General features: G+C 66.3%; 119 protein-coding genes (2 of these 119 running past the window's edge). 67 read left to right on the forward strand and 52 right to left on the reverse strand.

The features are described from left to right. Positions 1–309, reverse strand: the beginning of a protein-coding gene (creB, locus tag QTI24_RS11505) for a two-component system response regulator CreB (RefSeq protein WP_286600494.1). The gene continues 435 nt to the left of window position 1, outside the view; the window shows 309 of its 744 coding nt (coding positions 1–309); its start codon is at positions 307–309; its stop codon lies beyond the left edge, outside the window. Positions 310–383: 74 nt separating this feature from the next. Here creB and QTI24_RS11510 point away from each other — a divergent pair, with 74 nt between their 5' ends. After that, the gene (locus tag QTI24_RS11510; RefSeq protein ID WP_286600495.1) at positions 384–1,340 is read left to right on the forward strand and encodes a YcjF family protein; all 957 of its coding nucleotides are present in this window, start codon (positions 384–386) and stop codon (positions 1,338–1,340) included. Positions 1,341–1,358: 18 nt separating this feature from the next. Here the strand turns inward: QTI24_RS11510 and QTI24_RS11515 are convergent, their stop codons facing one another. Next, on the reverse strand, positions 1,359–2,129 hold the full coding sequence (locus tag QTI24_RS11515) for a TIGR04325 family methyltransferase (protein ID WP_286600497.1): 771 nt from the start codon (positions 2,127–2,129) through the stop codon (positions 1,359–1,361). Positions 2,130–2,256: 127 nt separating this feature from the next. Continuing rightward, complete coding sequence (locus QTI24_RS11520) at positions 2,257–2,451, reverse strand: heavy-metal-associated domain-containing protein (RefSeq protein WP_286600498.1); 195 nt, start codon at positions 2,449–2,451, stop codon at positions 2,257–2,259. 121 nt (positions 2,452–2,572) lie between these two features. Here QTI24_RS11520 and QTI24_RS11525 point away from each other — a divergent pair, with 121 nt between their 5' ends. Next, positions 2,573–3,262: a response regulator transcription factor gene (locus tag QTI24_RS11525; protein WP_286600499.1), complete on the forward strand. Its 690-nt coding sequence runs from the start codon at positions 2,573–2,575 to the stop codon at positions 3,260–3,262. A gap of 2 nt (positions 3,263–3,264) precedes the next feature. Then, positions 3,265–4,638, forward strand: a complete 1,374-nt coding sequence (locus tag QTI24_RS11530) for a sensor histidine kinase (protein WP_503011247.1) — start codon at positions 3,265–3,267, stop codon at positions 4,636–4,638. Between the two features lie 15 nt (positions 4,639–4,653). Here QTI24_RS11530 and QTI24_RS11535 read toward each other — a convergent pair whose 3' ends face one another. Further along, complete coding sequence (locus tag QTI24_RS11535) at positions 4,654–5,757, reverse strand: alkene reductase (RefSeq protein WP_286600502.1); 1,104 nt, start codon at positions 5,755–5,757, stop codon at positions 4,654–4,656. Positions 5,758–5,872: 115 nt separating this feature from the next. Here QTI24_RS11535 and QTI24_RS11540 point away from each other — a divergent pair, with 115 nt between their 5' ends. After that, positions 5,873–7,090 (forward strand): YbfB/YjiJ family MFS transporter, encoded by a 1,218-nt coding sequence (locus tag QTI24_RS11540; RefSeq protein ID WP_286600504.1) that lies wholly within the window; start codon positions 5,873–5,875, stop codon positions 7,088–7,090. Here the strand turns inward: QTI24_RS11540 and gstA are convergent. Then, a complete protein-coding gene (gene gstA, locus QTI24_RS11545) occupies positions 7,083–7,691 on the reverse strand; it encodes a glutathione transferase GstA (RefSeq protein ID WP_286600506.1) in 609 nt (202 codons plus the stop codon). The genes QTI24_RS11540 and gstA overlap by 8 nt on opposite strands. A 177-nt stretch (positions 7,692–7,868) precedes the next feature. Here gstA and QTI24_RS11550 point away from each other — a divergent pair, with 177 nt between their 5' ends. The 10 genes from QTI24_RS11550 (at position 7,869) to QTI24_RS11595 (ending at position 16,204) form a co-directional block, all read left to right on the forward strand. After that, entirely contained in the window at positions 7,869–8,057 is a 189-nt protein-coding gene (locus QTI24_RS11550) for a DUF1328 family protein (RefSeq protein ID WP_286600508.1), read from the forward strand. Next, complete coding sequence (locus QTI24_RS11555) at positions 8,054–8,230, forward strand: hypothetical protein (protein WP_286600510.1); 177 nt, start codon at positions 8,054–8,056, stop codon at positions 8,228–8,230. The genes QTI24_RS11550 and QTI24_RS11555 overlap by 4 nt, the downstream gene beginning before the upstream one ends. 51 nt (positions 8,231–8,281) lie before the next feature. Continuing rightward, positions 8,282–9,205 (forward strand): transglutaminase-like domain-containing protein, encoded by a 924-nt coding sequence (locus tag QTI24_RS11560; RefSeq protein WP_286600512.1) that lies wholly within the window; start codon positions 8,282–8,284, stop codon positions 9,203–9,205. 297 nt (positions 9,206–9,502) lie between these two features. Next, a complete protein-coding gene (gene mnmG / locus QTI24_RS11565; RefSeq protein WP_286600513.1) occupies positions 9,503–11,449 on the forward strand; it encodes a tRNA uridine-5-carboxymethylaminomethyl(34) synthesis enzyme MnmG in 1,947 nt (648 codons plus the stop codon). After that, positions 11,446–12,084 carry a 16S rRNA (guanine(527)-N(7))-methyltransferase RsmG gene (gene rsmG / locus QTI24_RS11570; protein ID WP_286600514.1) on the forward strand — a complete coding sequence of 213 codons (639 nt, stop codon included), beginning with the start codon at positions 11,446–11,448 and terminating at the stop codon, positions 12,082–12,084. Before mnmG ends, rsmG begins: the two co-directional genes overlap by 4 nt. A gap of 59 nt (positions 12,085–12,143) precedes the next feature. Next, positions 12,144–12,758, forward strand: coding sequence for a LysE family transporter (locus tag QTI24_RS11575; RefSeq protein ID WP_286600515.1), 615 nt, complete (start codon positions 12,144–12,146; stop codon positions 12,756–12,758). Positions 12,759–12,817: 59 nt separating this feature from the next. Next, positions 12,818–13,684, forward strand: coding sequence for a ParA family protein (locus tag QTI24_RS11580; protein ID WP_286600516.1), 867 nt, complete (start codon positions 12,818–12,820; stop codon positions 13,682–13,684). 38 nt (positions 13,685–13,722) lie between these two features. Continuing rightward, complete coding sequence (locus QTI24_RS11585) at positions 13,723–14,265, forward strand: RBBP9/YdeN family alpha/beta hydrolase (protein WP_286600517.1); 543 nt, start codon at positions 13,723–13,725, stop codon at positions 14,263–14,265. A gap of 5 nt (positions 14,266–14,270) precedes the next feature. After that, positions 14,271–15,212: a ParB/RepB/Spo0J family partition protein gene (locus QTI24_RS11590; protein ID WP_286600518.1), complete on the forward strand. Its 942-nt coding sequence runs from the start codon at positions 14,271–14,273 to the stop codon at positions 15,210–15,212. 107 nt (positions 15,213–15,319) lie between these two features. After that, the gene (locus QTI24_RS11595; protein WP_286600519.1) at positions 15,320–16,204 is read left to right on the forward strand and encodes a CsgG/HfaB family protein; all 885 of its coding nucleotides are present in this window, start codon (positions 15,320–15,322) and stop codon (positions 16,202–16,204) included. Positions 16,205–16,275: 71 nt separating this feature from the next. Here QTI24_RS11595 and QTI24_RS11600 read toward each other — a convergent pair whose 3' ends face one another. Next, a complete protein-coding gene (locus QTI24_RS11600) occupies positions 16,276–17,700 on the reverse strand; it encodes an FAD-binding oxidoreductase (RefSeq protein WP_286600521.1) in 1,425 nt (474 codons plus the stop codon). Positions 17,701–17,757: 57 nt separating this feature from the next. Between QTI24_RS11600 and QTI24_RS11605 the strand changes: the two genes are divergently transcribed. The 3 genes from QTI24_RS11605 (at position 17,758) to QTI24_RS11615 (ending at position 19,241) form a co-directional block, all read left to right on the forward strand. Beyond that, positions 17,758–18,342: a cob(I)yrinic acid a,c-diamide adenosyltransferase gene (locus QTI24_RS11605; RefSeq protein WP_286600522.1), complete on the forward strand. Its 585-nt coding sequence runs from the start codon at positions 17,758–17,760 to the stop codon at positions 18,340–18,342. Positions 18,343–18,362: 20 nt separating this feature from the next. Then, a complete protein-coding gene (locus QTI24_RS11610) occupies positions 18,363–18,686 on the forward strand; it encodes a hypothetical protein (RefSeq protein WP_286600523.1) in 324 nt (107 codons plus the stop codon). A 126-nt stretch (positions 18,687–18,812) separates the two neighbouring features. Continuing rightward, positions 18,813–19,241, forward strand: a complete 429-nt coding sequence (locus QTI24_RS11615; RefSeq protein WP_286600524.1) for an RcnB family protein — start codon at positions 18,813–18,815, stop codon at positions 19,239–19,241. Between the two features lie 14 nt (positions 19,242–19,255). On the opposite strand, the gene QTI24_RS11620 is transcribed toward QTI24_RS11615, so the two are convergent. Then, positions 19,256–19,504: a hypothetical protein gene (locus tag QTI24_RS11620; RefSeq protein WP_286600526.1), complete on the reverse strand. Its 249-nt coding sequence runs from the start codon at positions 19,502–19,504 to the stop codon at positions 19,256–19,258. 119 nt (positions 19,505–19,623) lie between these two features. Then, positions 19,624–20,106: a TIGR01841 family phasin gene (phaP, locus tag QTI24_RS11625; protein ID WP_286600528.1), complete on the reverse strand. Its 483-nt coding sequence runs from the start codon at positions 20,104–20,106 to the stop codon at positions 19,624–19,626. Between the two features lie 115 nt (positions 20,107–20,221). Here phaP and QTI24_RS11630 point away from each other — a divergent pair, with 115 nt between their 5' ends. Beyond that, a complete protein-coding gene (locus QTI24_RS11630) occupies positions 20,222–20,824 on the forward strand; it encodes a TetR/AcrR family transcriptional regulator (protein WP_286600800.1) in 603 nt (200 codons plus the stop codon). Between the two features lie 86 nt (positions 20,825–20,910). Continuing rightward, positions 20,911–21,816: an alpha/beta fold hydrolase gene (locus tag QTI24_RS11635; protein ID WP_286600529.1), complete on the forward strand. Its 906-nt coding sequence runs from the start codon at positions 20,911–20,913 to the stop codon at positions 21,814–21,816. 18 nt (positions 21,817–21,834) lie between these two features. Here QTI24_RS11635 and minE read toward each other — a convergent pair whose 3' ends face one another. The 5 genes from minE to QTI24_RS11660 all read right to left on the reverse strand — a co-directional run bounded on the left by minE (position 21,835) and on the right by QTI24_RS11660 (position 25,730). Beyond that, complete coding sequence (gene minE, locus QTI24_RS11640) at positions 21,835–22,110, reverse strand: cell division topological specificity factor MinE (RefSeq protein ID WP_286600530.1); 276 nt, start codon at positions 22,108–22,110, stop codon at positions 21,835–21,837. A 4-nt stretch (positions 22,111–22,114) separates the two neighbouring features. Continuing rightward, positions 22,115–22,930, reverse strand: a complete 816-nt coding sequence (gene minD / locus QTI24_RS11645) for a septum site-determining protein MinD (protein ID WP_286600531.1) — start codon at positions 22,928–22,930, stop codon at positions 22,115–22,117. 52 nt (positions 22,931–22,982) lie between these two features. Continuing rightward, positions 22,983–23,753, reverse strand: coding sequence for a septum site-determining protein MinC (minC, locus tag QTI24_RS11650; RefSeq protein ID WP_286600532.1), 771 nt, complete (start codon positions 23,751–23,753; stop codon positions 22,983–22,985). A 128-nt stretch (positions 23,754–23,881) separates the two neighbouring features. After that, a complete protein-coding gene (locus QTI24_RS11655) occupies positions 23,882–25,246 on the reverse strand; it encodes a solute carrier family 23 protein (protein WP_286600533.1) in 1,365 nt (454 codons plus the stop codon). A gap of 55 nt (positions 25,247–25,301) precedes the next feature. Then, positions 25,302–25,730 (reverse strand): PaaI family thioesterase, encoded by a 429-nt coding sequence (locus QTI24_RS11660; RefSeq protein ID WP_286600534.1) that lies wholly within the window; start codon positions 25,728–25,730, stop codon positions 25,302–25,304. A 104-nt stretch (positions 25,731–25,834) separates the two neighbouring features. Between QTI24_RS11660 and QTI24_RS11665 the strand changes: the two genes are divergently transcribed. The 10 genes from QTI24_RS11665 (at position 25,835) to QTI24_RS11710 (ending at position 35,040) form a co-directional block, all read left to right on the forward strand. Next, on the forward strand, positions 25,835–27,121 hold the full coding sequence (locus QTI24_RS11665; protein ID WP_286600535.1) for an AsmA-like C-terminal region-containing protein: 1,287 nt from the start codon (positions 25,835–25,837) through the stop codon (positions 27,119–27,121). 75 nt (positions 27,122–27,196) lie between these two features. Continuing rightward, positions 27,197–27,583: a hypothetical protein gene (locus tag QTI24_RS11670; protein WP_286600536.1), complete on the forward strand. Its 387-nt coding sequence runs from the start codon at positions 27,197–27,199 to the stop codon at positions 27,581–27,583. 44 nt (positions 27,584–27,627) lie between these two features. Then, positions 27,628–29,928 carry a heavy metal translocating P-type ATPase gene (locus QTI24_RS11675; RefSeq protein ID WP_286600539.1) on the forward strand — a complete coding sequence of 767 codons (2,301 nt, stop codon included), beginning with the start codon at positions 27,628–27,630 and terminating at the stop codon, positions 29,926–29,928. Continuing rightward, positions 29,928–30,065 (forward strand): cbb3-type cytochrome oxidase assembly protein CcoS, encoded by a 138-nt coding sequence (ccoS, locus tag QTI24_RS11680; protein ID WP_286600540.1) that lies wholly within the window; start codon positions 29,928–29,930, stop codon positions 30,063–30,065. Before QTI24_RS11675 ends, ccoS begins: the two co-directional genes overlap by 1 nt. A 67-nt stretch (positions 30,066–30,132) precedes the next feature. Beyond that, positions 30,133–31,572: a cytochrome-c oxidase, cbb3-type subunit I gene (ccoN, locus tag QTI24_RS11685; protein WP_286600542.1), complete on the forward strand. Its 1,440-nt coding sequence runs from the start codon at positions 30,133–30,135 to the stop codon at positions 31,570–31,572. A gap of 10 nt (positions 31,573–31,582) precedes the next feature. Further along, positions 31,583–32,209: a cytochrome-c oxidase, cbb3-type subunit II gene (gene ccoO, locus QTI24_RS11690; RefSeq protein ID WP_286600545.1), complete on the forward strand. Its 627-nt coding sequence runs from the start codon at positions 31,583–31,585 to the stop codon at positions 32,207–32,209. A gap of 12 nt (positions 32,210–32,221) precedes the next feature. Then, a complete protein-coding gene (locus QTI24_RS11695) occupies positions 32,222–32,368 on the forward strand; it encodes a cbb3-type cytochrome oxidase subunit 3 (protein ID WP_286600547.1) in 147 nt (48 codons plus the stop codon). Next, positions 32,365–33,285 carry a cytochrome-c oxidase, cbb3-type subunit III gene (gene ccoP / locus QTI24_RS11700; protein ID WP_286600549.1) on the forward strand — a complete coding sequence of 307 codons (921 nt, stop codon included), beginning with the start codon at positions 32,365–32,367 and terminating at the stop codon, positions 33,283–33,285. The genes QTI24_RS11695 and ccoP overlap by 4 nt, the downstream gene beginning before the upstream one ends. 13 nt (positions 33,286–33,298) lie before the next feature. Next, positions 33,299–34,726 (forward strand): cytochrome c oxidase accessory protein CcoG, encoded by a 1,428-nt coding sequence (gene ccoG, locus QTI24_RS11705; protein WP_286600551.1) that lies wholly within the window; start codon positions 33,299–33,301, stop codon positions 34,724–34,726. 26 nt (positions 34,727–34,752) lie between these two features. Beyond that, positions 34,753–35,040 carry a FixH family protein gene (locus tag QTI24_RS11710; protein WP_286600552.1) on the forward strand — a complete coding sequence of 96 codons (288 nt, stop codon included), beginning with the start codon at positions 34,753–34,755 and terminating at the stop codon, positions 35,038–35,040. A 9-nt stretch (positions 35,041–35,049) separates the two neighbouring features. Here the strand turns inward: QTI24_RS11710 and fnr are convergent, their stop codons facing one another. Then, the gene (gene fnr / locus QTI24_RS11715; protein WP_286600553.1) at positions 35,050–35,766 is read right to left on the reverse strand and encodes a fumarate/nitrate reduction transcriptional regulator Fnr; all 717 of its coding nucleotides are present in this window, start codon (positions 35,764–35,766) and stop codon (positions 35,050–35,052) included. A 179-nt stretch (positions 35,767–35,945) separates the two neighbouring features. On the opposite strand from fnr, the gene hemN reads away from it, so the two are divergent. The 3 genes from hemN to QTI24_RS11730 all read left to right on the forward strand — a co-directional run bounded on the left by hemN (position 35,946) and on the right by QTI24_RS11730 (position 38,553). Beyond that, positions 35,946–37,316 (forward strand): oxygen-independent coproporphyrinogen III oxidase, encoded by a 1,371-nt coding sequence (gene hemN, locus QTI24_RS11720; protein ID WP_286600555.1) that lies wholly within the window; start codon positions 35,946–35,948, stop codon positions 37,314–37,316. Positions 37,317–37,320: 4 nt separating this feature from the next. Continuing rightward, the gene (locus QTI24_RS11725) at positions 37,321–38,037 is read left to right on the forward strand and encodes a sulfite exporter TauE/SafE family protein (RefSeq protein ID WP_286600556.1); all 717 of its coding nucleotides are present in this window, start codon (positions 37,321–37,323) and stop codon (positions 38,035–38,037) included. Positions 38,038–38,115: 78 nt separating this feature from the next. Then, a complete protein-coding gene (locus QTI24_RS11730; protein ID WP_286600557.1) occupies positions 38,116–38,553 on the forward strand; it encodes a universal stress protein in 438 nt (145 codons plus the stop codon). Positions 38,554–38,586: 33 nt separating this feature from the next. Here the strand turns inward: QTI24_RS11730 and QTI24_RS11735 are convergent, their stop codons facing one another. After that, a complete protein-coding gene (locus tag QTI24_RS11735; protein WP_286600801.1) occupies positions 38,587–39,309 on the reverse strand; it encodes an OmpW/AlkL family protein in 723 nt (240 codons plus the stop codon). A 172-nt stretch (positions 39,310–39,481) separates the two neighbouring features. On the opposite strand from QTI24_RS11735, the gene QTI24_RS11740 reads away from it, so the two are divergent. Both QTI24_RS11740 and QTI24_RS11745 read left to right on the forward strand, forming a co-directional pair. Then, positions 39,482–40,876: a sensor histidine kinase gene (locus tag QTI24_RS11740; RefSeq protein WP_286600558.1), complete on the forward strand. Its 1,395-nt coding sequence runs from the start codon at positions 39,482–39,484 to the stop codon at positions 40,874–40,876. A gap of 76 nt (positions 40,877–40,952) precedes the next feature. Continuing rightward, positions 40,953–41,495, forward strand: a complete 543-nt coding sequence (locus QTI24_RS11745; protein ID WP_286600560.1) for a DUF4136 domain-containing protein — start codon at positions 40,953–40,955, stop codon at positions 41,493–41,495. A 3-nt stretch (positions 41,496–41,498) separates the two neighbouring features. Here the strand turns inward: QTI24_RS11745 and QTI24_RS11750 are convergent, their stop codons facing one another. The 6 genes from QTI24_RS11750 to QTI24_RS11775 all read right to left on the reverse strand — a co-directional run bounded on the left by QTI24_RS11750 (position 41,499) and on the right by QTI24_RS11775 (position 49,438). Next, positions 41,499–44,369 carry an autotransporter outer membrane beta-barrel domain-containing protein gene (locus tag QTI24_RS11750; RefSeq protein WP_286600561.1) on the reverse strand — a complete coding sequence of 957 codons (2,871 nt, stop codon included), beginning with the start codon at positions 44,367–44,369 and terminating at the stop codon, positions 41,499–41,501. Positions 44,370–44,549: 180 nt separating this feature from the next. Continuing rightward, a complete protein-coding gene (locus tag QTI24_RS11755) occupies positions 44,550–45,164 on the reverse strand; it encodes an HAD family hydrolase (RefSeq protein ID WP_286600562.1) in 615 nt (204 codons plus the stop codon). Positions 45,165–45,200: 36 nt separating this feature from the next. Continuing rightward, complete coding sequence (locus QTI24_RS11760) at positions 45,201–45,620, reverse strand: surface-adhesin E family protein (protein WP_286600563.1); 420 nt, start codon at positions 45,618–45,620, stop codon at positions 45,201–45,203. Between the two features lie 65 nt (positions 45,621–45,685). Beyond that, positions 45,686–47,494, reverse strand: a complete 1,809-nt coding sequence (locus QTI24_RS11765; protein ID WP_286600564.1) for a feruloyl-CoA synthase — start codon at positions 47,492–47,494, stop codon at positions 45,686–45,688. 55 nt (positions 47,495–47,549) lie between these two features. Next, positions 47,550–48,500 carry a 3-hydroxyacyl-CoA dehydrogenase NAD-binding domain-containing protein gene (locus QTI24_RS11770; protein WP_286600565.1) on the reverse strand — a complete coding sequence of 317 codons (951 nt, stop codon included), beginning with the start codon at positions 48,498–48,500 and terminating at the stop codon, positions 47,550–47,552. After that, positions 48,500–49,438, reverse strand: coding sequence for a beta-keto acid cleavage family enzyme (locus tag QTI24_RS11775; RefSeq protein WP_286600566.1), 939 nt, complete (start codon positions 49,436–49,438; stop codon positions 48,500–48,502). The genes QTI24_RS11770 and QTI24_RS11775 overlap by 1 nt, the downstream gene beginning before the upstream one ends. Positions 49,439–49,542: 104 nt before the next feature. Here QTI24_RS11775 and QTI24_RS11780 point away from each other — a divergent pair, with 104 nt between their 5' ends. Then, the gene (locus QTI24_RS11780; protein WP_286600567.1) at positions 49,543–50,241 is read left to right on the forward strand and encodes a Crp/Fnr family transcriptional regulator; all 699 of its coding nucleotides are present in this window, start codon (positions 49,543–49,545) and stop codon (positions 50,239–50,241) included. A 42-nt stretch (positions 50,242–50,283) separates the two neighbouring features. On the opposite strand, the gene QTI24_RS11785 is transcribed toward QTI24_RS11780, so the two are convergent. The 3 genes from QTI24_RS11785 to QTI24_RS11795 form a co-directional block, all read right to left on the reverse strand. After that, positions 50,284–50,442 (reverse strand): DUF3309 domain-containing protein, encoded by a 159-nt coding sequence (locus QTI24_RS11785; protein WP_286600568.1) that lies wholly within the window; start codon positions 50,440–50,442, stop codon positions 50,284–50,286. Beyond that, on the reverse strand, positions 50,439–51,638 hold the full coding sequence (locus QTI24_RS11790; RefSeq protein ID WP_286600569.1) for a DesA family fatty acid desaturase: 1,200 nt from the start codon (positions 51,636–51,638) through the stop codon (positions 50,439–50,441). Before QTI24_RS11790 ends, QTI24_RS11785 begins: the two co-directional genes overlap by 4 nt. Before the next feature lie 481 nt (positions 51,639–52,119). Continuing rightward, positions 52,120–52,845 carry a sulfite exporter TauE/SafE family protein gene (locus QTI24_RS11795; RefSeq protein WP_286600570.1) on the reverse strand — a complete coding sequence of 242 codons (726 nt, stop codon included), beginning with the start codon at positions 52,843–52,845 and terminating at the stop codon, positions 52,120–52,122. A 196-nt stretch (positions 52,846–53,041) separates the two neighbouring features. Here QTI24_RS11795 and QTI24_RS11800 point away from each other — a divergent pair, with 196 nt between their 5' ends. Both QTI24_RS11800 and QTI24_RS11805 read left to right on the forward strand, forming a co-directional pair. After that, the gene (locus QTI24_RS11800; protein ID WP_286600571.1) at positions 53,042–53,446 is read left to right on the forward strand and encodes a hypothetical protein; all 405 of its coding nucleotides are present in this window, start codon (positions 53,042–53,044) and stop codon (positions 53,444–53,446) included. 65 nt (positions 53,447–53,511) lie between these two features. Next, positions 53,512–53,751, forward strand: a complete 240-nt coding sequence (locus tag QTI24_RS11805; RefSeq protein ID WP_286600572.1) for a hypothetical protein — start codon at positions 53,512–53,514, stop codon at positions 53,749–53,751. Between the two features lie 29 nt (positions 53,752–53,780). Here the strand turns inward: QTI24_RS11805 and QTI24_RS11810 are convergent, their stop codons facing one another. The 5 genes from QTI24_RS11810 to QTI24_RS11830 all read right to left on the reverse strand — a co-directional run bounded on the left by QTI24_RS11810 (position 53,781) and on the right by QTI24_RS11830 (position 58,290). Further along, entirely contained in the window at positions 53,781–54,959 is a 1,179-nt protein-coding gene (locus tag QTI24_RS11810) for a HupE/UreJ family protein (RefSeq protein WP_286600573.1), read from the reverse strand. 34 nt (positions 54,960–54,993) lie between these two features. Then, positions 54,994–56,199 carry a tetratricopeptide repeat protein gene (locus tag QTI24_RS11815; protein WP_286600574.1) on the reverse strand — a complete coding sequence of 402 codons (1,206 nt, stop codon included), beginning with the start codon at positions 56,197–56,199 and terminating at the stop codon, positions 54,994–54,996. Beyond that, entirely contained in the window at positions 56,199–56,462 is a 264-nt protein-coding gene (locus tag QTI24_RS11820) for a hypothetical protein (RefSeq protein WP_286600575.1), read from the reverse strand. The genes QTI24_RS11815 and QTI24_RS11820 overlap by 1 nt, the downstream gene beginning before the upstream one ends. Before the next feature lie 10 nt (positions 56,463–56,472). Then, positions 56,473–57,957, reverse strand: a complete 1,485-nt coding sequence (locus tag QTI24_RS11825; protein WP_286600576.1) for a DUF4331 domain-containing protein — start codon at positions 57,955–57,957, stop codon at positions 56,473–56,475. Between the two features lie 75 nt (positions 57,958–58,032). Further along, positions 58,033–58,290, reverse strand: a complete 258-nt coding sequence (locus tag QTI24_RS11830; protein ID WP_286600578.1) for a hypothetical protein — start codon at positions 58,288–58,290, stop codon at positions 58,033–58,035. Between QTI24_RS11830 and QTI24_RS11835 the strand changes: the two genes are divergently transcribed. Next, positions 58,289–60,634 carry a DUF6351 family protein gene (locus QTI24_RS11835; RefSeq protein WP_286600581.1) on the forward strand — a complete coding sequence of 782 codons (2,346 nt, stop codon included), beginning with the start codon at positions 58,289–58,291 and terminating at the stop codon, positions 60,632–60,634. The two genes, QTI24_RS11830 and QTI24_RS11835, sit on opposite strands and share 2 nt — an antisense overlap. A gap of 6 nt (positions 60,635–60,640) precedes the next feature. Here the strand turns inward: QTI24_RS11835 and QTI24_RS11840 are convergent, their stop codons facing one another. The 4 genes from QTI24_RS11840 to QTI24_RS11855 are packed head-to-tail and all read right to left on the reverse strand — an operon-like array spanning position 60,641 to position 64,124. Further along, a complete protein-coding gene (locus tag QTI24_RS11840) occupies positions 60,641–61,612 on the reverse strand; it encodes a Bug family tripartite tricarboxylate transporter substrate binding protein (RefSeq protein WP_286600583.1) in 972 nt (323 codons plus the stop codon). Positions 61,613–61,660: 48 nt separating this feature from the next. Then, positions 61,661–62,425, reverse strand: a complete 765-nt coding sequence (locus tag QTI24_RS11845) for an SDR family oxidoreductase (RefSeq protein WP_286600585.1) — start codon at positions 62,423–62,425, stop codon at positions 61,661–61,663. Then, positions 62,422–63,150, reverse strand: coding sequence for a fumarylacetoacetate hydrolase family protein (locus QTI24_RS11850; protein ID WP_286600586.1), 729 nt, complete (start codon positions 63,148–63,150; stop codon positions 62,422–62,424). The genes QTI24_RS11845 and QTI24_RS11850 overlap by 4 nt, the downstream gene beginning before the upstream one ends. Before the next feature lie 20 nt (positions 63,151–63,170). Continuing rightward, a complete protein-coding gene (locus QTI24_RS11855; RefSeq protein WP_286600588.1) occupies positions 63,171–64,124 on the reverse strand; it encodes a 2-hydroxyacid dehydrogenase in 954 nt (317 codons plus the stop codon). An 82-nt stretch (positions 64,125–64,206) separates the two neighbouring features. Here QTI24_RS11855 and QTI24_RS11860 point away from each other — a divergent pair, with 82 nt between their 5' ends. Continuing rightward, complete coding sequence (locus tag QTI24_RS11860; RefSeq protein WP_286600589.1) at positions 64,207–65,370, forward strand: citrate synthase family protein; 1,164 nt, start codon at positions 64,207–64,209, stop codon at positions 65,368–65,370. Positions 65,371–65,503: 133 nt separating this feature from the next. On the opposite strand, the gene QTI24_RS11865 is transcribed toward QTI24_RS11860, so the two are convergent. From QTI24_RS11865 to QTI24_RS11875, 3 genes are read right to left on the reverse strand one after another with little or no spacing between them, the layout of a single operon-like run. Beyond that, on the reverse strand, positions 65,504–66,157 hold the full coding sequence (locus QTI24_RS11865) for a sugar transferase (RefSeq protein ID WP_286600590.1): 654 nt from the start codon (positions 66,155–66,157) through the stop codon (positions 65,504–65,506). Further along, positions 66,157–66,663, reverse strand: coding sequence for a DUF2262 domain-containing protein (locus QTI24_RS11870; RefSeq protein WP_286600592.1), 507 nt, complete (start codon positions 66,661–66,663; stop codon positions 66,157–66,159). The genes QTI24_RS11865 and QTI24_RS11870 overlap by 1 nt, the downstream gene beginning before the upstream one ends. After that, a complete protein-coding gene (locus tag QTI24_RS11875) occupies positions 66,656–67,309 on the reverse strand; it encodes a hypothetical protein (protein ID WP_286600594.1) in 654 nt (217 codons plus the stop codon). The genes QTI24_RS11870 and QTI24_RS11875 overlap by 8 nt, the downstream gene beginning before the upstream one ends. A 785-nt stretch (positions 67,310–68,094) precedes the next feature. Between QTI24_RS11875 and QTI24_RS11880 the strand changes: the two genes are divergently transcribed. Next, on the forward strand, positions 68,095–68,559 hold the full coding sequence (locus tag QTI24_RS11880; RefSeq protein WP_286600597.1) for a hypothetical protein: 465 nt from the start codon (positions 68,095–68,097) through the stop codon (positions 68,557–68,559). On the opposite strand, the gene QTI24_RS11885 is transcribed toward QTI24_RS11880, so the two are convergent. Further along, complete coding sequence (locus QTI24_RS11885) at positions 68,534–68,878, reverse strand: hypothetical protein (RefSeq protein ID WP_286600598.1); 345 nt, start codon at positions 68,876–68,878, stop codon at positions 68,534–68,536. The two genes, QTI24_RS11880 and QTI24_RS11885, sit on opposite strands and share 26 nt — an antisense overlap. 546 nt (positions 68,879–69,424) lie before the next feature. Here QTI24_RS11885 and QTI24_RS11890 point away from each other — a divergent pair. Genes QTI24_RS11890 through QTI24_RS11900 form a run of 3 tightly spaced genes read left to right on the forward strand, consistent with a single transcriptional unit; the run spans position 69,425 to position 71,924 of the window. Then, entirely contained in the window at positions 69,425–70,351 is a 927-nt protein-coding gene (locus tag QTI24_RS11890) for a DUF6502 family protein (protein ID WP_286600600.1), read from the forward strand. Continuing rightward, positions 70,348–71,697, forward strand: coding sequence for a DUF5666 domain-containing protein (locus tag QTI24_RS11895; RefSeq protein WP_286600601.1), 1,350 nt, complete (start codon positions 70,348–70,350; stop codon positions 71,695–71,697). The genes QTI24_RS11890 and QTI24_RS11895 overlap by 4 nt, the downstream gene beginning before the upstream one ends. 5 nt (positions 71,698–71,702) lie before the next feature. After that, positions 71,703–71,924: a hypothetical protein gene (locus tag QTI24_RS11900; protein ID WP_286600602.1), complete on the forward strand. Its 222-nt coding sequence runs from the start codon at positions 71,703–71,705 to the stop codon at positions 71,922–71,924. Between the two features lie 18 nt (positions 71,925–71,942). On the opposite strand, the gene QTI24_RS11905 is transcribed toward QTI24_RS11900, so the two are convergent. Together QTI24_RS11905 and QTI24_RS11910 are read right to left on the reverse strand one after the other, a co-directional pair. Beyond that, on the reverse strand, positions 71,943–72,407 hold the full coding sequence (locus QTI24_RS11905; RefSeq protein ID WP_286600603.1) for a GAF domain-containing protein: 465 nt from the start codon (positions 72,405–72,407) through the stop codon (positions 71,943–71,945). A gap of 34 nt (positions 72,408–72,441) precedes the next feature. Continuing rightward, a complete protein-coding gene (locus QTI24_RS11910; protein WP_286600604.1) occupies positions 72,442–72,633 on the reverse strand; it encodes a hypothetical protein in 192 nt (63 codons plus the stop codon). A gap of 149 nt (positions 72,634–72,782) precedes the next feature. On the opposite strand from QTI24_RS11910, the gene QTI24_RS11915 reads away from it, so the two are divergent. The 3 genes from QTI24_RS11915 to QTI24_RS11925 are packed head-to-tail and all read left to right on the forward strand — an operon-like array spanning position 72,783 to position 76,335. Continuing rightward, the gene (locus tag QTI24_RS11915; protein WP_286600605.1) at positions 72,783–74,180 is read left to right on the forward strand and encodes a phenylacetate--CoA ligase family protein; all 1,398 of its coding nucleotides are present in this window, start codon (positions 72,783–72,785) and stop codon (positions 74,178–74,180) included. Positions 74,181–74,211: 31 nt separating this feature from the next. Further along, positions 74,212–74,421, forward strand: coding sequence for a hypothetical protein (locus tag QTI24_RS11920; protein ID WP_286600607.1), 210 nt, complete (start codon positions 74,212–74,214; stop codon positions 74,419–74,421). Positions 74,422–74,427: 6 nt separating this feature from the next. Further along, positions 74,428–76,335 carry a hypothetical protein gene (locus tag QTI24_RS11925; RefSeq protein WP_286600610.1) on the forward strand — a complete coding sequence of 636 codons (1,908 nt, stop codon included), beginning with the start codon at positions 74,428–74,430 and terminating at the stop codon, positions 76,333–76,335. Positions 76,336–76,351: 16 nt separating this feature from the next. Here the strand turns inward: QTI24_RS11925 and QTI24_RS11930 are convergent, their stop codons facing one another. Continuing rightward, complete coding sequence (locus QTI24_RS11930; protein ID WP_286600611.1) at positions 76,352–76,624, reverse strand: hypothetical protein; 273 nt, start codon at positions 76,622–76,624, stop codon at positions 76,352–76,354. Positions 76,625–76,764: 140 nt separating this feature from the next. On the opposite strand from QTI24_RS11930, the gene QTI24_RS11935 reads away from it, so the two are divergent. From QTI24_RS11935 to QTI24_RS11955, 5 genes are all read left to right on the forward strand, one after another. Then, the gene (locus QTI24_RS11935; RefSeq protein ID WP_286600612.1) at positions 76,765–77,796 is read left to right on the forward strand and encodes a 1-acyl-sn-glycerol-3-phosphate acyltransferase; all 1,032 of its coding nucleotides are present in this window, start codon (positions 76,765–76,767) and stop codon (positions 77,794–77,796) included. A gap of 102 nt (positions 77,797–77,898) precedes the next feature. Then, positions 77,899–78,291, forward strand: coding sequence for an ABC transporter substrate binding protein (locus QTI24_RS11940; RefSeq protein WP_286600613.1), 393 nt, complete (start codon positions 77,899–77,901; stop codon positions 78,289–78,291). A gap of 130 nt (positions 78,292–78,421) precedes the next feature. Further along, on the forward strand, positions 78,422–78,574 hold the full coding sequence (locus tag QTI24_RS11945; protein ID WP_286600614.1) for a hypothetical protein: 153 nt from the start codon (positions 78,422–78,424) through the stop codon (positions 78,572–78,574). 21 nt (positions 78,575–78,595) lie between these two features. Beyond that, a complete protein-coding gene (locus tag QTI24_RS31630; protein WP_503011244.1) occupies positions 78,596–79,093 on the forward strand; it encodes a septal ring lytic transglycosylase RlpA family protein in 498 nt (165 codons plus the stop codon). Between the two features lie 92 nt (positions 79,094–79,185). Next, on the forward strand, positions 79,186–79,800 hold the full coding sequence (locus tag QTI24_RS11955) for a carbonic anhydrase (RefSeq protein ID WP_286600618.1): 615 nt from the start codon (positions 79,186–79,188) through the stop codon (positions 79,798–79,800). Between the two features lie 12 nt (positions 79,801–79,812). Here QTI24_RS11955 and QTI24_RS11960 read toward each other — a convergent pair whose 3' ends face one another. Together QTI24_RS11960 and QTI24_RS11965 are read right to left on the reverse strand one after the other, a co-directional pair. Then, positions 79,813–80,706, reverse strand: coding sequence for an SDR family NAD(P)-dependent oxidoreductase (locus QTI24_RS11960; protein WP_286600620.1), 894 nt, complete (start codon positions 80,704–80,706; stop codon positions 79,813–79,815). A gap of 34 nt (positions 80,707–80,740) precedes the next feature. Next, positions 80,741–81,484, reverse strand: a complete 744-nt coding sequence (locus QTI24_RS11965; RefSeq protein ID WP_286600621.1) for an SDR family oxidoreductase — start codon at positions 81,482–81,484, stop codon at positions 80,741–80,743. A gap of 122 nt (positions 81,485–81,606) precedes the next feature. Here QTI24_RS11965 and QTI24_RS11970 point away from each other — a divergent pair, with 122 nt between their 5' ends. Continuing rightward, on the forward strand, positions 81,607–82,503 hold the full coding sequence (locus QTI24_RS11970) for a LysR family transcriptional regulator (protein WP_286600623.1): 897 nt from the start codon (positions 81,607–81,609) through the stop codon (positions 82,501–82,503). A gap of 286 nt (positions 82,504–82,789) precedes the next feature. Then, entirely contained in the window at positions 82,790–83,971 is a 1,182-nt protein-coding gene (locus QTI24_RS11975) for a glycosyltransferase family 4 protein (RefSeq protein WP_286600624.1), read from the forward strand. Here QTI24_RS11975 and QTI24_RS11980 read toward each other — a convergent pair. Beyond that, positions 83,968–85,008, reverse strand: coding sequence for a hypothetical protein (locus tag QTI24_RS11980; RefSeq protein ID WP_286600625.1), 1,041 nt, complete (start codon positions 85,006–85,008; stop codon positions 83,968–83,970). The genes QTI24_RS11975 and QTI24_RS11980 overlap by 4 nt on opposite strands. 175 nt (positions 85,009–85,183) lie before the next feature. Continuing rightward, on the reverse strand, positions 85,184–86,212 hold the full coding sequence (locus QTI24_RS11985) for a serine hydrolase domain-containing protein (protein WP_286600627.1): 1,029 nt from the start codon (positions 86,210–86,212) through the stop codon (positions 85,184–85,186). Positions 86,213–86,408: 196 nt separating this feature from the next. Between QTI24_RS11985 and nadB the strand changes: the two genes are divergently transcribed. From nadB to QTI24_RS12010, 5 genes are all read left to right on the forward strand, one after another. Then, complete coding sequence (gene nadB, locus QTI24_RS11990) at positions 86,409–87,995, forward strand: L-aspartate oxidase (RefSeq protein WP_286600629.1); 1,587 nt, start codon at positions 86,409–86,411, stop codon at positions 87,993–87,995. A gap of 115 nt (positions 87,996–88,110) precedes the next feature. After that, positions 88,111–89,151, forward strand: a complete 1,041-nt coding sequence (locus tag QTI24_RS11995) for an HAD family hydrolase (protein WP_286600630.1) — start codon at positions 88,111–88,113, stop codon at positions 89,149–89,151. A 119-nt stretch (positions 89,152–89,270) separates the two neighbouring features. Next, positions 89,271–89,873, forward strand: a complete 603-nt coding sequence (locus tag QTI24_RS12000; protein WP_286600632.1) for a DUF4337 domain-containing protein — start codon at positions 89,271–89,273, stop codon at positions 89,871–89,873. Between the two features lie 24 nt (positions 89,874–89,897). Further along, the gene (locus QTI24_RS12005; protein WP_286600634.1) at positions 89,898–90,662 is read left to right on the forward strand and encodes a class II aldolase/adducin family protein; all 765 of its coding nucleotides are present in this window, start codon (positions 89,898–89,900) and stop codon (positions 90,660–90,662) included. A gap of 29 nt (positions 90,663–90,691) precedes the next feature. Beyond that, the gene (locus tag QTI24_RS12010; protein ID WP_286600636.1) at positions 90,692–90,895 is read left to right on the forward strand and encodes a 4-oxalocrotonate tautomerase; all 204 of its coding nucleotides are present in this window, start codon (positions 90,692–90,694) and stop codon (positions 90,893–90,895) included. A 42-nt stretch (positions 90,896–90,937) separates the two neighbouring features. Here the strand turns inward: QTI24_RS12010 and QTI24_RS12015 are convergent, their stop codons facing one another. Next, positions 90,938–91,165 carry a hypothetical protein gene (locus tag QTI24_RS12015; protein WP_286600637.1) on the reverse strand — a complete coding sequence of 76 codons (228 nt, stop codon included), beginning with the start codon at positions 91,163–91,165 and terminating at the stop codon, positions 90,938–90,940. An 85-nt stretch (positions 91,166–91,250) separates the two neighbouring features. Between QTI24_RS12015 and QTI24_RS12020 the strand changes: the two genes are divergently transcribed. The 8 genes from QTI24_RS12020 (at position 91,251) to QTI24_RS12055 (ending at position 102,369) form a co-directional block, all read left to right on the forward strand. Further along, complete coding sequence (locus QTI24_RS12020; RefSeq protein WP_286600638.1) at positions 91,251–92,309, forward strand: DUF3500 domain-containing protein; 1,059 nt, start codon at positions 91,251–91,253, stop codon at positions 92,307–92,309. Positions 92,310–92,372: 63 nt separating this feature from the next. Continuing rightward, the gene (locus QTI24_RS12025; protein ID WP_286600640.1) at positions 92,373–92,849 is read left to right on the forward strand and encodes a YqhA family protein; all 477 of its coding nucleotides are present in this window, start codon (positions 92,373–92,375) and stop codon (positions 92,847–92,849) included. Positions 92,850–93,148: 299 nt separating this feature from the next. Continuing rightward, on the forward strand, positions 93,149–94,663 hold the full coding sequence (locus QTI24_RS12030) for a wax ester/triacylglycerol synthase domain-containing protein (RefSeq protein WP_286600641.1): 1,515 nt from the start codon (positions 93,149–93,151) through the stop codon (positions 94,661–94,663). 39 nt (positions 94,664–94,702) lie between these two features. Next, positions 94,703–96,679, forward strand: coding sequence for an alkyl/aryl-sulfatase (locus tag QTI24_RS12035; protein WP_286600642.1), 1,977 nt, complete (start codon positions 94,703–94,705; stop codon positions 96,677–96,679). Positions 96,680–96,719: 40 nt separating this feature from the next. Continuing rightward, positions 96,720–98,354, forward strand: a complete 1,635-nt coding sequence (locus QTI24_RS12040) for an AMP-binding protein (protein ID WP_286600643.1) — start codon at positions 96,720–96,722, stop codon at positions 98,352–98,354. After that, positions 98,351–99,949 carry a GMC oxidoreductase gene (locus QTI24_RS12045; RefSeq protein WP_286600644.1) on the forward strand — a complete coding sequence of 533 codons (1,599 nt, stop codon included), beginning with the start codon at positions 98,351–98,353 and terminating at the stop codon, positions 99,947–99,949. The genes QTI24_RS12040 and QTI24_RS12045 overlap by 4 nt, the downstream gene beginning before the upstream one ends. Next, positions 99,946–100,893, forward strand: a complete 948-nt coding sequence (locus QTI24_RS12050; RefSeq protein ID WP_286600645.1) for an alpha/beta hydrolase — start codon at positions 99,946–99,948, stop codon at positions 100,891–100,893. Before QTI24_RS12045 ends, QTI24_RS12050 begins: the two co-directional genes overlap by 4 nt. Positions 100,894–100,905: 12 nt before the next feature. Further along, the gene (locus QTI24_RS12055; RefSeq protein WP_286600646.1) at positions 100,906–102,369 is read left to right on the forward strand and encodes a coniferyl aldehyde dehydrogenase; all 1,464 of its coding nucleotides are present in this window, start codon (positions 100,906–100,908) and stop codon (positions 102,367–102,369) included. A 15-nt stretch (positions 102,370–102,384) separates the two neighbouring features. On the opposite strand, the gene QTI24_RS12060 is transcribed toward QTI24_RS12055, so the two are convergent. The 3 genes from QTI24_RS12060 to QTI24_RS12070 all read right to left on the reverse strand — a co-directional run bounded on the left by QTI24_RS12060 (position 102,385) and on the right by QTI24_RS12070 (position 104,874). After that, complete coding sequence (locus QTI24_RS12060) at positions 102,385–103,167, reverse strand: alpha/beta fold hydrolase (protein ID WP_286600647.1); 783 nt, start codon at positions 103,165–103,167, stop codon at positions 102,385–102,387. A 221-nt stretch (positions 103,168–103,388) separates the two neighbouring features. Beyond that, positions 103,389–103,721 (reverse strand): cell envelope biogenesis protein TolA, encoded by a 333-nt coding sequence (locus tag QTI24_RS12065; RefSeq protein ID WP_286600649.1) that lies wholly within the window; start codon positions 103,719–103,721, stop codon positions 103,389–103,391. Between the two features lie 175 nt (positions 103,722–103,896). Next, positions 103,897–104,874 carry a Bug family tripartite tricarboxylate transporter substrate binding protein gene (locus QTI24_RS12070; protein ID WP_286600650.1) on the reverse strand — a complete coding sequence of 326 codons (978 nt, stop codon included), beginning with the start codon at positions 104,872–104,874 and terminating at the stop codon, positions 103,897–103,899. Between the two features lie 230 nt (positions 104,875–105,104). Here QTI24_RS12070 and QTI24_RS12075 point away from each other — a divergent pair, with 230 nt between their 5' ends. Further along, on the forward strand, positions 105,105–105,371 hold the full coding sequence (locus QTI24_RS12075) for a hypothetical protein (RefSeq protein WP_286600651.1): 267 nt from the start codon (positions 105,105–105,107) through the stop codon (positions 105,369–105,371). Between the two features lie 212 nt (positions 105,372–105,583). On the opposite strand, the gene QTI24_RS12080 is transcribed toward QTI24_RS12075, so the two are convergent. The 4 genes in view from QTI24_RS12080 to QTI24_RS12095 are tightly spaced (at most 38 nt apart) and all read right to left on the reverse strand, a layout consistent with a single transcriptional unit that may run on beyond the window. Beyond that, positions 105,584–106,573: a phosphotransferase family protein gene (locus QTI24_RS12080; RefSeq protein ID WP_503011248.1), complete on the reverse strand. Its 990-nt coding sequence runs from the start codon at positions 106,571–106,573 to the stop codon at positions 105,584–105,586. 38 nt (positions 106,574–106,611) lie between these two features. Beyond that, a complete protein-coding gene (locus tag QTI24_RS12085) occupies positions 106,612–107,817 on the reverse strand; it encodes an acyl-CoA dehydrogenase family protein (RefSeq protein WP_286600654.1) in 1,206 nt (401 codons plus the stop codon). After that, positions 107,818–108,936 carry a class III poly(R)-hydroxyalkanoic acid synthase subunit PhaC gene (gene phaC / locus QTI24_RS12090; protein WP_286600655.1) on the reverse strand — a complete coding sequence of 373 codons (1,119 nt, stop codon included), beginning with the start codon at positions 108,934–108,936 and terminating at the stop codon, positions 107,818–107,820. After that, a protein-coding gene (locus tag QTI24_RS12095; protein ID WP_286600656.1) for a poly(R)-hydroxyalkanoic acid synthase subunit PhaE crosses the window boundary here: on the reverse strand, positions 108,933–109,499 show its 3' portion. It continues 447 nt past the right edge of the window; 567 of the gene's 1,014 nt are visible here — the last part of the coding sequence; its start codon lies off the right edge, out of view — the gene reads right to left on this strand; the stop codon is at positions 108,933–108,935. The genes phaC and QTI24_RS12095 overlap by 4 nt, the downstream gene beginning before the upstream one ends.

Genomic DNA, 109,499 nt, shown 5'->3' on the forward strand with positions numbered 1-109,499 from the left:
GTCGTCCGCGCCGAGTTCGAGTCCGACCACGCGATCGATCTCGTCGCTGCGCGCGGTGAGGAACAGCATCGGCACCTCGGCGCCGGCCGGCAGCTTCTGTAGACGCTTGAACAGCTCGAAGCCGTTCATGTCGGGCAACCCCACGTCGAGGATGGCGAGCGCCGGCGGCTCGGCGGTGAACTGCGCGATCGCCTCTTCGGCGGTGGGGCACCACACGGGCACGAAGCCGTCGGTCCGCAGCACGTATTGCAAGGTGTCGGCGATGCCGGATTCGTCTTCGGCAATGAGGATCCGCGGGTGGGCGAGCATGCCCCGGATGGTAGCGGGCCGGAACCTTTGCGCCGAGAGCGAAACGAACGGGGTCGAACACTCAGGAGGTATGTGTGAGCCCATCCGAAACCCGATCCATCGTGACGCTGAGCCTGCTGGCGGCCTTTGTCGATGGCGAGAAGCACGAGCGCGAGCGCGCCGAGATCAAGCGCATCGCCGAAGGTCTCTCGCAGGCCGACGGCGTGCAACTGCCGATGCTGTATCAGGACGTGTTGATGAAACGCGTGACGCTGGCCGACGTGGCAGCGCAGTTCCAGAGCGAAGAGGCCCGGCAGCTCGCCTACGAGATGGCCGTGTGTGTGTGCGATGCCGACGGCGTGCAGTCCGAGCCCGAGCGCCAGTTCCTGGCCCAGGTGCGCAGCGCGCTTCAGCTCGACACGCCGGCGGCCAGGCAGTTCGAGCAGGAAGCCGAAGCGATCGCCGCCGTGCCGCTGACGCCGGCTGCCGTCCCTGCGCCTGCGCCCACCGGCATGCCGGCGCCCGCCTCGACGGTGCCTGACGCGGAACTCGACCAGGCGATCCTCAACGCGGCCATCCTCAACGGCGCCCTCGAACTGCTGCCCGAGACGCTCTCGACGATGGCGATCATTCCGCTGCAAATGAAGCTGGTCTACCGTATCGGCCAGGCCCACGGCTACCAGCTCGACAGTGGGCATGTGAAGGACTTCCTCGCGACCGTCGGCGTGGGCCTGACCTCGCAGTACCTCGAACAAGCCGGGCGCAAGCTGCTCGGCGGGCTGCTGGGCAAGGTCGGCGGTGGTTTGCTGCGCGGGGCCGGCAAGCAGGCCGTGAGTTCGGGCATGAGCTTCGCGACCACCTATGCGCTCGGCCACGTCGCCAAGCGCTACTACGCGGGCGGCCGCACGCTGTCCACGCAGATGCTGAAGGACATCTTTGCCAACGTGACGCAGGAGGCGCAGGGGCTTCAGTCGCGCTACCTGCCCGCCATGCAGGACAAGGCGCGCACGCTGGATGCGGGGAAGGTCCTGTCGATGGTGCGCGGCGCCTGAGGTGCCGCTGAGGGCGGCTCAGTGCAGATCGAAGCAGCAGCCCGCGTAGAAGGCTTTGTCACCGCCCTCGACGAACGGCACCTCGATCGGCTTGCCCTCGTTGCGCCACGCGTCGCGCCGCTTGTAGCCGGCCTCGGAGAGTTCGGCGAGCAGTGCGTCGTAGTGCTGGATGCGGTAGGGACAGACGGCAAAGCCGATGCTGTTGAGGGTGTAAAGCGTCTTGTCCGAATGCACCGCCGCCGTGTTGATGATGATGCGCCGGGGCTTGATCGGCAGCGCCGCGATGATTTCGGAGATCCGCAAGGGCAGGTACTGCAGGCTGCCCGAGGCATAGAGCACGTCATAGCCCGTGGCGTCGTGGAAGTCGGTGGTGAAGCCCAGCTGGTGCGTCGCCTCACGCTGGACGGCCAGATCCTGGCCCGTCTGCACGACACCGGGCACGTCGCAGACGGTCCAGCGCAGGTCGTTGGGAAAGGGCAGCACGCGGCGGAACGCGTAGTACTTGATGCCGACGTGGCCGCCGAGGTCGAACACTCTGCGCATGCCTTCCTCGAGCGCGCGGCTCACCCAGAACAGGCCTGGGTAATCGTAGAAGTAGAGCTGATGGCTGTAGAGCGTCTTGGCCGCCTCGGCGTTGTCGTAGCCGACGGCCTTGGTCGGCGGCGCATTGGCTTCGGCGTCGGCAAAACTCTCGAAGGAGCCCATGAAGAGGTTCTCTTCACGGTTCTCCAGAAACTTGCGGCGGTACGCGGCTTCCCGGACGGAGGAGGGCAGCAGACTCGACAGCATGGGACCCCTTTGGCGTCAAAGTGAATTGCCTACGCATTTTGCACTTTGAAACACAAAGTATTCAACTATTTGGATCGTTTTCCACGTTTCCTCGCGTTTTGAAGCCGCGACGCCTTGCCGGGCGCCCCTATTGCGCCTTGTATCCAGCGTTTTCGATCGCCAGGATGATGTCCTGTCGCGGGTGTCCGCTCAGCACGTCGACGTGGCCGGTTTCGAGGTCGACCGTGACCTGCGCCTCCGGATCGATGGTGTGTACTGCCTGCTCCACCATGCTGACGCAGTGGCCGCAGCTCATGCCCGTGACCTGTAACTTCTGGCTCATCGTGGTTGCTCCTTCGTATGAATGAAGCGCCAGTTTGAACCTTCTCACGATGTCAATGTCCAGTGAGGGGGCGCTGGACCCGGCTTGGGGTACAAACGCCTACCTTTTTGCCGGCGAATCCATGCGAATCCTCCTTGTTGAAGACGATGCCGTCCTGCGCGGCGTGATGTTGCGCAGCCTTGGCGACGCGGGCCACCGCGTCGATGTGGCAGCCAGCGTCGAGGAGGCCGACCACCTGTGGCGCGTGCAGCGCTTCGACGCCGTGCTGCTCGATCTGAACCTGCCTGCGACGTCCAGCCCGACCAGCGGACTCGCGAGCGGGCTCACCGCGCTGCGCCATGCACGCGCACGCGGCGACCGCACGCCGGTGCTGGTGCTGACGGCCCGCGACCGCACGGAGGAGCGCATCGCCGGACTGGATGCCGGCGCCGACGACTATCTGGGCAAGCCCTTCGACCTGGCCGAGGTCGAGGCAAGGCTGCGCGCGCTGGTGCGGCGCGCGCAAGGCACGGAGGACATCGCGACGCTGGGACAACTGCGGCTCGATCGTCGGGCTCGCCGCTTCGCGATCAGCGGCATCCCGCTGGACCTGCCCGCTCGCGAGTTCGAGGTGCTGTGGGAGCTGATGAGCCCGCCCGGCCGCACGATCAGCAAGCGCGAGCTGTCGGACAAACTGTCGACCTTCGACGAGTCGCTGGGCGACAACGCACTGGAGGCCTTCATCTCCCGCCTGCGCAAGAAGCTGGTCGGCAGCGGCGCGGCGATCCGCACCCTGCGCGGCATCGGTTATCTGCTGGAAGCGGACGGGTGAACGTGCGCGCGACGGCTGGCGCGGGTGCTGCCGCCGCGCCCTCGCTGACCGCGCGCGTGCTGCGGCGCGTGCTGCTGCCGCTGGCCCTGACCTGGCTGGTGGGCACCGCGGTCGCGCTGGTGGTGGCGAGCTATTTCACCGAGCAGGCTTTCGATCGCGGGATGCTCGACGATGCCTATGCGGTGTCGGCCAACGTACAGGCGGGCGAGCGCGACATCGAATTGCTGCTGTCGCCGCGCGAGGTCAACAACGTGCTGTTCGACCAGTCCGAGACCGTGTTCTTCGCGGTGCTGCGGCCCGACGGATCGCTGCTCGCCGGCCATGAGGGCCTGCAGGTGCCCGCGCCGGAGGAGGGCGCGCGCTATCGGTTCTCGCGCATCACCCACCAGGGCCAGGCCTTGCGCGCGGTGGCGTTGAACCACGATGCGCCCAATGCCTATCGCGTGGTGATTGCGCAAACCACGCGTGCTCGCACGGTGCTGGTCGAGCGGTTGCTGGCCTATTCGCTGGCGCCGCAATTCGTACTGCTCGCGTTGCTGGCAGCCTGGCTGTGGCGTGGCATCGACCGCGAGCTTCGGCCGCTCGGTGAATTGCGTCAGACGCTGGAACAACGCGATGCCCACGACCTCGCGCCGGTGCCCGTGGCGCGAAGCTCGCGCGAACTCGAACAGTTGGGCGACACGCTCAACGCACTGCTGGACCGGCTCGCGCTGAGCGCTTCCGCGCAGCGGGAGTTCGCGGGCAACGTCGCGCACGAACTGCGCACGCCGCTCGCGGGGATTCGCGCGCTGGCCGACTATGGATTGGCGCAGCAGTCACCTTCGGTGTGGCGCGAACAGCTGGAAAGCATCGCGCTGAGCCAGGCGCGTGCGAGCCATCTGGTGGACCAATTGCTGGCGCTCGCGCTGGCCGACGAGGGACGCACGGGCCTGCAGCGCGAGACGCTGCGACTGGATGAACTGGCGCAGCAGGCGGTGCTGCGGCATCTGGCGCGCGCCGATGCGCAAGGCGTGGATCTGGGCGCGCTCGGCCTCGACGAGGCCGTGACGGTAGAGGCGAATGCCGCGCTGGTCGAAGGCATCCTCGACAATCTAATCGACAACGCGCTGCGTTACGGCGGGCGCACGATCACCATCGAGCTGGCGGGCCACACGCTGGCGGTGATCGATGACGGCCCCGGCATTCCGCCCGAGGCGCAGCGCGACCTGATGAAGCGCTGGGCCCAAGGCCCTGCCGGCCAGAAGCTCGGACAGGGCGCGGGACTGGGGCTCGCGATCGTCGCCCGCTACGCGAAGCTGCTGGGCGCGGAACTCAGCTTCGCGAAGGCATCGGATGAAGGCGGGTTGCGGGTCAGCGTCGCCTTCCCGACGACCTGACGCAGCCCGCGGCTTTCAGGCCAGTGCCGGGTAGTCGATGTAGCCGGCTTCGCCGCCGCCATAGAACGTGTTCTTGTCCCATTGGTTCAGCGGCGCACCTTCGCGCAGACGACGCACCAGGTCCGGGTTGGAGATGAAGGGCTTGCCGAAGGCAACGAGGTCATCGCCTTCCTTCAGCGCCTCTTCGGCCAGCGGCTTGTCGTAGCCGTTGTTCACCATCCACGCGGCCTTGCCCCCCGCCTGGCGGTAGGCGGCCTTGAGGGCTTCGTAATCGAAGGGGCGATCGTCGATCTCGCGGGGGCCGCCGGTGGCGCCTTCGATGATGTGGATATAGGCGAGGCCGAGCGGTGCGAGCTGCTTGACCACGTAGTCGAACAGCGGCTGCGGGTTGTCGTCGTGTGCGTCGTTGGCGGGCGTCACCGGCGAGAGGCGGATGCCGACCTTGCCGCCGCCGACCGCATCGACCACGGCGCGCGTCACTTCGAGCAGCAGGCGGGCGCGGTTCTCGATGCCGCCGCCGTAGTCGTCGGTGCGCTTGTTGCTGCCGGTCTTGAGGAACTGGTCGAGCAGGTAGCCGTTGGCACCGTGGATCTCGACGCCGTCGAAGCCCGAGGTCTCGACCGCGTTGCGCGCGGCCACGGCATAGGCGTGCACGATGCCGGGCAGTTCGCTCGCATCGAGCGCGCGGGGCTCGGAGGTTTCCGTGAAGGTGGGAACGCCGTTCTTGATCAGCACCGTCTTGGTCTTCGCCGTGATGGCGGAGGGTGCGACGGGCTTGCCGCCTTCGGGTTGCAGTTCGGTGTGCGAGACGCGGCCCACGTGCCAGAGCTGCACGACGATCTTGCCGCCCTCGGCGTGCACGGCGTCGGTGACGCGCTTCCACGCGTCGAGCTGCTGCGAACCATAGAGACCCGGCACGTCCGCATAGCCCTGGCCCTGATGGCTGATGGCCGTGGCTTCGGTGATGAGCAGGCCCGCGGTGGCGCGCTGCGCGTAGTAGGTGGCCGTGATGTCGCGCGGCACCGCGTTGGGCGAGCGGTTGCGCGTGAGGGGCGCCATGACGATACGGTTGCTCAGCTTCAGGTCGCCGGCCTGGACGGGCTCAAAGAGAGAGGACATTGTTCGAATTGCTGTTGTGGAGAATGAAGTCGAGGGTAATCCCCGTCCTTCAACCGCGCTGTCGCGAGGTTGTCGGTTTGCTGGTAGGCGTTGCCGCAGAATGGCCGCGCAACGCATGACCACCACGACTGCCGCCACCCTCACGCCTGCGCAAGCATTGCGCCTTGCGTTCGCTCTGTCCCTGGGGGCCGCGGTGTCGCTGGGCATCACGCGCTTTTCCTACGGCCTGCTGTTGCCGCCGATGCGCGCGGACCTCGGCTGGAGCTACACGCTCGCAGGCGGCATGAACACTGCGAATGCGGCCGGCTACCTGCTCGGCGCACTGATGACGCCGGCCCTGATGCGGCGCTTCGGTCCCGTTCCGTTGCTGATCGGTGGCGCGGTGTGGGCCAGCCTCTTCATGGTGGCGAGCGGGTTCTTCACCTCGGCGCCGGCGCTGCTGCTGCAGCGGCTTCTCGCCGGCATGGCAAGTGCCTGGGTGTTCGTCGCGGGTGGCTTGCTGGCTGCGCGGCTGGGCGCCTTGCAGCCGTCGCGCTCGGGCTTTCTGCTCGGTCTCTACTACGGCGGCACGGGCCTGGGCATCACGCTGTCGGCGCTGTTGGTGCCGGCGGTGCTGCAGGCCGCGTCGGGCGAGCCGCATGGCTGGGCCTGGGCGTGGTGGGCGCTGGCGCTGGCCAGCTTCACCGCGACGGCGGTGTTGGCCTTGGCGATGCGGGCCTTGCCGATGGAGGCGCGCGCGCATGTGCCCGCCTCTTCGTCCGACGCATCGCCGCGATCGACGCCCGTGCGTCGCTTCGGTTGGGCGCTGGCCGGCTACACGCTCTTCGGTGCCGGCTACATCGGCTACATGACTTTCGTGATCGCGCTGTTGCGCGAGCAAGGGGCGAAGTCTGGCGACATCACGGCCTTCTATGCCTTGCTGGGCGTGGCGTGCGTGGCCTCGTCGCGACTGTGGGCGGGTCTTCTCGACAGGTTTCGCGGCGGCGGGCCGCAGGCCTTGCTCAACGCCTTGCTGGGCGTGGCGACGATGCTGCCGGTGCTGAGCTCGGCGTGGCCCGTGGCGATGGCTTCGGGCTTGCTGTTCGGCGCGGTGTTCCTGTCGGTGGTGGCGTCGACCACCGCACTCGTGCGCCACAACCTGCCGGCCGCGCAATGGGCGACCGGCATCAGCGCTTTCACGATTGCCTTCGCGCTGGGGCAGATCGTCGGGCCCACGGTGACCGGCTGGATCTCCGACGGAGAAGGCGGTCTGGCCCGTGGCCTGGTCGCCTCCGCGATCACGCTGTGGGCCGGTGCGCTGCTGGCATCGCGCCAGCGGGCGCTGCTTACTTGAGCAGTCCCTCTGCCTTCATGGCCTCCTGCACCGCGGGGCGTGCCGCAACGCGGGCATGCCAGGCATTCAGGTTGGCGAAAGACGCGATGTCGACCCCCGTCGGCTTCGCCCAGTTGGTGACGGTGAACAGGTAGCCGTCAGCGACCGTGAAGTGCTCGCCCATCAGGTAGTCCTTGCCTTCGAGCTGGCCGTCGAGCCATTCGTAGCGGGACTTGAGCTTGGTCTTGAAGGCGGTCTTGGCTTCTTCCGGCATGTTCGGGTTGAACAGCGGCGAGTAGCTCTTGTGGATCTCGGTGCCGATGAAGGTCAGCCACTCCTGCAGGCGGTAGCGCGACATCGTGCCGTTGGCCGGCGCGAGATTCTTGGTAGGGGCCAGGTCGGCGATGTACTGGACGATCGCGGGGCCCTCGCGCAGTCGGGTTCCGTCGTCGAGTTCGAGCAGGGGCACATAGCCGAGCGGGTTGATGCCGTAGTAGTCGGTGCCATCCTGGAGCTTGTGGCTCTTGGTGCTGGCCAGCACTGGTTCGAAGGCGAGGCCGGCTTCACGCATTGCGATGTGAGGGGACAGCGAGCAGGCGCCCGGCGAGTAGTACAGCTTCATGCGAAAAAACTCCAATGAAATGGCGGAAAGCGATTTTGCAAGGGGAGGTCGATGCTAGCGGGTTCGATGCCATCGCGTTTGTCCTACGGCGGCTCGCGCACCGCGACTATGAGCGGCGGCGCAGCGACTTTCTAAGCTAGCGGCGCTGCGGTGGATAGGCCATTGCCAGGAGTTTTTATGTTGAAGTACGCCATTGTTTTTGCGGTGATCTCATTGATTGCCGGCGCCCTTGGCTTTGGCGGCGTTGCCGCGGGCGCGGCCGGCATTGCCAAGGTGCTGTTCGGTCTGTTCTTGATCCTTGCCGTCGTGTTTCTCGTGCTGGCTGCGCTGGGCGTCGGTGCGGCGAAGAAAGCGCTGGACCGATGATGGAACTGTCCCCGATGCGGTGGCCGCGCGTGCGGCCCCTGGTCGTTTTGCTCCAGAGCCCTGCGCATCGTGTAATGCGCGTGCTCCACGTGACGCAATCTCAATGGCAACTGCCCGCGCGGCGCGATCGCATGGGCGGTTCGCCGGGCCGGCAGCTCGGCGTGCAGTCCTGACGCGCTCAACCCTTATTAACTAGAAGGCTGTGCCGCAGGCGCAGGAGGCTGATGCACTTCTCACACGTCGAAGCGGTGCTCGAATACGAGGTAGCCGCGCCTTCGCACCTGCTGCTCAACATCGAGGCGGCGCGCAGCGGTGCCCAGGCGCTGATCAGCGAGAACCTGGTGATCGAACCGGCCGTGGAGATGCAGGCCTTTTGCGACGAGAGCAGCGGCAATCGCTTCGTCCGCTTCGACGCGCAGCCGGGGCCGCTGAAGATCCGTTACCGAGCCAGCGTGCAGCGTTCGCACGTCGAGGTGCCGACCGATCTGCAAGAGGTGCCGGTGAACGAGGTGCCCAACGAGATCCTTCACTACATGATGCCGACACGCTATTGCGAGTCGGATCTGATGTCGCGCTGCGCGCAGCAGTTGTTTGGCGATCTGCCGCCCGGCATCGGGCGCGTGCAGGCCATCGTCGACTGGATTCACGAGAGCATCACGTACGAACCTGGAAGCAGTGTCTCGACCACGACGGCAAGCGAGGTGTTCGTCGAACGCGCCGGGGTGTGCCGCGATTTCGCACACCTGGGCATCACCTTCTGTCGCGCGCTGAACATCCCGGCGCGGCTGGTGGTGGGCTATGTCTGGTTCGACGAGCCGCCGCAGGATTTCCATGCGGTGTTCGAGGCCTGGCTCGGCGGGCAGTGGGTCTTGTTCGACGCGACGCGCATGGCGCCCGTCGACCGGCTCGTTCGCGTGGGCACGGGCCGGGATGCCAAGGACGTAGCGTTCTGCACGATCTTCGGCACGGTCAGCATGACGGGGAAGACCTTGACGGTGCGCGAGCTGCAGGATGAAGGCGTGGCGCCGTCGGCCGAGCCCGAGCCGAGCGGCCTGCTCGTCGGCATCGAAAAGCCAGTGCCCGTGTTGCCACACGACGCGGCGGACAAAGGGCAAGCCTCGGCCCATGTCGTGGCCGTCGCGGAATAGCCGGCACGCCCCAGGCTTGCCCACTTCGTTGTGGCCGCTCACCGCCTGCCGTTTACCTGCGGACCGGCAAAGCCGTTTCCTCGCTCTGAACTGTGGCGGTTTCATGCGTCGCGCGTCTCACGCTAACGCGGAGAGGAGAAAATGCTATCAAATTGATAGCAACAAATCCAAGTGGGATGCCTGACTCAAGACGCCCCACGCGCCCGGGCCGCATGTCCCCAGAAGTCGCACGAAGCCGCTGCGGCGATTAAAATTGGCGCCCCTTTCCGCAGCGCACGCGACAGTGCGCCCACTCCCATGCTGTACCCCGAAGAATTCGATGTGATCGTCGTCGGCGGCGGTCATGCCGGCACCGAAGCCGCGCTGGCCTCCGCGCGAATGGGCGCTCGCACCTTGCTGCTCACCCACAACATCGAAACCCTGGGGCAGATGAGTTGCAACCCGTCGATCGGTGGCATTGGCAAGGGGCATCTGGTGAAAGAGGTCGACGCGCTGGGTGGCGCGATGGCCATTGCGACGGATGAGGGCGGCATTCAGTTCCGCATCCTCAATTCGAGCAAGGGGCCCGCCGTGCGTGCGACGCGTGCGCAAGCCGACCGTGTGCTCTACAAGGCGGCGATCCGCCGGCGGCTGGAGAACCAGCCGAACCTGTCCTTGTTCCAGCAAGCCGTGGACGATCTGATGATCGAGGGCGACAAGGTGGTCGGCGCCGTCACGCAAGTCGGCATTGCATTCCGCGCGCGCGCGGTGGTGCTGACGGCCGGGACTTTCCTGGACGGTCGCATCCACGTCGGCCTCGACAACTACCAGGCGGGGCGCGCGGGCGATCCGCCGGCGGTCAGCCTCTCGGCGCGGCTGAAGGAGTTGAAGCTGCCGCAAGGACGGCTGAAGACCGGAACGCCGCCGCGCCTCGACGGTCGGACCATCGACTTCTCCAAATGCGTCGAACAGCCTGGCGACGGCATGCCGGGCGGTGCCGGACCGATGCCCGTGTTCAGCTACATGGGCCATGCGGACATGCATCCGCAGCAGATGCCCTGCTGGATCACCAACACCAACGCACGCACGCACGAGATCATCCGCTCGGGCTTCGACCGCAGCCCCATGTTCACCGGCAAGATCGACGGGATTGGGCCGCGCTACTGCCCGAGCGTGGAAGACAAGATCAATCGCTTTGCCGACAAGGAAAGCCATCAGATCTTCCTGGAGCCCGAAGGGCTGACCACCAACGAGTACTACCCGAACGGCATCTCAACCAGCCTGCCTTTCGACATTCAGTACCAGTTGGTGCGTTCGATGGTCGGCTTGGAGAACGCGCACATCCTGCGTCCGGGTTACGCGATCGAGTACGACTACTTCGATCCTCGTGAACTGAAGAGCAATTTCGAGACGCGCGCCATCCAGGGCTTGTTCTTCGCTGGGCAGATCAACGGCACGACGGGCTATGAGGAAGCAGCCGCCCAAGGGCTCTTTGCAGGGATCAACGCTGCGCTGCAGTGCAGGGGAGAGGCCGCCTGGCTGCCCCGGCGCGACGAAGCCTATTTGGGTGTTCTGGTCGACGACCTGATCACCAAGGGCGTGACCGAGCCCTACCGCATGTTCACCAGTCGGGCCGAGTTCCGCCTGCAATTGCGCGAGGACAACGCGGACATGCGCCTGACCGAAGCCGGCCGTAAGCTGGGACTGGTGGATGATGCTCGTTGGGACGCCTTCTCGCGGAAGCGCGATGCTGTTTCACGTGAAACACAGCGCCTGGCGTCGATCTGGGTCAACCCGCGGAATTTACCGGCCGCCGAGTCGGAGCGGGTCCTAGGCAAGGCGATCGACCACGAATACAACCTGGGCGATTTGCTGCGTCGGCCCAACGTGAGCTACGAATCGCTGATGTCATTGGATAGCGGCAAATACAGTTCGGGCGAACCCCTGAGCGAAATGGAGATCGAGCAGATCGAGATTGCAGCCAAGTATTCCGGCTACATCAACCGCCAGCACGACGAGGTCGAGAGGGCGGCGCATTTCGAGAATCTCCAGTTGCCGGCCGACCTTGACTACGGTCAGGTCAAGGCACTGAGCTTCGAGGTTCGGCAAAAGCTGACCAAGCACCGTCCGGAAACGCTGGGCATTGCCTCACGGATTTCGGGCGTCACGCCGGCCGCGATCTCGCTGTTGATGATCCACCTGCGCAAGGGCGGTCATCGTGCTTTCGTTCAAGACGCGGCGGTCGAGCCCCAAGCCGCCGAATGAGCCAGGAACAACTGCTGCGCGATGGCGCACAACAACTCGGCATCGAATTGACGGATCGGCAGGGCGAACGGCTCCTGGCCTACGGCGCGCTCATATTGAAATGGAACAAGGTCTACAACCTGACCGCGTTGCGAGACCCGGCGGCCGTGTTGACCCACCATTTGCTCGACAGCCTTTCGGTCATCAAGCCACTTCAGCGTGAACGATCGACGGAAGCCAAGCTGCTGGACGTCGGGGCAGGCGCCGGGTTGCCGGGCGTTGTTATCGCGATCCTTCGTGACGACATCGACGTCACGTGCCTGGATGCTGTGGCCAAGAAGACGGCGTTCGTCCAGCAGGTCGCATCTGAACTGGGCCTCCGCAATCTCCGCGGCTTGCATGCCCGGGTCGAATCCTTGACCGGCAGCTATGACGTCATCAGCTCCCGCGCTTTCGCATCGTTGCCGGATTTCATCACCGGCTCGGCCCACCTGCTAGCGTCCGGCGGCATCTGGCTTGCGATGAAGGGTAGGGCGCCCGACGACGAAATCGCCCAGCTTCCAGCCCAAGCGGCAGTGTTTCACGTGGAACAACTGTCGGTTCCAGGCCTCGATGCCGAGCGTTGCATCGTCTGGATGCGAAAACCCACCGCCTGAGCCGCGTCCGCCGCGTCGACCTCGCTTAGACTCGACGCTTCCCATCTGAGGCAATTTTCATGTTCGGCATCGCTGATTACGGCGCGTTCGTCGCGGCCATCGTCCTTTTTCTCGCGATTCCCGGACCGGGCAATCTGGCCCTCATCACTTCCACCAGCAAGGGTGGCATCCGCGGCGGACTGGCCGCCACCATCGGAGTGATTGCCGGCGACCAGGTGTTGATGTGGGCCGCCGTGGCCGGCGTCGCCACGCTGTTGACCGCCTACCCGGCCGCATTCAGCGCCGTGCAGTGGCTCGGTGCCGCCTATCTGGCGTGGCTCGGTTTCAAGATGCTGCGCGCCAAGCCGGGCGCTGCGCCGATCCTCAATATCCACGCCGGGCAGTATTTCCGTCAGGCCGTGGCGATTACGGTGCTGAACCCGAAGGCCATCGTTTTCTATATGGCCTTTTTCCCGCTGTTCGTCGATCCGGCCCGCCACCAAGGCCTCACGACCTTCGCTTTCATGGCCTTGACGATTGCCGTTCTGACCTTTCTGTACGGCTTGACCGCGACACTGCTGACGCATTTTCTGGCCGAACGCATGCGCGCCAACCCCCGCATCGCGGGCGTTCTCAACAAGCTGGCCGGTGTTTTCCTGATCGCCTTCGGCGTCAGGCTGGCGATCTCCAGGTAAGCATGACAGCTCTCCAAGCCCGTATTCCGCTGTTTGTCCACCGGCAAGGCGCCTGACCCATGGCAAAGATCTTCTGCATTGCGAACCAGAAGGGCGGCGTCGGCAAGACCACGACGACCGTCAATCTCGCGGCTGGACTGGCCAAGGTGGGACAGCGAGTGCTGATGATTGACCTCGATCCGCAGGGCAATGCCACCATGGGTTCGGGCATAGACAAGCGCCAGCTCGAAACGACCGTGTATGACGTGCTCCTCGAATCGGCCTCCGTGGCCGAAACGCGGGTGGCTTCCGAAAAGTGCGGCTACGACGTGCTGGGTGCCAATCGCGAGCTGGCCGGCGCCGAGGTCGAAATGGTCGCCCTCGACCGGCGGGAGAAACGCTTGCGGACGGCGCTGGCCGCCGTCGGTGCCGAGTACGACTTCATTCTGATCGACTGCCCGCCGAGCCTGAGCCTGCTCACGCTGAACGGGCTGTGCGCCGCGCACGGCGTGATCGTGCCGATGCAATGCGAGTACTTCGCGCTGGAAGGGTTGACCGACTTGGTCAACACCATCAAGCAGGTGCATGCCAACCTCAACAAGAACCTGCAGATCATCGGCCTGCTGCGCGTGATGTTCGATCCGCGCATCACGCTGCAGCAGCAGGTCAGCGAGCAACTGAAGGCGCACTTCGGCGACAAGGTCTTCGATACCGTGATCCCTCGTAATGTGCGGCTGGCCGAGGCGCCGAGCTACGGGCTTCCGGGCGTGGTCTTCGATCCGGCCGCCAAGGGCAGCCAGGCCTTCGTGGCTTTCGCGCAGGAATTGGTTGAGAAGATGCCTCCCGCGAGCGCGCTGGCGGCGGAGGCGCCGGTGCCAGTTGCACCGGTCGCACCGGTGCCGATGGACCCGGCCACGGTGACTGACCAAGTGCCCGAGAACCCCTGAGGCCGGGATCGACCGCATCCCCTCCCACTTCCGCCAAGATGACCGTCACGAACATCCTGCTGCTGCCCGGTTGGCAGAACAGCGACCCTGCCCATTGGCAAAGCCGCTGGGAGGCGATCTACGGCGACCACCGCGTCGAGCAGCACGACTGGATGCGTCCGCTTCGCGGCGACTGGTCCGCCCGACTCGAAGAAGAAGTGATCGCGGCGCCGGGCCCGGTTGCGTTGGTGGCGCACAGCCTCGGCTGCATCCTCGTTGCCGCCTGGGCAGCGCACTCGCGCCATGCCGGCAAGGTGCGCGCCGCACTGTTGGTGGCGCCCGGCGACGTGGAGCGCGACGACCTCCGCCAGATGATCCCCGGCTGGGCGCCCATCGTCCGCCAGCCGCTGCCGTTTCCATCCTTGATGATCGCTGCCCATGACGACCCCTATTGCGACGCAGCACGCTCCCGGGACATGGCGCGCGACTGGGGCTCTCTCTATAGAGACGCCGGCGCCCGCGGCCACATCAACAGCGAATCCGGCCTGGGCGATTGGCCCGAAGGCCGAGCGCTGCTGAACGACCTACTGAAAGAAGACTGATCTCCATGGCCACCAAAAAACCCAAGGGCCTCGGCCGCGGACTCGAAGCCCTGCTCGGGCCCACCTTCAACGGGCCGGACACCGCGACCGCCGATGACGTCGCACCGCCCAACCCGACGACCCTGAACCTTGACCAGATGGTCCCCGGCGTCTACCAGCCCCGGACTCGCATGGACGAGGGCGCCCTGTACGAACTGGCCGAGAGCATCAAGGCGCAGGGCATCATGCAGCCCATCCTGGTCCGCCGCCTGGACCCGGATACGGCGCGCGCCAAGAACGTCGAGTTCGAAATCATCGCGGGTGAGCGCCGCTTCCGCGCCGCCAGCCTGGCGGGCCTCGAGAGCGTGCCCGTACTGGTGCGCGACGTGCCGAACGAGGCCGCGGCGGCCATGTCGCTGATCGAGAATATCCAGCGCGAAGACCTCAACCCGCTGGAAGAAGCCCAGGGCTTGCAGCGTTTAGTGGCAGAGTTTGGGCTCACTCACGAATTGGCGGCTCAGGCCGTGGGCCGCTCCCGCAGTGCTGCGAGCAACCTGCTGCGGTTGCTGAATCTGGCTGAGCCGGCGCAGGCCATGCTCATGGCCGGCGACATCGACATGGGCCACGCCCGTGCCTTGCTGTCGCTCGACAAGGGCACCCAGATCACCGCCGCGAACCAGATCGCCGCCAAGAAGATGTCAGTGCGGGAAGCGGAGGCGCTGGTCAAGAAGCTGGCGGCCGAATTCAGCCTCACGCCTTCACCCCGCCGCAGCGCCGGTGAGAAATCCCGTGACCTCCTTCGGGTCGAGGAAGAACTGGCCGACCTTCTGGCGGCCGAGGTCGAGGTTCGCATCAAGAAGCGCAGCAAGCGCGGGGGTCGTATCGAGGAGAGCGGCGAGTTGGCCATTCACTTCGGATCGCTCGATGCCCTCAACGGGCTGATCGACCGCATCCGCCAAACGGCATAGCTCGGCGGCAACGGATTCCTGGCTGTCCGGGTGATTGATTCATCCGGTTACTTCGGCCTATTCTCTGGTTTCGTTTTTAACCAGAAAGTATTAAGAGGAATCCGGCCATGGACAACACGAGACTTCCGCTCGCGGCCCTTGCCTTGGGCGCGCTGTGTCTGACCGGTTGCGAAACCACTGACATGCAGATGGGCAGCCAGAGCGCGAAGACCGTTGCGACCGGGAGCGCGGCGGGCAGCGCGTCGGCCAACACCAACGCGGCGCTGGAGAAATGCGCATCGCCGCTCGGCACGGTGTCGCTGGTGGAGAACCAGTCGGCGGGCTGGTACACGATCATCCGCAACGAATACAAGCTGCCGCCGACGGCCAACCTCCTGCGCCTGCTGGTGCAGCAATCGAACTGCTTCGTGGTGGTCGAGCGCAGCGCCGCCGGCATGAATGCCATGTCCCGCGAACGCCAGCTCATGCAGTCCGGAGAGATGCGTCAGGGCAGCAACTTCGGCGCCGGCCAGATGGTTGCCTCCGACTACGCGCTGTCGCCGGAAATCGTCTTCAGCAACCAAAACGCCGGCGGGGTGGGCGGTGCGCTCGGCGGACTGGTCGGCGGCCGATACAGCGGCGTGCTTTCGGCCGTCGGCGGCAGCATGCAAACCAAGGAGGCCAGCGCGATGCTCACGCTGGTCGACAACCGCTCGGGTGTCCAGGTCTCCGCCTCGGAAGGCAGCGCCGCCAAGACCGATTTCGGCGCCTTCGGCTCGGTGTTCGGCGGCAGCGCTGCTGCGGGGCTCGGCGGCTACACCAACACGGCGCAAGGCAAGGTCATCAGCGCCGCCTTCATGGACGCGTTCAACCAGATGGTCGTCTCGCTGCGCAACTACAAGGCGCAGACAGTACAGGGCCAGGGTCTCGGCGGCGGCGGCCGCCTGGGCGTCGACGGCGGGGCGGCCCCCTCGCAAACTTCGGCGCCGGCGACGAATCGCACGAAAAAATAAGGCAGCGCTCAGGGTGCAAAAGCCCGGCGGCTCTTCGAGCCCCGGGCTTTTTCATGGCTGTAGCCGGGAACTCAGAGACTGAAGATCTTTCCGGGATTCATGATGTTCTTCGGATCGAGCGCGCGCTTGATCGTCCGCATCATGTCGACCGCACCCGTGCCGGCCTCGTTTACCAGGAAGCCCATCTTGTGCAGCCCGACGCCGTGCTCGCCGGTGCAGGTGCCTTCCAGGGCCAGTGCACGCGACACCAGGGCGTGATTGAGTTTCTCGGCTGTTACGCGCTCTTCGGGTGCGTTGGGGTCGAGTAGATAGCCGAAGTGGAAATTGCCGTCGCCCACGTGGCCGACCAGGAAGTAGGGGATGCCGCTGGCGTCGGCTTCGGCCACGGATTCGAGCAGGCAGTCTGCCAGGCGCGAGATCGGCACGCAGGTGTCGGTGGAAATCACACGGCAACCGGGGCGCGATTGCACGGCCGCGAAGTAGCTGTTGTGCCGTGCGGTCCAGAGGCGGGTGCGTTCCTCCGGCGTGCTGGCCCATTCGAAGGCCTTGCCACCATGGCCGCTTGCCAGTTCCTGCACCGTCTCGGCCTGTTCCTTCACGCCGGCCGGCGAGCCGTGGAATTCCATCAGCAGCATCGGCTCTTCGCGAAGGCCGAGCTTGGAATAGGCATTGACCATGCGCACGGTGTTCACGTCGATCAGTTCCACGCGCGCGATCGGCACGCCGAGCTGGATGACCTCGATGGTTGTGCGCACGGCGGCCTCGATGCTCGGGAAGGAGCAGATCGCTGCCGAGACGGCCTCGGGCAGCGGGTAGATGCGCAGGGTGACTTCGGTGATCACGCCCAGCGTGCCTTCGCTGCCGACCAGCAGCCGTGTGAGGTCGTAGCCCGCCGATGACTTCTTGGCGCGCGTGCCGGTGCGGATCACTTCGCCGCTGGCGGTGACCACTTCGAGGGCCAACACGTTCTCGCGCATCGTGCCGTAGCGCACGGCGTTCGTGCCGCTCGCGCGCGTGGCCGCCATGCCGCCGATCGAGGCGTCGGCACCGGGGTCGATCGGGAAGAAGAGGCCGGTGCTCTTGATCTCGTCATTGAGCTGCTTGCGCGTGACGCCGGGCTGCACGGTCACCGTGAGGTCGTCGGCATTGACGGACAGCACGCGGTTCATGCGGCTCACGTCGATGCTGATGCCGCCTTGCACGGCGAGCAGGTGACCTTCGAGCGACGAGCCGACGCCGAAGGGGATGACCGGCACGCTGTAGTCGCTCGCCAGCTTGACCGCATCGGCGACCTCCTGCGTGCTCTCGGCGAAGACCACGGCGGAAGGTGGTGGTGCGTCGAAGGACGATTCGTCGCGGCCGTGCTGCGTGCGCACTGCCAGTGCGGTCGAACAGCGATCGCCGAAGCGGGCCTTCAGGGCGTCGATCAGGGCGTCGGGCACCTCGCGCAGCGCGATCTCGGGCGTGAGATGGGAAAGGGCGGTGGGGGCGTTCATCGAGGCGATCTCCTGAAGGGTCTAACATTCTACGAACCGCACTCTCAAAAGCCACACATGGGCAACCGACTCACACAGATCGCGACGCGCACCGGCGACGACGGCACCACCGGCCTCGGCGACAGCACGCGCGTGCCCAAGGACCACCTGCGCGTGCACGCGATGGGCGACGTCGACGAACTCAACTCGAACATCGGCGTCCTGCTGTGCGAGCCGATGCCGGACAGGCTGCGCGAACTGCTGGTCGATGTGCAGCACCAGCTGTTCAACCTGGGCGGTGAGCTGTCGATGCCTGGCTTCACCCTGCTCAAGCCCGACGCGCTGCTGCAACTTGACAATGCGCTCGCCGAACACAACGCGGCATTGCCGCGGCTGGCCGAGTTCATTCTTCCCGCGGGCACGCGCGCGGCGTCGCTCGCGCACGTATGCCGCACCGTGGCCCGGCGGGCGGAGCGCGCCGTCGTGGCGCTGGGTGCCGACACAAAAATCAACGACACGCCGCGTCGCTACCTCAATCGCCTGAGCGATCTGCTCTTCGTGCTGGCGCGCGTGCTCAACCGCGTCGACGGCGGCGATGACGTCTACTGGAAGAGCGAACGCATGGCGCGAGCCGCTGCGGACGAGCAGGCTTCCGAAACCTGAGACAAAGGAGAATCCGGCAGATGACCCGAACTGAAAGAACCCGCGCCTTCCTGGCCCCCGCAGCCGCATGGATCATGCTGGGCGCACTGGCGCTTCCCGCCCACGCAGCCACCCACAACACGCACGACAGCAAGGTGCTGGGCGGCATCGAGCGAGGCGCGGATGCCACCGGCCGCGGCATCGAACGCGCCGGCAGTGCGACGAGACGGGGGGTGGATACGACGGCCGAGCGCGCGAGCGCCCCCGTCCGGCGCTGGGGTGAATCGCTGGGCCGCAAGCTCTCGCCTCATGCGGGCGCCAGGCCGTCTGCGCCAGCCGTCGGCCCGCAAGGCAACGCTCCTTGACGTGACACAGGCCGGGCGCCTCGCCCCGGCTTTACCTTGCTTCACCTCGCGCGTACATGCACCGGGTGAGCGCGATACATGCGCCTTCCACACTGGACTCCTCATCAATGCAGAAGGAGTTCCAGAATGAACAAGTCAAAGAGCATGGCAGTTGCCGCCGCGGCGCTCGCGATGTGCATGGCGGGAAGTGCCTTCGCGCAAGACTCGCGTTTCGATCGCGGACCCGATCGCAACAACGACCGCCATGACCGCCACGAACAGCAGTATCCCCGCCAGGGTGGTCCGAACAACGGCCACTACCAGCAGCGCCACCAGGATTTCCGTCCCGGGCCGCAGTACAGCCGCCCGGCCTACCCCAACCCGCACGTCGAATGGCGCAGGGGCGGGCGCGTGCCCAGCGAATACCGCGGTCGCGGCTACGTCGTCAACGATTGGCGCGGCCAGCACCGCCTCTACCAGCCGCCGCGCGGCTACCAGTGGGTCGGAGTGGGCGGCGACTTCGTGCTGGCGGCGGTCGCCACGGGCCTGATCGCACAGATCATCGTCGGCCAGTAGGCCGGAGGAGGGCTTCAGGTGGCGGTGGAGGGCGCCATCTGGGCGCACACGTTGCGCCCGGTGATCGTCAGGCGCAGCCCGCCGCCGTGCCATTCGAGCCAGTTCAGTCTTACGTAGGCATCGATGTCGTCACCGTCGATCCGGTCGGCCTGGTGTTGCTGCAGGTGCCCGACCGTGGCCGGCAGGGCCTGCCGCAGTCGTTCACGGGCCGCGGCTTCGGCGTCCGCCTTGGAAGAAACGCGCGTCTGAGAATTCGATGCCATGACTGATTCGATCTGATCGCTGAGGAAATCGCACCAATGTACGCTTCCTGCAAAATCCGTCACGGACCTTTTTCTCGTTATCGCGCAGGGCAAACACTGAGGCTTGCCCGAATGGACGGCTACTTGCGCGGCTTCAACAGCTTGCTGACCTCGTCCACGTTGTCCTGAATGCGGCGGCGCACCACGTCGAAGGCCTCGGACTGAGACTTCGCCGCCATTTCCGACAACTCGCGAATGTCGTCGAGCGCCTGCTTGAACGCCGCCTTGCCCATGGCGTCGAGCTTGGCGAGGTTCTCGCGCGGGTCCGTGCCCGCCATGCCCTTGACCGTGCCTTGCCACTCCTCGATCGAGGTCTTGAGCATCTCGGTCTGGCGCTGCACCACGGCCTGCAGTCCCTGATAGGACTTCTCGTTCGCCTGCACCAGTGCCTGCAGGTCCTTGCGTCCGCTCTCGACGATGGAGCCCGCCAGCGGGAGGCTCTGCAGCCGCTCGGCCATGCCCTTCAACGGCTTCACGAAGGCTTCCTGGACTTCTTCCACCGTCGGGATGCCCGCGGGGCCGGTCTTCTTTGCGCCGGTGGTGCTCGATTTGCTGGTTGCCATGGTGCGGGTCTCCGGGTTGATGTTGGGGCTGCCACGATACGCCCACACGGTGCCTGGATGGAAGTCCTTCGCGATAGAACTTGATATTTCGCACGCATGTGCTAAATTCAGCCACATGGACGCCAAGACCCAGAAGAGCGAACTGACCCGTGCCGCGATCGTCGGCGCGGCGATGGACGTTGCCTCGGCCGAAGGGCTGGAGGCGATCACGCTTCAGGCGGTTGCCAGTCGCCTGGGCCTGTCCAAGAGCGGCGTCTTCTCCCGGGTCGGCTCGCGCGAAGCCCTGCAGAAGGCGGTCATCGAGGAATACGGCCGCCGCTTTCTGGCGGATGTATTCGTCCCTGCCATGCAGAAGCCCAAAGGCGTGGCGCGCCTGAACGACATCGTCGAGCGCTGGCTCGCCCGCATGCGCGACATCGAGATCGAATCCGGCTGCATCTACACCGCCGGCGCCTTCGAACTCGACGACCGCGAGGGTGAGCTGCGCGACCATCTCCTGGCCGAGGTGACGCGCTGGCGCGCGGCGCTGCGGCGTACCGTGACGCAGGCCACCGAGACCGGCGAGCTGAAGGCCGACACCGACCCGGCGCAACTGGTCAGCGAAATCAATGGGTTGGTGATCGGGTTGCTGCACGACGCGCGATTCCTGCGCGATCCGCGGGCCGCCGACCGGGCCATGCTGACCTGGCAGCGGCTCCTCGCCAGCTACCGGGCCTGAGGCTGCCATGTCTGCTTCGACTTCAGCCTTCTTTTTGCCCGACTTTCGCACGAGCGTGCGATAAATCCATTTTTGAACGAACCCCCATGACCACCGCCACGTCCTCCGCGCCGTCCGCCGCCGCATCCAACTACTACGGTGCGAGCCCCTTGATCCGCACTCTGCGGTTGGGGCTCGCCGCTTCGGAACGCATCTGGCCCACCCTCGGGGTGCGTGCGGCCTACCGGGTGTTCGGCACGCCCCTGCCGCCGAAATGGCTGAACCGCAGCCAGGGTCCCGACAACCATTGGCGCCGTGAAGACTGGTCGTACGAGCACGCCAGCATCGGCGTCTACACGCCCGTCGTCGTTCCCATGGATGCGCCGCAGGTGCTCCTCGTGCACGGCTGGGGCGGTCACGCCGGGCAGTTGTTGCCGCTCGCGAAGGCGGTTGCGGCCTCGGGTTTCACGCCAGTACTGGTCGAGATGCCCGCGCACGGCCGCAGTGCCGGGTCGGTGAGCAACCTGCCGCAGTTTGCGCGTGCGATCGACTACGTCGCCGCGCGGCTGATCCAGCAGGGCGAAAAGATCAAGGCCGTGGTGGCGCACTCATTGGGCGCGAATGCGCTGGCCTACGCGGCCAGCCGGGGCTTGCCCGTCGAGCGCCTGGTGCTGATGGCGCCCCCAGCCTCGCCACATGAATTCACGCGCTACTTCGCGCAGGTGTTCGGCCTCAGCGAGCGCACGCGGGCGGCGATGCAGCGGCTGATCGAGGCGCGCGAGGCGATCCTGATGCCGCTGCTGGAGCCGGCCGCCGTGGGTCCGCGCATCGCGCAGCGGACCCTGGTGGTGCACGACCGGGAGGACCGGGTCAACCGGTTCGAGGACGGCGTGGCATACCGCGACGCCATTCCCGGTGCGCGGCTCGTCGCCACGCAGGGCCTGGGACACCGGCGCATCCTGAAGGAAGCGGCGGTGCTCCAGGCGGTGGCCGCGTTCATCACGCAGCCCTGAACCCCCGCAAGGCGACGCTCAGCGCGCCGCGAACGCCGCGTTTTCGGGCAACTCGATCTTGACTTCCAGCACCTCGAGATCGTCCTGCTTCTCGAGGTGGACCTTGATGTCCTCGGCCTTGATCGACACGTACTTCGAAATGACCGCGATCAGCTCGCGCTGCAGCTCCGGCAGGTAGTCCGGCCGCTTGCCGCCGAGGCTGCTGCGTTCGTGGGCGAGGATGATCTGCAGCCGCTCCTTGGCGACACTGGCCGTTTTCTTCTTTTCACCCAGCAGAAAGGAAAAGAGGGACATGGGGCTACCTCGTTCCGAAAAGTCGTTTGAAGAAGCCCTGCTTCTCGGCGTCGACGAAGCGCATTGGCTTCTCTTCGCCGAGGAAGCGCGCCACCACGTCGCTGTAGGCCTGCGCCACGTCGGTGTCCTTGTCGTGGATGGCCGGAACGCCCTGGTTGGAGGCCTGCAGCACGCTCTCGGACTCGGGGATGACGCCGATCAGCTTGATGCGCAGGATGTCCTGGATGTCTTCCAGCGACAGCATCTGCCCGCCCGCGACGCGGTTGGGGTTGTAGCGCGTGATCAGCAGGTGTTCCTTGATCGGATCGCCGCCTTCCTTGGCGCGCTTGGTCTTGGAGCTGAGCATGCCCAGGATGCGGTCCGAGTCGCGCACCGACGACACCTCGGGGTTGGTCACGATCAGCGCCTCGTCGGCGAAGTGCATCGCCATCAGCGCGCCGGTCTCGATGCCGGCCGGGGAGTCGCACACGATGAAGTCGAAGCCCTGGTCGGCGAGTTCCTTGAGGATCTTCTCGACGCCTTCCTGCGTCAGCGCGTCCTTGTCGCGCGTCTGCGAGGCGGCCAGCACGAACAGGTTGTCGCACTGCTTGTCCTTGATGAGCGCCTGGCTCAGGTTGGCCTCGCCCTGGATCACGTTGATGAGGTCGTACACCACGCGCCGCTCGCAGCCCATGATCAGGTCCAGGTTGCGCAGGCCGACGTCGAAATCGATCACGGCCGTCTTCTTGCCCGCGAGGGCGAGCCCCGATGCAAAGCTCGCGCTCGTGGTCGTCTTGCCGACGCCGCCTTTGCCCGAGGTCACCACCACAATTTTGGCCATTGCCATTCCTTCTTACGTTCGTTTCAGTTGTTCAGTTGTTCGTGGCGCCGGATCAGGAGATCGGTTCCATCACGATCTTCTTGTCGTCCAGCCAGATCTGTGCCGGCTTGCCCGCGATGTCGGCGGGCAGCGCGACTTCGACCGTGCGGTAGATGCCTGCGATGGCCACGAGTTGCGCTTCCATGCAGGTCGTGAAGATGCGCGCCTCGGTATTGCCGCGCGCTCCGGCGATCGCCTTGCCGCGCAGCGGTGCGTAGACGTGGACGTTGCCGTCGGCGATGACTTCCGCGCCGAAGCTCACGACGGCGGTCACGATCACGTCACCGCCGCGTGCGTAGACCTGCTGGCCGGAGCGCAGCGGGCGGTCGATGACCAGCGTGCCGTTGGCCGGCACCTGCACTTCGCGCACGATCTGCGGTGCTTCGCTTACGGGCTCGGACGGCGGCGCGGGCGCCCGGGTCGTGGGCGTCGGGGCTACCGGCATGGCGGTGACCGAGAGGCCGGCAGCTCGGGCCGCGATGTTCTGGGCATCGCTGCCGCCGCGCACGGCCACAGGCTGCGTCTGGTGACGCGCGAGCAGTCCGCGCAGGGCGGTGAAGTCCAGTTCGACGTCGGCGTCCGAGGACTCTTCGTCCTGCAGTTGCGAGAGATCGATCACCACCGGCTCCTGTTCGAAGAAGTCGGGCGAGTCTGCCAACTGGGCGTCGAGCGCCTCCGCCAGCACATCGAGATCAGCCGTCTTGAGGATGACCGCGATCAGCGGCAGCGTTGCGCTCTTGAATTCGAATACCGCCTTGGTGCGCGCGGCGGAAGCATCGGCCATGGAAAACGTAGGTTCGAAAAGCGTTGGAGTCTAACTGGCACTGGGCTCCGATGGACTCAAACGCCCGAATATGGATGACGGTGCACAACAGCTCTTGCACGAGGTTGCATTTTCCGTCGGCGGCAACCTCAGTTGCGGGTGCGTCCGAGCAGCGCGTAGAGCAGGATCGCGCCGAAGGTCGCGGTGCCGATGCCACCCAGGGCGAACTGGCCGAACTTCAGCGTGAAATCGCCCGTGCCGAGGATCAGCGTGATCGCCGCGACGATCAGGTTCTTGTTCTGGGAGAAGTCCACGCGGTTGTCGACCCAGATCTTGGCGCCCGCCACGGCGATCAGGCCGAACACCACGATGCTCACGCCGCCCATCACCGGCAGTGGAATCGCCTGCACCAGCGCGCCGAACTTGGGGCTGAACCCCAGCACCAGCGCGATCAGCGCCGCGACGACGAACATCGCCGTGGAATAGATCTTGGTGGCCGCCATGACGCCGATGTTCTCGGCGTAGGTCGTCACGCCGGTGCCGCCGAACCCGCCGCTCACCATGGTCGCGATGCCGTCGCCGATGAAGGCGCGGCCCAGGTAGGGGTTGAGATCGCGCCCGGTCATGGCGCCGACCGCCTTCAGGTGGCCGAGGTTCTCCGCCACCAGGATGACCGCCACGGGCGCGATCAGCAGGATGGCATTGACGTCGAACACCGGCGAGGCGAACGTCGGCAGCCCGAACCACGGCGCCGCAGCCAGCGGGCCGAGGTCGATCGGCTTGCCTAGCCCGAGGCCGTTGGTCAGCACCGCATAGATGATGCTCGCGACGATCAGGCCCATGAGGATCAGCAGGCGCTGGATCATCCCGCGCGAGTAGACGGCGATCAGCCCCACGCACAGGAAGGTCAGTGCCTGGATCCAGGTGTCGAAGCCGGTGGGCGCCATGTTCTTGATCGGCACGCTCGCCAGGTTGAGTCCGATCACCGCGACCACCGCGCCGGTGACCACCGGCGGCATCAGTCGCTCGATCCAGTGCACCGCGACGTCCTGCTCCACTTCCTCCACCTCGATGCCTTCGAGCCCGCGCACCGGCGCGCGCTTGATGTGGCGTTCGTTCGTGAAGTGCACCAGCACGCCGATCAGCGTGTAGAGAAGGCCGCAGGCGATGATGCCGCCCAGCGCCACGCCGAGGTTGCCGTTCGGCCCTGAGCCTGCGTAGCCGCTGGCTGCAATCACCACGCCGATGAAGGCGAAGCTCGATCCCAGGTAGCTCGGCACCCGCCCGCCGGTGATGAAGAAGAAGAGCAGCGTGCCGATGCCGCTCATCAGGATCGCGATGTTGGGGTTGAACCCCATCAGGATCGGCGCCAGCACCGTGGCGCCGAACATCGCGATCACGTGCTGAACGCCCATCGCCGTGGTCTGCCCCCAGGAGAGGCGTTCATCGGGCGCGACGATGGTGCCCGCGGTGGCGGCAACCTTGCGCCAGCGGGGAAGGTAGGAATCGCTCATGGTCTTCTTCTCCTCGGTCGTTTGTCTTGTTGGAGGGGTTGGTGGCTGGGGCCGCTCAGCCGCCGCGCGGCGCCAGCACGGCCATGGTGATGCGCGAGACGCAGGTCAGTTCACCCTCTTCGTTGGTCAGGTCGATCTGCCACACCTGCGTGGTGCGGCCCCGGTGCACGGGCCGCGCGGTGCCGGTCACCCAGCCCTTGGTCGCGGACTTGAGATGGTTCGCGTTGATGTCGAGCCCGACCGCGCGATGGCCCTCGGGCGCCGAGTAGTGGGCGCCGCAAGATCCCAGCGTTTCCGCCAGCACCACCGAGACGCCGCCATGGAGGATGCCGTAGGGCTGCCTGGTGCGCTTGTCCACCGGCACTCGTGCGCGGATGAAGTCATCGCCAACTTCGAGAAATTCGATGCCGAGGTTGGACACGGTGGTGTCCACGTGGGTGCGGGTGAGTTCGTCGATCGAAATCTCTTTTTGCCAGATGCGCATGAGGAGGTCTCCAGGTCTGATGGTCCAAAACTATAGCGATTGCCAGCGAAAACGACGCGCTCATTGCTGACAGAACGAGGGCGCGACGCGCCTAAGCTTGCGGAATGACCCGCGCTCGACGATGGTTTGCCGGCTCGCTCGCCGCGGCAGCGTTGCTGCTTGCCGGACTGGCGTTGCTGATCCACTCGAAGCTGCCGAGCGACGAAGAATTGGCGGCGGACCTTGGCGCGCGCTTCGAGAGCGCTTCCGGCATCGCGCTGCGCGTGGGCGCGGCGCACTGGGCACTGATGCCTTCGCCTGTCGTGGTGCTGGAGGATCTTTCAACCGCGCAGCCGCGGCCGATCACTGTGCGTCGCATCGTGGTGAGGCCGCATCTCTCCGCGCTGTGGACCCGCAAGATCGCCATCGACGCTATCGAGATCGACGGCGCCGTGCTCCCGCGCACCTCCGTGCGTGCGTTCCGCGGGCGCTGGCAGGCGGACGATGCCGCCATCGTCGTCGCGGGTGCATGGACGCTCGCCGCGATTCCAGTCGAACGCGTGCGCTTGCGCGATGTGGTGTGGATCGACCGCCGCGACATCGCCTTGGCCTACGACGCAGACATCCTCTTCGATCCGCACTGGCGGCCACGCGAGGCGCAACTCAGCCGGTCGGGCGTGACGCCGCCCGCGAACCTGCGCGTCGAGCGCGAGGGCGAACAGGACCGTTGGCGCACGCTCATCGACGTCGGCGGCGGCACGTGGAACGGCCATGCCGCACTGCAGGAACTGGACAAGGGCCGCCTGCGACTGACGGCGCAGTTGGAGCCGAAGGACGTCGACGTCGGCGCGCTGGTGCGCAGCTTCGGCCGGCACAGCGCGGTCGAGGGCAAGCTGCAGGGGCAAACCGCGGTCGATACGGAGGGTGAGAACGTGACGGAAATGATCCGCACATTGCACACGCGCACCCGCTTCAACATCGCGCCGGCGAACCTGACGGGCTTCGATCTCGCCAAGATGGTCAGCACCGGCAGCGGCCGTGGTGGACAGACAAGACTCGATACCCTCGCCGGCACGCTCGACACGCAAGCCACCGAGGAGGGCGTGATCCTGCGCTACAGCGGCATGAAGGCGCGTTCCGGCGCGCTGATCGCCAGCGGCAGCGCCACCGTCATCAACCGGCGCCTCGACGGCGAAGCTGCGGTCGACATCGTCGACGGCGTGGTCGGCGTGCCGCTCAAGCTCGGTGGCACGCTCGATGCGCCCCAGGTGGCGCTGACCGGGGCCGCTCTCACGGGCGCGGCCGTCGGCACGGCCGTGCTGCCAGGCGTCGGCACCGCGATCGGCGCGCGCGTCGGGCAGGAGTTGGACAAGCTGCTCGGCAACGAGGAAGCGAAGAAGAAGCCTCGCTGAGTGCAGCATCCGCCCCTGCTGGCCTCGAAGACAATCCCCGGTTTCGACGATCCAGCCATCCAGAGGTGACCCGCCATGCACGTCAGCTATTCGGTCTTTACGGAAACGAGCTTCTGGTTGATGGTGGTGATTTCCGTCGTGCTGCCCTTCGGCATCTATGGCGTGCTGATCGCCAAGCGGGCCATCTCGCGGAAGACCGTGCTGGTCCTTGGCTTCACGCTGGTGGCGATAGCGGGTGTTGACGTGTTCTTCCTTCAGCGGCTGGCCAACGTCGCGGCCGCCACGCCGTCACTGGCGGATGACGCGCTCTTCGTGTCGGAGGTGCGGGTCGCGCTCTACCTGCTGCCTGCGTTGTTTGCGGGGCTGGGCATCAATGTGATCTCCCACGTTCTGACGACGCATCTGGTCGCTGCGGAGAAGCGGTTCGCGGCGCAGCAGAAGGATGGATCGCGGGCCCCTTGATCTGCATCAAGCCCTGATCTCCTGCAGTTGCTAGCCTCGGAGGCATGGAAGCTGCGCCCACTCTGGCCCTCGCATTGCCTGTCGCTCAGCCGTCGGCCTGGTCGCTGCTCGATGATCCGACCGAGTGGCCGTCCTTCGGTTTGGCGCCGCGCGAAGGCGATGCGACACAACGCTGGGAATCGCACGTCGCCGTCGAGGGCATGCACTGCGCGGCCTGCGCCTTCACCGTCGAGGCGGCGCTGACGCGGGTGCCGGGCGTGATCTCGGCCGAGGTCCATGCCGGCACGCGTCGCGCACGGGTGGTATGGTCGGCAGCGGCGGTCAGGCCGTCGCGCTGGTTCGCGGCCTCCGAAGCGGCGGGCTATCGACTGGTGCCGGTCGGTGACATGCAGGTAGGTCCGCGGCGCCAGCGCGAATCGCGGCTCGCGCTCTGGCGTTGGCTGGTCGCGGGGCTGTGCATGATGCAGGTCATGATGTACGCCTACCCGGCCTACATCGCAGAGCCCGGAGACATGACGCCCGATGCCGCGCAACTGCTGCGCTGGGCCTCCTGGGTACTGACGCTCCCGGTGATGCTGTTCTCCTGCGGCCCGTTCTTCCGCAGCGCCTGGCGCGACCTGCGGCAACGCCGCATCGGCATGGACCTGCCGGTAGCACTCGGCATCGCGATCACATTCATCGTCGGTACGGCGGCCACTTTCGATCCCGCGGGACCGCTCGGCGGCGAGCAGTACTTCGATTCGCTGACGATGTTCGTGTTCTTCCTGCTCACCGGGCGCTGGCTGGAGTCGCGGCTGCGCGATCGCACCGCCGGCGCCCTCGACGCACTGATGAACCGCCTGCCGGACAGCGTGCTTCGGCGCAACGCCGACGGTGTGTTCGAGCGCATCCCGGTGCGGCGACTCGCGGTCGGCGACATCCTGCGCATCCTGCCCGGCGAGGCCTTTCCGGCCGACGGATGCGTGGTCGCCGGCGACACGTCGGCCGACGAAGCGTTGATCACCGGCGAATCGCGTCCGGTGCCGCGACCTTGCGGCGCGCGGGTGCTGGCGGGCAGCCAGAACGTCGGCGCGATGGTCGAGCTGCGCGTGGAGGCACTCGGTGCGGATACGCGCTTCGCCCAGATCGTCGCGTTGATGGAAAGCGCATCGCTGCAGAAGCCTCGCCTCGCCCGGCTCGCCGATCGTGCCGCACGGCCTTTCCTGCTGGCGGTGCTTGCTGCGGCCCTGGGCGCAGGCGTCTGGTGGTGGCACGTGGATCCGGGCAAGGCGCTGATGGTCGCGGTGTCGGTGCTGATCGTGACCTGCCCCTGCGCGCTGTCGCTGGCCACGCCGGCTGCGATGCTCGCGAGCGCCGGCGCGCTGGCGCGAAGCGGGGTGCTGGTGCGCAACCTGCAGGCGCTCGAGGCACTGGCCGCGGTCGACACCGTGGTGTTCGACAAGACCGGCACGCTGACGCGCGACACGCCGCGACTGGATCGCGTCTACAGCCGCCGCGGTGTGCGCCCGGGCGATGCCGTGGAATTGGCGGCCTCGCTGGCCGCGCAGTCGCTGCACCCCGCATCGCGCGCGCTGGTGCGGGCCTGGGACGAGCAACATCGCGTGTCGCCCGAGTGGACCGTGCCGCGGCTCGCCGAGCGGGCAGGAGAAGGCCTCGCGGGTTCCGTGCGCCGATCCGCCGATGGGCCGGAGCGCGCACTGCTGCTGGGCTCGGCCGCACTCTGCGGCGTCGCGCCGCTGCCGGTGCAGGCCGCACAGACGCATCTCGCCGACGACGAGGGATGGGTCGCCAGCTTCGTGCTGGCCGAGGATCTGCGCGAGGACGCCGAAGCTGCGGTGTCCACACTGGGCGCGCAGGGCCTGTCGGTGTGGCTGCTGTCGGGCGACCGCGGCGCGGCGGTGAATGAGGTGGCGCAGCGAGCCGGCATCGACCTGGCAGTCGGCGACTGCACGCCCGAGGACAAGTTGCGCCACCTGACGGATCTGCAGGGCGGCGGCCGCACCGTCGCGATGGTGGGCGACGGCCTCAACGACGGGCCCGTGCTGGCGCATGCGCATGCGTCCTTCGCCTTCGGCCGCGCGGTGCCGCTCGCGCAGGCGAATGCCGACTTCGTGGTTCTCGGCGAATCTCTGGCGCTCATTCCGGCTGCCATCGTGCAGGCGCGGCGCACCCTGCGCGTGGTGCGGCAGAACCTCGGCTGGGCGGCGGGCTACAACACGGTCTGTGTCCCGCTCGCGATCGGCGGCTGGTTGCCGCCTTGGCTCGCGGGGCTGGGTATGGCCGCGAGTTCGCTGGTGGTGGTGCTCAACGCCGCGCGACTGGCCGGGCAAGGCAGAGGCCACTGATGGACATCCTGTTCCTGCTCATTCCGTTTTCGGTCGTGCTGGTGCTGTTCATCATCGCCGGGCTCTGGTGGGCCGTGGACCGTGGGCAATTCGACAACGTCGACGGCGAGGGCGAGCGCGTTCTGCGCAACGATTGACCTGCATCAAAGAGACACGCACGCGGCGCCGGGACACTGAGCCCCAGTCACACAACAAGGCTCTGCGATGCATGCTTCGAGTTCTCCCGCGCCGGTCTACAGCGACACCGTCGTGCGGCAATTCGCCCTCATGTCCGTCGTGTGGGGAGTGGTGGGCATGCTGGTCGGCGTCGTCATCGCCTCGCAGCTGGCCTGGCCCGATCTCAACCTCGGCATCCCCTGGCTCAGCTACGGGCGGCTGCGTCCGCTGCACACCAACGCGGTGATCTTCGCCTTCGGCGGCTGCGCGCTGATGGCCACCAGCCTTCACGTGGTGCAGCGCACCTGCCAGGTCCGACTGTTCGCGCCGGGGCTCGCTTCCTTCGTGTTCTGGGGCTGGCAGGCGGTCATCGTGGCCGCGGCGATCACCCTCCCGCTGGGCTACACCAGCGGCAAGGAATACGCCGAACTCGAATGGCCGATCGACATCCTGATCGCGCTGGTCTGGGTGGCCTACGCCATCGTGTTCTTCGGCACCATCGGCATTCGCAAGGTGCGCCACATCTACGTGGCGAACTGGTTCTACGGCGCCTTCATCATCGCGGTGGCGCTGCTGCACATCGTCAACAGCGCGGCCATTCCGGCGGGCGCGATGAAGAGCTATTCGGCCTACGCCGGCGTGCAGGACGCGATGGTGCAGTGGTGGTACGGCCATAACGCGGTCGGCTTCTTCCTCACGGCCGGCTTCCTCGGGATGATGTACTACTACGTGCCCAAGCAGGCGGGCCGCCCGGTGTACTCGTACCGCCTCTCGATCGTGCACTTCTGGGCGCTGATCTTCACCTACATGTGGGCCGGTCCGCACCACCTGCACTACACCGCGTTGCCGGACTGGACGCAGTCGATCGGCATGGTGTTCTCGCTGATCCTGCTGGCGCCGAGCTGGGGCGGCATGATCAACGGCGTGATGACGCTCTCGGGCGCCTGGCACAAGCTGCGCACCGATCCGATCCTGCGCTTCCTTATCGTCTCGCTGTCCTTCTACGGCATGGCGACTTTCGAGGGTCCGATGATGTCGATCAAGACGGTCAACGCGCTCTCGCACTACACCGATTGGACCGTCGGCCACGTGCATTCCGGCGCCCTCGGCTGGGTCGGCCTCATCTCGATGGGCTCGCTCTACTACCTGATCCCGCGCATGTACGGCCGCACCGAGATGTTCAGTGTGAAGGCCATCGAGCTGCACTTCTGGATGTCGACCATCGGCATCGTGCTCTACATCGCAGCGATGTGGATCGCCGGCGTCATGCAAGGGCTGATGTGGCGCTCGGTCAATGTCGACGGCACGCTCACCTACACCTTCGTCGAAAGCGTGAAGGCCACCTATCCGTACTACGTGGTGCGCGTGCTCGGCGGCGTGCTGTACCTGGGCGGCATGCTCGTGATGGCCTGGAACGTCTGGATGACGGTGATCGCAGGCTTCAGCAGGCCATCGCCGATCCCGCAGACCGCCATCGCCCACGCCTGAGGACCACGCCATGAGTTCGAACAATCCAGGGTCCGGCTTCTCGCACCAGAAGATCGAGACCAACAACTTCCTGATGATCGTGCTGATCCTGCTGGTGATCGCGGTCGGCGGCCTGGTCGAGATCGTGCCGTTGTTCTTCCAGAAGTCGACCACCGAGGCGGTGCAGGGCGTCCAGCCGCTGACACCGCTGCAACTGGCCGGCCGCGACATCTACGTGCGCGAAGGCTGCTACAACTGCCACTCGCAGATGATCCGGCCGTTCCGCGCCGAGACGCTGCGCTATGGCCACTACTCCGTGGCCGGCGAGTTCGTCTACGACCACCCCTTCCAGTGGGGAAGCAAGCGCACCGGTCCCGATCTGCACCGCGTGGGCGGCAAGTACAGCGACGAGTGGCACCGCATTCACCTGAACAACCCGCGCGACGTGGTGCCCGAGTCGAACATGCCTGCCTATGGCTGGCTCGAGAAGACGCCGCTCGACGCCACGCAGTCCGCGACCCACATGACCGCGCTGCGGCGGGTCGGCGTGCCCTACACCGACGAGCAGATCGCCGCGGCCGCCGTCGAGGTCAAGGGCAAGACCGAAATGGATGCCATGGTGGCCTACCTGCAGTCGCTCGGCCTGGCACTCAAGTAAAGGACAAGCGCGATGGACAGCATCACCACTCTGCGGATCGCGGCCACGCTGGCGTCGTTCGCCTGCTTCATCGGCATCCTGGCCTGGGCATTCTCGGGCCGCCGTGCGAAAGCCTTCGAGGAGGCTGCTCGACTGCCCTTCGAGGAGGACCCGTCGTGAGCGATTTCATCAACGACTTCTGGTCGCAGTTCGTCACCGTCATCGCGGTCGGCAGCATCCTGGCCTGCGGGCTCCTGCTCTGGCTCACCGCGCGCTTCCGGGGGCCGTCCACCGGGGACAACACCACCGGCCACGTCTGGGACGAAGACCTGCGCGAGATGAACAACCCGATGCCGCGCTGGTGGATGGGCCTGTTCGTCCTGACCATCGTCTTCGGCCTCGGCTACCTGGCCGTGTTTCCGGGTCTGGGCAGCTACCGCGGCACACTCTCCTGGACCACCTCGGGCGAGTATGCGAAGGAGATGGAGCAGGCGAACACCGAGCTGACGCCGGTCTATGCCGCCTACACCTCCGAGCCCGTCGAGCGCCTGGCCACCGATCCCGGCGCCATGGCGATCGGCGAGCGCCTGTTCCTCAACAACTGCGCGCAGTGCCATGCCTCCGACGCGCGTGGCAGCAGGGGCTTCCCGAACCTGACCGATCGCGACTGGCTGCACGGCGGCACACCCGAGAAGATCCGCGAGACCATCACCCACGGCCGCACCGGCGTGATGCCGCCGATGGGCGAGGCGGTAGGCTCGGCGGACGACGTGAAGAACCTCGCGAACTACGTCCTGAGCCTGTCGGGCAGCCCGCACGACTCGGTGCGCGCGGGCCTCGGCAAGAGCAAGTTCACTGCCTGCGCCGCCTGCCACGGCATCGGCGGCGTCGGCAACACCGCGGTCGGCGCGCCGAACCTGGCCGACAAGATCTGGCTGCACGGCTACGGCCAGGAGGCGATCATCGCGATCGTCAACGGCGGCAAGACCAACCAGATGCCGGCGCAGCAGGGGCGCCTGACCGAAGCGCAGATCCACGTGCTGACCGCCTACGTCTGGGGCCTGTCGAGCAAGCCGGACGTCGCGGCGGCCCAGTGACCGGACCCGTGCCATGAGCCGCGTGCATCAGGTGATCCCCATCGTTCCGGCCGCCAAGGCCGAAGAGAAGGGCGTCGGCCTCTACGCCGCCCACCAGAAGGTCTACACGCGCAGCGTCAGCGGAGTCTTCGCGCGTTGGCGCTGGGCCATGGTGTTCGTGACCCAGCTCGTGTTCTACGGGCTGCCCTGGCTCGAATGGGGCCAGCGCCAGGCGGTGCTGTTCGACCTCTCCGCGCGGCGCTTCTTCATCTTCGGGCTGGTGCTCTATCCGCAGGACCTGATCTACCTCACTGGCCTGCTGGTGGTCTCGGCGCTGTCGCTGTTTCTCTTCACCGCAGTGGCGGGTCGGCTGTGGTGCGGCTATGCCTGCCCGCAGACGGTCTACTCCCAGATCTACATGTGGGTGGAGCAGAGAATCGAAGGCAGCCGCATTGTGCGCATGCGCATGGACAAGGGCGGGTTCTCGACCGAGAAGGTGATCAAGAAGTGCTTCAAGCATGCGGTGTGGATCGCGATCGGCCTGTGGACCGGCTTCAGCTTCGTGGGCTACTTCACGCCGATCCGCGAGCTGGGCGTGTCCCTGCTGCACGCCACCATGGGTTCCTGGGAGATCTTCTGGGTGCTGTTCTACGGCTTCGCGACCTACGGCAATGCGGGCTTCATGCGCGAGCAGGTGTGCAAGTACATGTGTCCCTATGCGCGCTTCCAGAGCGCGATGTTCGATCGCGACACGCTGATCGTCAGCTACGACGCGGCTGTCGGCGAACCCCGCGGCGTGCCCGCGAAGGGACGCGCCGACAGCGCGCCCGCACTCGGCCACTGCGTCGACTGCAAGCTGTGCGTTCAGGTGTGCCCCACGGGCATCGACATCCGCAACGGCCTGCAGCAGGAATGCATCGGCTGCGGGCTCTGCGTCGATGCGTGCAACATCGTGATGAAGAAGACGGCGCAGCCGCCGGGCCTGATCCGCTACGCGACCCAGAACGGCATGGCCAACCGCTGGACGTCGCGCCAGGTTCTGCAGCGCGTGCTGCGGCCCCGCGTGCTGGTCTACGGTGCGCTGCTCGCGGCGTTGTCCATCGGCCTGTTCGCCAGTCTCGTGGCGCGCATGCCGCTGAAGGTCGACGTGGTGCGCGACCGCGCCGCGCTGGCGCGCATCGTCGACGGCGGCCAGATCGAGAACGTGTACCGCCTGCAGATCATGAACGCGACCGAAGAGATGCAGCGCTACCGCATCGAGGCCAGCGGCCTCGATCGCCTGGAGGTGGCCTCGGAGCCGCTCGTCGATGTCGCGCCCGCGGAATCGCGCTGGGTGGCGGTGCGCCTGCGGCTGCCCTTCGGCGCGGCGGCGGCCGGTTCGCACGAGGTGTATTTCGACGTCCACTCGGAGGACGGCCGGGGCCACGTGTCCGAGAAGGCCGTGTTCCTGGTTCCCCGATGAAGCCGCGCTCTCCCGAAGGATCAAAAATGACCGACAGCAATCGCAAAGACGACGCAACCTCGTCCGGCCCGCGGTGGTGGCGCTTTCCCCTGGTGTGGATGGTGATAGGCGGGCCCGCCGTGGTCGTCGTCGCCAGCTTCGTCACGCTGTGGCTGGCGCTGGGCACGCCCGATCCGGTGGTGGACCCGGACTACTACCGCAAGGGCGTGGAGATCAACCGAACGCTGGTCGACAAGAAGCTGATGCCGGCGGTGGCCGGGCGAAATCACGCGGCCACGCCGGGGATCGACTTGGCAGTGCCAGCCAGGAACTGAGAGCGGGGCTCAGCAGCCCGGAGGATTGACGATGCGGTGTAGCGCATCGGGGTCGACGATGCGGACATTGCGCTGCTCGACCTCGACCAGGCCATCGGCCGCGAACTTCGACAAGGTGCGACTCACGGTCTCCAGCTTGAGCCCCAGATAGCTGCCGATTTCCTCACGCGTCATGCGCAGCACCAGTTCCGAACGCGAGAAGCCGCGCGCGTGCAGACGCTGCACCAGGTTCAGCAGGAAGGCGGCCAGACGTTCCTCGGCGCGCATGCTGCCCAGCAGCAGCATCACGCCTTGCTCGCGCACGATCTCGCGGCTCATGATCTGGTGCACGTGGCGCTGCAGCGCCGTGACTTCGCGTGATAGCTCCTCGATGCGGTCGAAGGGCATCGTGCACACCTCCGAATCCTCCAGCGCCACGGCGTCGCAGCTGTGGTGGCCGCTGACGATGCCGTCGAGACCGATGATCTCGCCCGCCATCTGGAAGCCGGTGACCTGCTCGCGCCCGTCCTCGCTCGCGAGGCGGGTCTTGAACACGCCGGTGCGGATGGCGTAGAGCGATGTGAAGTCCTCGCCATTGTGGAACAGCGTTTCGCGCCGCTTGACCTTGCGCCGCGTGGCGACGAGGTCATCGATGCGCTGCAGCTCGCTCGGACTGAGGCCCACCGGCATGCACAGCTCACGCAGATTGCAGTTGGAGCAGGCGACCTTGATGTGTTGAGGTGTCATGGATGCAGTCAGGGGTCGTGCGCGCATTGTCGGGCGGCGGGCGAGCGCCATGCTTGATGCAGATCAAGGTTTGCGGGCCGGGTCGGGGCCATAGTGGCTCATTGCCTGCAGTTTCCCACCGTTTTCCGCCGTACGCGATGCTCCCTGCCCCCGCTCCAGCCCGCACGCCGACCTTTGCGATGCCGTCGCCCTCCGCGCTGAGGCGTTTCGACATCCCCGGTCCGCGCTACACCTCCTACCCCACAGCCGACCGTTTTGTCGACGCCTTCGCCGCCGACACCTACGCGCAGGTGCTCGAGCAGCGCGGCGGGGCCGGCGCCGGTGCGCGTGCGCTCTCGCTGTACGTGCACATCCCGTTCTGCGAATCGCTCTGCTACTACTGCGCCTGCAACAAGATCGTGACCCGCCACAAGGGCAAGGGCCGCGAGTACCTGGACTACCTGGCGCGCGAGGTCTCGCTGCAGGTCGAAAAGCTGGGCCGCGGCGCCATGGTCCGCCAGCTGCACCTGGGCGGCGGCACGCCGACCTTCCTCGATGACGACGGCCTGCGCGAACTCATGGCGCTGCTGCGAGACAACTTCACGCTGACCGAGGACGGCGAGCATTCGATCGAGATCGATCCGCGCACCGTCGACCGCCAGCGGCTCGCGACGCTGGCCGAACTCGGCTTCAACCGCCTGAGCTTCGGCGTGCAGGATTTCGACCCCGAGGTGCAGCGTGCGGTGCACCGCATCCAGCCTGCCGGGCAGGTGTTCGACCTGATGCTGGATGCGCGCAGCCTCGGCTTCGACTCGGTCAACGTCGACCTGATCTACGGCCTGCCGCAGCAGAGCGCCGCGTCCTTCGACCGCACGCTGGAGCAGGTCTGCGCGCTGCGGCCCGACCGCATCGCGCTCTATGCCTACGCGCACCTGCCCGAACGCTTCAAGCCGCAGCGCCGCATCGCGACCGAATCGCTGCCCGACGCAGCGGCCAAGGTCGAGATGCTGTCGCGCTCGATCGCCGCGTTCACCGCGGCGGGTTATGTCTACATCGGCATGGACCACTTCGCGCTGCCGGACGACGCGCTCGCGGTGGCCAAGCGGCAGGGCAGGTTGCATCGCAATTTCCAGGGCTACAGCACGCAGCCGGACTGCGATCTGGTGGCGCTCGGCGTGTCGGCCATCGGCCGTGTCGGCGCCACGTACAGCCAGAACGCGAAGACGCTCGAGGAGTACTACGACCTGCTCGACCAGGGCCGGCTGCCCGTGGTGCGCGGCCTGGCGCTGTCGCGCGACGACGTGCTGCGGCGCGCGGTCATCATGGCGATCATGTGCCAGGGGAGGGTCGACTTCGAGGCCATCGGCGCGGCGCATCTGATCGACTTCCGGCATTTCTTCGCCGCCGAACTCGCGGCGCTCGATTTGCTTGCGGCCGAGGGCTTCGTGCGCATGAGCCAACGCGACATCGAAGTCACGCCGCTCGGGTGGTTCTTCGTGCGCGCGATCGCGATGGTGTTCGACCGCTACCTGCAGGCCGACCGCAAGACGCGCTTCTCGCGCATCGTCTGATCCCATGCAGGCGGCGCTGCTCGGTACCGCGTTCCTGATGGGCGTGGGCGGCGGCCCGCACTGCGTGGCCATGTGCGGGGCCGCATGCGAGGGAGTGGTCCGTATCGTGCGCGTCGTGCCCTCAGGTGGCGCCGCACCCATCGCGGCCGCGCAGCCCTCCGTGCCCGCGGGTGCGTGGTTCCACGTGGGGCGTGTACTCGGCTACGCCAGCGCAGGCGCCGTCGCGGCCGCTGCGGCCGAGGGCCTCGCGCTCGCCAGCGGGCAGGTCGCCGCGCTGCGCCCTGCGTGGATGCTGCTGCACGTGTTCGTGTTCGCCTGGGGACTGCTGCTCGCGGCGACCGGCCGGCAGCCGCTGTGGGCAAGCCGCATTGCACGCTGGGCCGCAGGGCGCGCGCAGCGCTTGCCCGGCCGCAGCGCCCTCGGTGTGCTGGCGAGCGGGGCGCTGTGGGTCGCGATGCCCTGCGGCCTGCTGTACTCGGCACTGATGCTCGCTGCGCTGGCCAATGGGGTGCTCGCGGGCGCCGGCGTCATGGCGCTGTTCGCCGCAGGCAGTGCGCTGTCGCTGCTGCTCGCGCCCTACCTCTGGCGGCGCCTGTGCTCGGGGTCAGGCGGGGTGCCGCAGCACTGGGGCACGCGGCTCGCCGGTGCGTTGCTCGCCGCGATGGCCCTGCAGGCGGTGTGGATGGACCTGCAAGACCAGATCGCGATCTGGTGCCGTTGAGGCCTCAGGTTGATCGCGGTCAACACGACACGGGTCCATCTGTCCAACACTGGGTTCTTCCCATCAGGAGAGCCCATCATGTTCAAGAAGATCCTGGTCGCGACCGACGGCTCCGAACTGTCGGAGAAGGCCGTCGAGAGCGCCATCGGCCTGGCCCGGCACCATGGCGCCGAGCTGGTCGCCTTCACCGTGGCCCGACGGGAGCCCAAGAGCTACATGGACGGCGCGATGAACAACGTGGCCGCCGATGACACCGATCGACGGCGCCTCGAAAGGGCGCAGGCGCTGGTCGATGCCATCGGCGCGCGTGCCCTCGCGCGCGGCGTGTCCTGCCGTGCACTGGTGAGCCATTCCAGCCAGGTGGCGGACGCCATCATCGTGGCCGCCGAGAAACAGCAGAGCGAGTTGATCGTGATGGCTTCGCACGGCCGCAACGGGCTCGGTCGCCTGCTGCTCGGCAGCGAGACGCAGCACGTGCTGACCTACTCGTCATTGCCCGTGCTCGTGCTTCGGTAGCGCTGCGTCCCGGAACGCGTCCCAGTCGGAGGCTTAGAACTTGTAGGTCACCGACAGGTACGGAACGATCGGATTGACCTTGAGGCGCGACTCGCTCATGGCGACCGGCACGCCTGCCACCGTGGTCGTCAGTTTGGCCGTGGTCTTCAGCGGGATGTACGACACCGAGAAGGACATGCCCCAGTGCTGGTCGAACTGGTAGGCGGCGCCGAGATTGAACACCGGGGCGAAAGAGCTGTCGAGGTCGGCCGTGGTGGCCGACCTGCCGGCGGGAATGCCCACGCGGCTGGCCAGGGCGCCCTGCAAGCCGGGGGTGAGCTTCACGTCGCTGTACCAGACGTAGGTCGCGCCCAGGCCGACGAAGGGACGCAGCTTGGCGTCGCCCTCGAGGAAGTAGTACTTGGCCAGCAGCGTCGGACTCCATTGGCGTGCTTCACCGAGTTCGCCGATCGGGCCCAGCGTGCCGGTGCCCTGGAGCCTGAACTTCGGCGGAACGCCGATCACGCCTTCGACCGCCCAGTGGCTGTCGATGAAATACTGGGCGTTGAGGCCTAGCGTGTCGGAGCTGTCGACGCTGGCGCCGGAACCGGGCACGACGGCGGGGCGCGGCGCCGTGAAGGTCAGGGGTTCGCTCGAATCCTGGGGTGCGAAATGGAGCCAGCCGGCGCCGACTTGCCAGTCGCCAGCCTTTTGTGCCAGTGCGCTGCCCGATCCCAATGCGGCAACCGCGGCCAGCGCAAACAGTCTTGTCTTCATCATCAAAGTCTCATCAGTTCAGGTTAGGGGAGTCTTTAGGATACGGTACCGTTCATTTAGTTTGCCGCGCCCTGTCGCCTGTGCAACAAAGGCCGGCGAGTCGTGCATCGAAACCGAGCCAGTGCTCACTTTACCCCTCTGAGAGCCGAAGCTTGGCGAAGCCCAAGCTTCGGTGACCCACAATCGCCGCGTGCCGCACCTGCTCCTCGCCCGCCCGACCATCGTTCAGCGCGTAGTGCTTGCCCTGCTGGGCGCGTTCTTCCTGGTCTGGCTGGCGCTGCTGGCGTACATCTACATCGAGTTCCGACAGGCGCTCGCCGTGGACCAGGGCCTGAAGAAGCTGGGGCGGGCGCTCACGGCGGCGCTGGCGGAGGTCCGGGACGACGCCGAAGCCGGCGTGGTGATGACCGCCACGGCCACCCAGTTCCAGACCCTGCGCATCAGCGGCAACCCCGCCGGCAGCGTGCTGATGGAACTGCGCGACCGGCAGGGCGAATTGATCCACGCGTCGCCCGCGCTGGGCAGGCAAGTTCTGGACGGACGGCAGGGCGAGGTGATCGACCAGCAGATCGACGGCCAGACCTACTGGGTCTATCGACGTGACACCGGGCGCTGGTCGCTGCAGCTGGCAGAGCCCCGGATCACCGGCATGTGGATCCTCGAGCGCAATGCGGGGCGCGTGCTGCCGTACCTGCTGCTGGCCTTTCCGCTGATCCTGCTGCCGGTCTGGCTGGCGGTGAAGCTCGGGCTGCGCCCGTTGCAGCGGCTGGCCGATCGCATTGCCGAACGCGGCACGGCCGATCTCTCGCCCATCGGCATGGATCCGAAGTACGCGGAGCTCAAACCGCTCATCGCGGCACTGGAGCGCATGCTGGCCCAGCTCCGAGGCACGATGGAGCGTGAACGCGCCTTCGTGCATGACGCGGCCCACGAGCTCCGAACTCCGATGGCGGTCATCGCCGCCCAGGCGCATGCGCTTTCCGGCGCAGGCAGCAGCGAGGAGCGGGAGCGCGCGCAGGTGCACTTGGAACAGGCCATCGAGCGTGCCTCCCACCTGACGCAGCAATTGCTAGAACTCGCCTCGCTGGACGACGCGCATCGGCGGTTGCCGAAATCCGTCGACGTGGCGCAATGGGCGCGTCAGATCCTCGCCCAGGCGGCGCCGCGGGCACTGGCACGCGGCATCGAGTTGACGCTCGACGCGCCCGACAGCCTCGAAGCGCAGATCGACGTGCCCGCGTTCCAGTCGATCCTGGAGAACCTGTTGAACAACGCGATCCGCTACGTGCACGACGGTGCTCAGGTGGTGGTCACGCTGCGCAGCGATGACGAGCGCCTGACCCTGTCCGTCGAAGACGACGGACCCGGCATCGCCGAGTCGGACCACGAGCGCGTGTTCGAGCGCTTCCACCGCGGCGTGGGCCACGACACACCCGGCTCAGGGCTCGGGCTGGCGATCGTCAAGCAGGCGGTCTCGCGCATGGGTGGATGCGTCGCGGTGTCGCAGGGACTGGCCCGGCGCGGCGTCGGCTTCCACGTGTCGCTGGTCCTGGGCCGGGCCGGGTAGATCGAGCGGGCGTTAACATGATTCGAGCGGCGAACCCGCCGCCTGCCTGCCAACCGGACTCAACACTGGAGCGAACATGATTGGAAGATTCCTTGTCGTCGTCCTTGCCGCCACGCTGCTGGCAGCCTGCGCGAACACGGCGACGGTCAAGACCGACTTCGACCCCAAGGCCCAGTTCGGCAGCTTTCGCAGCTACAGCTGGATCACATCCGGAAGCGGCAGCGAATCCGTGATGCCCCAGAGCGTCGTCGCGGGCATCGACGCACGGCTGCAGGCCGCGGGATGGCAACGCGTCGCCGAAGGCGACGTGCATGTCGCAGCGCACGTGACCCGCGTGCAGGGCCAGACCTTCAACAACTTCTACAGTGGCATCGGCCACGACCTCAACTGGCTCGGCATCGGCAGCGGCTGGCCGGGCTACGCGACGATGTCGGTCGACAACTATGAAAAGGGCACGCTGGTGGTCGACATGTTCGACGCGCGCACCAAGCGGGCGGTCTGGCGCGGCAGCGCCAGCGGGGTCCTGCCCGACGATCCCTCGCGCGTGAACGCCGCGGTGCAATCGGCGCTCGACAGGCTGTTTGCCGGCTTCCCGCCGGGGGGCACGTCCTCGCGGTGAAGCTCAGGGGCCTCCAAACGCGTAGCGAAGCCCGCCGCTGAATAGCCAGTTCTTCCAGCCGGCCGTGCCGGTGTTTTGCTGCCAGGCGACGTCCGCGTAGACGGAGAGTCGCTTGCTCACCATCCCGCTCACCCCACCACCGACCTGCCAGCCGCTTCCGAACTTGCCGAGTTGGAAGTTGGTGGCTCCGATCACAACGGTCCCGGGGTCGCTCGCGCCATAGAGATAGTTCAGCTTGAGATAGGGCGTCACGCGCGTACCCGATCCCGTCTCGATCGGACGCGTCAGTCGCGCGCCGACACGCCAAACGCTCTGGCGCTGGTTCCCAAGGCTGGTATTGATGCCGTCGGCATCCCTGAAGTCGTCGAACCGGACCTGCTGCCAGACGTACTGGAGTTGAGGCTCGATCTCGAAGCCCGTGGACGCGATGGGGAGGGGGTAGCCGACCTCGGCCGAGGCCGCATAGGTGCGCCCGTCGGAGTTGGCGACATCGCCGCCGAAATAGGCCGCCGATGTTGTCCTGGACTTGAGATCGCCCGCGGACAGGATGAAGTCCGCGTACCAACCCTGGCGATCCAGGTAGGTCGCGATCGCCGACAGGGTGCGTGTATCGGCGTTCGTTTCGCTGGCGCCATCCAGGGGCGCGTCGGGAGACAGCTTCGACTTGCCAAGGCTCAGCGCGCCTCCCACTCGCCATACGCCCGCATCGTCCTTTCTGAGCAGCGCACTGCCGCCCACCTGGAAGGCGGTGTAGTCCTGCTTCGCATCGAAGCCGTAGTTGCCAAAGCTGAGGTTCGTCCGGTAGTCGAATGACGAGCCATAGATGCGGGCAAAGCCCTCGAACTGCCCAAGGGCGCCCATGCGCTCCGAATCGCGAACTTCACCCAGCCTTCGATGCAGGCTGTCCAGGTCCTGCAGGCCGGCATTGAGCATGGCACCCGACATCGTCAGGTAGGAAGCGACCTGTGGCGCGACCAGTGGGCGTTCGAAGTCGGAGATGGTCTCGGGCTTGTCGACATCCGGGCGCGGAGGTGGCGGCAGAGGCGGCAGAGGCGGTTCAGGTGCGGGAGACGGCGGAGGCGGCTCAGGCGCGGGAACCGGGGGAGGCGGTGCCGGTGGGGGCGGAGGGGGGCCGGGCGGTGGTGGCGGCGGTGGCGGCGGTGGCGGCTCCGGAATGCTGCTCCCAATCGGCCGCGTGAGCCGGTAGTCCCAGTAGCCAGTCGGATTCCCGACAAGACTCTGCGATGGCGCTGCCGCGCCGTTCTGCGAGCCCGGTCCAAAGGGGTAAAGCCTGTATTGGTAGGGTGTGCCGCCCGTCACGTACCCATGCTCCAGAAGGAAAGTGGTCGGTGTCGAACTTCCGGCGACCTGGATGATGGAGACGCCGGTGTCCGGCAAGACGTCGTCCACGCTTTCTGCGCCGAGCACGTTCCGCGTGACGCGGCTTCCCGCAACGCGATTGGCCGCATCGATCAGGGCCTGACGGGTCGCCGGAGAAGGATCGATCAGCGTAGCGAAGTTGACCAGCGTGGCGCCGCTCGCATTGCCGCGCACGAGAAGCCGATCGGTGATCTGCGCCGAGATCGGGCCTTGAAGTTCCTCATCGAGCAGCGCACCCATCAACAGCTTGCTCCCGACGCCGCCCTGGTAGTTGCCGGAAACGAGCAGCACATTGCCGAACTGCAGTCCTCCGGTCATGGCGATCACGCCTTTGTTCACCATCGAGCCATCCAACTGCACGATGGACGGCAGCGTGGCGTCCGGATAGGCAAAGCCCCTTCCGACGTAGACGTACCCATTGTTGGTGAGCGCACCGGTCAGCCGGCTGTCGTAGGCCGCGAGCGATGCCAGAGGTCCGACCGTGATGGTGTCTGCGATCAGCACTGCTCCTGCGTTGCCTGGCGCCCCGATGGCGAGCACGCCGGTGCTGACCGTGCTTGTCTTTGCCTCGGTCCTTCCGAGCAGCGTCCAGCGATCCCCGACCATGTCGAGGGCTCCGAAGCTGAGGAAGTCGTTGCGTGCCGAGCCGGCGCCCTGAAAAATGACGCGGCTCGTGCCGCCACCGAGAGCAGGCCCATCGAGCAAGCCGCCCGTCTGCATCGTCAGCTTGCCATTGCCCGTTTCGAACCAGACGGACGCGGTGCCCCCTCTGATCGTGCCGGCCGTCGTGATGTCGGCAGAGCCGTTTCGCGTGTGGACACCGTACGTCGCCCCGCTGATCAATGCGCCCGCCGCGTTGACGAGCTGACCGCCGGTGCTGAAGTCCACGCCGATGCCGCCACTGGCTTGAACCGTGCCGGTATTGCTCATCGTCTGCGAGCCATTGACGAACTGCACGCCGTAGGCCGTGCCGCTCACCCGTGCGCCCGCGGTATTCTGGAAGTTGAGGTTGCCGCCTTCCAGTCGCACACCGGCGCCATTGCTGGCCGTGATGGTTCCGCTGTTGGTCGCGGCATCGTTCGCGTTGAGGAGGTAGATGCCATGGGTGCCGCCGGCGATCAGGCCTCCCGCCTCGTTGGTCACGGTTCCTCCCGCCCGGAACTGAACACCGGGGCCCACCGAGGCATTGATCGATCCGTAGTTGTCCAGCGCGCCTTGCGCGTTGACGATGGTCAGCCCGCCGCCGACCCCGCTGACCGAGCCAGCGACCTGATTCGCCAGCCGGGTACCTGCTTGCAGATACACGGCGTAGGTGTTGGCGTCGAGACTCGTCAGGCTCCCGTTGTTGTTGACTTGCCAGGCTCGGTTCTGTCCGAACAGTGCCTGCCCACTGTTCACGCTCACCGTGGTGTTCGGCAGCACATTGACGAACTGGCTGCTGTTCGGGTTGTTCTGGCTGTCGAGCTGAACGGTGCTCGTGTAGCTTCCGCTCACGGTGACATCCGCGAACGTCGATCCCGCAGAACAGGCAAGCATCGCCGCGGCTATCGCCACCGCTCTCCGAGGGAATGCGTCTACCGGCTGAAGCATGGGCATGCCTTTCTGGTCGAGCGCCCCATCCTAGCGACGGGCCTCGACGAGGTCACCCGGTAGCGTGGCGATTTAACGTCACCTCTAGGCCAGTTCGCGAGCCTCCAACTCCAGGGCCAGCGCGGCCGCATCGGTGAACTCGTACGCCTGCAGACCGGCGCGCAACGCACCGACCACATTGGCTTCGACATCGTCGATGAACAGCGTCTCGCCGGGCGACACGCTCAATGCCTCCACGCAGCGCAGATAAGCCTGCGGCGCTGGCTTCGTCGCGCCGAACGAGGCCGTGGCGTGGATCGTGTCGCCGAACAGCGCCGCCACTTCGGGGCAGAGCCTGTCCATGTGCAGGGCGAGCAGGCGGCAGTTGTTGGTGAGGATCGCGATCCTGCAGCGCGTGGAGACAGTCCGCGCCATCCCGAGCACCTCCGCATCCAGCGTCATGGCCGCACGCCGCGCGTCCAGCCAGGCGTCGAGCGTCACGGGGCTTCCCAGGAGCCGGCCCAACTCGTCGAGGTAGTCCTCATCGCCGATCAGGCCCGCGTCCGCGCGTGACTCCAGTCCGGTTCCCCAGATGGCATGGCGCACCGCTTCGGTGCTCTGGAGCGTCGACGAGGCCAGACGGTCGACGCGCACCGACCGGTCGTAGTGGCAGAGCACGCCATCCAGGTCGAACAGCACCAGGGAGATCGATGCAGTCATGAGCCCGTCCGGCCTGGCCTCTGGCTGGCTTCGACCCTAGCCGGCAGTGGCGCGGCAGGCTGCGCGAATGATGCGGTTCGTGGGATTGGGCTCGACGTCGAGGAAGCGCATGGGCCGGCGATCGTTCGCGTAGTCGGTGACCTTGTGCGGCTGCCCTTGCCACAGCGGCACCGGGTAGAAGGCCGCGAAGAGGTACTCGGCCTTGCGCGCACGGCAGTCGAAGACGACCTGCGACTCGTACGAGCGGTAGGGCACCTTCTCCCAGTTGAGCCTTTCCGTTGCCCGACTCACGCGCACGTTCATGGTCTTCTGCGCGCCGTGGGTCTGGATCGCGACCGGGTCGACCTCCACCGTATCCACGGATGCATCGCGCGGATTGCCTGTCACGGTGAACCAAACGGTCTGAGCCTCAACCTGGCACCCCACGAGGCCAAGCAACACGAGCCACCTTCTCACGTCGAATCCTTTTAGCTGGCGATCTTTTTCGATTCTAGCCAGCGGTCGACGCGCACCGCGCCCCTTCAGTCGACCCGCACGACCTCCGGATCGCCGGCGCCATGCAGCCGCTCGACCTCCGGCGCGCGCCGCGCCAGCACGGCCCGCTGGTTGACGTAGCCCTTGTCGGTGATCTCTCCCGCATCGATATCCGGCGGTGCGGAAAGCACCAGCGCCCGGACGGGGCATTGCGACGAGCCGCCGCCCGCGTCTCGCAACTCTCGCATCACACGCTGCAGCGCGGCGTGCCATTCTTCGCGCGGCCGCGACCCGCCTTGCGGGCTCGGAAAGACCAGCATGCCGATCTCATCGCGGTCGTGGCCGGTGATCACGATGTCCTGCGCCAGCGGCGCGAGCCGCGAGACCAGATCGACGCGCAGCGTGCCCACCGACACCCACGTGCCGCTCGTGAGCTTGAAGTCTTCCGCCACGCGGCCGTGGAACATCACGCCGCGTTCGGGCCGCTGCGTGTCCGCCAGAAAGCCCGCATCGCCGATCCGGTAGTAGCCCTCGTCGTCGAAGGCCGCCGACGTTTCACGTGGCGCATTGCGATAGCCGGGAAACACCGACACGCCCTTGACCCGCATCTCCAGCTTGTCGCCGTTGGGCACGAACTTCAGCTCCAGCCCAGGCAGGGGCGCACCGATGCAGCCCGCGCCATCGAACCGCCAATGGGCCGTGGTGATGGCCGGCGAGGTCTCGGTTGCGCCCCAGGATGTCGTGAGCCACAGCGGCCGCTCGGGGCGCGCACGCCGGGCGACGGCCTCCAGCCGCTGCCAGGTCGAAGGCGCCAGAGCCGCGGCTGCATAGAAGGCCAGCCGCAAGCGCGACATGACCTCTGCAGCCAACGCATCGTCCGCTTCGAGGAAAGGCAGCAGCATGTCGTAGCCCCGCGGCACGTTGAACAGCAGCGTCGGTCGCACCTCGCGCAGATTGCGCACCGTCTTCTCGATCAGCCCCGGCGCCGGCCGCCCCTCGTCGATATAGAGCGCGCCACCATGGCACAGCACCATGTTGAAGTTGTGGTTCGCGCCGAAGGTGTGGCTCCAGGGCAGCCAGTCGACCAGCACCGGCTTCTCCTCGTCGAGGAAGCGCCAGGTCTGGGCCATCATCTGCTGGTTGGCGCACAGCATGCGGTGCGTGTTGATCACCACCTTCGGCTTGCCGGTGGAGCCGGAGGTCAGCAGGTACTTGGCATGGTCGTCGGGGAGGATCGCCTCGAAGGCCTGCATGACGGCCGGCGTCTCTTCCGTCTGCATCAAGGGGTCGAAGGGCAAGGCGCCGGTGTGCGTGTCGGCATGGCGGCTGAACACCTTCACCGCATCGACATCGCAGCCGGACAGTGCCGGCCCGTACACGTTGGCGTCCGACGCGTAGATCAACGCCGGATCGAGCGTGCGCAAAATGCCGTGCAGCCGCGTCGGGTCCTTCGCCATGCGCGAGTACGCACTGGACAGCGAACACGCCGTGCGGCCGATGTGCATCGTCGCGAGCATCAGCACCGCATGGTCGATCGCGTTGTCCGACAGGATCACCACCGGCCGGTGCTTCGCAATGCCCATGTCGAGCAGGCTCTGCGCCACCGCGCCCACGGCACGGCGCAATGCGCGGTAATCGAGTTGACGCCATCCTTCGCCGCTGTCGTCGCGCTCTGCCAGCGCCAGCGCGTCGGGCGTTTCACGTGCCCAGCGCTCCAGCCACTCGCCGATGCAGCGCGCGTAGGGCTTGAGCGCGACCGGCGAACGCAGCGCGAAGGAGCCGTCGTCGAAATCGATACGGACCGTGCGTGGCGGTGCGAGCTGGCTTTCGTCTTCGAAGAAGCCGGGAGTGGTCATGCACTTGTCTCCTGAGATGGTCGGCCGTGCGAAGCGCAAGGCCAGCCGTCCGTTGTCATTCGAGTGTGCCGCTGGTCGTCTTGTCGTGAATCAGGTTCAACAGCAGGGTGTCGCGGGTCGATTCCAGTTCGCCGATGCGTCGTGCGCCGAGTTCCGCTGCTACGCCTTCAACAACCCGCTGCTTGAGCTCGGCGGTCATCGTCGGCGCACCGAGGTCGCGCCACCAGTCCTCGATCGGCCCGCCCAGATGGTCCAGCACGTGCGCAATGCCGCCCGCGCCACCCGACAGATGCAGGTTCATGAACGGCCCCATCAGCGCCCAGCGCAAGCCCGGCCCGTGCGCGATCGCCGTGTCGATATCTGCCACGGACGCCACTCCCTGGTCCACCAAATGGAAAGCCTCGCGCCACAGCGCCGCCTGCAGCCTGTTTGCGATGTGGCCCTTGACCTCGCGCTTCACGTGGATCGGTCGCTTGCCGATCGCGCTGTAGAAGGCCATCGTGCGCTCGATGGTGTCAGCCGATGTGTGCTCGCCGCCCACTACCTCCACCAACGGAATCAGGTGCGGCGGATTGAAGGGGTGCCCGAGCACCACGCCCTCCGGGTGACGGCATGCGGACTGCACGCCGGTGATCGCCAGCCCCGAGGAGCTGGAGGCGAGCAGCGTGCGCGGCGCCGCTGCCGCGTCCATGCGGCGGAACAGTTCGATCTTGATGTCGATGCGCTCCGGCCCGTTCTCCTGCACGAAGTCGGCAGCGGCCACCGCGTCTTCGAGCCGGTCGTGAAAGTGCAGCCGCTCCACCGATGCACCCTCGGCCAGCCCGAAGCGCTCCATCGTCGGCCAGTGCTGCGCGACGGCCGCACGCAGCCGCGCTTCCGCGCCGGGCGAGGGATCGGTGGCATCCACATCCAGGCCCCGTGCGAGGAAGTACGCCGCCCAGCTCGCACCGATCACGCCGGTGGCGACGACCGCCACGCGCTTCACCGGATCTGCCGCCGCGCTCATCACTGCCCTCGCCGCGATGCGGCGGGCGCGAACTCGGGCACCGGCAAGCCACGGCGCGGCAGGCCCATCATCTCGCGTGCCTCCGCAGGGGTCGCGGGCTCCATGTCCATCTCGCGAATGACCCGCACGATGCGTTCGGTCAATTGCAGGTTGGTCGCCAGCTCGCCCTGCCGGTAGTAGAGGTTGTCTTCCAGCCCCACGCGCGCATGGCCGCCGAGCAGCAGCGCGCTGATGTTCGCCTCCAGCTGCGAAGGGCCGATGCCGCTCACGCAGAAGATCGCGCCCTTGGGCAGCGTGTCCACCATCATCTGCAGATGGCGCGGCGAGAAGGGCATCGCGTTCTGGAAGTTGCGATGCACGTTCATCACCAGGTTGATGAAGTAGGGCTCCTCGTCCAGCCCCTCGTTGATCAGCGTGGTCGTGTCCTGCAGGATGTGCGCGGGGCTGAACACCTCCCACTCGGGCTTGATGCCGCGCGCCTTCATGCCGGCGGCCAGCTCGCGGCCCTTGCCGAGCGGCGTGTCCATCAGGATGTCGCGGCCTTCGAAAGAGAGGTTGAGCGTGGTCGCGTCCAGCGTGCACATCTCGGCGCCTGCATCCATGCCCTTGATGCGCTCCTCCCACGCAATCTCCCAGCGGTTGCCCGGCAGCGGCTTGACCATGTCGCCGTGCACGCCACCACCCGTGGAGTTGTTGATCACGATGTCGCAGCCCGCCGCGCGGATGCGCGTGTTGATGTCGCGGTAGACGTCGGCATTGCACGTTGCGCCATCGTCGGGCCGGCGCGCGTGGATCGCGGCCACGCTGGCGCCGGCGTTCCAGCAGCGCACCACGTCTTCGGCGATCTCGGCGGGTTGCGTGGGGAGATGGGGGTTCTGCGATTTGTGCGCCATCCCGCCCGTAGGGGCAATGGTCACGATCACCTTGCGCTTCGACATGAGGTTTCTCCTGTGAACAGCGCGCTATTATTTTTGGCTGCCCGCGCCGAGGCAGTCATCGCGACGACATTTGAGATCAGGGTTTACGAGGCGCTGGAGCGTTCATGCATCACGACAACAAAAAATCCCTGTCCCTTTCGATCCCCGCGCTGCTGGAGCTGTCCGGCTGGTTTCCGCAACTGGAGCGCGAGGCGCAGGCGCGCGTGCTCGATGACATGCGCGAGCAACGCGTCGCTGCCGGCGCCGCGCTGTGCCGCCGCGGCGAGACCCCGATGCATTGGTACGGCACGCTGGAGGGGCTGCTCAAATGGTCGCTCACGTCTGACGACGGCCGTTCCGTCACCTTCGGCGGCCTGTCGGTCGGCAGCTGGTTCGGCGAGGGGACGCTGCTGCGCGCCGTGCCGCGCACCGCCGACATCATCGCGCTGCGGGACAGCCGCGTCGCGGTGCTGCCCATCGACACCTTCGAGTGGCTGCACAGCACGCAGATGAGCTTCAATCACTTCCTGCTCGTGCAGATCAACGAGCGGCTGCACTGGTTCATGGGCAACTACGCGGCGCAGCGGCTGCTCGATACCGACAGCCAGGTGGCGCGGGCTCTGGCGGGGCTCTTTCATCCGTGGCTGCACCCGCTCGGGCAGACGCACCTGGAGACCTCGCAGGAGGAGATCGCGAATCTGTCGGGGCTGTCGCGGCAGCGGTGCAATGCGGCGCTGAATCGGTTGAAGGAGGCGGGGCTGTTGAGGATCGAGTACGGGGGGATTACCGTGATTGATCTGGAGGGGTTGCGAAGGCATCTATGACTGCTTCCTCGTCACGACCAGTCATAGGAGCCTTCGCCCGAGCTATATCTTTCCCATCAACAGCAATACGACCACGACCAGCAACACCAGCCCGATGCCGCCGCTGGGGCCGTAGCCCCATGTCCGACTGTGAGGCCAGGTTGGCACTGCGCTCACCAGCATCAGGATCACGACGATCAGCAGAATTGTTCCCAAGGTCATTTCATGTCTCCTCTCAGTGAGTCGTAGCAGCGCAGGGTTCGAGAGAAGTCACGCAGCGCTCCGATGCCGCTTTCCTCGGCTTGCCGACACCAGTCTTCCAACTGTTTCACCAACTGCTCCTTCGTGGCAGTGGATCGGCCCCATAGGGCAGTGAGATCCTGCCGTGTCGAATAGATGGTGCGCAGCACGGTGCTGGAGTCCAGCGCTTGTCTCAGGACCGCGCGCTGCGGTTCGGGCAATTGCGCCGCATCTCTTTGCAGCAGGTACTTGACCGGGTCCAGCGCCTTGAAGTCCATCGAACCGGGCAGCGCGCTGGCTCGGAGGCTGCAAATTTCTCTCACGGCAACCGGACGCAGCGATCGGGCGAACCTGGCCAGCACCTCGTAGCGGTGAGTGACGACAGCTTGCAGGGTGCCCGCGTCACATTGAGTCTTGGATGCGTCATAGCGGATCCTCGGCGCAACTCTGCGCACCTTTGCAAGGTGCAGAGTCTCCAATATGCGGATGTACATCCAGCCGATGTCGAACTCCCACCATTTGTTCGACAGTCTGGCGGAGGTGACGTAAGCGTGATGGTTGTTGTGGAGTTCTTCGCCGCCAATCAGGATGCCCCAAGGAACGACATTGCTGGAGTTGTCGTCGGGCGAGAAGTTGCGGTAGCCCCAATAGTGACCGATGCCGTTGATCACGCCCGCTGCGAAGACCGGTATCCATAGCATCTGCACCGCCCACATGCTGAGCCCGATCGGGCCGAACAGGGCGATGTCGATTCCCAGCATGAGGCCGATGCCGAGGCGGGTGTACTTCGCATACAGGTTGCGCTCGATCCAGTCGTCCGGCGTGCCGCGGCCGTATTGCTCGAGCGTTGCGGGATTCCGGGCTTCCACGCGATAGAGTTCGGCGCCCTTGAACAGCACTGTCATGATGCCGTGGAACTGCGGGCTGTGGGGGTCTTCCGAGGTTTCGCATTCGGCGTGATGCTTTCGGTGAATCGCCGCCCATTCCCGGGTCACCATGCCGGTGGTGAGCCACAGCCAGAATCGGAAGAAGTGGCTGATGGCGGGGTGAAGCTCCAGAGCTCGATGCGCCTGATGTCGATGCAGGAAGATGGTGACCGCTGCGATGGTGACGTGGGTCAAGCCCAGCGTGACGAGCATGAGTCCCCACCACGGCAGATCGAGCAGGCTGAGTTTCATCACAAATCCATTTCAGGAATGCGGCGACCACCGTCAATCTCGGAAGTTGTCTCAATGTCCCTGGCCGCAATGCTAGTCAAACAAGGGAAGCTGTCTGTGCGCTACCGAACGGTGAGCCGGATTTTCGATTTCCATCCGATAAGGCTGAGACTCGGAACTTCCCCGCACACCCATGGTCTTGCTATGCGCGAGGCGCTCGCGGCCTCCAGTTGATTGCGCGGTGCAAGGCGAAGGTCGCACGGCGGCCCGGGCGGGCGGCGACCGCGGCGCAGCTTGGAGGTCTACCAAGCCGCCGCATGCCTTCACGGTCTCGTCGATTCATGGCGGGCGACGCGCATCGATGACTCCGCAACCAACTCCAAGGAGGTACGAGCCTTGGTGGCAGTGGTCTATGCGGAATGCGAGCGCCGCCTGGAAGTTGCCAAGGCCACCATCGCATCGATTTGCGGCGCAGCGGCTGAGCCAAGAACAATGCCGGTCTTCACTGAACTGCTCTCCACAGCAGCGCAAATCCGGGGACCAGCATCAGCGCATCCAGCATGCGATGAAACGTGCTGACTTCCAAGCGTTTGAGTACGGCCTTGCCTCCGTACGTACCCACCATGAGCGAAGCCCCGACGATGCCCCCTTGAAGCAGGATCTCCACCGGCGCTGCTCCCAGTTGCCTGAACGTCGCAACCTTGCTGACGTACAAGACCAGCGCACTGGCAGCCTCGGTCGCAACGAAAGCCCCGGAGGCCAGACCATACGCGGTGAACACAGGCACGCTGAGCGGTCCAGTCGATAGAACCAGGCCGGTAAGGAATCCGATCAAGGCGCCTGCCAATGCCAAGTGCCACAGGGTCGGACGCCACGCCAGTCGCGCCTGCAAGCGCCTGAGCGGAATCATCGCCAGGAAGAAGATTCCGAGCATGGCCTCCACCACCGAAGACGGAAGCGCCAGCATCGTGCTCGCACCAAGAGCGGCAGCCGGCGCCCCGGGTATGGCGTAGGCTGCCACGGCCTTCCAGTCGATCTCGCTCCACCAGGCCGCAACGCGAGCCATGTTTCCCAACACCGCCGCGACCGCCATGATGGGCACTGCATGCTTGGGCCCGAACTGGTACACGAGGATCGGAAGGAGCAGCAGCGATGAGCCCGTCCCGATGATGCCGCTGACGCACCCGGCAACCAGTCCGACGACCAGAACGAAGAAGTAGGAAAGCAAACCGGAGAAGAAAAGGAGGAGGGCACCTGAGCAGGAGCAACGCCACTCGCTGCAACCGCCGTTCCTGCCCGATTGTGGTCGGTGCCTCCGTCAGTGTGCACGCGCTCCGACGGCGTCGTTGCGAGCCGGCGACGCCCTGGAGCCGTCGCGGTCGAATGTGAGACGATGCCGATCGGTGCATTGACGGGATCGCGTGATGCCGAATCCATGGAAGCGTCGTTTCATCCTGTTCGTCCAGCGCTTCTGGCAGCCCACCAGCGCCTGCATGACCTGCATGCCCGGAAGTCTTGGCAATCTCCTGAGCATTCCCCATTGGACGCTCGCGTTGCAGACAGGCCTGTTCACCGGCCTGCTCGCGGTACTGTTGACCTTCACGCCGGCCACCAGGCTCTTCGCGAACCGCTATGGCAACGCGCTGCTCGTCGGTATCCTGACGATGATCGGCGACACCTTCTCCCATCCGGGGCACTACGGCTTCCCTCGTCTGGAGGCCCTGGTGACGGGCATCGTCTCCGGCCTCTTCACGCTGGCGGGCTCGTATCTGTTCGAGGATCGCGCCCGCAGGCTGCGGGCACTGTGGGCGCGGGTTCGTGGGCGCTGAGGCGTCAGCATTCAGTCATCGATCTGCCTCACAGTGGAAACTGCTCAACCTTGGGAAGGAAGCAAATGCCTCACAGGAAAAAAGCCCCAACCGAGCGCATCGAGGTCACCGATCAGGTGGGCAAGCGGCACGTGGTCGTGCGGTACACCGAATCCCTCGAAGCGAGCCCCGGCGAGGTCGCGGGCGTTCCACGCGAAGTCGCCACCGAATACCGCCTTGCGACGGGAAAAAGCGTCGTCAAGACCAGCGACGACACGTTCCAGACGGATGACGGGCTGCTTCAGCTCAAAGCGTTGCAGCGGTGACGACGCCGACGCATGGCGTTCGTCAGGGTCTAGGAAAACGGCAGCACCTTGAGGTCGAAGACCCGCTCCATGAACCAGATCCCCGCGATCAGGACCGCCGCGGTCGACCCGCCGTGCAGCAGCACCGGCTCGTAGCGACGCCAGTGGCGCATCGCCAGCAAGGCGCCGAGCGCCACGAACACGACGACGAGCTGACCCGCCTCCACGCCGAGATTGAATTGCAGCAGCGCCAGGACGAAGCCCCGCGTCGGAAGCTCCATCTCGGCCAGCGCGCCGGCGAACCCGAAGCCATGGATGAGACCGAACAGGAAGCTGAACAGCTTGCGCCGGCCTCGCAGCACGGGGTAGATGTTGTCGACCGCGGCGAGCAGGATCGTGATCGCGATGGCCGGCTCGATCACTCGCGGCGAGATGTTCACGATGTTCAGCGCGGCCAGTGCCAGCGTGATCGAGTGCGCGACGGTGAACATCGTCACGATGCCGAGCATCGGCAAGACCGCCTCGCGCCAGGTCACCACAGGCTCCCAGCCGCCGCCGCCGGCGCAGCGGCGCAGCACCGCGGGCAGCAGCAGGCAGATCAGGAAGAGCACGTGGTCATATCCGATCAGGATGTGATGCACGCCATCGCGAAACAGGCTCGCGTCGGGCGACGCAGCATCCGCCGGATTCGCACCCTGCCCGCCGTCGCGCGAAGCCGAAGGCCAGCCCAGGGTGACCGGGCCGCCGGATGGGTCCAGCGAACGCACCAGCGGATCGTTGCCGGCCGCCTGCGTCGTGATGCGCAGCAGGCCGCGGTGCGTGGGGTCGACCTCGCGGAACAACTGGTAGTCGATCGACAGCGCCGTCGCGGCATCGCACCGGGCCTGGAGTTGGAAGACGAGGTAGGCACCGTCGATGCGATCGTCCACCGCCGGCGGCGCAGCCTGAGTGAAGGCGCAGCGCCCCTGCTGCAGCCGGAGGCGCGCTAGCGCATAGGCGCGGATCTCGTCCATGCGGCCATGGATTTCGCCCCAGCTCAGTTGGCGGTCGCCGTTGCGGTCGAGATCGAGCACTGCATCGAGGTCGCGCAACGCGATGTCCCAGCGCAGGTCCATCGCATCGCCGGCGGCCTGCATCTGCAGGTAGGCGTCGCTGGCCTTGTGCGCATGCGCCATGCGCGGTCCGGCCGCCAACAGTGTGAACAGCAAGACCATCACGCATGCGCTCATCCAGCGCATCCGCCGCGCGTGTCCGGTCGTCATGTCAAAGAACGGCGTCGATACGCGCATCGCGCAACCCCGTGCGTTGCATCAACGCCCTGAGCTCGCTGCGCGCTTCTTCGTCGTTGGCCGCGGCGGCGGCGCGTGCGAGCAGCAACAGGTCGATCGGCTCGCGCTGCAGGCGGACGTTGGCGCGGGCGAGGTCGAGCGCTCGCTTGGCGTCACCCTCGACGTCGAGTGCGAACAAGGCACCTTCGCGTGCATGCGCTTCGGCATATCCCGGCCGCAGCGCGGCCGCGTCGAAGCGGGCGCGCAACTCCTCGGAATCCTGGCGAGCGATGCCCATGCCGGCTGCCCGACGTGCGGCGATCGCCAACCGCAGCAGCACCGCATCGCTGCGAGGCTCCTTGATGAGCAGCGCAGGTACTTCGGCAGGTCGCTTCTCGCGCAGCAGGAAGTCGCTGTACGCGATGAGGAGATAGCCCGAGCGCTCGGCCTGCAGCGCCTGTCTGTAGAAGGCTTCGGCCGCGGTTGGGCGACCCGCGAGTTCCTCGATTTCAGCGAGGCTCGTAAGCAGCCATTGGCGCGTGCCCGCCTGCTGCGCGCCCTGCACCATCGGATCGGCCAGCAAGCCGCGCAGGGTGTCGCGTGCGGACGGATGGTCACCACGCAAGCCGGCGTTCTCGGCCAGGCAGGCCAGGCCATAGAGCGCGGAGCCGGCTTGGCCCAGCGCCCGGCACGCGGCGTCCGACTCGGCATAGCGACCCCGCACGCGCAGGATCGTGGCCAGCGTGATCCAGGCCTGCGCGTTGCGGGGCTGCTGGGCCAGCGCCGACTTCAACGTGGTTTCGGCCGCATCGAAGTCATGCAGGAACTGCGCGACCGTGGCCCGCATCACCAGCACGGCAGGCGGCGTCTGCGCCGCCGCTGTCGCGTCCCACGCCTGCAGCGCGCCCATGGCGTAGCCGGCGTAGCGCGCATCGCCCTGCGTTCGCGCCAGTTCCAGGTAGGACTGGGCGGCAGCGATCGCGGTGGCTTCGTCAGTCGGGCGTTGTGCCAACGCCTGCCGCAGCCGTCGTTCCCCGAGCGACCAGCTCGCGATGGCGGGCAGGGTCTCGACGATCGTGTCGTCGCTGGCCGGCACGCGCGGTGTGGCGCCGAGCGGCACACCGGCCGCCAAAAGCAGCGCTGCCGCTGCCAGCAGGCCGCATCGCACGAGGCCGGCCGTTGGGCCATGGAGTGTGCGCATCACTGCGTGGCGATGGGTTCCCGGGTGTCCGTGGTCGTCGGCGGATCGAAAGCCGTCACATCGGCGGGTTCCGCCGTGTCCAGCGCGGTCGCGACGAGCGACTTCACATAGGCCAGAAACGCATCGAGAGTGTCGGGGTCCGCAGGCGGCGTCATGCCGCCGATGGGCGGAAAGTAGCCGCCGCCCCCACCACCACCGCCGCAGGCGGCGACGACGAACGCCGCCACCAGCGGAAGGCCGATTCGAATGATCATGCGCTTCATGTCGTGCTCCTTATTGCGAGCCCGGGAGGGGCGTGTTCAGGTAGGGAAACGCGTCCGAGAACTGCGCGGGGCTCTGCAGCGCGCCGTCGGTCAAGGCCGCACCGCCCGCGGGCGCATCGCCCGGCTTGCAGCCGACCTTCAACGCATCGAGCGCACCGGTGGCCACGCACAGCGCCCCCATCGCGACGCGCAGCTCGGCGTCCACCACATCGTCGCCGGGCCGGCGGCCGTTGGGGAAGCCCGCGGTGTCACCGGCCAGCACTCCCAGATTGCTCTGCCTGGCCTTGGGCGTCGGCATCACCGAGGTGTTGAGCCGCAGCATTTCCGACGGCTTGACATTGGCGGGCTTGTTGACGCCTTCGACGCCGGTGAGGAAGGCAGCCACCAGGTCGGTCCGCGGGAAGTTGGTGGGCGCGGTGGCGCCCGGGAACAAGGTCTGGATCAGGGCAGGCAGGGTCGGATTGGTGACGTAGTCGGCGAACTGGCCATCGTCCTTCGGCTTGGAGCTGTTGAACTTGTCCTTGTCCTTCAGCCCGACCACGACCTCGTTGACCAGCGGCATGCCCAGGCGCGAGACCTGCGCCCACGGGCCGCCGTTCAGCGTTGTCGTGCCATGGCCGCTCTTCGGCGGGCTGGCAATGAGCCGGCCCTGGCGCACGCTGGCGGTGGTCCATCCGCCGATGATGGGGCTGGCCGCGGTGGTGACGCAGGAGATCGGAACCTCCAGCGCCATCGTGGTCACGTTTCGGTTGGCGAGCGCGTCAGGATTTGCGCTGGTGGAGCCGAGCGGATTGAGGTTGATCAGATCGAACACCTGGCCCAGCGCAACGGTGAACGAGTCCTTGCGCTGCCCGACGAACACACGGCCGGGCGTGGCGCAGCCGGGGATGTTGACCGCATAGAGGTGCTGGTTCGCATAGCTGGCATAGCCGGTCGGGCCGCCGAACGTCTTGTCGCCGATGTTGTCCGTCGGCTTGTCGAACACCATGCCGCCGCCGGCCATCGAGACCGGATCGACCCGGCCCGTGCGGCGGTCGCCACGCACGATGTCGAGCGTGTAGGTCTCGCGCAGGTTGCTGGTCGGCTGGTTCGGCGCCGAGATGGCGCCGGCCTGCACCAGTGGAATGGACACCTTCTTGTCGGCGATGGGCAGTTGGATGTCGCGCAGCGTGTGGGTGAACTTGAAGCGGAACGTGATGTTCTCCACCGCGTCGCCGTCGGTGTCGAGATGGATCTCGTAGAGCGCGTTCGGATCCATCGCGAAGTAGTTCGGCCCTCCGTACGGGCTCTGGTCGGGCTGGTAGTTGGCGATCAGGGTCACGAAGCCCTCGCGGCCGGCCTCGTAGCTGCGGAACATGTAGAAGTCGGTGGCATCGACCTTCGGCATGCCGGTGATCGAGGGCGCCTCGCGGTGACTGGACGCCAATGCGCTGGCGGCGGCAATTGCACAGGTGGCAAGCACGCCAAACTGGATGGATGGGTTCGAGAGTCTCATGGGCATCACCTCAACTGGTTGTCTGGCTGGAAATTGACGTGGGCGATCGGGTGCTTGAATGAGTACCCGAGACTTCTACGCACCGGCGGCGCCGTTGGATGTGTAAATGAGTGCAATGCCTGCCCCGGCCTTGGCGACCGCGATGGGCCTTGAAATTTCGAAGGCACGGCACACACTGGGAGTGCAGGGATGCACATCCGGCGTGGAGAAGCTTATGAACAGCACGCGGGTTGAATCGAGCCGTCGGCGCTTTGCGTGGTCGTTGCTCGTTGCGTTGTCCGTCGCATCCTGCGGCGGTGGAAGCGGCGATTCGTCCGGGTTGGCGTCGTCCATGAAACCCTCATCAACCCCGGTGCCTGCCGATACGACCGCGCAAGCGCTGGACGCGAAGTCCGGGGACGTTCGCGACGACAAGCTGCTGCCGGTGGCCATCCGGATCGTGTCGAGTGCACCGCAGTGGGTATCGGGAGGCGATGCGCGCATCGAGGTGTGGGCGCCGCCCGGCTTGCACGACAACCTGGAGATCTGGATCAACGGCCGGAAGACTTCGCAGGCGCTGGTCTCGCGCGGGTTGCGGCTGGAGGGCGTCGTCAGCGGGTTCATTGACGGGGACAACAGGCTCGAGGTCCGTCTCGCGCACGGTCTCATCGTCGCGGATTCGATCCGGCTCACCAACCACCCGATCAAGGGCCCGATGTTTTCCGGCCCCCACCAGCACCCCTTCGTCTGCACGACGAACCAGTTCGGACTGCAGCCGAAGATCGACTCGGACACCCCGGCCGGCTACACCGTGCTCGGCGCAGGGGGCACCATTGCCGGCTACAGCCGCGACTGCTCCATCGACAGCTTCGTGACCTATCTGTACTGGGCGAGCGGCAACACCTGGAAATTGCTGCCGCCTGGCGACACGGGACCGGCCGACATGACCCAGATCACGCTGGCCGACGGGACCACAGTGGACTTCATCGTGCGCCGCGAAGTCGGCACCATCAATCGCTTCCTCTACAGCTTCGCGATGTTGGTGCCGCGTGGAGAGGATCCAGCCCACCCGAACATGAGCCTGTGGAACGGCCGCCTCGGCTACTACTTCGGGGGCGGCGTCGGGGTCGGCCATTCGCAAGGATCCGTGCAGAGCGGTTCGCTCGAGCCTGAAATCCTGAAGCGGGGCTATGCCATCGCGCACTCGAGCGGCAACGTCACGAACACCCACTACAACCTGCAGCTGGCCGGCGAGACCGCGATGATGACCAAGGAGCGCTTCATCGAGCGCTACGGCGTGCCCGCGTACACCGTGGGCCTGGGCGCCTCGGGCGGTGCCGTCGCGCAGTACATCCTGGCGCAGAACCATCCCGGCATCCTGGACGCCGCGCTGCCTGTGCAGTCCTACCCCGACATGGTGTCGCAGGTGACCAGCGTGGGCGATTGCGAGTTGCTCGAGCATTACATGGACGTGACCGACCGGAACAACGTGCGGTGGCAGAACGTCAAGAACCGCACGCTGCTGGTGGGCATGAACGGCGAGCCCCTGGTGACCGACCCGATGTCAGCGATCAAGCCGTTGCTGGGCCTCGGCGGTCCGAGCATGACCACCGGTTCGACCGAGTGCGTGAACGGCTGGCGGCGCGCCTTCCCGCTGGTGATGAACCCGTGGTTCGGCCGCGCAGCCAACTCGGACAACTACGTACCGCAAAGCGACATCGTCGGCCCAATCCCCCCCGCCATCCAGTGGACGCACTTCGATGACGCGCGCAACATCTACCGGCTCGACGCCGATGGCTTCGCGCGCCACACGTGGGACAACATCGGTGTCCAGTACGGCTTGATGTCGATGAAGGAAGGCAGCATCACGCCGGCGGAGTTCCTCGACCTCAACTTCAAGGTGGGCGGTTGGAAGCAACCGAGGGACATGGTGCAGGAGGGCTACCCGGTGAATCCATTGGTCACGCTGCCCATGGTTGTCGCGGACCCCGCGCTGTTCGACCCCTGGAGTCGGCGCAACATGACGCTCGCCCCGGCCGAGGACCTGCCGGCGCCGCGCACCGAGGGCAACCTGGAAGCCATGCGGGCGGCCTACACCTCCGGGCTCGTGTTCAGCGGGCACATGCCGCTGCCCACCATCGACAGCCGCCAGTACCTCGAGCGAGAGGTCAACATGCACAACGCGCACCAGTCCTTTGCGATACGCCAGCGCGTGCTGAAGCGGATGGGGACCAGCGATCACCTGGTGATCTGGTTCACCGACACGATGCCCGGAGTAGTGCCGAAGGCCGATAAGAACCTTGTCGTGGTCGACGTCATGGCGCAGTGGATGGCGAACATCCGCGCTCATCCGTTCCTGGGCATCGCCAGGAACCGGCCGGCCGATGCGGTGGACAGTTGCTTCGACGTCGAAGGCAAGCTGATCGCTTCGGGGTCCACCGTCTGGGACGGCATTCTCGACAACAAGCCGAAGGGCGCCTGCACACTCGCGTTCCCGCTGTTCAGCACCTCGCGCATCGTCGCCGGCGCGCCGTTGGAAGGCGGGGTCTACAAGTGCGCGCTGAAGAGCGCGGACACGGCGTTGCAGGACGGCACCTATGCGCCGTGGGCGCCCGACCCCGCGTCCGTCGCAAAGCTCAAGCAGATCTTCCCGCAGGGCGTCTGCGACTACAGCAGGCCGGACCAGGGACGACCGTAGCCAGACTCACTCCGCCGCGATCCCCGCCTCCTTGACGACCTTGCCCCACTTGGCGAGGTCGGACTTGATCAGCGCGGCGTACTCCTGCGGCGTGCCGCCCTGGATCTCGATGCCGGCGGCCTCCAGCTTGGCCCGCACGTCGGGCATCTTCAGCGCCGCGTTGATCTCGGCATTGAGCTTGGCGACGATCGCCTTGGGCGTGCCGGCTGGCGCCAGGAAGCCGCCATTCGTGCTCGCGTCGTAGCCCTTGAGGCCCTGTTCCTCCGCGGTCGGCACGTCCGGCAGGGACATCGACCGCTTGCGGCTCGACACCGCAATGGCGCGCGCGTTGCCGGCCTTCACCTGCGACTGGATGGCGCTGATCGTGTCGATGTACAGCGCGGTACGCCCGGCCAGCAGATCGGGGTGGGCGGCGGCGGAGCCCTTGTAGGGCACCAGCAGCATCTGCGTGCCGCTCGCCATGCGGAACATCTCGGCCGCCATTTCCTGCGCGCTGCCGCGACCGGAGGTGGCGACCTTGGCCTGGTCCGGGTTGGCCTTCATCCAGGCCACGAACTCGGGCAGGGTCTTGGCGGGAATCTGCGGGTAGATGGCGAACACCAGCGGAACCTCGTGGGTGTAGACGATGGGCTCGAAGCTTTTCTCCGGGTCCCAGCCCAGGTTCTTGAACAGGAACTTGTTGATGTTGTGGCTGCCGCCCACGATGCCGATCGTGTAGCCGTCCGGCGCCGACTTGGCGAGCACGTCCGTGCCGAGGTTGTTGGAGGCGCCGGGCTTGTTGTCGACGACTACCGGCTGCCCCATCGACAAGGCCAGCTTGTCGCCCACGACGCGGGCGATGGTGTCGATGGCGCCGCCTGGCGGGGCGGGCACGATGATCTTGATGGCGCGGGTCGGGTAAGCGGCCTGGGCCGATGCCAGGGTCGGCACGATGGCGAGCGATGCCGAGACGGCAAGGAACAGGGATTTGAATTTCATGGAAGTCTCCTCTGGCGGGTGGATCGGTCGGTGGGTTCTCTGGCCGCGCTAGCCGCGCCCGACGAAGGGCATGGCGCTGGCCATGACGGTCATGTTCAGCACGTTGGCGCTGAGCGGCATCGCGGCGATGTGGCGCACCGCATCGGCGACGTGGCTCGCGTCCATCATGGGTTCGGGCGCGATGGTGCCGTTGGCCTGCAGCACGCCGCGTGTCATGCGCTCGGACAACTCGGTCAGCGCATTGCCGATGTCGATCTGGCTGACCACGACGTTGAATGCACGGCCGTCCAGGGCCAGCGCCTTGGTCAGGCCCGTCACCGCGTGCTTGCTGGCGGTGTAGGGCGCGGTGAAGGGACGCGGCGTGTGTGCCGAGATCGATCCGTTGTTGATGATGCGTCCGCCTTGCGGCAATTGGCGGCGCATCAGGCCGAAGGCCGCGCGCGCGCACAGCAACACGCCGGTCACGTTGGTGTTCAGCACGCTGAACCATTTCTCCAGCGGCAGCTCGTCGATCGGGATCGCGGGGGCGTTCACCCCGGCGTTGTTGAACAGCAGGTCCAGCCGGCCGAAGCTGCGATCGATGGTGTCGAACAGGGCCTGCACGCTGTCGGGCTGGGTCACGTCGGTGGGCACGGCCATGGCGGTCTGGCCCCGCGCCTCGGCTTCGGTCGCCAGGGCCTGCAAGGGCTCGGCACGGCGGCCGGCCAGCACGACGGCCCAGCCGTCGTTCAGCAAGCCGAGGGCCACTGCGCGGCCGATGCCGCTGCCAGCGCCGGTGACCAGGGCGATCTTCCTGGGGGTGCTTGTGTTCAAAGAGAGTCTCCTGTTGGGGGTGATGTCGAAAGGGCGCTCTCCACGGTCATGGAGAACTGGCCGATGCCCGCCACGCCGCCGCTGACGACATCGCAGGGTTGCAGCGGGCCCACCCCTGCGGGTGTGCCGGTGAAGATCAGGTCGCCGGGCGCGAGCGTCACCGACCTCGACAGCATCGCCACCAGTTCGGGCACCGGCCACATGAGGTCGGACACGTCGGCGCGCTGGCGCTCGATGCCGTTGACGGCCAGCCACACGGCCCCTTGTCTCGGATGGCCGCAAACCTCGGCTGGCACGATGGGCGTGCAGGGTGCCGAGTGGTCGAAGGCCTTGGCGGCCTCCCACGGGCCACCCGCATGCTTCGCTTGCGTCTGCAGGTCGCGCCGCGTGAGGTCCAGTCCTGCGGCATAGCCCCAGATGTGATGCTGTTCCACGTGCGCCGGGTCGATGTCCCGGCCGCCGCGACCGATGGCCACGACCAGTTCGATCTCGTGGCAGAAGTCGCTGGTGGACGGGGGATAGGGCAGAACGCCGCACGCCGGCACGACCGCGTTGGCGGACTTCATGAACCAGGCGGGCATTTCAACAAGCGGCGTTGTCTGCTCGTCCCGGCTCCATCGGTAGTTGCGGCCGATGCAGTACACGCGCCCGACGGGAAAAACCGCCGTGCTGCCGGCCACCGGCACGGTGGTCGGCGCAGGCGCAGGAAATACGAACTCCGTCATGGATGCCGAGCGCTGCCGCCTCAAGTGGTCAGGCTCATCGCCGGGCGTTCGCCTGCCAGAGCTTGGGCGACGCTGTCGAGCACCATCTCGGCCATGGCGGTGCGGGTCTCCCATGTGGCGCTGGCGCGGTGGGCCTGGAGGGTCACGCTGTCGGACTGGCGCAGCATCGGGGGAACGCGGGGTTCGTCGACGAACACGTCCAGGCCCGCACCGGCAATGCGGCCGCCAGCGAGCGCGTCCGTCAGGTCAGGCTCATTGACCAGACGACCACGAGCGACGTTGACCAGGAAGCCGTGCGGGCCGAGCGCGTCGAGCACGGCCGCGTTGACGATGCCTTCGGCCTTGTCCGCCGCCGCGCACAGCACGAGCGCGTCGGAGTCCCGCGCGAGGTCCACCAGGTCTGGCACGAACCGGTGCGCGATGTCGTCCATGGGGCGCAGGTCGGTGTAGCTGATCGGGCAGCCAAAGGCCGCCGCCCGCACCGCGACGGCGCGACCCACCCGCCCCATTCCGACGATGCCGACGCGCATGCCGCTGAACCGGCGGGCGAGCGGAATGGCGCTGGGCTGGGGGCGGAGTTCCCACTGGCCGTCTCGCACGAAACGGTCGCCGGCACAGAGGTTCCGGCAAGCGGCGATCAGCAATCCGATGGCCAGGTCGGCCACGTCTTCGGTCAGCGCGCCCAGGGTCGCGGTGACGGGCAGGCCGCGGTCGCGACAGTAGGCCAGATCCACCGCGTCGGTGCCAACGCCGTTGACGGCCACGACCTTGAGGCCGGGCAACTGCTCCAGCATCGCCCGCGAAATGCCGGTGTGCCCTCCGGTGATCACGGCGTCGATGGATTCGCCATGTTCACGCAGCCAGGCCTCCGGGTCGGTGACCTCGAAGTGCTTGTGGACCGTGTAGAGCGATGCGAGCTTGTCGTTGATCGCGGGGATCAGGATGGGATTGAGTTGCAGGACATTTGGCTTCATGCGACGCATGGTAGTAAATGATTGACATACAAAGCAAGATTGACGCTTAAAATCAATATAAATAAACTTCCTGCGTCAGACCATGGCTTCCTGGATATCGATGGAAGAGGCGTGCCGCCTCCTCGGGGTGCAGCCCCAGACGATTTACGCCTACGTGAGCCGCGGCAAGCTCGAAGTCATGCCCGATCCGGCCCATGCGCGACGCAGCCTGTACCGTGCCGAGGACGTTGCCGGCCTGGCCAAACGCAAGCAGGCCGGCCGCAAGCACGAGACCCTGGCCGCCAACACGCTGTTCGGCTCGGAGCCCAGCATCCCGACGGCGCTCTGTGCGTTCTTTCGGGGGCGCCCGTATTACCGGGGGCAGGACGCCGTGACTCTGGCCCGATCGGCCGCAGTGGAGGATGTGGCCCGACTGCTGTGGGGCGCCGAGCAATCCGTCGACTTTTCGTGCTCCGCGCCGATGCGTTCGGGCAAGCCGGGGCGAGACGCTGCTTTCACGGCCTTGGCCGGGCTGGCGGCCGCCGGCCTTTCCACCCGTGGGCGCCTGACCCGGGTGCTGCACAACGAGAGCCAGGGTCTGGTGGGAGAACTCGGCAATGCATTCGGCGCCCGACCGGGGCACGAGCCGCTGCATCTGCGCTTCGCGAAAGGGTGGAAACAATCGCCCCGCGTGGCTGATCTGCTGCGAACGGCCATGGTGCTGCTGGTCGACCACGAACTGACGAGTTCAGCCTTCGTCGCACGCATCGCGGCCTCGACCGGTGCCTCGTTGCCGGCATCCCTTCTGGCTGGCTTGACCACGCTCTCGGGCCCCTTGCACGGCGATGCTTCAGGCCGCGTCCAGGCGCTGTTCAGCGAAGTGGAGCGACTGGGCGAGGACGCGGTGGTGGCCCACTACCTGTCGACGGGGCTGCCCTTGGCAGGGTTCGGCCACCACCTCTATCCAGATGGCGATCCGCGCGCGGCCGCGTTGCTGGAACTCTTCGAACCCCCGGAGGTGATCGCGCGCTTCATCCAGAAGGTGACGACGCTGACCGGCTTGCAGCCCAACATCGACGTGGCCCTGGCCGCGCTGGTTGCGCACCATCGACTTCCCGCCGATGCGGCCTTTGGCCTGTTCGCCACGGCGCGCAGCGTCGGGCTCCTGGCCCACAGCCTGGAGCAACTGGGCGTGACGCAAGTGATCCGCCCACGCGGGCGCTATGTGGGCCCGATGCCCAGCCTGCCGCAGGCCGCCCGGGCCTAGCCGTCGAGCCGGTTGGGCCGATAGAGAGGACCGTCCTGATGATGCCTCCCTATTCGTCCACCTGCTGCCTGAGAAGAATGTTTGGCCAGGATGCAGTGAGAGACGCTATCGACCGCCGTGCTGGATGAGTCGATCAGGAAGACCCATCGCCGCTCAGAACGACCCAGAAGGTGCGCGCGAGAATCCTTGCGTCAAGTCGCAGGGACCACTCCGTCGCATATCGGGCGTCAAGGGCGACGCGCGCAGCGTAGGGGAGGCGATTGCGGCCGCTCACCTGCCACAGGCCGGTGATGCCGGGTCGCATGTGGCAGTAGTGGGTCCATCTGCGACCGTACAGACTGCGCTGGCGAACCATGCAAGGACGAGGACCGACCAGGCTCATGTCGCCTTTCAACACGTTGTAGAACTGTGGCAGTTCGTCGAGGCTGAGCCTTCTGATCACCCTCCCGACGCGCGTGATGCGGGGATCGTTCTCCAGCTTCTGGAACTGCTCCCATCGGGTTCGAGCCGCCGGGTCGTGCTTCAGATGGCGCTCGAGAACTTCGTCCGCCCCCTTCATCATCGAACGGAACTTGTAGCAGCGAAAGGTGCGGCCGCCGTGACCCAGGCGCGTCTGCCCGTAGTGGACCGGACCACCCGTTCCGACGAGCACGGCCGTGGCAACAATCAGGTAAAGCGGTCCGAGGAAAACGAAGAAGGCCAACGCTCCCACAATGTCAACCGAGCGTTTGATCGCTCTCTGACAGCCTGTGAGGCAGTACGGTTGCGGGGGCGTTTCCGGTTGCATCACACGTGCAGGTCGATCCGAACTTTGTTGAAGTCGACTCCGTCCAATGACGTGACGCTGAAGTTGTGCTTCCAGGACATCTCTTCACATGCGAAGCTCAAGGTGACACGTTCGCTGCCGGTGACCTGCACCATGGACAGCATGAGTGAAGCGCAGAACTCGGCTTTCGATCTCGGGGGCTTCTCGAACATTTCCATGATGCCGCCGTCGTTGATCCGCTCGCCGAAGCGCCAGTCGGAGTTGTAGGCATCCAGCGCGTCTGCTGCGACAAGGCCTCGCCCCCTGTCGTTCAGAGCCGATATGTTTTTCATGACTTTTTCGGCGAGGGAGAGCGACGCCTCGATGGGCTGGCCGTCCGCGTTGATCGATACGACGATGACACCGTGCTCGGATTCGATTCTTCCCTGTAGAACTCCGGAAGCGCCACTGAGGTGACCCATTGCCGGATGGTCGATTCCTGGCAAAGGGAAGTTCGCCTTTCTCTTCTTCCCGAATAGTTCAAACATGGTGCTCGCGCTCATCAACGGCCGGGGCCACCGCCGCCACCGGGACCACCACCACCGGGACCACCACCACCGGGACCACCGCCGCCACCGGGGCCACCGCCGCCACCGGGGCCACCGCCGCCACCGGGACCACCGCCGCCACCGGGACCACCGCCGCCACCGGGACCACCGCCGCCACCGGGACCACCACCGCCACCGGGACCACCGCCGCCACCGGGGCCACCACCGCCACCGGGGCCACCACCGCCACCGGGGCCACCACCGCCACCGGGGCCACCACCGCCACCGGGACCACCACCGCCACCGGGACCACCACCGCCACCGCCTGCACCACCGCCTGCACCGCCACCTGCGCCGCCACCTGCACCACCGCCTGCGCCGCCACCTGCACCGCCACCTGCACCGCCGCCTGCACCACCACCTGCACCGCCACCTGCGCCGCCACCTGCACCGCCACCTGCGCCACCGCCTGCGCCACCACCTGCGCCACCACCTGCGCCACCACCTGCGCCACCGCCTGCGCCACCGCCTGCGCCACCGCCTGCGCCACCACCTGCGCCACCGCCTGCGCCACCACCTGCGCCACCACCTGCGCCACCGGCGGCTCCGGCGCCGCTACTGCCCGCGGCCCCACCGCCGGATCCATTGCCCGCGCCAGCGCCGGGGCCGCTGCCGCCTGGATCCGCGCCGATGGCGCTGGCGAAATTGCCAATCGGCCCCGTACCTTTGGATGCCGTTGTCACGTTCGTCGCTTGACTCGACGATGCGCTAGAGACCGCTGCGGCAGAAGAATTCGCCGCTTGAGCCCCCAGCACGGGGACGCTCACACAGATGGCTTCGCCAAAGGGGTTGTACCGATCGCAAGGTGTCGTGCCGCCTGCCGTTCGAGCCGTTCGAGCCGTGCGGTTTTGAATCGGTGCGATCAGAGGCTTCGCCGATGAGGGGCTGTCGATGCGAGGCTGTTCGATTCGGACCGGGCGCTCGATAGCAGCGACGACGGGCTCGGCTGCAATTTGGCGGCCTCCTGTGACCGTGCGCAGCGCGGTAGTGGTCCTCGCCACGCTCCTCTCGCGCTGCAGCGCGCCGGCGCGAGCCGGCTGTGGTGCCTGCCGCACTTGCCTTGTCGGAACCTGAGAATCCTGGGCGTCCGAGCTTCGTGGCTCCGCAGCTTGCAATGCATCGGCAGGCTGTCGTGCTTCGGAGGCTTGTTCTCCTGACGCCGCGACCGGCGCCTGCGCGGGCGCTGTCGCGACGGCCTGCGTTTCCGGCGGAGCCTCCTGCTGCGAGGGTGCGGATTCGGCGTGCGGTTGGGCCATCGGAGCGACCGCAACCGACGCAACCGGCTCGGCCGCCGGACCCGAATCCATCGCCGGCTCCGGAAGCGACACAGCCGGCGACTCGGACTGTTGCCAATGGATCTGCGCCGCGCCGGTGGATGGCGCCAGGCTGCGCTCGACGGTACGGTTCCAGTACCAGAAGACGAACGAAGCGATCGACAGGACAACGACCATCAGCAACAGCACGACCGGGACGTCGAGGCCGCCGGGCAGAACCAACTGCCTGGCGAGCTGGCGCTTTTCGGTGGTGCGCGGTACGACGAAGAGATCGCTCGTCGCCGCCGCCGGCAACCGTGCGGGTGCGGGCATCGGCATCGATATGGGTATCGATATCGACACAGGCTGCGCAAGCCTGGGAACCCTCGCGACTCTTGTCGGCCGTCCCTCAGGCAAGGACCCCGCGGAGACATTCGCTGCCGTACGAATTCCGGAGAACTTGCCCGCGCATCCCCGGCAGTACCTCGCGCGGTCTCTGTTTGCCGTGTGGCAGGACTCGCAGAACTTCGTCATGGCGATGTCGGCCAGGCCGCAAGTCACGGAATCGGTATGGATGCGGTGATGACCACCAGCACGTTGATCACCACCGAGAAGGCCGCGAAGTCCATGACCGACGCCCGCTCCGGCATCCCGAGCGCATGCCACGGAAACACCTTCTGCCGCAGAGTGCTCGTGCCTTCCTTGGCCGCATAGTGCGCCGGCAGCTTGTGCGAGCAACACTTGCAGTGATGCGCAGAACCCATGTTGATGGTGTTGCATGCATCGCAGATCTCGACCGAAGGACTCCCCATTTGCATCCTTGCCAAGTCGACCAGACTGCCAAACGCAACGGGTGTCGACGTGCGCGCGGTTTCGGAAAGGGAAATGGCGGCAGTGCTCATGATGACTCTCCTTGACGTGGGTCTGCTGTGCGATCCGTTGAAGGCGACACGCCCCGGCAAGGCGGTTGCACCTTGGCTCGGCCGAAGCAGCGCTTCAATCGCCGTTCGGTCACTGCGAGTCTTGCAAAGAGCTGAAGGTCGAATTCCGACGGGCCCGGACCGCTGCCTTCGACGTCACGCCGGAACGCACAAACGATGCGTGCCTGGACGGCCTCTCTCGCATTCGCTGCAGCAACCCATGCCTTGCGCGCGCTCATCGCGTGGGGAGCCAATGACTCTCGCGGCGTCCCAAAGCGGTATCGCAAATCGAGAACCGGCTGTCTCGTTCCCCGGCGCGACGGATCTCTGTTGCGAATGAAAGGTCGTGGCATCGCGCTCTCCCGAGACAGTTAGGTGCATGTGAAATCTGTATGTGAAAAATTCACATCCATAGTGCTCTTGTCTTATAGTGACCGCCAGCGATTTGTAAGACAGGAGCGCTTGTCTTTGTCCAGTTGGTAACCGGCCGTAATGTCGTGTCGCTATCGACCAAGGGCAATCAATTCCATGGCCACCAAACACACGGGTTCGAAAAGCGCCAGGCATGGTCGGGAACCGCGCGTGCCGCGGCTGCCAATCGCTCAGGCGAGGGAAGGCCAGCTCGCGTGGGTGCTCGGCGCTTGCGAGCGGGTGCTGCGGCCGCTGGTGAGACTCGCACTGGCCTTTGGCATCAAGCACGCGCAACTGGAAGAAGTGCTCCGCGACGTCCTGCTCGATGAGGCCCGCCGCGCATGGCTCGAGCAAGGTACCGAGCCCAACATCAGCCAGTTGTCGGTGACGACCGGATTGAACCGCAAGGCCGTGACCAGCAGGGTCCGCGAACAAACGGTTTCGTTGCCGCAAACCGAGATGTCGGCCGAGGCGAGAACCCTGACGTTGTGGCTGCAGATGTTTGCCGACAACCCGGCCCACCGCTTGCTGCCGATCGTGTCCGATGAAGAGTCGACGCCTTCCTTCGAGGCTGTCGCGCGGCGTGCGAGCCGGGGCAACGTGCACCACCGCGCCATTCTGGATGAGCTGGTGCGCCTGAACATGGCGATCGAACGCGATGGCATGACGGAACTGGCAGTGGCGGGCTTCGTGCCGGCGAGCGATCTGAAGGGAATGCTCTCGTTCCTGGGTGACAACGCGCGGGACCATCTGCTGGCGGGCGTCTCGAACACCGTCGGGGCAAAGCCGCCGCTGCTCGAGCGGTCGGTGTTCGCGGCCGGCATCTCGCTCGAGGAGTGCGAGCGCATTCACCGGCTCGCACGCGAACGTTGGGGTGAGCTCCACCATGAGATGACACGCGAAATGAGGCGCGCCTACGAGGCGGCGGACAAGGGGGATTCGGGGCGCATCCGGGTCGGCATCTACACGTACTACGAAGATGCCAAGGCCGAGGTGAACGCCGCGCAGCCCGTCACTCGAAATTCCTCGGAGAGTAAAAAATGACGAACATCCTGCTGCGCAATGGCTTCCTGTCGCTGATGGTGGCCCTCCTGCTGTCGTGCGGAGGCGGCGGAGGGGGCGGTGGCGGAGCGGCGCTCGTGGGCGCATCGGCGCTGGGGGCTGGCGGACCGGCTCTTGGCGTTGCGGGTGATGTCGGCCCGGGCGGTGACACGAGCCCGAGCGGGGCCGGCAACGGCATTGGCGGAATTGCATCGGACGACGGAAGCTCCACCACCGCATCGAGCGGCGATGACGGCTCCGGCGTGGGGTCCGGCGGCACCGGCGTGAGCACGGCCGATGCCAGCGGCGTCGGCTCGGTCGATGGCGCGGGCAGCATCATCGTCAACGGCCTGCGCTACGACACGAAGACCGCCGTCGGAAATGTCGAGGACGCTCCCACGGGGCTCCAGTTGGGCATGAGCGTGAAGGTCGTCGGCCCGGTCAACGCGGACTTCACCCAGGGCATCGCACGCCGGGTCGAATCCGCTGCCGACATTCGCGGCCCGCTGACATCGGTGGATCTGGCGCAAGGCAGCTTCGTCATCCTTGGGACGACGGTGACGACCGACGAAGCCACCGTCTGGGCGGACGCGGCGGGCCTCGCCGCGATTCCGGCGGGACACACCTTGCAGGTCTGGGGCCTGCCGGCCGCGCCCGGGGTCCTGCGCGCAACACGCGTTGAGCAACGAAACCCGTCGGCACCGATTCTCACCGGCACGGTGCAGAACCTGGACGCGGTGCAACGCACCTTCACGCTCGGCGGCCTCGTGGTCGACTACGCCCGCGCGGTTCCGAGCGGGAGCCTGGACGGCCGACCGCTTGCAAACGGAACCATCGTGCGCGTTCGCGCGGACGCCGCCTCACCTGGCGGTCTCGTCGCGACGCTCGTGCAGTGGTGGTATCCGTTGCCCACCGCCGATGCCACGACAGCCCAGTTCGCGGGCATCGTCACGGGCTTCGCGGGACTGGGCTCGCTGCGCGTGCTCGGCTACCCGGTCGATGCGAGCGCCGCGCAGATCACTGGCGGTCCGACGAGCGCGATCGGCAATGGCGTGAAGGTCGAGGTGGGGGGTGTCGTGTCCGGCGGCGTGCTCCGGGCCAGCAAGCTCAAGATCCGTCATGTGCCGGGGACCGGTGGAGCCGCTTCGTTCGACCTGATCGGCAATGTCGGCGCATTCACATCGCCTTCGGACTTCCGCGTGAAGGGGCAACCGGTGAACGCTGGTGGGCGCGGCGTCGTATTCGCCAACGGCACGGCGGCGAACCTGGGCAACGGCGTGCGCGTGAACATCCACGGCACGCAGGTCGTCAACGGTGTGTTGATGGCAGCGACCGTCACTTTCGAGTGACGCCCATGTCTCTCCAACCCCTTCGCGAACTGGCCGTGACAGTCCGGGAACATGGTCCGGTCTCGTACTACTGGGTATTGATCGAACGCTCCTCTGCCGGCGATTGGGAGGAAATTTCGGTTTCCAACGACTACCAGACAAGCTGGGTCGACGCTTTCGACTCCGGCGTCGTTCAGCTGTACAAGCAGGTACCCAACGAGCTGATCGGCCCGCGCGACTGCAGTTAGTCCCGCTCCCCTGAGCGATTACCGATGGGGGTCTACGGCAAAGTCGGCAACCATCGGCGCCACCGCCTCGAGGAACTCGAAATCGGGATCCGACAGCGGAACCGGCGTGAAGTCGAAGTGGCACAGGACGCCCCACGAATGACCGCCTGGCGCCACGAGCGCGGTGCCGTGGTACGAAAACAGAATCCCGTCGTAAGCGTGTCCCGCCAGTCGCGGGTCGCGGGTCGAGTCGTCCGTACGGAAAGGCGACCCGGGCCGGACAAATTGCGCGAGGCTCTTGTTCAGCGGCAGCGCTGACAGGAAGGGCGGCAGCCTCTTTCCCAGAGCGTCGTGCAGACACACGTTCTTCAGGATGAGACCGGCGTACCGGTAAACCGCGGTGTAGCGGTGGGGCACGCGGTCATTCAGGAACGCAAGTCCCTCCGCAAGACCCCGCGTCTCGAGGATCCGCGAGAAGGCGTCCAGGACCGGAGCCGAGCTCATGCCGGATGAAGTCGCGCTCGCACGGGAGCCTCGCCTATCCACACTTGGGCGCGCAGACAAGGTGGTTCTTGCCGAGGAAGCGCTTCGAGGTCATGTTCGTGCGAAGTACGAACTTCCCGCACTTGAAGCATGACATCATGGATTCGGCGCGCGGCGTGGTGATGATGGAGCCTGACGCCTTCTTGACGTAGCGCAGACCATCCTGGGTGAGTTGTGTGTCGGCCATAACGGTCTTCATTTTACCCGGGAACAATTCAATACAAGCGGGCAGGGTGACTCGCGTGCCAAGTCCCTACCGTCCTCACGTCGTGCGCGAATCATCTTGGCGTTGCCGGCGAGTGCGTCCACCATGGCGGCCGGTCTCGCCGTCGCGCCATGCTGCCCCCCTTCGATCCCTGGCTCACGAGTCTCGTCTCCGCCGACGTGGCTGTGGCCTCTCATGCGCGCGAAGAAGCGCTTGCCGGCCGTCGGTCGCAACGCCTGGCCAGCCTGCTGAACTCGGCAGTTCGCGGATCGACGCTCTATCGCAAGCTGTTGGCAGGCCGCGATCCCGCGTGTCTTCGCCTGGAAGAGCTGCCGATCGCCCACAAGGCCGACTTGATGTGCCAGTTCGAGGATTGGGTCACCGACCCTGCGCTTCGGCTCGATGCACTGCGCCGCTTTGCATCCGACCCTTCTTGCATTGCCGACCCTTTTCTGGGCCGCTACGTGGTGTGGGAGAGTTCGGGCAGCTGCGGTGAGCCTGGATTGTTCGTGCAGGATGGCAGGGCGATGGCGGTGTATGACGCGCTCGAATTCTGGCGTGGGCCCACGCTTCAGCGCATGGCCAATCCGTGGTCCCTCGGTGAGCGCGTCGCTTTCGTCGGGGCGACCGGCGGCCACTTTGCCAGCATGGTGTCGATCGAGCGGCTGCGGCGCCTGAATCCCGCGATGACGGGCGGCCTGTGCAGCATTTCGTTCCTGCAGCCCGCCTGCGATTGGGTGGCAGAGCTCGACGCGCTCGCGCCGACCATCGTGGCGACCTATCCCAGCGTGGCTGTGCTGCTGGCGCAGGAGCGGCTGGCCGGACGGCTCAAGACCTTGCCGCGAGAGGTGTGGACTGGCGGTGAAAACCTCACGGCGGCGACGCGCGAACATCTGCAGCAAGCTTTGCACTGCCGCGTGACCAACAGCTACGGTGCCTCGGAATTCCTCGCGCTCGCCGGCGAATGCCGTTTCGGCAGTCTGCACTTGAACAGCGACTGGGCGATCCTCGAATCGGTCGACGATCGGGGTCGCGAAGTGCCGGCCGGCGAGGCCGGTGCGACCACCTTGTTGACCAATCTCGCCAACCATGTGCAGCCGCTGATCCGCTACGACCTCGGCGACCGCGTCACGCGGCGCGCTGCACCTTGCGCGTGCGGCTCCCATCACCCGGTGATTGACGTTCAGGGCCGCGATGACGACATGCTCGCGCTGGGTCGATCGGATGCGCGGGTGGTTCGAATCCCGCCGCTCGCAGTAAGCACCGTGCTCGAAGACGATGCCGGTCTGTTTGATTTCCAGCTCGAGCAGCAAGGCCCTTGCAATCTGCTGCTGCGCACAGGGTTGCAGGGCAAGGCGGCCGACTCGAGCCTCCAGAGGGCGCGGACGGTGCTCTCGGCATTTCTCGTGAGGCAGGGCGCGGACGGCATCCACATCCGCTGCCTCAGCGGCGAGACGGGGCGTTGCGGCCGCAGCGGCAAGGTGCAGAGGGTCGTGGTCCGGCTTGAAACACCTGCGGGCGTCCGCTAGGCTTGGTTCCCACATCCGCGTAAGGAAAGACATGAGCATTGCAAGTCCGTTTCCCACCGCCTTTGGAGGCCTTCAGCCGCTGCTGGATTGGCAGGCCGCATGGGTCGAGGGCCTGCTGCAGGCGCAGAGCCTCCAGTTCCAGATGCTGGGCGCCTGGCAGCACCCGTTCGCCGCGGTTCATCAGGAGCTGTGGGACCAATGGGTCGCCCATTTCGGGGGCGGCGTGCCGCTGGATGCCTAGCTTCGAATGCCCAACCCTCCCGCCATCCTCGCCGCGGCGGCCCTGGTCCTGTCTCCACTGTCTGCTCTGGCGGTCGGGCCCGCGCTGCCGGGTGACATCGTCGACGCCTCCGGCGCCATCGTGCCTGCAGCCTACGTCGCGGTCGCGGGCCAGATGGGCCGCGAGGCCGGCATCGCCTACCGCTTCGGCCCACCCGCCGGCACAGCCGCCAGGGGCGAGCCGACCTGGTACCACCGGCCCGACGTGGTCGCGCGTGGCGGCGATTCGCGCTGGCAGGTCGGCGGGCCGCGCAATCCAGGGGACCAGACCAACGACCAGGCGGCGGCCGGCAGCTACTCGACCAACCAGGCCAATGTGCTGTTCGTGCCGGACGATTCCGCTGCGCGCATCGGAGTGGCCGACATCCAGATCTCGGGCTACGAATACAACACCTTCGCCCAGCGGCCGCAACTGAGCTGGACGCGCACTGGCGTGCCCGGCGGGGGCGTCGACTCCGTCAACGCGATCGACTACAAGGCGCAGGGATTGATTGCCGGCGGGCCCGTGGCGATCGGGCGCTGCGGCGGGCGCGCGGGCTTCTGCGCCAGCAGCCTCGTCGCCTTTCAGAACGGGTTGATTGCCACTGCGGGGACCAACACGGCAACGAACCGTGCCACCGTGAAGCTCGGCGCGAACAAGGTGCCGACCGCGCTTGCGATGAGCGGCAACAGCGAGTTCGCCTTCGTCACGGTGTGGGATACGAAGACGCATCGGGGCCAGGTGGCCGTCATCGCGCTGGCCGGCCTGTGCGACGGCTGCAACCCCAACGACCGCCAGAAGCCTCACGCCTGGTACGACTGGTGGCATGAGTGGATGGGCGTGTACCCGGGCCTGCCCAACATGGGCAACATCGCCTTCATGAAGGTGCTCGGCTACGTCGATCTGCCAGGTTTGGCAGCGCCGACCGACATTGCGGTGACGACCGGCCTCGACCCGTTTCGCACCATGCTTGGCAACGGCAACTTCATGGGGCTCGAGACGCCGCTGGCGGACCCGTTCAACCGCGCGAGCTTTCGTGGCCGTGGCGACAACGACGGAAGGGTCGCAAAGGGCGGCATCGCGGTCGTCGTCTCCAAGTCGGAGCGCAAGGCGGCCTTCATCGATCTGCGGCCTCTGTTCGCGTCGATGCGCCGCACTTACTTCGAGGGGACGCAGGGCGAGTTCGATTCGACGGTGGGCCGCTTCGGCATGCGTGACGACCAGTGGCCCTATGCCTTCGCCTACTGGCCGCACCAAGCGCCCGAGCTCGTGAAGACCGTCTCGCTCGGCGCACGGCCGACCGCCGTGCGCACCACGCTGTTCGGAGAGGTGCAGCGCGCCTGGATCGCTACCGAAGACGGAACGTTGCGAATCTTCGGGCTCGGCGGGTATGCGGGTGCACCCGAAAGCGCCGTGGCCGCGTCGCCGAACGGCATCGTGCAACTCGGCACGGTGGCCATCGGCCGCAATCCGACCTCGCTCGCGATCTCGAAGAGCGCGCCCGACGACGACAGCGTCGACCCGCTCAATCGCCAGGTGCTGGTGGCATCGCGCGGCGAGCGCAAGATCCAGTGGGTGCGCTTCGCGGCCGATGGAAACAGCGGCCGTGTCGTTCGCACGCTCCAGGATTCGCGCTTCACGGACCCGATCGCCGTCGAGGATGCCGACAACTTCGCGACCGCGGGCCATGTGCTGAGCATCGCGGACTACGGAGCGAAGGCGGTCTTGAACTATCGCTACGGCAAGGTGGTGTTCGCCGACCGGGGCCACGCCTGGGCCTGCCAGCCGCCGCGTGGTTGTGGCATGGGAGCCGCGGGCGATGCACCTTTCGAGTTCGGCGGCAGCATGGCGATGCCGGGCCGACCCTTTGCGATCAGCACAGCCAACGTGCCCTAGCGAAGTCCCTCAGACCTCAGACCCGAATGCCCAGGTCGAAGCGTCGACGGTTCGTCCAGAGGTTGACCAGCGCGTCGAGTTCCGTCGCATAAATGCCTACATGGGGAGGGCCGAAAGAGCCGTCGCTGCGGGCCATGCTGCGCATGGTCGCATGCCAGAGGCCATCCGAAAGCTGCCTGTACTGGCCCAGGAACTCGCAGCCCAGTGGCGCGGCAAGCGAGAAGGCACATCGGCGCAGCAGGAGGCCATCACTCTTCGATCCTTCCACGCTTCTGGTGGACACGAGCATGTGCTCTCCATCGTCCTGGAGGACGCTTTCTCGGGGGATCTGCGTCAGCACGCCTGGCGACGGGCTTGAATGTGGCTTGTCCATGCCAACGTGTATCGGCGGTTGCCACACAAGTTGAAGGCAAGGTGTCATAAAAAAGTGTGGCCAGGGCGCTCGACGCGGCAGGAAAAGGATCGGCTCCAGCGCACCAATCTGAAAGAATGGATGCCTGCCCAGCCAGTGCAGATCCAACTCCCAGCCGGCAAATGACCGCCACCGCGTCACCATTGGTAGAGACACTCACCGAGCTCAACATCGTCGACCTGCTGGATTCGATGGGCCTGCTGCGCCTCCATGGCACTCCTTTGCGCCACTTGTTCCGGCCTGCAGCCCGCCGCTTCGCCCGGACCGCGCACGAGTTCGACGCCCGCGTCGGCGAGCATGGCCTTGCGGAAGGCAGCGCGTGGCTCATGGGCCGGATGACCGCTGGCATCGTCACCTCGGGCCTGGAATACGTTCCGCCTCAAGGCCCCGTGATCATTCTGTCAAACCATCCCGGAATGACCGACACGGTCGCACTCTTCACCAGTCTCGCGTCCCGTCCCGACCTTCGGGTGCTCGCCTTGGATCGCCCGTTCCTTCGCGCCTTGCCCAGCGTCGCGCGGCAACTGATCTTTCTGCCTGATGAAGAAGGCGGGCGCATGGCCGTCATACGAAATGCCGTGAGGCATTTGCATGAAGGCGGTGCCCTGCTGACCTTCCCGGCGGGGGAGATCGAGCCCGACCCCGCCACCTTTGGTCCGCAGCGGGCGGCGGCCTCACTGCAGAACTGGTCCAGCAGCTATACCTTGTTCGCCCGGCTGGCTCCCCGAACGCAGTTCGTGCCCGCGCTGGTGAGCCATGTCATTTCGCCGGAGGCACAGAGGCATCCGCTCACGCTGTTGCGCCGCACGGCGCGCAACAAGGAGAAGCTCGCTGCAGCGTTGCAGGTGGCGCTACCACGCTACCGCGATCTGGTCGCCAGGGTCACATTCGGCAAATCGCCGAACGCAGGACCGGACGGGGCGCAGGCGCTCGGCGCATTCATCGCAGCGCAGATGCGCCACCTGATCTTCGAGCACGGGTCGGCTCACGGTTCCGGATGTGCCGCACCTTGCGCGGCCATCGCCAAAGGCGCACGCTCCCCGCCATGAAACGACGCAAGGTACTGGGCACTGCGTGCGCCCTGGCGTTGATGCAGAACAGTTCGCGGATCAACGCGGCCGACAAGGTGCTGCGGCTCGGATGGCCTTCCGGTGGCCGTGCCGGTGGCCTACGTCTTCAGCGGCGACCCTGTCTCGGCCGGCTTCGCCAAGGGTCTCGCGCGCCCCGACTCGAACATGACCGGCCTGACGAACGAGAGTACACCGACGGCGCGGCCAGGCATCGCACGCAAGATGCCGGTCATGTCGGGCTGGCCGATCTTCGCGGACAGCGGCGCGCTCGGCGCCTACGGGCCGCGCCTCGTGGATTCGTATGCGCGGCTCGCCTCGTATGTGGACCGCATCGCCAAGGGCGCCAGGCCAGCGGACCTGCCGATCGAGCGGCCCACCACCTTCGAGCTGGTGCTGAACCTGAAGACCGCCAACGCGATCGGGCTCAAGCTGCCGCAGTCGCTGCTGGTGCGTGCCGACCGGCTCATCAGCTAAACACCGGCAGCACGCCAAGCGTCGAAAGTCAGGCCGTTCCGCCACGCAAATCGGAGGCGTCCGACACGTGGCGCACGCGCGAAAGGACAAGCTCCCTTCAGCACATCGTCGTTCGCAAAGGGAAGCCGCCATGATCCGAAAGCTGGCATCGGGCCATTACCGCCTGTATTCGCGCAAGGTCGATCCCAAGACCGGTCGACGGCGCAACCTTGGCACCTTCGACAGCCGCGCGCAGGCCGAGCACCACGAGCGCGAGGTGCAGTACTTCAAGCGGCATGGCTGATCGCCCGCGAGGCCCGCTGCCATGTCGCCCTTATCGTCTTCCCGATGCCTCGCGGCGCTCACGGCTATCGCATGCGTGCTCTCCGGGTGTGCCATCGCCCCCTCGCCGCGGGATCTGCCTTCACAAGGCTCCGACGCGCCGCAATCGACCGTGACGACTCCGACTCCTAGACCCTCTTCGGCAGCAAAGCCCGGGCTCGACCGCAGCGGCAAGAAGCAGGTCGGAAAGGCGTCGTTCTATGCTGACAAATTCACGGGCCGAAAGATGGCAGACGGCACCCGCATGGATCCTCGGGACGACAACGCTGCCAGCAAGACGCTGCCCCTCGGGACTACTGCCAGGGTGACCAACCTGGAGACGGGGCGAAGTGCGGTGGTCACCATTCAGGATCGTGGGCCGTACGTGAAGGGCCGCATCGTCGACCTCTCGCCCGCCACGGCACGCGAGATCGGCATCTCGCGAGAAGACGGCCTTGCGCAGGTCGAAGTCACGCCGTTGTCGATACCGCAGGCTGATTGACGAAGCCCGGCGATTCCAGAAGTCGCGGATTGTTCTTGGCCCCGGCTGCGCCATTGCGTAGCATCCCGGAGCAACTTCGGGAGACTCGCATCGTGACAGCCGGTCATCCAAACCCATTCACCGCGGAGCAGTCGCTCCAGCGCCTCAAAGAGGGCAACGAGCGTTTCGTCAATGGCCTCGCGCGTTTCCCGACCGTGCAGAAGGAAGTCCTCGCGGAACTCGCGAAAGGGCAGCACCCACACACCACGCTCCTGGGATGTAGCGACAGCCGCGTGCCGCCCGAACTCGTGTTCGACGCCTCGTTCGGGGAACTCTTCGTCATTCGCGTGGCGGGCAACGTACTCGGGCCCACGATCCTGGGCACGTTGCAGTACGCGGGCCTGCACCTGCACACGCCGCTCTTCGTCGTCATGGGCCATGAGGGATGCGGGGCGGTGGATGCCGCGATCGCCTCGAAGTTTCATGGCGTTGCGCAACGCAGCCGGATCGAGACCCTGCTCGAGAACATCGAGCCGGCTCTCGACGATCTCGATGCTTCACAGCCGCACGACGCGTTGCTGCACGCGGCGGTCGAGGCCAACGTGCGCCATACGGTCCAGACGCTCCTCGACACGCCGGAGGCCCAGGCGCGTCTCGAAGAAGGAAAAATGAAGCTGATAGGGGCGGTCTACGACCTCGAGTCGGGCCGGGTCCGCTTCCTGGACTGACCGCGCCCGGCTTCAGCGCCTGACTTCGGCTTCGAGTAGATCCCCCATGCCGATGCGCTTCGCGAATTCGATGCGCACGCGCTCCGACACCTCGAACACCTCGGTCGCGCCGTCGCCCACGAAGTCGATCAGCGAGCGCATCGGCCGCGTGCCGGCCGGCAGACCCACGATGCGGACGATCTCGTCGGCCACGGCCTGCGGGTCGGCGTTTTCTGGCGTGAGCGCCAAGAGGCGTTCGCCGATCTGGTCCATCACGCCGTCGTAGCGGCTGTAGGCAGCGGCGGTGGCCGCATCGGCCGGCTTGCCCGCGCTCGGGAAGTGGTCGGTGCCCCGGGTGAACGCACCCGGCACGACGATCGAAGTCTCGATGCCGAAGCGCGCGATTTCATAGGCGAGTGTCACGGCCAGCGAATCCATCGCCGCCTTGGCCGCGCCGTAGGGGCCCATGAACGGCGGAAAGCCGCCTTTGGTGGTCGTGCTGCTGATCCACAGCATCAGCCCCGACTCCTGCTTGCGGAGATACGGCAGCACTGCGCGGTTCACGCGCTGGGCGCCGAGCACATTGGTGTCGAACACCTTCGTGATCTCCTCGGGGGTGAACGCCTCGGTCGGCCCGACCACGAGGTGGCCCGCGTTCTGCATCACCACGTCGAGATGGCCCTGCTCGCGAACGATGGTTGCCGCAGCCGCATCGGCTGACGATTGCGAGAGCACGTCGAGTTCGAGCGGATGCAACTGAAGCCCCTTGGCCGCTGCCAGCGCACGCAACTCGGCGGCGCGGCCGTTGTTGCGCCCTGCGATGTCGCGCATCGATGCATAGACGATGTGGCCCGCTTCGGCGAGGGACTGGGCGGTGAGCTTGCCGATGCCGGTGCCGGCGCCGGTGACGAGGATGACGGATTGCATGATGGAACTCCTTGGATGAATGCGAGGGGGAAACTCAGGCGACGCCGCCGTTGGCGCGCAAGATCTGGCCGTTGACCCAGCCCGCATCCGGGCCGGCGAGGAAGGACACCACCGAGGCGATGTCCTCGGGCTGGCCGAGTCGCTGCAGCGGCGGCATCTTTGCGAAGGTCTGGATCTGTTCGTCGGTCTTGCCGTCGAGGAAGAGCGAGGTGGCGATCGGGCCCGGTGCCACGGCGTTCACCGTGATGTTGCGGCCGCGCAGTTCCTTGGCAAACACGTGCGTGAAGGCCTCGACCGCCGCCTTCGTGGCGTTGTAGATCGCGTAGCCGGGCATGTTCAGCGCGAGCGTGGTGCTCGAGAAGTTGACGATGCGCCCGCCTTCGTTGAGCCGAGTGGCGGCTTCGCGCAGCGTGTTGAAGGTGCCGCGCACGTTGATGTCGAAGCTCTGGTCGTAGAGCGCATCACTGTGCTCGGCCAGCGGCACGGTCTTCAGTACGCCGGCGTTGTTGATCAGCACGTCGACCTGGCCGAGTTGCTTCTCGACGGTGTCGAACATGCGGCGCACCTCCTCGGCATTCGCCACGTCGGCCTGCACCGCGATGGCCTTTGCGCCAGCGGCCGTGAGTTCGGCGACCAGCGCATCGGCTTGCGCGGAGCCCGAGGCGTAGTTGATGGCGACGGCAAAGCCGTCCCTGGCGAGCCGCTGCGCGACGGCGGCGCCGATGCCGCGCGACGCGCCGGTGACGATGGCGACCTGGTTGGGGCGAGAGGTATTCATGGTGCGAGTCCTTCGTGTGGTGGATGGGTGGACGAATGGTCGACCATTCACGTCGAAAGATAATCACCGGACAATTGCCAACACTATTCCAGCTGCTTAAACAATAGATCGGAGCTCGCACGATGGACCGCTTCCAGGAAATGCAGGCCTTCGTGCGTATCGCCGAGCGCCAGAGCTTCACCCAGGCCGCGGAAGACCTGCAGATTCCGCGCGCCACCATCACCACGCTGATCCAGCGCATGGAAGAGCGCATCGGCACGCGGCTGCTGGAACGGACCACCCGCACCGTGCGCCTCACGCAGGACGGCGAGGCCCACTACCGCCGCTGCGTGCGGCTGCTGGCGGACGTGGAGGAGGCAGAAGGCTCGTTCAGGAACGCGGCGCCCAAGGGCCAGCTGCGCGTGAACCTGCAAGGGACGCTGGCCCGGCATTTCGTGGTGCCGGCGCTGCCCGGATTTCTCGCACGCTACCCGGAGCTGGCGTTGCATATTGGCGAAGACGACCGCCTGGTCGACCTCGTGCGCGAGGGCGTCGATTGCGTGCTGCGCGCGGGCACGCTGCACGATTCCTCGATGGTCGGCCGGCGCGTGGCGCTGCTGCCGCAGGTCACGGTCGCGAGCCCGGCCTACCTGGCGCAGCGCGGCGAGCCCTATAGCGTGGACGCGCTCGGTGCGCACCGGGCCATCAACTACATCTCCAGCGCCACGGGCAAACCGGTGCCGCTCGAGTTCACGGTCGACGGGCACATCGCGACCGTGCAGCTCGGGGGCGTCGTCTCGGTGACGGGCGCCGACCTGTACACGGGCGCGGCCGTCGCAGGGCTCGGGCTGGTGCAGGTGCCGCGCTACCGCGTGGCGAGCGAGTTGGCGGACGGCCGTCTGAAGGTGCTGCTGCCGGCGTTCGCGCCACCGCCGATGCCGGTGTCGGTGCTGTACTCGCAGAACCGGCAGTTGTCATCGCGCGTGCGCGTCTTCACGCAGTGGCTGCGGGACATTTTCGAGGCCGCGGCGGACGCGTGAAGGCGGCGCCTGCGCCCCAGGCCGTTCGGCCGGCGGTGAACGTCAGGCTGAGCGGCCCCGCCCGTTCTGAGGTGTGCGCGAGCGGGTCTTGTTCTTGCGTCAGAGTTGTAGACGTTCGTACTAATCTGCAGGAAATTCAGGCTAATATGTTGCGACTTGTTACCTAGAAAAGAGACCTGGACACTGGTTCTCTGTTCCCCTCGGACTCGTTAGCGCGGCCGATCGCCACAACAAAAAATTACCCCATGCCAATCGCGAAAATTGCGGGCGGGCTGCCCAGCCCGAGATGAAGATCCTTCTTTACTCTCACGCTTTCTATCCCTCCACCGGCGGCGTCGAGACCGTCTCGATGGAACTGGCCGAGGGCTTCATCCACTCAGGCATGCAGTGCAAGGTCCTCACCCGCACGCCTCAGGAGCCCGGAACGAAGTTCGACTTCGAGGTCATCGACAACGCGGACAAGCGCCGCGAACGGGAACTGATCCGCTGGGCCGATGTGGTCCTTTTCAACGGGGCCAGCCTGTCTCTGCAGCCTTGGATGACGCTCATGCGCAGGCCCTTTGTCTGGGTCCACGTCGGATACCAGGCCTGCACCATCGACGGCGCGGGCTGGTCGGAAGGCGCGCCGGCGCCATTGACCCCCTGGGCCTCGGTTCGACACCATGCGAAGCGCAGCATGAAAGCCGCCGTGAAGGAGGGGTTCAAGCTGGCCATGCGCCGCTTTGTCGCGAAGCGGCTCGTGACGCGCAACGTGGCGATCACGAAGTGGATGACCAAGGCGAACCCGTTGCCGCGGCAGGTCCACATCTACAACCCGTTCCCGGTCGGCCGCTTCGCAGCCGGTTCAAGAAACGAGATCGTCGGCCCCATGTTCGATTTCATTTACCTCGGGCGACTTGTTTCCGAGAAAGGAGTCAATGTGCTGCTCCGGGCATTCGCCAAGGTGGTCGAGGCGAATCCTCCGAGCACGTCGCGGCTGCTCATCGTCGGTGATGGCGACTGCCGCTGGAGCCTCGAGACGCTCGCCAAGAAGCTCGGCATCTGGCGCCGAGTGGTCTTCGCCGGCGATCAGCGCGGCCAGGCACTGGTCGAGTACGTCTCGAAAGGCCGCATCGCCGTAGTCCCCTCGGTCTGGAACGAGCCGATGGGTGGCGTGGTCGTGGAACTGATGGCCGCCGGCCGCAACCTGATCGTGTCGGAGCGCGGCGGGCTCGCCGAGTGCCTGGGCGACGCAGGCCTGGTCTTCCCGAACGGTGACGTCGACGCGCTTGCAAGGCAGATGACGAAGCTGGTGGACGACAAGGAACTGCAGGCCCTCCAGTCGAAGCGTGCCCAAGAGCGCGCGATGGACTTCATGCCTGCACCGCTCGTGGACCAGTACATCGCGCTACTGCGCGAGATCACGAAAAAGGCCCCTCCTGAATCGGCCGCCCACGAGCAAGGCCGGCGCCAGGTGGGCACCGCCTAGACGGTGACGCCGCTGCCAGCGCCTTGTTCGGATCCAGCGTGCACTCGGCCCGGTACCGGGTACTTCCCGCCCACCGACCCGCGCGCAAGCGCCTGAAAGGCCGCTTGCGCGGCGCTCACGCGATGCGGTTCATACCAGGCGCGAGCGTTGCTTCCGACGACCCTCGCACGACTGTCGCCCGCGAGCGCATTGAATCCGGCAAGGAAGTGTTCGTTCGCCACCAGTCCGTCATGGGTGGCGTAGCTCGACGAAAGGAGGATCGGGCAAACACCGTGGGCACAGTAGGCGGCGAACACACCGCTCTTGGCCACGAATTCGACCGGGTAAGCCACTGCACCGAGCCTTGCGGCCGCAAGTGCCGCGCTCACCTCGTCTGCGGAGAGCTTTCCTCGCACGGCCACCCCCTCTTCGCTGAGCCGCGCTTGCAGTGAAACATCCCCGATGGTTGGCCCGATGTCATGGATCTGCAGCTGGCTGCGCTTCGCATAATCAAAGACCTGACCGTTGGCCCACGCGTACACCTTGCTGCGTACCTCGGCGCTGCCAAACACGACGAGAGTGTCCTGGCGTCGCCCGTCGACTGTGTCGAGTTCTCCGACATTCGAGAACACCGGCAGCACTTTGTGCGGCACCGGACCGGCATACCTGGACAGCCAGCGCGCGGACTCCTCGCGGTTGGTAACCCAGAAGTCGGCCAGCGCCACGAGTTCGCGTGCGATGCGCTTCTGCGCGCCCGAGAGCCAGAACGCAGAACTCCACGGCGGACCGGACGCGAAGAGTTCATGAAAAACCACGCCGACTTGGTTGAAGCGCGGCCGCATCTGCCGAAGCCTACGAACCAGCCAGGCCGGAACGCCTCGGGCCTGGAACCCGTAGCCACTGAAATGCACCAACAGCAAGTCGCCACTCAGCCCCGAGGTTTCCGTAGCCTCCGCCAACTCGAGCAGCGGTGCATGGAGCGGGCCACTGAGAATCGATGCGTAGTCCCGCACGCCGCCCGCCCCTGGCGGAATGATCGAATAGGAAGCCATGTTCATAGGCAGCTGAAAGCGGTCGAGCATACGCAAGATCCCGACCTCTGAGGGCCGGTGCCGAGTGCAATGAAAAAGACCCGCCGAAGCGGGTCAACAGCAGCCCAAGGGAGGGTGGAGGAGGAGAAGAGCGGGCTGCCAGAATCAGTGTCTGCCGCGAAACTTAGGCGATGCTTAAGCGTCAACGGTCGCTCGCGGAGGAGCGTTTCAGCGCAGCTGCGAAGAGCCTGGTTCGAATCAGTTGCAGGGCCTGACCTCGGCGATGCGCCTCCGCGGAAACAGTGGAGTTGGTCGCAACCACCATGTCGAGGCCCGGGTAGACCCAGACGTACTGGCCGGCGAATCCGCTGGCCATGAATGTTTGTCGTTGCGCCTTGGACGGCACGACCCACCACATGAAGCCGTAGGGCAGCGACCCCGGCGGACCGCCGGCATTCCGGGCGGTGGTCGCTTCGGCGACGAAGGAGGGCGCAAGCACTTGGCTGCCGCCCCAGAGTCCGTTCTGGAGGAACAACTGTCCGAGCTTTGCCATGTCTTCGGTGCGCATGCTCAAGCCACGCTGGTACGACGGCTCGGTCATTCCGAGGGGCGCGACCAGTTGCTCCCGCGCGAAGTCGGCCAGCGGCATTCCGGTCACCTTCCGGAGGACTTCCACCAGGATGACCACGGCTGCGTTGTCGTACGCGAATGTCTGTCCGGGAGCGCTCGTCATGGGCCGCGCCCAGCCGTCTCTGGCTCTGCCGGCGGCAGCCGTTCCGGATGGGTCGTCGACCCGGAAGCCCGCGGTCATCGTCAGCAGGTGACGCAACGTGATGTTCCGTGACCGCGGATCGGCGTTCAACGGCGCCAGTTCAGGCACCAACTCCACCACCGGCTGATCCAGGCTCGAGATGCGTCCCTGTTGCAACGCAACCCCGACCAATGCCGACGCGGCGCTCTTGGCGACAGACTGGACATCCCGCAAAGCATCGGGCGCGCCGTCGCGGTAGTACTGGAAGGCCACGCGGCCGCGCAAGGCGACGAAGACGCTCTGCACGTCCGGAAAACTCTCTCCAATGGCCTGTTCGATTCCCTGAAAGGCCGCCGCATCCAGTGCCTGCTCCTGCGTCGTGGACGTTCGCCATTGGGCCGCAGTGATCGGCGCCAACGACACGAGGGCCGCGAGGGCCATGCACCTCCACAGCCCGGCTCCGGATGGGATCAGCGTCATCTGATTGGCTCCTCAGTGGCAAGTTCGCGTGTGATCGTGAAAACGGCGTCGTTCGTTTGCGCGATGCTACAGTCCGCCGCTCCTTCCATGATGGCTGTCTCCACACGCTCCAACGCGAGGTTCGAGTTCCTCGAATTCGTTGGCACGGAGACCGAGGCTGAAACCGCTTTCGCTGACCATCGCTCTCCCTTCTCCAATGACTTCCTACGATTTCGATGTTCTCATCGTCGGCAGCGGCCTGGCCGGTCTCAGCGCCGCATTGCATCTGGCCGGCACACACCGCGTTGCCGTCCTCACCAAGCGCGCGCTGAGCGATGGCGCGAGCCAATGGGCGCAGGGCGGCATCGCCGCAGTGCTGAGTGAAGGCGACTCCATCCAGGCGCATGTCGATGACACGCTGGTCGCCGGCGCCGGCCTCTGCGATCTGGCGGCCACGCGCTTCGTGGTGGAGCGTGCGCCGGAGGCCATCGCCTGGTTGCGCGCGCTCGGCGTACCGTTCTCGGAAGAGGACGGCTCCCTGCACCTGACGCGCGAAGGCGGACACAGCCAGCGTCGCGTGGCGCACGTGACCGATGCGACCGGGGCGGCCGTGCAGCGGTGTCTCATCGATGCGGTGCGGCGCACGCCGAACATCACGCTGTTCGAAGGCCACGCGCTGGTCGACCTGATCACCGGCTCGAAGCTGGGCTTGCCCGACAAGGGGTGCCAGGGCCTGCATGCGTTGGACATCGCGACCGACCAGGTGGTGGCCTTCCGAGCTCCCCACACCATCCTGGCGACCGGCGGCGCGGGCAAGGTCTACCTCTACACGACCAACCCCGACACGGCCACGGGCGATGGCATCGCGGCGGCATGGCGCGCAGGCTGCCGCGTCTCGAACATGGAGTTCATCCAGTTCCACCCGACCTGCCTCTATCACCCCTTCGCCAAGTCCTTCCTGATCAGCGAAGCCGTGCGCGGAGAGGGGGGTCTTCTCAAGCTGCCCGCATCGGCGGGCGGCACCCGCTTCATGCCCGGCCACGACGAGCGTGCCGAGCTGGCGCCACGCGACGTGGTGGCGCGCGCCATCGATTTCGAGATGAAGAAGCATGGGCTGGACTGCGTGTACCTCGACATCTCGCACCAGCCTCCTGCGTTTCTCCAGGAGCACTTTCCGAACATCCTGGCGCGCTGCGCCGAACTCGGCATCGACATCACGCGCGGACCCATACCGGTGGTGCCCGCCGCGCACTACACCTGCGGCGGAGTCGTTACCGACCTGAGCGGCCGCACCGACATTGCAGGCCTCTACGCCATCGGCGAGACCGCCTGCACCGGCCTCCATGGCGCCAATCGCCTGGCAAGCAACTCGCTGGTCGAGTGCATGGTGTTCGCACGCGCCGCAGCAGAAGCCATCGGCGCCGCACCGGCACGCCGGTTGGCCGACCTGCCGCCGTGGGACCACAGCCGCGTCACCGACGCCGACGAGATCGTCGTCCTCTCGCACAACTGGGACGAGTTGCGGCGATTCATGTGGGACTACGTGGGCATCGTGCGTACCGACAAGCGCCTGGAGCGCGCGGCGCATCGCATCGCGCTACTGCGCAGCGAGATCGACGAGTTCTACGGACAGTTCCGCATCACGCCGGACCTGCTCGAACTGCGCAACCTCGTGCAAGTCGCGGCGCTGATCGTGCAGTCGGCGCAGTCGCGCCAGGAGAGCCGCGGCCTGCACTTCAGTCGCGACCATCCCTCGCTCGCCGCATCGGCGATACCGACGGTCCTGGTGCCGGCTTCAAGCTGAACGAGTGGCCGCTGAATCCGGGTCTGGGCGAGACCGCACGCATCCGTGCGCGCCCGGATAGCCGGTGTCCGCAAGTTCTTCTAGTCTCCAGGCATTTGAACAAGGAGGGAAGGCCGTGAGAACCTCTGTGCCAGTCCGACGATTTCAAGCCGCGTGGTGCTTGGCGCTGTATGCGCTGTTCCTATTGCTGACCGGCTGCGCATCGGTCAAGCCCGATCCGCTTCCTTCCTGGAACGAGGGCAGCACGAAGCAGTCCATCATCGGCTTCGTGGCCAAGGTCACGACGCCGGGTTCGCCGGACTTCGTGCCGGTTCCCGAGCGCATCGCGACCTTCGACAACGACGGCACGTTGTGGGCCGAGCAGCCGTTGTATTCGCAGGCCTTCTTCATCCTCGATCGCGTCAAGGTGCTCGCGCCCCAGCATCCCGAGTGGAGGACGCAAGAGCCGTTCGCCTCGGTGCTGAAGGGTGACGTCAGAGGCGCGATGGCCGGGGGCGAAAAATCGATCCTTGCATTGGTGGGGGCCACCAGCACCGGTATGTCGACGGCGGAGTTCGACGCACTGGTGCTCGACTGGCTGGCCACGGCGAAGCATCCGAGATTCAACCAGCCCTACTCGTCGATGGTGTATCAGCCGATGATCGAACTGCTGACCTATCTGCGGGCCAACGGCTTCAAGACTTTCATCGTCTCGGGCGGCGGCATGGCCTTCATGCGGCCGTGGACGGAGAAGGTGTACGGCGTGCCGCCGGAGCAGGTCGTGGGCAGCAGCGGGAAGACGCAGTACGAAATGCGCGGCAGCGCTCCGGTCATCATGCGGCTGGCCGAACTGAACTTCATCGACGACGGACCCGGCAAGCCGGTGGCCATCAACACCCACATCGGTCGCCGGCCCATCTTCGCGTTCGGCAATTCCGACGGTGACCTGCAGATGCTGCAGTGGACGGCCGCCGGCACAGGCGCGCGCTTCATGGGCATCGTCCACCATACCGACGCTGCGCGCGAATGGGCTTACGACAGCAACTCCAGCGTCGGCAAGCTCAGTGCATCGACGCTCGACATTGCACGCACCAAGGGCTGGACTGTCGTCGACATGAAGCGGGATTGGGCGGTGGTGTTCCCGTTCCAGGCCGGGCAGGCGGCGAGCCCCCGCTGAATCATCCACCTGCGAATTGCGCCTGCAGCGCTGCTCGGCCTCGACGGCCGAGGGTTTCCAGCTTTGCTGGCCGTATCCGCATCGGCATACTTGCGTCCCCCACGACAACAAGGAAATCCATGTCAGCAGGCGGCTTTCACGTGCATGGCCCGCACGACCACGAACTCGAGCACGCTGGTACCCACGGCGACTCCGAATCGACTTCCCCAACTGGCCGCAAGAACATGACCAGCCAGATCGCGGTGTGCACTGCCGTCATTGCCACGGTGGGGGCGCTCTTTGCGTACATGGGCGGGCTCACGCAAGCCAACGCGGGGCTCTACAAGAACAACGCGGGCATGAAGAAAACCGAGGCCTCCAACCAATGGAACTACTTTCAGTCGAAGAGCACGAAACAGTCCCTTGCGGAGTTCGCCAGGGACACGTCGCCCGACGACCGCAAGCAAGTCTGGCAGACCAAGGTTTCCCGATACGAGCAGGAGAAAGCCGAAATCCTGCTCGTTGCGCAAAAGCTCGAGGCCGAGGCCAACGATTGGGACCAGAAATCGGAGGCCCAGATGCACCAGCATCATCGCTGGGCGCAAGCGACGACTGCGCTGCAGGTCTCCATCGCCTTGGCTGCCATGGCGTTGCTGACAAGGAAAAGGTGGCTGGAGTGGGGGATGCTTGCGGTTGCAGGCATTGGCCTGGTCATTGGTGCACTTGCAGCAGTGCACGTTTGAAAGTCATCGCCTCCCGCTCATCGCATGAACCAGCACCCCCAAACCGACCCGCGCCCGGCACGCACCGAGCGCGAGGTTCGCGTCGACCTCGCCGCGGCCTACCGCATGGCTGCGCAGACCGGCTGGGATGACACCGTCTACACCCATCTGTCGGCCAGCGTTCCCGGTGAGCCGGGCCATTACCTGCTGAACCCGTTCGGTGCGACCTTCGACGAGATCACTGCGTCGAGCCTGGTCAAGGTCAACGTGCGCGGCGAGGTGGTCGATGGTTCCGGCGCCCGGGTGAACCCGAGCGGCTTCGCGATCCACGGCGCGGTGCATGCCGCGCGACCTGAGATCGAGTGCGTGATCCACCTGCACACACCCTGGGGCGTGGCGTTGTCGATGCTGCCGAACGGCCTGCAGCCGACCTCGCAATACGCGATGCGCCTGCACCGGCGGCTCGGCCGCCACGCCTACGAAGGGCTGGCGCTCGGTGTCGATGAGCAACATCGGCTCGTCGAGGACCTCGGTGCGCTCGACGGCTTGATCCTCGATAACCACGGCACGCTGGTCGTCGGTCGCACAGTGGCCGAAGCCTGGATGCTGATGCACCTGCTCGAGCGCGCAGCGCAGGCGCAACTGCGCGCGATGGGGGCCACCGGCGGCGAGGTGCGCGTGGTCAGCGACGAACTCGCTGCACGCACCTATGGTGAATGGGTCGGCGACGGCAGCGAATGGGATGGCGACATGGAATGGCCGGCCCTGGTGCGGCGGCTCGACCGGACCGCGCCCGGCTATCGGGATTGACTGATCGAAGCTTCAACTGGAGAACTCACATGCCCACCATCCGCGTCGAATTGTTCGAGGGTCGCACGATCGAGCAGAAGCGCGCCCTCGCGCAGGCCTTGACCGAGGCCACTGTGCGCACATTGGGCGGTTCGCCCGAAGCTGTCGACATCCTGTTCTACGACATCGCGAAGCACGACTGGGCGACCGGTGGCAAGCTCTGGAGCGAGCCTGCGTCGCCGCCGGCCGGCTGAGTCCGACCCCTTGAGCCGGGATGGCGATGCGTGGTCTCGCCGCTAGGGCGACCGATGCAGGCGCGGCGCGGACAGCGCGTCGAAACTGTTCTGGAGCGCCTCGTTGACGTCGCGCCATCGCGTCGACAGGTTGCCGGCCTCCAGCGCGGACTGCAGCGCGCGCACGTCCTTCGCGCTCGGTGCCACCTTGATTTGAGCAATCGCCGCCGTGGTGTTGCCGGCCTGCAGCAGTGCCAGGACCTTCTTTACCCACTCGTTCGGTCGTGCCATGAGTTGCGTTGGTTGTGCGTCGGGCGGCCAATGTACACCCGCACTCTGGTCCCCAGCCCCCAACTCAGGCATTCTTGCGCCAACCATGCTGCTGCGCACTCTCTCCACCTGGATGACCTGCTGGACCTTGCTCGCCATGGTGCCCCATGCCGCCGCCGCGGCCGACACCAGCCGCGCAGCGCAGGCAATGACGGCCGCGGCGCGGGCGCTGCTGGATGTGACGCCGGCGGTGCAGCGGCCAGAGCTGCTGCTGCCGTTCACGCTGGAGGCGCGTGGCGATTGGAACTACACGCCGCGCAGTCGGCCCGGCATCGCGTTCAAGACCATGGAGGGTGCGCAGCGCCAGGCAGCGCAGCAGTTGCTGGCCGCGGCCTTGTCGGAACCGGGACTGGTCAAGGTACAGGCCATCATCGCCCTGGAGATCGCGCTGCGCGAGATCGAAACCTTCGGCCTCTCGCGCGATCCGGAGAACTACGCCATCGCGTTGTTCGGCACGCCGGACTCCGCTTCGCCCTGGGGCTGGCGTATCGAGGGGCACCATCTCTCGCTGCACTTCACGCTGGCCGACGGCCAGGTCGCGGCCACGCTGCCGCAGTTCCTGGGTGCCAATCCCGCTCAAGTGCCCCGCGACATCGCTGGCAAGGGTCCGCGCAAGGGCCAGCGCGCGTTGGGCGAGGAGGAGGACCGCGCCTTTGCGCTGCTGGCCGCGCTCTCGCCGGCGCAGCGCCAGCAGGCCATCTTCAGTGCCCGTCCGTTCGGTGACATCGTCACGCGCAATGCCGCCCAACTGGACCCCATGGCACCTGTGGGTGTGGCCTTCAGCGCCCTGGACGCAGCGCAGCAGGCCTTGCTGCTGCGCATCATCGAGTCGCTGGCCTCGGTGGCCGAGTCGTCGTTGGCGCAGCAGCGACTGGAGCGCGTGCGTGCAGGCGGCCTGGACGGCATCCACTTCGGATGGGCGGGTGGCACCGATCGCGGACAGCCTCACTACTGGCGCATCCAGGGCGCGCGCTTTTTGATCGAATGGGACAACTCGGGCGGCAATCACATCCACAACGTGTGGCGCGACTTCGAGGGCGACTGGGGGCGCGACGTTCTCGGCGAACACTACCGCCGCGCGCGCGCAAGCGGCCACCGGCACTGAGTGCCGCTTGACCAACGGCGTGTTCGAGGCCACAAAGCATGTCCAACTGAAGGAGCTCTGCTGATGATGCGACGAATCCTGGCTTCGAGCCGGTACATCATGATCATTCCCGTGATCGGGACGTTCCTGGGTTCGGTGGCGCTGATCCTGTACGAGGCCATAGCCCTTTGCGCGACGTTCATGGAGGCGATCCGTGCCGGATCGGTTTCGGCGAAGGCGGTCAAGATCTTCGCGGTGGGCATCGTCGAAGCCGTGGATGTCTTTCTCATCGGGATTGCGGTCTACATCATCAGCATCGGCCTTTATGCGCTGTTCATCGATGACAAGTTGCCGCTGCCGAAGTGGCTCGAAGTCCACAACCTGGAAGACCTCAAGGGAAATCTGGTGAGCGTCGTCATTGCCGTTCTGTCCGTTCTGTTCCTGCGCGAGGTCGTCGCCTGGGAGGGCTCCAGCGACATCGCTGCGTTCGGCGCGGGGCTGGCGCTCGTCGTGGCGGCGCTGACGTACTTTCTGTCGAACAACAACGCGAGAAGGCAATAGGCTGGCGGGCTGCGCACCCGCATACGTCGCGTCTGCTCGGAAGTCAAGCGGAGTCTGGTAGTACGTGGCAGCACCTATAGGCTTGCGTGGGCGCACGGTCCTTCGGCACGTGCGCGCCACGATTTTCAGCGTCGTCCTGCGGGGCTAGTCTTCAGGCTGCCTGCCATGCGGGAGCGACGGTCGCGCATGGGCGTGGGCCGACGTTCGACGCGCCATCTCCCTGCACAAACCGCATCGAAGCGAACGGCTCGATTCGCGCACCGGTGAAAGACCGGTCGAAGTACAGACAGGAGACAACGATGCCCGCACTTTCGGCGATTGACCTGGCCATGTTCCTGCTCGAAACGCCTGCCCGGCCGTTCAACATCGGCCCGCTGGTCCTGTTGCGCCCGCCGGAAAGCTTCAAGGGAAATTTCGCGGACAAGCTGCACGCCAAGTTGCTGAAGCGGCCGCCCGGCCCGCCCTTCAACTACCGTTTCAAACAGTCCTTGACCCATCTGCCTTCGGTCGAGCCAATGACCGACCCCGACATCCGGGCGCATGTGCACCGGCTGACGCTGAAGAACGCGACCATGGATGCGTTGCTGAAGGAAGTCTGCGCGCTCCACGAGACGCAACTCGACCGGTCTGGCCTGCTTTGGCAGTTCTATGTGATCGACGGGTTGGCCGACGGCCGCGTGGCGCTGTACGGCAAGGCGCACCACGGCATCATCGACGGACGCACCTTCGTCAAGGCGGTCATGCTTTGGCTCACCGATGACCCGAAAGACAAGGTCGTCCGCGCCCTGTGGGACGGCGTGCCGCGATCGAGCAGCGCCACCAGGGAACGCGCCGACATGGTGCAGCAACTCCTGAGCGCCGGGAGCCAGGTCACCGGTGCGTTGCTTTCGGCAGCCGGTCTGTACGGCATGTTCGCCCAGCAGGGACTGCGGGCGTTGAGCTTGGGCAAGGAGCTGTCGCTGCCCTACTTGAGGGTGTCTTCTGCCTTCGACGGCGCGCTCTCGCCCAAGCGCAGCTACGCGTACTGCACGCTGCCGCTGACCGAGATGAAGAGCCTGGGCAAGGCCCGCGGCGCCACTGTCAACGACCTGCTGTTGACCGCGCTCGACATGGCCATGCAGCAATATCTGCGAAAGCGAGGCGGCACGCACAAGGAGCCGCTGGTGGCCGACATGCCGGTAGCACTGGCCGAAGACGCCAAGGGCGGCAACCAGATCGCGGTGCTGCAGTTTCCGCTGGGCAAGGCCGGCGCCTCGGTGGCCGAGCGGCTGGCCGCGATCCGCGCCGAGACGAGCCAGCTGAAGGAGCAACTGAAGACACTCAGCAGCGACACCGTGATGCTCTACACCACCATCGTGCATGCGGTGCCGCTGCTGATGGAGATGGTCGCGGCCCAGGCGGCGCCGCGCCTGTCGAACCTAATGGTGTCGAATCCCTTCGGCCTGGCAGGGCAGCCGTACCTGATGGGCGCCGCGATCGAGCTGGTCCTGCCGGTATCGGTGGTGGCGGCCGGGCACAAGCTCAACGTCACGGCGGTCTCGCTGGGCGAGCGGCTTCAGCTTGGCTTCCTGGCCATGCCCGAGGCGGTGCCGCACATCGAAGAGTTGGCGCGCTTCACCGAACAGGCCTATGTGGAATTGCGGGATGCATTGGGCGCGAGCGTGCCAGCCGCCGAACCTGCCCCCATCCGTGCACCGCGAAGGAAGTCCGCCGAGGCGTCCCCCAAGGCACAGCGCAAGACCATTGCGAAGGCCCCTGCGGCGCGAAAGCGAGCGACGCCGGCCAAGCGCAGCACGCGCCCGGCATCGGCCTGATCGCGCTCACCGACACCACCAACGCCAGGAGAAGGAACAATGAAAAACCCAATCGTCGCGACGTACGTCGGCGCTGCGCTGCTGGCCGGTTCCACGGCTTTTGCCCAACAGGCGCCCACGGCGGTTCCTGTGTCCAAGCCCGCCACCGCCGCCACCGAGCGGGCCAACGAAGCGGTGCGCAAGGCGATGGCGATGGCCGACAAGCAGGACTTCGAAGACGCCACGCGAGGCAAGCTGGCCGAGCTGAAGGACCCGCTGGTCAAGGCGCCGGACGGGCGGCTCGTGTGGAACACGCAGCGATACGATTTCGTCAAGGGCGACGCGCCCGCCACGGTCAACCCCAGCCTGTGGCGCGAGCAGAAGCTCAACACCGCGCAGGGCCTGTTCAAAGTGGCCGACGGCATCTATCAGATCCGCGGCTACGACATGGCCAACATGACGCTGGTCGAAGGCGCCAGCGGCTGGATCGTCATCGACACTCTGTTCACCGAGGAGATGGCCCGGGCCGGCCTGAAGCTGGCCATGGAGCACCTGCGCAGCACCAAGCCGGTGGTCGCTGTGATCTACACCCACAGCCATGTCGATCACTTCGGCGGCGTGCGCGGCGTGCTCGACGAGGCCGACGTGCGCTCGGGCAAGGTCAAGGTCATCGCACCTGAAGGTTTCATGGACAACGCAGTGGCCGAGAACGTGCTCGCCGGCAATGCCATGTCGCGCCGCGCCAACTACATGTACGGCATCACGCTGCCGGCCAACGACAAGGGCTCGGTCGGAACCGGCCTCGGGCTGTCGCTGAGCAACGGCGCGCCGGGGCTGGTGCCGCCGACACATCTCATCAAGAAGACCGGCGAGGAGATGACCGTCGACGGCGTGCGCTTCCAGTTCCAGATGGCGCAGGACTCGGAAGCGCCGTCGGAATTCATGATCTATCTCCCCGACAAGAAGGCGCTGTGCCTGTCGGAGGTGGCCACCAAGCTGATGCACAACGTCTACACCATCCGCGGCGCGAAGGTGCGTGATGCGCTGTCATGGAGCAAGTACATCAACGAGACGCTCGACCTGTATCCCGATGCCGAAGTGGCGTTCGCGAGCCACCATTGGCCGACCTGGGGCAACCAGAACATCCGGCAGTACCTGGCGAACCAGCGCGACACCTACCGCTTCCTGCACGACCGGGCGCTGCACCTGGCTAACCTGGGCATGGTGATGGATGAGATCGGCAACGAGCCCTTCTTCCCGAAGGAACTGGCCAAGGATGCCAGTTCGCACGGCTACTACGGCACGCTCAGCCACAACTTGCGCGGGGTCTACAACTTCTACCTGGGCTACTACGACGCCAATCCGGCCACGCTGAACCGCCTCCCGCCGGCCGATGCCGCCAGGCGCTACGTGGCCGCGATGGGGGGTGAAGCGGCGGTCATCGCCAATGGCAAGAAGGCCTTCGACCAAGGCGACTACCGATGGGTGGCCGAGATGGTGAACCACGTGGTCTTCGCCAATCCGAGCAACGCCGACGCACGCGCGCTGCAAGCCGATGCGCTGGAACAGTTGGGCTACCAGGCCGAGTCGGCCACCTGGCGCAATGCCTACCTGATGGGCGCGCTGGAACTGCGCGCCGGCCCACGCACCTCGGGCGCCAGTTCGAGTGGACCGGACACCGTGCGCGGCATGACCAACGAGTTGTTGTTCGACTACATCGCGCTTCGCCTGAATCACGAGAAGACCGACGGCATGAAGGCCGCGATCAGCATGGTGTTCAGCGACACGAACGAGGTCTGGGCGCTGGAGCTGTCGAACTCGGTGCTGAACAACACCAAGGGGCGCGTGCTGAAGAACCCCGATGTCACGTTGACTCTGACTCGCCCCGCCTTCCTGGCCATGTTGCTGCAAGGCAAGAAGGTGCCCGAGCTGGTGCAGGCCGGCCTGCTCAAGGTCGAAGGCGACCCGAAGGGATTCGCCGCCGTGGTGGCGAACGTCGTCGACTTCGATCCCGTCTTCAACGTTGTCGCGCCCTGACCCTCGCGACCCCCACTGCGCTCACATTCAGGAGAAAGACATGACGGCAAGACACTGGCACGCCAGCTATGGCGACATCCCGAAGGAAATCGACGCCGACGCCTACCGCTCGGTCACCGAGATGATGGAGCAGGCGATGAAGCGATTCGCAGACAAGCCGGCGTTCCGCTGCGCCGGCCAGACGCTTACCTATGCCCAGGTGGACGCGCTGTCACGCGATTTCGCGGCCTACCTGCAGGTCAAGCTGGGCGTTCGGCGCGGCGATCGCATCGCCGTGATGTCGCCGAACCTGCTCGCGTTCCCGATCGCCTTCCTGGGCATCATCCGCGCCGGGGCCGTGCAGGTGAATGTCAACCCGCTGTACACGCCGCGCGAACTCGAACACCAGCTCAACGATGCCGGGGCCGAAACGATCATCGTCTACAGCGGCGTGTCGGGGACGGTCGCCGAAGTGATGGACCGGACGCGGTTGAAGACCGTGATCACCACCGGTGTGGGCGACGGCAGCGGCGTGCAGATTCCCAGCCCGCCGGTGGATGCGCGCCTGGGTTCTGCCACCACGTTGGCCCAGGCGCTGGAAGAGGGGGCCAAGCTGCCGTTCGAGCCGGTCGAACTCAACGGCGACGACCTGTTGTTCCTGCAATACACCGGCGGCACCACCGGCTTGTCCAAGGGCGCATCGCTGTCGCACCGCAACCTGGTCGCCAACACCGAGCAGTTCAAGGCCTGCATGCCCGACAACGTGCGCCCGGGCGAGGAGGTCGTCGTCACGGCCATTCCGCTTTATCACATCTTCGCGCTGATGGTGAACTTCATCACCTACTTCTCGGTCGGCGCCGACAACTGGCTGGTGCCCAATCCGCGCGACTTCGACAGCTTCATCGACACGATGAAGAAGGCACGCCCCACCGTGTTCATGGGGGTGAACACGCTCTACGCGGGCCTGTGTGCGCACCCGAAGAGCAAGGAGGTCGACTGGTCCAACCTGCGCCTGGCGGGCGGCGGTGGCGCGGCGGTGATCGGTGCGGTGTCCGACAAGTGGCGCGCGCTCACCGGCACGTTCATCCGGGAAGGCTACGGACTGTCGGAGACTTCTCCGGTCCTGACCTTCAACCCGGCCTCGATCCAGGAATTCACTGGCACCACCGGCCTGCCGATGCCCTCGACCGACATCCAGCTGCTGGACGAGGAGGGCCGCGAAGTCGGCATCGGCGAGGCTGGCGAGATCTGCGCCAAGGGCCCGCAAGTGATGAGCGGCTACTGGCAGAAGCCTGAGACCCAGGCGGCGACGTTCACCGCCGACGGCTACTTCCGGACCGGCGATGTCGGCGTGTTCGACGCCAAGGGCTTCCTCCGAATCGTCGACCGCAAGAAGGACATGATCATCGTGTCGGGCTTCAACGTCTATCCGAACGAGATCGAGGCGGTGGCCACCGGCTGCCCCGGCGTCATTGAATGCGCCTGCATCGGAGTGCCCGACGAGAAGTCGGGCGAGGCGGTCAAGTTGTTCATCGTCAAGGCGGCGGACGCGACGCTGAGCGAAGCCGACGTCGTGGCGTTCTGCCGCAACCAGCTCACCGCCTACAAGGTGCCGCGCATCGTTCGCTTCGTCGACGCGTTGCCGAAATCGGCCGTCGGAAAGATCCTGCGCCGCGAACTGCGCAACGTGACATGACGAGCTTTGACTATGACTGGCTGATCGTGGGTTCGGGTTTCGGCGGCAGTGTCTCGGGGCTTCGACTGTCCGAGAAGGGCTACAAGGTCGGGGTGCTCGAATGCGGTCGGCGCTATCGCGACGAGGACTACGCGGCCACGACCTGGAACCTGCGGGATTTCCTCTGGGCGCCCGCGTTCGGCCTGCGCGGCATCCTGCGCCTGACGCCTTTCAAGGACGTGTTCATTGCCAGCGGCTCGGCGGTCGGTGGCGGCAGCGTCGTCTATGCCTGCACCTTGTATCGCGGCGCACCGGAGTTCTTCGTCAATCCGCAGTGGGCAGGCCTGGACGACTGGGCGGCCACGCTCAAGCCCCACTACGACACGGCAGAACACATGCTCGGCGTGAACACCGTTCCTTTCGAAAGCGACGGACAGAGGCTGCTCATGGACGTCGCCCGGCACTTCGGCGTGGAGAACACGTTCAGGCGCACACCGGTGGGCATCTTCTTCGGCGAGCCTGGCATCACCGTGCCAGACCCGTACTTCGGCGGCAAGGGGCCGCAGCGCACCGGTTGCACGCGCTGCGGTGCCTGCATGGTGGGTTGCCGCGTCGGTGCGAAGAACACGCTGGTGAAGAACTACCTGTGGTTCGCCGAGAAGGCCGGCGCGCAGATCCTGCCGGAACACGAAGTCGTCGACATCCGCCCGCTGGGGGCGGCCGACGGCAGTGACGGCTACCGCGTCACCACGCAGCGGCCCGGTGCCTGGCTCAACAAGCAGCGGCGCAGCTTCAACGCGCGCGGCGTGGTCGTGTCCGCCGGTGCGCTGGGCACCAACCGGTTGCTCGCCAAGTGCAAGCTCGGGGGCTCGCTGCCTGCCATCAGCGACCGGCTGGGCGAACTGGTGCGCACAAACAGCGAATCGATACTGGCCGTGACCCTGCCAGACGAGAAACTCCAACCGGGCAACGATGTCGCCATCAGCGCCAGCATCCACCCGCGTCCGGACACGCATATCGAATTCGTCACCTACGGCGCGAAGGGCGACTTCATGTCGACCCAGTTCACCATGATCACCGGCGAAGGCACACGCGTGACCCGCCCGCTGCGGCTGCTCGGCAGCATCGCGCGCCATCCGCTGCGCTTTGCCAAGGTGCTTTGGCCGTTCGGCTGGGGTCGGCGCACCGTCATCTTCCTGGTCATGCAGAGCCTCGACAACGCCATCGCCTTTCGCGCCAGGCGCGGGTGGTGGGGCGGCATCGCCCTGAGCACCGAGCAGGACAAGGACAAACCCAACCCGACCTTCATCCCGGTGGCCAACGAGGCCGCGGAATGGCTCGCGCAGCACACGGGCGGCATCGCCCAGAGCATGGTGCTCGAAGCCCTGGCCAATATTCCGTCGACAGCGCACATCCTCGGTGGCGCGGTCATTGGCAAGGACGCGAGCAGCGGCGTCGTCGATCGGCACAACTGCGTCTTCGGGTATCGCAACCTCCTCGTCTGCGATGGGGCCGCCATGCCCGCGAACCCCGGTGTCAACCCGTCGCTGACGATCGCCGCCATCGCCGAAAACGCGATGAGCCACATCCCTGCGGCACAGGCGCAGCACCCATGATCCCCATGCAGGTCATCAATGCGGCACTGCGCTTCGGCGTCAAACGCCTGTGGAGCAAGGGCGTCACCATCGACGAGTTGCGCAAGAAGTCGCGTCTGGCGGACGCCGGTCTCAGGCTCGTTGCCAGCAAGATCAGCGTCGCCCGCGTCGATGCCGACGGCGTGCCGTCGGAATGGATCGGCGAGGCGGACGCGGCGCGACGCGGCGTCCTGCTCTACCTGCACGGCGGGGCGTTCAGCCTGCACCTGCCCAACGGTTATCGGCAACTGGCATCCAGCTTGGCGCGGAAGACCGGCATGCGCGTGCTGGTGCCGGCATATCGCCTGGCACCGGAGCATCGCTTTCCAGCAGGGCTGGACGATTGCTTCGCAGCCTGCCGCTGGCTGATCGGGCAGGGGTTTTCGCCCGCGAACATGGCCTTCGCCGGTGATTCCGCCGGCGGCAATCTCGCGTTGGCCCTGCTGATGCGCCTGCGTGATGAAGGCGGGCCATTGCCTGCCTGCGCGGCGCTGATGTCGCCCGTGACCGACCTCACCGGCGGCAGCCCCTCGGTCCATGGCAACGAAGACAGCGATGTGCTGTTCGACCGGCAGGCGCTCACGCTGGTGCTGTCGACCTACCTCGACGGCGCAACCGCGGACGATCCTGCCGTCTCGCCGCTGTTCGGAGACTGGGCCGGACTGCCGCCGCTGCTGTTCCATGTGTCCGGCAGCGAGATGCTGCTTGACGATTCGCTGCGCGCGGCGGAGCGCGCCCGCGCCTGCGGCGTCGATGCCCGGGTCAAGGTCTGGCCCGGAATGCCGCACGTCTTCCAGCTGATCGGCATGCTGCCGCAGTCGAAGCAGTCACTCGACGAGATCGGTGCCTTCATCGTCGAGCGCTGCGGCCTCCAGAAGCAGTCCCCGACGCCCGCCAGCGTGCGTTCGATGGCGGCGCCTTCCTAGGAGCGCAAACCCATGGACACCATCGTTCAGCGCATGCAAGACACCTTCGAGCAGCAACGCGTGGCGTTTCTGGCGAAACCGTACCCCACCCTGTCCGAGCGCAAGGCCAAGCTGAAGGCATTGAAGGGCCTGCTCAAGCGCTACCAGGATCGCATCGCCGTAGCCGTGAGCGCCGATTTCGGCGGCCGTTCGCCGGCCGAGACGAAGCTGATCGAGGTGCTGGGGCCGATCCTCGAGATCAACCACGCGCTGCACCGCATGCGTCAATGGATGGAGCCGCAGCGGCGCGCCACCGAGCTGCTCTTCCTGAGCAACAGTGCGCTCGTCAACTACCAGCCCAAGGGGGTGGTCGGCGTGATCACACCGTGGAACTTTCCGCTGTACCTGTCGCTGGGGCCGCTGGTTGCCGCGCTGGCCGCGGGTAATCGCGTGATGATCAAGATGTCGGAACTGTCTCCTCGCGCAACCGAACTGCTGGCGCAGATGCTGGCCGAGTGCTTTGCCGAGGATGAGGTCGCGGTCTTCGGCGGCGAGGTCGCGGAGGCACAGGCGTTTTCGCATCTGCCCTTCAACCATCTGGTGTTCACCGGCTCGCCGGCGGTGGGCCATCACATCATGCGGGCGGCGGCGCAACATCTGACACCGGTGACGCTGGAGCTCGGCGGCAAGTCGCCGGCGCTCGTGGCGAGCGACAGCGCGGTGGAAATGGCTGCCGAACGTGTAGCGCACGGCAAGGCCTTCAGCAGTGGCCAGGTCTGCCTCGCGCCCGATTACGCATTGGTGCCGCGCCACCAGCTCGATGCCTTTGCCGGCGCGGTGGAGCGATCCTTCCGGCGCCTGTACCCCACGGTGCAGGGCAACCACGACTACACCAGCATGGCCTGCGAACCGCACGCTCAGCGCATCCGCGATCTGCTGGTCGACGCCACCGCGAAGGGCGGCAGGGCGATCGCCTGCGGCGACATCGGGGCGGGCCGGCGCATTCCGCTGCACGTAGTCACCGGCGTGCGCGATGACATGCGCATCGCCAACGAGGAACTGTTCGGGCCGATCCTCCCGGTGGTGGGCTACGAGACGCTCGACCAGGCCATCGAATACATCGCAGCCAGGCCGCGGCCATTGGCGCTCTATGCGTTCGGATGCAAGGGCGCGGAACTGGATCGTCTGACGAAGCTCACGCATTCCGGCGGCCTGTGCGTCGACGACTGGGGCTGGCATGCCTTCAACCACGACTTGCCTTTCGGCGGCACCGGCAACTCGGGAATGGGCTCCTACCATGGCGAGGAAGGCTTTCGCGAGCTGTCGCATGCCAAGGGCACCTTCAAGCGTGCGCCCTGGTTCCCGATGGGCTTGTTCTATCCGCCGTACGGCAATCTGGTACAGCGCCTGGTGTTCAAGTTCTACCTGGGCCACGCCGACCCGTCGCTCGCCGATGCTTCGCTCGGGCAGCGCGCCACCCAAGTCCCGATGCAATAAGCGCTGTCCCGATCCTCAGGCGGCGCGCATGCCGCGCGCCGGATTGGGAAACAGCAGCGGCCCGAGCATGCCCCGCTTGAACGGCTTCCACTCGCCCTCGGGCTGTGCGAGCCGGTCGGCCAGCGCATAGAGCACGGCAGGGTGTGTGTCGAGGCCCAGGTGGCTGCCGAGCACTTCGATATTTTCCGAGCGTCGCCCGGTGCTCTCCACGCTGCATCGCCAGGCTACGATGCCGTCGCTGCGGCTGAAGATCGACGTGGTCGGCACCCGCGGCGTGCGAGCGACAAGCTTCAGGCGCGGCTCATCCTCGGCGCTCCGGCCGCTCAAGCCTTCGTAGACGCGCCAAGCACGGGTCGAGCGCGGGCTGCCTTTGAAGGGGCTGCCGAGCGTCACGACGCCGCGTACGAGCTTGGGATGGCGATGGGCCAGAAAGCGCGCATACGCGCCGCCCAGGCTCTTGCCGACCAGGCTCACCTTTCGGCCTTCCTTCGCGTGCAGTTCCTCCAGCTTCCTGACCATGGATTCCTCCACGCCGGCGCGCGGACCGAAGTTGCGACCCTGGCCCCAGCCGTGCACGTCATAGCCGCGGCCCTTCAGATAGCGGCGCAACAGGAGCGTCGACGAATCGCCGGAGGTCAGGCCGGGCAGCACCAGCACCGGATGGCCATCGCCGCGCGGTGCGAGCTTCAGCACTGGCCACACGGCGAGCGTGGCGCCGGCTTCCCACAGGGCGCGGAACTCGGCGAGCATCAACAAGGCTGAGGGTGCACGGGCGGGCCGCAGCGTGACTGCGTTCATTTCCAATCTCCTGATGGCGGTGCTGGCGCACGGGTCAGCCGCACAGCCTGCGCTGTCGCACCATCAGGCGAGGGTGGGGCGCGGCCTCGAAGGCAATGCACCGCATTGCCGCTGAGCTGCCGCGATTGTTCCAAGGGACGCGGACCGAGTCCAATGCATATTCAGTGCGTGACCCATGCGCTGGATGCAAATGCACCGCTGCGCCGGGCCATGTTCTGGCCCTACTTGGACGCCGGCATGCCGGGCGTGTTGGGTGGAGTGGGGTATTGGCCCGGGTTCTTGCCCGGATCGCGGGCTTCGCGAGCCTTGACGCCCGCCTGGCCCGCCGCCGCCGCTTTGCCCGAGCCGATATCGTCGTTCAGGGGCGACGTCACCTCATCGCCGCCGACCGGCTTGACCTTCCCCTGCGTCCGTGCGTTGTCCTTTGCCTGGGCACGATCCTGGGGCTTGGTGTTGGTGATGACCTGCTCCTGCGACGACGCGCCCGGAGGATTCTGGGCGTACGCGCCTGACGCGAGCAGACCGGCCATCGTGACTGCGAGAAACTTGCTCATTGCGGCCTCCTTGACGGAGATTGAATGAAAACGCCTCGTCGACCCAACGTTTGGGCGAGGTCATTATGCGAGCGCAGTCCGACCAGATCGAGGCTCAAGGTGGTTGTTGCCGAACTTGCTTCCGGATACCCACCCTTGCAGTGCGTTCCAAATGTCGGGGCGCCGTTCTGCCGACCTATTGCGGCACCAGGCCGGCGGCTTTCACCAAGTCGGCATGGAGACGGGTCTCCTCCGCGATGACCTGTCCGAGAGGTTTGGCTTCATCGGCCGCCGGCTCCATGCCCACCTCCAGCAGCTTGGCCTTGGCGTCGCCCCGAAGCAGCGCCTTCGCGGACTTGTCGAGCCGGTCCAGGATCGGCTGGGGCGTCTTGGCCGGTGCCAGCAGCCCGATCCATGCCGACAGCACCACGTTGTTGACGCCGCCTTCGCTCAGCGTCGGGATGTCCGGCGCTGAAGCCGATCGCTTTTCGCTCAATACGCCGACCGGATGGAGCTTGCCCGCCTTGATATGCGGCAGAGCCTCCGGGAGCGGCGCGAACACCATGTCCACGACGCCGCCCATCAGATCGGTGATCGCCGGCGCGCCGCCCTTGTACGGGATGTGCATCAGCCGGGCGCCGGTGCGGTTCTCGAACATGAGTCCCGCCAGGTGCTGCGGGCTCCCGTCACCCGAGGAAGCGTACGTCAGCTTGCCGGGGTTGGCCTTCGCCGCGGCCAGCACGTCGGCCGCGGTCCCGAATCGTGCCTTGTCGCGCACCACCAGCACCATGGCCTGGTTGACCAGCTTGGTCACAGGGGCGAAGTCGGTCTCCGGGTTGTACGGCAGCGTCTTGAAGATGCTCCTGTTGGTGGTCAGGAAGGATGCGGGCGACACCATGATGGTGTAGCCGTCCGGCGCCGCGCGCGAGACCAGCGGCGTGCCGATCTGGCCGGAAGCGCCGGCCTTGTTGTCGACCACGAAGGGCTGGCCCAGGTCGGCCGCCAATTGCTGGCTGACCAGCCGTGCCACCATGTCCACGCTGCCGCCGGCCGGCAGCGCGACAACGACCTTGACCGGACGGCTGGGGTAGCTGTCCTGCGCCGAGGACGGCGCGACCGAAATCAGGCTGAACGCAGCGCCAAGCGCCGCGAAGATGAATCGAGCAATGGCCATGGGTGGTGGGTCGCTTTCATGCTTGGGAAGAAGCCCCGGCGCTGTCGGGGTGCCGCAGTCGGCGGAGTCTGCCACGCCGAAGGTGGAACGTCTCGCAGCTTTTGTGCCGGCCGATCGGCCCCGCAAGTGTCAAAGAATGTGACGTTTGGCCCGACTGTGAATTTGTCACTTCTCATTCCCCTTGTTGGAGAGTTCAATGCCTACCTTCGCATTACCCAGGAGCGGTCGCGATGACCAAGGAACTGCAATTGATCGTGGACCAGCCCAGCGCAGGGCACTTCTACTGGACGATCGTCTACCTGGGCGAGCGTGGCGAGGATCACTCCGTCGTCGATTACTCGCGCGGCCCGTTGCCAACTCGCAGTTCGGCGATGGATGCCGGCATGACAGCCCTCGTCGGGCACCAGCGGGCAGGCAGTCCTTGGCTTGGACAGGCGTCGGCCGCTCGATTCGGCTGGAACTCCGATACGGTCCCCGGCACGCTCCTGCAAGCCTAGTGCAGGCTGGCCTGCGAGTGGCCCCTTGGTGCAGTTGGCTATAGGTAGTAACCCTATAATCAGCCTTGCTTGCTTCTCCGAGGAATCCCCATGTTTACCGCTCTGACCTGCGTCGGCCTTCTGGCAATCGTTGTTGGCAACGCAGTGATCTATTCGCAAGAAATGGATGCAATGCTGGGTCGGCGCTGATCCGCCCGAAACCGCACCCCCGGTCACACCACCGGCACAGTCTTCGTGGCCTGCTGCCAGGCAAGTTCGGCCACCTGCTCGAAATGCGATGACAGGTCCGCCGCCTCGGCACTGGCCGCCGTCCCGCGGATGAGGCGCCCGCGGATGCCGTGCAGGATCGCGGCGAAGCGGAACATATTGAACGCCACGTAGTAGTCCAGCGCGGGCAAGCCCGCCCGGCCGGTGCGCCGGCAGTAGGCCGCGACGTAGGCCGCTTCGTCCGGCAAGCCGGCGGCGGCGAGGTCCACGCCCCGGATGCCGCCAATGATCTCTGGCGGCATCCGGAACATCATCGCGTGATAGGCGAAGTCGGCCAGCGGATGGCCCAGCGTGGACAACTCCCAGTCCAGCACCGCGACAACCTTCGGCTCGTTCGGGTGGTAGATGAGGTTGTCGACGCGGTAGTCGCCATGCACGATCGACGTCTCATCGTCCGCGGGCACATTCTGCGCAAGCCATTCCACGAGCCGGTCCATATGGGCATTGCGACCCGCGGCCTCGTCCTCGACGTACTGCGTGGACCAGCGGCGAACCTGGCGTGCCACGTAGCCGCCGACGCGGCCGTAGTCTTCCAGTCCGATCGCCCGAAAGTCGACCTGGTGCAAGCGCGCGAGCGTCGCGTTCATCGCGTCGAAGCAGGCGCCGCGCTCGGCGGTGGGCAGCACCGAAAAGGCGGAGTCCCAGAAGATCCGCCCCTCCACCATCTCCATCACGTAGAACCAGCTGCCGATGACCGCGTCGTCCATGCACAGGCCGTGGAGCTCCGGCACCGGAAACCCGACCTTGCGCAGCGCGCCGATGACGCGCGCCTCGCGCTCGACCGCGTGGGCACCCTTGAGCAGCACCCCCGATGGCTTGCGGCGCAGCACGTACGAGCGCCCGGGCGTCTTGAGCTGGTAGGTCGGGTTCGACTGCCCGCCGGCAAAGCGCTCGGCCTGGATCGGTCCGGCAAAGCCGGGCACGTGGGCCTTCATCCAGTCGCCGAGGCGCTCGTCGTCCCAGTCGCCGCCGCTCACGCCTTGCCCCCGCCGAGGGCGTCACGCTTGATCTTCTTGGCCAGCGACCACTTGTGGACCTCGGTCGGCCCGTCGTAGATGCGGAAGGCGCGGACTTCGCGAAACACCTGCTCGACGATCGTGTCCTGCGTCACGCCGCCGCCGCCCATGACCTGGACGCAGCGGTCCGCCACCCTGAAGAGCGCGTCGGCGACCGCGACCTTGGTCATCGAGCTTTCGGTCGTGCCCAGGGAGCCGGTGTCGAGCACGGTGGCGCACCAGTCGATCATGAGTTCTGCCTGCTTCAGGTCGATGAGGTTGTCGGCCAGCATGAAGCCCACGCCCTCGTGGTCGATCAGCAACTTGCCGAAGGCCTTGCGCCGCGTGGCGTAGGCGGTGGCAATCTCCTGCGCGCGCGTGGCCGCGCCGTGCCAGCGCATGCAGTGCGACAGGCGCGCCGGCGACAGCCGGATCTGCGCGTAGCGGAAGCCTTCATCCACCTCGCCCAGCACCTGGTCGTCGCCGACTTCGAGGCCCTCGATGCCGACGACTGCGTGGCCGCCCGGCATCGAGCTGTCGATGGTGTCCAGCACCCGCTCGATCCGGATCGCGGGATGCGGCAGGTCGACCAGGAACATCGTCGCGCGGGTCGTTTCGCTGCTGCCGGTGCGCGCCATGACGATCCCGACCGAGGCACCCTCGGCACCGGTGATGAAGGCCTTGCGCCCGTCGATGCGCCATCCGCCGCCCTGGCGGCGCTGCGCAACGGTCTGCAGCATCGACGGATCGGAACCCGCGCCGCCTTCCTCCGCGGGCTCGGTCATGAAGAAGGCGGATCGCGCCTCGCCGCGCACCAGCGGCGCGAGGAAGCGATCCTTCTGACCCTGCGTGCCAATCTTGCCGAGCAGGTACATGTTGCCTTCGTCGGGGGCTGCGGTATTCACCGCCACGGGGCCCAGTGGCGACAGCCCGCTGCGCTTGAGCACCAGCGCTGTTTCGAGCTGGGAGAGGTGGTCGCCGTCGGCCAGGATGTGCGGCGTGAGCACGCCGGCCCCGCGTGCCTTCGCCCGCAATTCCCGCACGAGTTCCTCGCCCGGACCATGGCCCGTGCGGCGCGGGTCGCGCTCGTACGGGATCACGACGTCGCGGACGAAGGCCTCCACGCGCTCGGCGATGCGCACGCTTCTTTCGGTCGGCGCAGGACCGCTGCTGGAGTGGCTCATCTAGTTGCGCTCCCTCAGCCACTTGGCGATCGACGGCGCGAGCACCTTCTGCGCCTTGCCGCCGACGAAGGTCCCGATGTGTCCACCCGGCACGGACAGCTCGCTGTAGTCGTCGGTGCCGAATCGGTCCTCCATGCCCTGCGAGCAGGACACCGGGATGATCACGTCGCCCGTCGCATACACGTTCAGCACGGGCATGCGGATCTGGTCGAGATCGACCCGCCGGTCGCCGAGCACCAGCTCGCTTTTCACCAGCTTGTTGGCCTGGTAGAGGTCCTTGAACCATTGGCGCATGACCTCGCCTGGATGGCCGGGCCGATCGGCGATCCAGCGCTCCATGCGCAGGAAGCCGAGCATCTTCGATTCGTCGTCGAGCATGTCCACCAACTCCGTCGTGTACTTGGTGACGTTGCCCACGGGGTTCATCATCAGGAACGAGAAGCCGACCATCGCGCCGGGCGCGGTGCCCATCGTGTCGACCATCATGTCGATGTCCTCGGGCGTCATCGACCGGGCCCACAGGTTCATGTAGCCGGCGCCCGCCTCTGGATGATCGAGGTCACCATGAAAATCGAGCGGCGTCACGGTGAGCACCAGGTTCCTGATCTTCTGCGGGAACAGCGCCGCATAGCAGGTGGCGAACACGCCGCCCTGGCAGACGCCGAGCAGGTTGATCTTGTCGACGCCGTGCCGCTCGCGGATCAGGTCGACGCAGTCGTCGAGATAACCCGAGACGTAGTCGTCGATCGTGAGCCAGCGCTGGGCGCGCGTCGGCAGGCCCCAGTCGATGACATACACGTCCAGCCCTTCGGCCAGCAGCTTGCGCACGAAGGAGCGGTCGGGTTCCAGGTCGATCATCTGGTAGCGCCCGACCAGCGCGTAGGCCAGCAGCACGGGCACACGCGCAGGCTTCTCCACGGTCGGCCGGTAGCGGTAAAGGCGCACCATGTCCTGCCGCCAGACTTCGTCCTTGGGCGTGGTGGCGATAGCCAGCTGGTCCTCGGTGTAGGCCGAGAGGCGCTGGCTGCCGCGCGTGAGCTTCTCGCTCACCTGCTGCATCTCGCGCAGGAGCGTCTCTGGAGTGATGCGGATCGGCAGGGCTGCAGCGGGTTCGTTCATGATGCGGTGGCCTTCGAGCTTGTCTTGCGCTTTGCGGCGGGGGCGCGCTTGACGGCACGCGAGGACGCCGGCGCGATCCGGGCCGATGGGGTCGGTTCCGGCATTGAATCCGCCGACGCAGCGCCGATGGATTTGCGCAGGCGCCGCATCTCGCGCTTGAGTTCCTGGATCTCGCGATAGGCGTCGTCCACTTCGGCGCGCGTCGGCACGTTGAGCGCCTCGCTCGCGATGGCCACGATGCGTTGCTGTTGCTGGCGCGATTGCGTCGAAGCGCGCACCAGCTTGGCGGCAGCATCCAGCGCCTTCGGCGACTGCATAGCGGCGTGCATGGCCTCGTCGGCCGAGCGACTCCAAAGCCGCACCAGGCCCAGCAACGAGTCGACGGTTTCTCCCTTCTGGCCCATGTCGGCGAGGCGCGACATCAATCCCTCGCTGCCCTTGGCCAGCGCCGCGACGATCAGGCCCAGGTACTCCGACTGCGCCTGCTTTTTGGCCAGCGCCGCCGTTGCCATGGCGCGCCCGGCGGCTTGCAGCTCGCGCGAAGACGCGAGCCCGAAGGCGTC

Source organism: Variovorax sp. J22P240, assembly GCF_030316855.1.
Taxonomy (GTDB): Bacteria; Pseudomonadota; Gammaproteobacteria; order Burkholderiales; family Burkholderiaceae_C; genus Variovorax.

Coding starts and splice junctions, on each gene's coding strand:
- QTI24_RS11790 (WP_286600569.1), bottom strand. CDS start 51,638: ATGAAACTCAGCCTGCTCGATCTGCCGTGGTGGGGACTCATGCTCGTC.
- QTI24_RS11915 (WP_286600605.1), top strand. CDS start 72,783: ATGCTGCCCCCCTTCGATCCCTGGCTCACGAGTCTCGTCTCCGCCGAC.
- QTI24_RS11890 (WP_286600600.1), top strand. CDS start 69,425: ATGGCCACCAAACACACGGGTTCGAAAAGCGCCAGGCATGGTCGGGAA.
- QTI24_RS11920 (WP_286600607.1), top strand. CDS start 74,212: ATGAGCATTGCAAGTCCGTTTCCCACCGCCTTTGGAGGCCTTCAGCCG.
- QTI24_RS12070 (WP_286600650.1), bottom strand. CDS start 104,874: ATGGCCATTGCTCGATTCATCTTCGCGGCGCTTGGCGCTGCGTTCAGC.
- QTI24_RS31630 (WP_503011244.1), top strand. CDS start 78,596: ATGTCGCCCTTATCGTCTTCCCGATGCCTCGCGGCGCTCACGGCTATC.
- gstA (WP_286600506.1), bottom strand. CDS start 7,691: ATGAAGCTGTACTACTCGCCGGGCGCCTGCTCGCTGTCCCCTCACATC.
- minC (WP_286600532.1), bottom strand. CDS start 23,753: ATGGCCGATGCTTCCGCCGCGCGCACCAAGGCGGTATTCGAATTCAAG.
- QTI24_RS11905 (WP_286600603.1), bottom strand. CDS start 72,407: ATGAGCTCGGCTCCGGTCCTGGACGCCTTCTCGCGGATCCTCGAGACG.
- QTI24_RS11865 (WP_286600590.1), bottom strand. CDS start 66,157: ATGCAACCGGAAACGCCCCCGCAACCGTACTGCCTCACAGGCTGTCAG.
- QTI24_RS11615 (WP_286600524.1), top strand. CDS start 18,813: ATGAACAAGTCAAAGAGCATGGCAGTTGCCGCCGCGGCGCTCGCGATG.
- fnr (WP_286600553.1), bottom strand. CDS start 35,766: ATGACACCTCAACACATCAAGGTCGCCTGCTCCAACTGCAATCTGCGT.
- QTI24_RS11765 (WP_286600564.1), bottom strand. CDS start 47,494: ATGACCACTCCCGGCTTCTTCGAAGACGAAAGCCAGCTCGCACCGCCA.
- QTI24_RS11575 (WP_286600515.1), top strand. CDS start 12,144: ATGTTCGGCATCGCTGATTACGGCGCGTTCGTCGCGGCCATCGTCCTT.
- QTI24_RS11855 (WP_286600588.1), bottom strand. CDS start 64,124: ATGAAGCCAAATGTCCTGCAACTCAATCCCATCCTGATCCCCGCGATC.
- QTI24_RS12005 (WP_286600634.1), top strand. CDS start 89,898: ATGAACCAGCACCCCCAAACCGACCCGCGCCCGGCACGCACCGAGCGC.
- QTI24_RS11630 (WP_286600800.1), top strand. CDS start 20,222: ATGGACGCCAAGACCCAGAAGAGCGAACTGACCCGTGCCGCGATCGTC.
- hemN (WP_286600555.1), top strand. CDS start 35,946: ATGCCGTCGCCCTCCGCGCTGAGGCGTTTCGACATCCCCGGTCCGCGC.
- QTI24_RS11970 (WP_286600623.1), top strand. CDS start 81,607: ATGGACCGCTTCCAGGAAATGCAGGCCTTCGTGCGTATCGCCGAGCGC.
- QTI24_RS11885 (WP_286600598.1), bottom strand. CDS start 68,878: ATGAGCACTGCCGCCATTTCCCTTTCCGAAACCGCGCGCACGTCGACA.
- QTI24_RS11745 (WP_286600560.1), top strand. CDS start 40,953: ATGATTGGAAGATTCCTTGTCGTCGTCCTTGCCGCCACGCTGCTGGCA.
- QTI24_RS11670 (WP_286600536.1), top strand. CDS start 27,197: ATGCACGTCAGCTATTCGGTCTTTACGGAAACGAGCTTCTGGTTGATG.
- QTI24_RS11710 (WP_286600552.1), top strand. CDS start 34,753: ATGACCGACAGCAATCGCAAAGACGACGCAACCTCGTCCGGCCCGCGG.
- QTI24_RS12010 (WP_286600636.1), top strand. CDS start 90,692: ATGCCCACCATCCGCGTCGAATTGTTCGAGGGTCGCACGATCGAGCAG.
- QTI24_RS11585 (WP_286600517.1), top strand. CDS start 13,723: ATGACCGTCACGAACATCCTGCTGCTGCCCGGTTGGCAGAACAGCGAC.
- QTI24_RS11805 (WP_286600572.1), top strand. CDS start 53,512: ATGCCTCACAGGAAAAAAGCCCCAACCGAGCGCATCGAGGTCACCGAT.
- QTI24_RS12065 (WP_286600649.1), bottom strand. CDS start 103,721: ATGAGCAAGTTTCTCGCAGTCACGATGGCCGGTCTGCTCGCGTCAGGC.
- QTI24_RS12015 (WP_286600637.1), bottom strand. CDS start 91,165: ATGGCACGACCGAACGAGTGGGTAAAGAAGGTCCTGGCACTGCTGCAG.
- QTI24_RS11850 (WP_286600586.1), bottom strand. CDS start 63,150: ATGACGGAGTTCGTATTTCCTGCGCCTGCGCCGACCACCGTGCCGGTG.
- QTI24_RS11730 (WP_286600557.1), top strand. CDS start 38,116: ATGTTCAAGAAGATCCTGGTCGCGACCGACGGCTCCGAACTGTCGGAG.
- QTI24_RS11930 (WP_286600611.1), bottom strand. CDS start 76,624: ATGCTCGTGTCCACCAGAAGCGTGGAAGGATCGAAGAGTGATGGCCTC.
- QTI24_RS12050 (WP_286600645.1), top strand. CDS start 99,946: ATGATCCCCATGCAGGTCATCAATGCGGCACTGCGCTTCGGCGTCAAA.
- QTI24_RS11695 (WP_286600547.1), top strand. CDS start 32,222: ATGGACAGCATCACCACTCTGCGGATCGCGGCCACGCTGGCGTCGTTC.
- minE (WP_286600530.1), bottom strand. CDS start 22,110: ATGTCCCTCTTTTCCTTTCTGCTGGGTGAAAAGAAGAAAACGGCCAGT.
- QTI24_RS11875 (WP_286600594.1), bottom strand. CDS start 67,309: ATGGATCCGGCGGTGGGGCCGCGGGCAGTAGCGGCGCCGGAGCCGCCG.
- QTI24_RS11800 (WP_286600571.1), top strand. CDS start 53,042: ATGCCGAATCCATGGAAGCGTCGTTTCATCCTGTTCGTCCAGCGCTTC.
- QTI24_RS11815 (WP_286600574.1), bottom strand. CDS start 56,199: ATGCGCACACTCCATGGCCCAACGGCCGGCCTCGTGCGATGCGGCCTG.
- QTI24_RS11665 (WP_286600535.1), top strand. CDS start 25,835: ATGACCCGCGCTCGACGATGGTTTGCCGGCTCGCTCGCCGCGGCAGCG.
- QTI24_RS11775 (WP_286600566.1), bottom strand. CDS start 49,438: ATGTCGAAGCGCAAGGTGATCGTGACCATTGCCCCTACGGGCGGGATG.
- QTI24_RS11555 (WP_286600510.1), top strand. CDS start 8,054: ATGATGGAACTGTCCCCGATGCGGTGGCCGCGCGTGCGGCCCCTGGTC.
- QTI24_RS12020 (WP_286600638.1), top strand. CDS start 91,251: ATGCTGCTGCGCACTCTCTCCACCTGGATGACCTGCTGGACCTTGCTC.
- QTI24_RS12055 (WP_286600646.1), top strand. CDS start 100,906: ATGGACACCATCGTTCAGCGCATGCAAGACACCTTCGAGCAGCAACGC.
- QTI24_RS11840 (WP_286600583.1), bottom strand. CDS start 61,612: ATGAAATTCAAATCCCTGTTCCTTGCCGTCTCGGCATCGCTCGCCATC.
- QTI24_RS11810 (WP_286600573.1), bottom strand. CDS start 54,959: ATGAGCGCATGCGTGATGGTCTTGCTGTTCACACTGTTGGCGGCCGGA.
- QTI24_RS11895 (WP_286600601.1), top strand. CDS start 70,348: ATGACGAACATCCTGCTGCGCAATGGCTTCCTGTCGCTGATGGTGGCC.
- QTI24_RS11785 (WP_286600568.1), bottom strand. CDS start 50,442: ATGACCTTGGGAACAATTCTGCTGATCGTCGTGATCCTGATGCTGGTG.
- QTI24_RS11580 (WP_286600516.1), top strand. CDS start 12,818: ATGGCAAAGATCTTCTGCATTGCGAACCAGAAGGGCGGCGTCGGCAAG.
- QTI24_RS12045 (WP_286600644.1), top strand. CDS start 98,351: ATGACGAGCTTTGACTATGACTGGCTGATCGTGGGTTCGGGTTTCGGC.
- QTI24_RS11635 (WP_286600529.1), top strand. CDS start 20,911: ATGACCACCGCCACGTCCTCCGCGCCGTCCGCCGCCGCATCCAACTAC.
- QTI24_RS11560 (WP_286600512.1), top strand. CDS start 8,282: ATGCACTTCTCACACGTCGAAGCGGTGCTCGAATACGAGGTAGCCGCG.
- QTI24_RS12030 (WP_286600641.1), top strand. CDS start 93,149: ATGCCCGCACTTTCGGCGATTGACCTGGCCATGTTCCTGCTCGAAACG.
- QTI24_RS11535 (WP_286600502.1), bottom strand. CDS start 5,757: ATGTCCTCTCTCTTTGAGCCCGTCCAGGCCGGCGACCTGAAGCTGAGC.
- QTI24_RS11605 (WP_286600522.1), top strand. CDS start 17,758: ATGGGCAACCGACTCACACAGATCGCGACGCGCACCGGCGACGACGGC.
- QTI24_RS11780 (WP_286600567.1), top strand. CDS start 49,543: ATGCATCACGACAACAAAAAATCCCTGTCCCTTTCGATCCCCGCGCTG.
- QTI24_RS11755 (WP_286600562.1), bottom strand. CDS start 45,164: ATGACTGCATCGATCTCCCTGGTGCTGTTCGACCTGGATGGCGTGCTC.
- phaC (WP_286600655.1), bottom strand. CDS start 108,936: ATGAACGAACCCGCTGCAGCCCTGCCGATCCGCATCACTCCAGAGACG.
- QTI24_RS12040 (WP_286600643.1), top strand. CDS start 96,720: ATGACGGCAAGACACTGGCACGCCAGCTATGGCGACATCCCGAAGGAA.
- QTI24_RS11980 (WP_286600625.1), bottom strand. CDS start 85,008: ATGAACATGGCTTCCTATTCGATCATTCCGCCAGGGGCGGGCGGCGTG.
- QTI24_RS11825 (WP_286600576.1), bottom strand. CDS start 57,957: ATGAGACTCTCGAACCCATCCATCCAGTTTGGCGTGCTTGCCACCTGT.
- minD (WP_286600531.1), bottom strand. CDS start 22,930: ATGGCCAAAATTGTGGTGGTGACCTCGGGCAAAGGCGGCGTCGGCAAG.
- QTI24_RS12025 (WP_286600640.1), top strand. CDS start 92,373: ATGATGCGACGAATCCTGGCTTCGAGCCGGTACATCATGATCATTCCC.
- ccoN (WP_286600542.1), top strand. CDS start 30,133: ATGCATGCTTCGAGTTCTCCCGCGCCGGTCTACAGCGACACCGTCGTG.
- ccoG (WP_286600551.1), top strand. CDS start 33,299: ATGAGCCGCGTGCATCAGGTGATCCCCATCGTTCCGGCCGCCAAGGCC.
- QTI24_RS11975 (WP_286600624.1), top strand. CDS start 82,790: ATGAAGATCCTTCTTTACTCTCACGCTTTCTATCCCTCCACCGGCGGC.
- QTI24_RS11515 (WP_286600497.1), bottom strand. CDS start 2,129: ATGCTGTCGAGTCTGCTGCCCTCCTCCGTCCGGGAAGCCGCGTACCGC.
- phaP (WP_286600528.1), bottom strand. CDS start 20,106: ATGGCAACCAGCAAATCGAGCACCACCGGCGCAAAGAAGACCGGCCCC.
- QTI24_RS11620 (WP_286600526.1), bottom strand. CDS start 19,504: ATGGCATCGAATTCTCAGACGCGCGTTTCTTCCAAGGCGGACGCCGAA.
- QTI24_RS11590 (WP_286600518.1), top strand. CDS start 14,271: ATGGCCACCAAAAAACCCAAGGGCCTCGGCCGCGGACTCGAAGCCCTG.
- QTI24_RS11525 (WP_286600499.1), top strand. CDS start 2,573: ATGCGAATCCTCCTTGTTGAAGACGATGCCGTCCTGCGCGGCGTGATG.
- QTI24_RS11735 (WP_286600801.1), bottom strand. CDS start 39,309: ATGAAGACAAGACTGTTTGCGCTGGCCGCGGTTGCCGCATTGGGATCG.
- QTI24_RS11820 (WP_286600575.1), bottom strand. CDS start 56,462: ATGAAGCGCATGATCATTCGAATCGGCCTTCCGCTGGTGGCGGCGTTC.
- ccoO (WP_286600545.1), top strand. CDS start 31,583: ATGAGTTCGAACAATCCAGGGTCCGGCTTCTCGCACCAGAAGATCGAG.
- QTI24_RS12000 (WP_286600632.1), top strand. CDS start 89,271: ATGTCAGCAGGCGGCTTTCACGTGCATGGCCCGCACGACCACGAACTC.
- QTI24_RS11900 (WP_286600602.1), top strand. CDS start 71,703: ATGTCTCTCCAACCCCTTCGCGAACTGGCCGTGACAGTCCGGGAACAT.
- QTI24_RS11595 (WP_286600519.1), top strand. CDS start 15,320: ATGGACAACACGAGACTTCCGCTCGCGGCCCTTGCCTTGGGCGCGCTG.
- QTI24_RS12060 (WP_286600647.1), bottom strand. CDS start 103,167: ATGAACGCAGTCACGCTGCGGCCCGCCCGTGCACCCTCAGCCTTGTTG.
- QTI24_RS11600 (WP_286600521.1), bottom strand. CDS start 17,700: ATGAACGCCCCCACCGCCCTTTCCCATCTCACGCCCGAGATCGCGCTG.
- mnmG (WP_286600513.1), top strand. CDS start 9,503: ATGCTGTACCCCGAAGAATTCGATGTGATCGTCGTCGGCGGCGGTCAT.
- QTI24_RS11550 (WP_286600508.1), top strand. CDS start 7,869: ATGTTGAAGTACGCCATTGTTTTTGCGGTGATCTCATTGATTGCCGGC.
- QTI24_RS11675 (WP_286600539.1), top strand. CDS start 27,628: ATGGAAGCTGCGCCCACTCTGGCCCTCGCATTGCCTGTCGCTCAGCCG.
- QTI24_RS11965 (WP_286600621.1), bottom strand. CDS start 81,484: ATGAATACCTCTCGCCCCAACCAGGTCGCCATCGTCACCGGCGCGTCG.
- QTI24_RS12080 (WP_503011248.1), bottom strand. CDS start 106,573: ATGAAGGCCCACGTGCCCGGCTTTGCCGGACCGATCCAGGCCGAGCGC.
- QTI24_RS11610 (WP_286600523.1), top strand. CDS start 18,363: ATGACCCGAACTGAAAGAACCCGCGCCTTCCTGGCCCCCGCAGCCGCA.
- nadB (WP_286600629.1), top strand. CDS start 86,409: ATGACTTCCTACGATTTCGATGTTCTCATCGTCGGCAGCGGCCTGGCC.
- QTI24_RS11655 (WP_286600533.1), bottom strand. CDS start 25,246: ATGAGCGATTCCTACCTTCCCCGCTGGCGCAAGGTTGCCGCCACCGCG.
- QTI24_RS11835 (WP_286600581.1), top strand. CDS start 58,289: ATGAAACCCTCATCAACCCCGGTGCCTGCCGATACGACCGCGCAAGCG.
- QTI24_RS11830 (WP_286600578.1), bottom strand. CDS start 58,290: ATGGACGACGCCAACCCGGACGAATCGCCGCTTCCACCGCCGCAGGAT.
- ccoS (WP_286600540.1), top strand. CDS start 29,928: ATGGACATCCTGTTCCTGCTCATTCCGTTTTCGGTCGTGCTGGTGCTG.
- QTI24_RS11925 (WP_286600610.1), top strand. CDS start 74,428: ATGCCCAACCCTCCCGCCATCCTCGCCGCGGCGGCCCTGGTCCTGTCT.
- QTI24_RS11985 (WP_286600627.1), bottom strand. CDS start 86,212: ATGACGCTGATCCCATCCGGAGCCGGGCTGTGGAGGTGCATGGCCCTC.
- QTI24_RS11540 (WP_286600504.1), top strand. CDS start 5,873: ATGACCACCACGACTGCCGCCACCCTCACGCCTGCGCAAGCATTGCGC.
- QTI24_RS11910 (WP_286600604.1), bottom strand. CDS start 72,633: ATGGCCGACACACAACTCACCCAGGATGGTCTGCGCTACGTCAAGAAG.
- QTI24_RS11660 (WP_286600534.1), bottom strand. CDS start 25,730: ATGCGCATCTGGCAAAAAGAGATTTCGATCGACGAACTCACCCGCACC.
- QTI24_RS11945 (WP_286600614.1), top strand. CDS start 78,422: ATGATCCGAAAGCTGGCATCGGGCCATTACCGCCTGTATTCGCGCAAG.
- QTI24_RS11520 (WP_286600498.1), bottom strand. CDS start 2,451: ATGAGCCAGAAGTTACAGGTCACGGGCATGAGCTGCGGCCACTGCGTC.
- QTI24_RS11960 (WP_286600620.1), bottom strand. CDS start 80,706: ATGCAATCCGTCATCCTCGTCACCGGCGCCGGCACCGGCATCGGCAAG.
- QTI24_RS11870 (WP_286600592.1), bottom strand. CDS start 66,663: ATGTTTGAACTATTCGGGAAGAAGAGAAAGGCGAACTTCCCTTTGCCA.
- rsmG (WP_286600514.1), top strand. CDS start 11,446: ATGAGCCAGGAACAACTGCTGCGCGATGGCGCACAACAACTCGGCATC.
- QTI24_RS11770 (WP_286600565.1), bottom strand. CDS start 48,500: ATGAGCGCGGCGGCAGATCCGGTGAAGCGCGTGGCGGTCGTCGCCACC.
- QTI24_RS11860 (WP_286600589.1), top strand. CDS start 64,207: ATGGCTTCCTGGATATCGATGGAAGAGGCGTGCCGCCTCCTCGGGGTG.
- QTI24_RS11725 (WP_286600556.1), top strand. CDS start 37,321: ATGCAGGCGGCGCTGCTCGGTACCGCGTTCCTGATGGGCGTGGGCGGC.
- QTI24_RS12075 (WP_286600651.1), top strand. CDS start 105,105: ATGACCAAGGAACTGCAATTGATCGTGGACCAGCCCAGCGCAGGGCAC.
- QTI24_RS12085 (WP_286600654.1), bottom strand. CDS start 107,817: ATGAGCCACTCCAGCAGCGGTCCTGCGCCGACCGAAAGAAGCGTGCGC.
- QTI24_RS12035 (WP_286600642.1), top strand. CDS start 94,703: ATGAAAAACCCAATCGTCGCGACGTACGTCGGCGCTGCGCTGCTGGCC.